Source organism: Streptomyces sp. NPDC051064, from assembly GCF_044455985.1.
In the GTDB taxonomy this organism is placed as follows: Bacteria; Actinomycetota; Actinomycetes; order Streptomycetales; family Streptomycetaceae; genus Streptomyces.
Window position 1 is genome coordinate 285,789 of record NZ_JBITFK010000005.1, and the last position, 113,249, is coordinate 399,037.

Annotated in this window: 102 protein-coding genes and 13 pseudogenes (2 of these 115 cut by a window edge); 61 read left to right on the top strand and 54 right to left on the bottom strand. The window is 69.9% G+C overall.

Annotated features, from left to right (window positions below):
- Positions 1-592, top strand: the 3' portion of a protein-coding gene (locus ACIBCU_RS19430) for an IS630 family transposase (RefSeq protein WP_399233053.1). It extends 425 nt beyond the left edge of the window; only the last 592 of its 1,017 coding nucleotides appear in the window; its start codon lies beyond the left edge, outside the window; its stop codon occupies positions 590-592.
- A gap of 73 nt (positions 593-665) precedes the next feature.
- Here ACIBCU_RS19430 and ACIBCU_RS19435 read toward each other — a convergent pair whose 3' ends face one another.
- Positions 666-1,043: a nuclear transport factor 2 family protein gene (locus ACIBCU_RS19435; RefSeq protein WP_362935365.1), complete on the bottom strand. Its 378-nt coding sequence runs from the start codon at positions 1,041-1,043 to the stop codon at positions 666-668.
- 16 nt (positions 1,044-1,059) lie between these two features.
- On the opposite strand from ACIBCU_RS19435, the gene ACIBCU_RS19440 reads away from it, so the two are divergent.
- From ACIBCU_RS19440 to xerC, 3 genes and pseudogenes are all read left to right on the top strand, one after another.
- A complete protein-coding gene (locus tag ACIBCU_RS19440) occupies positions 1,060-1,503 on the top strand; it encodes a replication initiator (RefSeq protein ID WP_399232660.1) in 444 nt (147 codons plus the stop codon).
- Positions 1,496-1,675: a helix-turn-helix domain-containing protein gene (locus ACIBCU_RS19445; protein WP_399232662.1), complete on the top strand. Its 180-nt coding sequence runs from the start codon at positions 1,496-1,498 to the stop codon at positions 1,673-1,675. The genes ACIBCU_RS19440 and ACIBCU_RS19445 overlap by 8 nt, the downstream gene beginning before the upstream one ends.
- Positions 1,672-2,507, top strand: a pseudogene (gene xerC, locus ACIBCU_RS19450) (tyrosine recombinase XerC); the annotation flags it as partial. The gene ACIBCU_RS19445 and the pseudogene xerC, both read left to right, overlap by 4 nt.
- 105 nt (positions 2,508-2,612) lie before the next feature.
- Here xerC and ACIBCU_RS19455 read toward each other — a convergent pair.
- Positions 2,613-3,074: a hypothetical protein gene (locus ACIBCU_RS19455; RefSeq protein WP_399233076.1), complete on the bottom strand. Its 462-nt coding sequence runs from the start codon at positions 3,072-3,074 to the stop codon at positions 2,613-2,615.
- A gap of 189 nt (positions 3,075-3,263) precedes the next feature.
- Between ACIBCU_RS19455 and ACIBCU_RS19460 the strand changes: the two genes are divergently transcribed.
- From ACIBCU_RS19460 to ACIBCU_RS19500, 9 genes and pseudogenes are all read left to right on the top strand, one after another.
- A complete protein-coding gene (locus ACIBCU_RS19460) occupies positions 3,264-3,590 on the top strand; it encodes a hypothetical protein (RefSeq protein WP_399232664.1) in 327 nt (108 codons plus the stop codon).
- 66 nt (positions 3,591-3,656) lie between these two features.
- Positions 3,657-5,987 carry a nitrate- and nitrite sensing domain-containing protein gene (locus ACIBCU_RS19465; protein ID WP_399232667.1) on the top strand — a complete coding sequence of 777 codons (2,331 nt, stop codon included), beginning with the start codon at positions 3,657-3,659 and terminating at the stop codon, positions 5,985-5,987.
- A complete protein-coding gene (locus tag ACIBCU_RS19470) occupies positions 5,984-6,385 on the top strand; it encodes a roadblock/LC7 domain-containing protein (RefSeq protein ID WP_030826382.1) in 402 nt (133 codons plus the stop codon). Before ACIBCU_RS19465 ends, ACIBCU_RS19470 begins: the two co-directional genes overlap by 4 nt.
- Positions 6,385-6,756, top strand: a complete 372-nt coding sequence (locus ACIBCU_RS19475) for a DUF742 domain-containing protein (RefSeq protein WP_362935380.1) — start codon at positions 6,385-6,387, stop codon at positions 6,754-6,756. The genes ACIBCU_RS19470 and ACIBCU_RS19475 overlap by 1 nt, the downstream gene beginning before the upstream one ends.
- Positions 6,743-7,333 (top strand): ATP/GTP-binding protein, encoded by a 591-nt coding sequence (locus ACIBCU_RS19480; RefSeq protein ID WP_362935383.1) that lies wholly within the window; start codon positions 6,743-6,745, stop codon positions 7,331-7,333. The genes ACIBCU_RS19475 and ACIBCU_RS19480 overlap by 14 nt, the downstream gene beginning before the upstream one ends.
- 272 nt (positions 7,334-7,605) lie before the next feature.
- Positions 7,606-7,848 (top strand): transposase, encoded by a 243-nt coding sequence (locus ACIBCU_RS19485; protein WP_399233055.1) that lies wholly within the window; start codon positions 7,606-7,608, stop codon positions 7,846-7,848.
- A 216-nt stretch (positions 7,849-8,064) separates the two neighbouring features.
- Entirely contained in the window at positions 8,065-9,126 is a 1,062-nt protein-coding gene (locus ACIBCU_RS19490) for an IS110 family transposase (protein ID WP_399232670.1), read from the top strand.
- Between the two features lie 29 nt (positions 9,127-9,155).
- Positions 9,156-9,779, top strand: a pseudogene (locus ACIBCU_RS19495) (IS3 family transposase); the annotation flags it as partial.
- A 22-nt stretch (positions 9,780-9,801) separates the two neighbouring features.
- The gene (locus ACIBCU_RS19500; RefSeq protein WP_399233058.1) at positions 9,802-10,023 is read left to right on the top strand and encodes an integrase core domain-containing protein; all 222 of its coding nucleotides are present in this window, start codon (positions 9,802-9,804) and stop codon (positions 10,021-10,023) included.
- 121 nt (positions 10,024-10,144) lie between these two features.
- Here the strand turns inward: ACIBCU_RS19500 and ACIBCU_RS19505 are convergent.
- Positions 10,145-10,422 (bottom strand): annotated as a pseudogene (locus ACIBCU_RS19505) (IS5/IS1182 family transposase); the annotation flags it as partial.
- A 73-nt stretch (positions 10,423-10,495) separates the two neighbouring features.
- Here ACIBCU_RS19505 and ACIBCU_RS19510 point away from each other — a divergent pair.
- The 3 genes and pseudogenes from ACIBCU_RS19510 to ACIBCU_RS19520 form a co-directional block, all read left to right on the top strand.
- A complete protein-coding gene (locus ACIBCU_RS19510) occupies positions 10,496-10,861 on the top strand; it encodes a CU044_2847 family protein (protein WP_399232671.1) in 366 nt (121 codons plus the stop codon).
- 7 nt (positions 10,862-10,868) lie between these two features.
- Positions 10,869-15,206, top strand: coding sequence for a trypsin-like peptidase domain-containing protein (locus ACIBCU_RS19515; RefSeq protein ID WP_399232673.1), 4,338 nt, complete (start codon positions 10,869-10,871; stop codon positions 15,204-15,206).
- Between the two features lie 207 nt (positions 15,207-15,413).
- Positions 15,414-15,506 (top strand): annotated as a pseudogene (locus ACIBCU_RS19520) (hypothetical protein); the annotation flags it as partial.
- A gap of 35 nt (positions 15,507-15,541) precedes the next feature.
- On the opposite strand, the gene ACIBCU_RS19525 reads toward ACIBCU_RS19520, so the two are convergent.
- The 7 genes and pseudogenes from ACIBCU_RS19525 to ACIBCU_RS19555 form a co-directional block, all read right to left on the bottom strand.
- Complete coding sequence (locus ACIBCU_RS19525) at positions 15,542-15,946, bottom strand: DUF6529 family protein (protein WP_399232675.1); 405 nt, start codon at positions 15,944-15,946, stop codon at positions 15,542-15,544.
- A 78-nt stretch (positions 15,947-16,024) separates the two neighbouring features.
- Positions 16,025-16,513: a hypothetical protein gene (locus ACIBCU_RS19530; protein ID WP_399232677.1), complete on the bottom strand. Its 489-nt coding sequence runs from the start codon at positions 16,511-16,513 to the stop codon at positions 16,025-16,027.
- Positions 16,514-16,591: 78 nt separating this feature from the next.
- The gene (locus ACIBCU_RS19535; protein WP_362932329.1) at positions 16,592-16,783 is read right to left on the bottom strand and encodes a hypothetical protein; all 192 of its coding nucleotides are present in this window, start codon (positions 16,781-16,783) and stop codon (positions 16,592-16,594) included.
- Positions 16,780-17,438 (bottom strand): annotated as a pseudogene (locus tag ACIBCU_RS19540) (response regulator transcription factor). The gene ACIBCU_RS19535 and the pseudogene ACIBCU_RS19540 overlap by 4 nt, the downstream one beginning before the upstream one ends.
- A complete protein-coding gene (locus ACIBCU_RS19545; protein WP_399232681.1) occupies positions 17,407-18,123 on the bottom strand; it encodes a phosphatase PAP2 family protein in 717 nt (238 codons plus the stop codon). The pseudogene ACIBCU_RS19540 and the gene ACIBCU_RS19545 overlap by 32 nt, the downstream one beginning before the upstream one ends.
- Positions 18,120-18,725, bottom strand: coding sequence for a phosphatase PAP2 family protein (locus ACIBCU_RS19550; RefSeq protein WP_362932333.1), 606 nt, complete (start codon positions 18,723-18,725; stop codon positions 18,120-18,122). The genes ACIBCU_RS19545 and ACIBCU_RS19550 overlap by 4 nt, the downstream gene beginning before the upstream one ends.
- Positions 18,722-19,390 carry a DedA family protein gene (locus ACIBCU_RS19555; RefSeq protein ID WP_399232683.1) on the bottom strand — a complete coding sequence of 223 codons (669 nt, stop codon included), beginning with the start codon at positions 19,388-19,390 and terminating at the stop codon, positions 18,722-18,724. The genes ACIBCU_RS19550 and ACIBCU_RS19555 overlap by 4 nt, the downstream gene beginning before the upstream one ends.
- A gap of 118 nt (positions 19,391-19,508) precedes the next feature.
- Here ACIBCU_RS19555 and ACIBCU_RS19560 point away from each other — a divergent pair, with 118 nt between their 5' ends.
- From ACIBCU_RS19560 to ACIBCU_RS19595, 8 genes and pseudogenes are all read left to right on the top strand, one after another.
- Positions 19,509-19,880 (top strand): BlaI/MecI/CopY family transcriptional regulator, encoded by a 372-nt coding sequence (locus tag ACIBCU_RS19560; protein WP_362932337.1) that lies wholly within the window; start codon positions 19,509-19,511, stop codon positions 19,878-19,880.
- On the top strand, positions 19,877-20,809 hold the full coding sequence (locus ACIBCU_RS19565; RefSeq protein ID WP_399232686.1) for a M56 family metallopeptidase: 933 nt from the start codon (positions 19,877-19,879) through the stop codon (positions 20,807-20,809). The genes ACIBCU_RS19560 and ACIBCU_RS19565 overlap by 4 nt, the downstream gene beginning before the upstream one ends.
- Before the next feature lie 377 nt (positions 20,810-21,186).
- The gene (locus ACIBCU_RS19570) at positions 21,187-21,324 is read left to right on the top strand and encodes a hypothetical protein (RefSeq protein WP_362932341.1); all 138 of its coding nucleotides are present in this window, start codon (positions 21,187-21,189) and stop codon (positions 21,322-21,324) included.
- A gap of 695 nt (positions 21,325-22,019) precedes the next feature.
- Positions 22,020-23,459 carry an MFS transporter gene (locus ACIBCU_RS19575; RefSeq protein WP_362932343.1) on the top strand — a complete coding sequence of 480 codons (1,440 nt, stop codon included), beginning with the start codon at positions 22,020-22,022 and terminating at the stop codon, positions 23,457-23,459.
- Positions 23,460-23,582: 123 nt separating this feature from the next.
- Entirely contained in the window at positions 23,583-24,722 is a 1,140-nt protein-coding gene (locus tag ACIBCU_RS19580) for a trans-sulfuration enzyme family protein (protein WP_399232689.1), read from the top strand.
- A gap of 218 nt (positions 24,723-24,940) precedes the next feature.
- A complete protein-coding gene (locus tag ACIBCU_RS19585) occupies positions 24,941-25,912 on the top strand; it encodes a hypothetical protein (RefSeq protein ID WP_399232691.1) in 972 nt (323 codons plus the stop codon).
- A 508-nt stretch (positions 25,913-26,420) separates the two neighbouring features.
- Positions 26,421-27,674 (top strand): annotated as a pseudogene (locus ACIBCU_RS19590) (PLP-dependent cysteine synthase family protein).
- Positions 27,674-29,008, top strand: a complete 1,335-nt coding sequence (locus tag ACIBCU_RS19595; protein WP_399232693.1) for an MFS transporter — start codon at positions 27,674-27,676, stop codon at positions 29,006-29,008. Before ACIBCU_RS19590 ends, ACIBCU_RS19595 begins: the two are co-directional and overlap by 1 nt.
- Positions 29,009-29,406: 398 nt before the next feature.
- On the opposite strand, the gene ACIBCU_RS19600 is transcribed toward ACIBCU_RS19595, so the two are convergent.
- Together ACIBCU_RS19600 and ACIBCU_RS19605 are read right to left on the bottom strand one after the other, a co-directional pair.
- Positions 29,407-30,039, bottom strand: a complete 633-nt coding sequence (locus tag ACIBCU_RS19600) for a DUF305 domain-containing protein (RefSeq protein ID WP_399232695.1) — start codon at positions 30,037-30,039, stop codon at positions 29,407-29,409.
- A gap of 100 nt (positions 30,040-30,139) precedes the next feature.
- Positions 30,140-30,550, bottom strand: a complete 411-nt coding sequence (locus ACIBCU_RS19605) for a DUF6153 family protein (protein WP_399232697.1) — start codon at positions 30,548-30,550, stop codon at positions 30,140-30,142.
- Positions 30,551-30,672: 122 nt separating this feature from the next.
- Here ACIBCU_RS19605 and ACIBCU_RS19610 point away from each other — a divergent pair, with 122 nt between their 5' ends.
- Together ACIBCU_RS19610 and ACIBCU_RS19615 are read left to right on the top strand one after the other, a co-directional pair.
- Positions 30,673-31,041, top strand: a complete 369-nt coding sequence (locus tag ACIBCU_RS19610; RefSeq protein WP_362932357.1) for a BlaI/MecI/CopY family transcriptional regulator — start codon at positions 30,673-30,675, stop codon at positions 31,039-31,041.
- Positions 31,038-31,946, top strand: a complete 909-nt coding sequence (locus tag ACIBCU_RS19615; RefSeq protein ID WP_362932360.1) for a M56 family metallopeptidase — start codon at positions 31,038-31,040, stop codon at positions 31,944-31,946. Before ACIBCU_RS19610 ends, ACIBCU_RS19615 begins: the two co-directional genes overlap by 4 nt.
- 175 nt (positions 31,947-32,121) lie before the next feature.
- On the opposite strand, the gene ACIBCU_RS19620 is transcribed toward ACIBCU_RS19615, so the two are convergent.
- From ACIBCU_RS19620 to ACIBCU_RS19640, 5 genes are all read right to left on the bottom strand, one after another.
- Entirely contained in the window at positions 32,122-32,403 is a 282-nt protein-coding gene (locus ACIBCU_RS19620) for a metal-sensitive transcriptional regulator (protein ID WP_399232700.1), read from the bottom strand.
- 120 nt (positions 32,404-32,523) lie between these two features.
- The gene (locus ACIBCU_RS19625; protein ID WP_399232702.1) at positions 32,524-34,788 is read right to left on the bottom strand and encodes a heavy metal translocating P-type ATPase; all 2,265 of its coding nucleotides are present in this window, start codon (positions 34,786-34,788) and stop codon (positions 32,524-32,526) included.
- Between the two features lie 83 nt (positions 34,789-34,871).
- Entirely contained in the window at positions 34,872-35,156 is a 285-nt protein-coding gene (locus ACIBCU_RS19630) for a heavy-metal-associated domain-containing protein (protein ID WP_399232704.1), read from the bottom strand.
- Between the two features lie 203 nt (positions 35,157-35,359).
- The gene (locus ACIBCU_RS19635) at positions 35,360-35,779 is read right to left on the bottom strand and encodes a hypothetical protein (RefSeq protein WP_399232706.1); all 420 of its coding nucleotides are present in this window, start codon (positions 35,777-35,779) and stop codon (positions 35,360-35,362) included.
- Positions 35,780-35,806: 27 nt separating this feature from the next.
- The gene (locus ACIBCU_RS19640; protein ID WP_399232708.1) at positions 35,807-36,844 is read right to left on the bottom strand and encodes an NlpC/P60 family protein; all 1,038 of its coding nucleotides are present in this window, start codon (positions 36,842-36,844) and stop codon (positions 35,807-35,809) included.
- A 335-nt stretch (positions 36,845-37,179) separates the two neighbouring features.
- On the opposite strand from ACIBCU_RS19640, the gene ACIBCU_RS19645 reads away from it, so the two are divergent.
- The 15 genes and pseudogenes from ACIBCU_RS19645 (at position 37,180) to ACIBCU_RS19715 (ending at position 52,054) form a co-directional block, all read left to right on the top strand.
- A complete protein-coding gene (locus ACIBCU_RS19645; RefSeq protein ID WP_362932372.1) occupies positions 37,180-37,539 on the top strand; it encodes an NADH-quinone oxidoreductase subunit A in 360 nt (119 codons plus the stop codon).
- A 116-nt stretch (positions 37,540-37,655) separates the two neighbouring features.
- A complete protein-coding gene (locus ACIBCU_RS19650) occupies positions 37,656-38,861 on the top strand; it encodes a hypothetical protein (protein WP_399232710.1) in 1,206 nt (401 codons plus the stop codon).
- A complete protein-coding gene (locus tag ACIBCU_RS19655) occupies positions 38,854-39,756 on the top strand; it encodes an NADH-quinone oxidoreductase subunit H (protein WP_362932376.1) in 903 nt (300 codons plus the stop codon). The genes ACIBCU_RS19650 and ACIBCU_RS19655 overlap by 8 nt, the downstream gene beginning before the upstream one ends.
- 19 nt (positions 39,757-39,775) lie before the next feature.
- Entirely contained in the window at positions 39,776-40,339 is a 564-nt protein-coding gene (locus tag ACIBCU_RS19660; protein ID WP_399232713.1) for an NADH-quinone oxidoreductase subunit J, read from the top strand.
- Positions 40,336-40,641 (top strand): NADH-quinone oxidoreductase subunit K, encoded by a 306-nt coding sequence (locus ACIBCU_RS19665; RefSeq protein ID WP_362932380.1) that lies wholly within the window; start codon positions 40,336-40,338, stop codon positions 40,639-40,641. The genes ACIBCU_RS19660 and ACIBCU_RS19665 overlap by 4 nt, the downstream gene beginning before the upstream one ends.
- On the top strand, positions 40,638-42,509 hold the full coding sequence (locus tag ACIBCU_RS19670; protein ID WP_399232715.1) for an NADH-quinone oxidoreductase subunit L: 1,872 nt from the start codon (positions 40,638-40,640) through the stop codon (positions 42,507-42,509). Before ACIBCU_RS19665 ends, ACIBCU_RS19670 begins: the two co-directional genes overlap by 4 nt.
- 9 nt (positions 42,510-42,518) lie before the next feature.
- The gene (locus tag ACIBCU_RS19675; RefSeq protein ID WP_399232717.1) at positions 42,519-44,024 is read left to right on the top strand and encodes a NuoM family protein; all 1,506 of its coding nucleotides are present in this window, start codon (positions 42,519-42,521) and stop codon (positions 44,022-44,024) included.
- On the top strand, positions 44,021-45,442 hold the full coding sequence (locus ACIBCU_RS19680; RefSeq protein ID WP_399232720.1) for an NADH-quinone oxidoreductase subunit N: 1,422 nt from the start codon (positions 44,021-44,023) through the stop codon (positions 45,440-45,442). The genes ACIBCU_RS19675 and ACIBCU_RS19680 overlap by 4 nt, the downstream gene beginning before the upstream one ends.
- A 188-nt stretch (positions 45,443-45,630) precedes the next feature.
- Positions 45,631-45,773 (top strand): annotated as a pseudogene (locus ACIBCU_RS19685) (IS481 family transposase); the annotation flags it as partial.
- Positions 45,722-45,967: pseudogene (locus ACIBCU_RS19690) on the top strand (IS110 family transposase); the annotation flags it as partial. The pseudogenes ACIBCU_RS19685 and ACIBCU_RS19690, both read left to right, overlap by 52 nt.
- A 417-nt stretch (positions 45,968-46,384) precedes the next feature.
- Positions 46,385-48,265: an amidohydrolase gene (locus tag ACIBCU_RS19695; RefSeq protein WP_399233060.1), complete on the top strand. Its 1,881-nt coding sequence runs from the start codon at positions 46,385-46,387 to the stop codon at positions 48,263-48,265.
- A 100-nt stretch (positions 48,266-48,365) separates the two neighbouring features.
- Entirely contained in the window at positions 48,366-49,028 is a 663-nt protein-coding gene (locus tag ACIBCU_RS19700; RefSeq protein WP_362932390.1) for a hydrolase, read from the top strand.
- Positions 49,029-49,068: 40 nt separating this feature from the next.
- Complete coding sequence (locus ACIBCU_RS19705; protein WP_362932392.1) at positions 49,069-49,602, top strand: DoxX family protein; 534 nt, start codon at positions 49,069-49,071, stop codon at positions 49,600-49,602.
- A complete protein-coding gene (locus ACIBCU_RS19710) occupies positions 49,587-50,324 on the top strand; it encodes a YoaK family protein (RefSeq protein WP_362932394.1) in 738 nt (245 codons plus the stop codon). The genes ACIBCU_RS19705 and ACIBCU_RS19710 overlap by 16 nt, the downstream gene beginning before the upstream one ends.
- Positions 50,321-52,054, top strand: coding sequence for an MFS transporter (locus ACIBCU_RS19715; protein WP_362932396.1), 1,734 nt, complete (start codon positions 50,321-50,323; stop codon positions 52,052-52,054). The genes ACIBCU_RS19710 and ACIBCU_RS19715 overlap by 4 nt, the downstream gene beginning before the upstream one ends.
- Positions 52,055-52,212: 158 nt before the next feature.
- Here the strand turns inward: ACIBCU_RS19715 and ACIBCU_RS19720 are convergent, their stop codons facing one another.
- The 4 genes from ACIBCU_RS19720 to ACIBCU_RS19735 all read right to left on the bottom strand — a co-directional run bounded on the left by ACIBCU_RS19720 (position 52,213) and on the right by ACIBCU_RS19735 (position 58,361).
- Positions 52,213-53,226 carry a helix-turn-helix domain-containing protein gene (locus tag ACIBCU_RS19720; RefSeq protein WP_399232723.1) on the bottom strand — a complete coding sequence of 338 codons (1,014 nt, stop codon included), beginning with the start codon at positions 53,224-53,226 and terminating at the stop codon, positions 52,213-52,215.
- 115 nt (positions 53,227-53,341) lie between these two features.
- Positions 53,342-54,538 carry an extracellular solute-binding protein gene (locus tag ACIBCU_RS19725; RefSeq protein WP_399232726.1) on the bottom strand — a complete coding sequence of 399 codons (1,197 nt, stop codon included), beginning with the start codon at positions 54,536-54,538 and terminating at the stop codon, positions 53,342-53,344.
- 253 nt (positions 54,539-54,791) lie between these two features.
- Positions 54,792-55,529 (bottom strand): alpha/beta fold hydrolase, encoded by a 738-nt coding sequence (locus ACIBCU_RS19730; protein ID WP_399232728.1) that lies wholly within the window; start codon positions 55,527-55,529, stop codon positions 54,792-54,794.
- Positions 55,530-55,616: 87 nt separating this feature from the next.
- On the bottom strand, positions 55,617-58,361 hold the full coding sequence (locus ACIBCU_RS19735; protein WP_399232731.1) for a helix-turn-helix transcriptional regulator: 2,745 nt from the start codon (positions 58,359-58,361) through the stop codon (positions 55,617-55,619).
- A gap of 378 nt (positions 58,362-58,739) precedes the next feature.
- Here ACIBCU_RS19735 and ACIBCU_RS19740 point away from each other — a divergent pair, with 378 nt between their 5' ends.
- Positions 58,740-58,964 (top strand): hypothetical protein, encoded by a 225-nt coding sequence (locus ACIBCU_RS19740; RefSeq protein WP_362932406.1) that lies wholly within the window; start codon positions 58,740-58,742, stop codon positions 58,962-58,964.
- A 346-nt stretch (positions 58,965-59,310) separates the two neighbouring features.
- Here ACIBCU_RS19740 and ACIBCU_RS19745 read toward each other — a convergent pair.
- The 5 genes and pseudogenes from ACIBCU_RS19745 to ACIBCU_RS19765 all read right to left on the bottom strand — a co-directional run.
- Positions 59,311-59,722: pseudogene (locus tag ACIBCU_RS19745) on the bottom strand (transposase); the annotation flags it as partial.
- Positions 59,723-59,762: 40 nt separating this feature from the next.
- A complete protein-coding gene (locus ACIBCU_RS19750; protein WP_362932408.1) occupies positions 59,763-60,242 on the bottom strand; it encodes an Ig-like domain-containing protein in 480 nt (159 codons plus the stop codon).
- 217 nt (positions 60,243-60,459) lie between these two features.
- The gene (locus ACIBCU_RS19755) at positions 60,460-61,476 is read right to left on the bottom strand and encodes an IPT/TIG domain-containing protein (RefSeq protein WP_362932410.1); all 1,017 of its coding nucleotides are present in this window, start codon (positions 61,474-61,476) and stop codon (positions 60,460-60,462) included.
- A 217-nt stretch (positions 61,477-61,693) separates the two neighbouring features.
- A complete protein-coding gene (locus tag ACIBCU_RS19760) occupies positions 61,694-62,440 on the bottom strand; it encodes an IPT/TIG domain-containing protein (RefSeq protein WP_362932412.1) in 747 nt (248 codons plus the stop codon).
- 719 nt (positions 62,441-63,159) lie between these two features.
- The gene (locus ACIBCU_RS19765; RefSeq protein WP_362932414.1) at positions 63,160-63,522 is read right to left on the bottom strand and encodes a hypothetical protein; all 363 of its coding nucleotides are present in this window, start codon (positions 63,520-63,522) and stop codon (positions 63,160-63,162) included.
- Between the two features lie 300 nt (positions 63,523-63,822).
- Here ACIBCU_RS19765 and ACIBCU_RS19770 point away from each other — a divergent pair, with 300 nt between their 5' ends.
- Both ACIBCU_RS19770 and ACIBCU_RS19775 read left to right on the top strand, forming a co-directional pair.
- Complete coding sequence (locus ACIBCU_RS19770) at positions 63,823-65,088, top strand: hypothetical protein (RefSeq protein ID WP_362932416.1); 1,266 nt, start codon at positions 63,823-63,825, stop codon at positions 65,086-65,088.
- 21 nt (positions 65,089-65,109) lie between these two features.
- Complete coding sequence (locus tag ACIBCU_RS19775; RefSeq protein ID WP_362932418.1) at positions 65,110-65,703, top strand: GNAT family N-acetyltransferase; 594 nt, start codon at positions 65,110-65,112, stop codon at positions 65,701-65,703.
- 178 nt (positions 65,704-65,881) lie between these two features.
- On the opposite strand, the pseudogene ACIBCU_RS19780 reads toward ACIBCU_RS19775, so the two are convergent.
- Positions 65,882-66,088: pseudogene (locus ACIBCU_RS19780) on the bottom strand (hypothetical protein); the annotation flags it as partial.
- On the opposite strand from ACIBCU_RS19780, the pseudogene ACIBCU_RS19785 reads away from it, so the two are divergent.
- Together ACIBCU_RS19785 and ACIBCU_RS19790 are read left to right on the top strand one after the other, a co-directional pair.
- Positions 66,081-66,621: pseudogene (locus tag ACIBCU_RS19785) on the top strand (hypothetical protein); the annotation flags it as partial. The pseudogenes ACIBCU_RS19780 and ACIBCU_RS19785 overlap by 8 nt on opposite strands.
- A pseudogene (locus tag ACIBCU_RS19790) lies at positions 66,618-67,480 on the top strand (hypothetical protein); the annotation flags it as partial. The pseudogenes ACIBCU_RS19785 and ACIBCU_RS19790, both read left to right, overlap by 4 nt.
- Before the next feature lie 31 nt (positions 67,481-67,511).
- Here the strand turns inward: ACIBCU_RS19790 and ACIBCU_RS19795 are convergent.
- The 9 genes and pseudogenes from ACIBCU_RS19795 to ACIBCU_RS19835 all read right to left on the bottom strand — a co-directional run bounded on the left by ACIBCU_RS19795 (position 67,512) and on the right by ACIBCU_RS19835 (position 74,839).
- Positions 67,512-68,579 carry an NlpC/P60 family protein gene (locus ACIBCU_RS19795; RefSeq protein WP_399232736.1) on the bottom strand — a complete coding sequence of 356 codons (1,068 nt, stop codon included), beginning with the start codon at positions 68,577-68,579 and terminating at the stop codon, positions 67,512-67,514.
- 298 nt (positions 68,580-68,877) lie between these two features.
- Complete coding sequence (locus tag ACIBCU_RS19800; RefSeq protein ID WP_362932422.1) at positions 68,878-69,936, bottom strand: vWA domain-containing protein; 1,059 nt, start codon at positions 69,934-69,936, stop codon at positions 68,878-68,880.
- Positions 69,937-70,038: 102 nt separating this feature from the next.
- Positions 70,039-70,365, bottom strand: coding sequence for a hypothetical protein (locus ACIBCU_RS19805; RefSeq protein WP_399232738.1), 327 nt, complete (start codon positions 70,363-70,365; stop codon positions 70,039-70,041).
- Positions 70,366-70,386: 21 nt separating this feature from the next.
- Positions 70,387-70,628 (bottom strand): annotated as a pseudogene (locus ACIBCU_RS19810) (MFS transporter); the annotation flags it as partial.
- A gap of 76 nt (positions 70,629-70,704) precedes the next feature.
- Entirely contained in the window at positions 70,705-71,361 is a 657-nt protein-coding gene (locus ACIBCU_RS19815) for an alpha-ketoglutarate-dependent dioxygenase AlkB family protein (protein ID WP_399232740.1), read from the bottom strand.
- A complete protein-coding gene (locus tag ACIBCU_RS19820; RefSeq protein WP_399232742.1) occupies positions 71,358-71,915 on the bottom strand; it encodes a hypothetical protein in 558 nt (185 codons plus the stop codon). Before ACIBCU_RS19820 ends, ACIBCU_RS19815 begins: the two co-directional genes overlap by 4 nt.
- Positions 71,916-71,946: 31 nt before the next feature.
- The gene (locus ACIBCU_RS19825) at positions 71,947-72,702 is read right to left on the bottom strand and encodes a 2OG-Fe(II) oxygenase (RefSeq protein WP_399232744.1); all 756 of its coding nucleotides are present in this window, start codon (positions 72,700-72,702) and stop codon (positions 71,947-71,949) included.
- A 58-nt stretch (positions 72,703-72,760) separates the two neighbouring features.
- Entirely contained in the window at positions 72,761-73,270 is a 510-nt protein-coding gene (locus ACIBCU_RS19830; protein ID WP_362932432.1) for a methylated-DNA--[protein]-cysteine S-methyltransferase, read from the bottom strand.
- An 81-nt stretch (positions 73,271-73,351) separates the two neighbouring features.
- Complete coding sequence (locus ACIBCU_RS19835; RefSeq protein ID WP_399232746.1) at positions 73,352-74,839, bottom strand: AlkA N-terminal domain-containing protein; 1,488 nt, start codon at positions 74,837-74,839, stop codon at positions 73,352-73,354.
- A 132-nt stretch (positions 74,840-74,971) separates the two neighbouring features.
- Between ACIBCU_RS19835 and ACIBCU_RS19840 the strand changes: the two genes are divergently transcribed.
- Together ACIBCU_RS19840 and ACIBCU_RS19845 are read left to right on the top strand one after the other, a co-directional pair.
- Positions 74,972-75,451, top strand: coding sequence for a Fur family transcriptional regulator (locus ACIBCU_RS19840; protein WP_399232749.1), 480 nt, complete (start codon positions 74,972-74,974; stop codon positions 75,449-75,451).
- A complete protein-coding gene (locus tag ACIBCU_RS19845) occupies positions 75,444-76,916 on the top strand; it encodes a catalase (protein WP_362932511.1) in 1,473 nt (490 codons plus the stop codon). Before ACIBCU_RS19840 ends, ACIBCU_RS19845 begins: the two co-directional genes overlap by 8 nt.
- 63 nt (positions 76,917-76,979) lie before the next feature.
- On the opposite strand, the gene ACIBCU_RS19850 is transcribed toward ACIBCU_RS19845, so the two are convergent.
- Complete coding sequence (locus ACIBCU_RS19850; protein WP_393764577.1) at positions 76,980-77,357, bottom strand: ankyrin repeat domain-containing protein; 378 nt, start codon at positions 77,355-77,357, stop codon at positions 76,980-76,982.
- Positions 77,358-77,559: 202 nt separating this feature from the next.
- Between ACIBCU_RS19850 and ACIBCU_RS19855 the strand changes: the two genes are divergently transcribed.
- Positions 77,560-79,110: an exopolysaccharide biosynthesis polyprenyl glycosylphosphotransferase gene (locus ACIBCU_RS19855; protein WP_399232751.1), complete on the top strand. Its 1,551-nt coding sequence runs from the start codon at positions 77,560-77,562 to the stop codon at positions 79,108-79,110.
- A 72-nt stretch (positions 79,111-79,182) separates the two neighbouring features.
- Here ACIBCU_RS19855 and ACIBCU_RS19860 read toward each other — a convergent pair whose 3' ends face one another.
- Positions 79,183-80,166 carry a GDP-L-fucose synthase gene (locus tag ACIBCU_RS19860; RefSeq protein ID WP_362932442.1) on the bottom strand — a complete coding sequence of 328 codons (984 nt, stop codon included), beginning with the start codon at positions 80,164-80,166 and terminating at the stop codon, positions 79,183-79,185.
- A 115-nt stretch (positions 80,167-80,281) separates the two neighbouring features.
- Here ACIBCU_RS19860 and gmd point away from each other — a divergent pair, with 115 nt between their 5' ends.
- From gmd to ACIBCU_RS19885, 5 genes are read left to right on the top strand one after another with little or no spacing between them, the layout of a single operon-like run.
- Positions 80,282-81,295, top strand: coding sequence for a GDP-mannose 4,6-dehydratase (gene gmd, locus ACIBCU_RS19865; RefSeq protein ID WP_362932444.1), 1,014 nt, complete (start codon positions 80,282-80,284; stop codon positions 81,293-81,295).
- Positions 81,292-84,066, top strand: coding sequence for a LamG-like jellyroll fold domain-containing protein (locus ACIBCU_RS19870; protein WP_399232754.1), 2,775 nt, complete (start codon positions 81,292-81,294; stop codon positions 84,064-84,066). Before gmd ends, ACIBCU_RS19870 begins: the two co-directional genes overlap by 4 nt.
- Positions 84,063-86,318: a LamG domain-containing protein gene (locus ACIBCU_RS19875; protein ID WP_362932448.1), complete on the top strand. Its 2,256-nt coding sequence runs from the start codon at positions 84,063-84,065 to the stop codon at positions 86,316-86,318. The genes ACIBCU_RS19870 and ACIBCU_RS19875 overlap by 4 nt, the downstream gene beginning before the upstream one ends.
- Positions 86,315-87,025: a hypothetical protein gene (locus ACIBCU_RS19880; RefSeq protein WP_362932450.1), complete on the top strand. Its 711-nt coding sequence runs from the start codon at positions 86,315-86,317 to the stop codon at positions 87,023-87,025. Before ACIBCU_RS19875 ends, ACIBCU_RS19880 begins: the two co-directional genes overlap by 4 nt.
- Positions 87,022-87,849 carry a glycosyltransferase family 2 protein gene (locus ACIBCU_RS19885; RefSeq protein ID WP_399232756.1) on the top strand — a complete coding sequence of 276 codons (828 nt, stop codon included), beginning with the start codon at positions 87,022-87,024 and terminating at the stop codon, positions 87,847-87,849. Before ACIBCU_RS19880 ends, ACIBCU_RS19885 begins: the two co-directional genes overlap by 4 nt.
- A 4-nt stretch (positions 87,850-87,853) precedes the next feature.
- Here ACIBCU_RS19885 and ACIBCU_RS19890 read toward each other — a convergent pair whose 3' ends face one another.
- Complete coding sequence (locus ACIBCU_RS19890) at positions 87,854-89,011, bottom strand: glycosyltransferase (protein WP_362932454.1); 1,158 nt, start codon at positions 89,009-89,011, stop codon at positions 87,854-87,856.
- Positions 89,012-89,132: 121 nt separating this feature from the next.
- On the opposite strand from ACIBCU_RS19890, the gene ACIBCU_RS19895 reads away from it, so the two are divergent.
- Positions 89,133-90,647 carry a hypothetical protein gene (locus tag ACIBCU_RS19895; protein ID WP_362932456.1) on the top strand — a complete coding sequence of 505 codons (1,515 nt, stop codon included), beginning with the start codon at positions 89,133-89,135 and terminating at the stop codon, positions 90,645-90,647.
- Here the strand turns inward: ACIBCU_RS19895 and ACIBCU_RS19900 are convergent.
- The 3 genes from ACIBCU_RS19900 to ACIBCU_RS19910 are packed head-to-tail and all read right to left on the bottom strand — an operon-like array spanning position 90,616 to position 94,810.
- Complete coding sequence (locus ACIBCU_RS19900; protein WP_399232759.1) at positions 90,616-91,854, bottom strand: hypothetical protein; 1,239 nt, start codon at positions 91,852-91,854, stop codon at positions 90,616-90,618. The two genes, ACIBCU_RS19895 and ACIBCU_RS19900, sit on opposite strands and share 32 nt — an antisense overlap.
- On the bottom strand, positions 91,851-93,536 hold the full coding sequence (locus ACIBCU_RS19905) for a lipopolysaccharide biosynthesis protein (protein WP_362932460.1): 1,686 nt from the start codon (positions 93,534-93,536) through the stop codon (positions 91,851-91,853). Before ACIBCU_RS19905 ends, ACIBCU_RS19900 begins: the two co-directional genes overlap by 4 nt.
- Complete coding sequence (locus tag ACIBCU_RS19910) at positions 93,533-94,810, bottom strand: glycosyltransferase (RefSeq protein WP_362932462.1); 1,278 nt, start codon at positions 94,808-94,810, stop codon at positions 93,533-93,535. The genes ACIBCU_RS19905 and ACIBCU_RS19910 overlap by 4 nt, the downstream gene beginning before the upstream one ends.
- Before the next feature lie 117 nt (positions 94,811-94,927).
- On the opposite strand from ACIBCU_RS19910, the gene ACIBCU_RS19915 reads away from it, so the two are divergent.
- Positions 94,928-95,377: an adenylyltransferase/cytidyltransferase family protein gene (locus tag ACIBCU_RS19915; RefSeq protein WP_362932464.1), complete on the top strand. Its 450-nt coding sequence runs from the start codon at positions 94,928-94,930 to the stop codon at positions 95,375-95,377.
- Here the strand turns inward: ACIBCU_RS19915 and ACIBCU_RS19920 are convergent.
- The 9 genes from ACIBCU_RS19920 to ACIBCU_RS19960 form a co-directional block, all read right to left on the bottom strand.
- Positions 95,346-96,077, bottom strand: a complete 732-nt coding sequence (locus ACIBCU_RS19920) for a CDP-alcohol phosphatidyltransferase family protein (RefSeq protein WP_399232762.1) — start codon at positions 96,075-96,077, stop codon at positions 95,346-95,348. The genes ACIBCU_RS19915 and ACIBCU_RS19920 overlap by 32 nt on opposite strands.
- A 93-nt stretch (positions 96,078-96,170) precedes the next feature.
- Positions 96,171-96,581, bottom strand: coding sequence for a monovalent cation/H(+) antiporter subunit G (gene mnhG, locus ACIBCU_RS19925; protein ID WP_399232764.1), 411 nt, complete (start codon positions 96,579-96,581; stop codon positions 96,171-96,173).
- A complete protein-coding gene (locus ACIBCU_RS19930; RefSeq protein WP_362932467.1) occupies positions 96,578-96,901 on the bottom strand; it encodes a monovalent cation/H+ antiporter complex subunit F in 324 nt (107 codons plus the stop codon). The genes mnhG and ACIBCU_RS19930 overlap by 4 nt, the downstream gene beginning before the upstream one ends.
- Positions 96,898-97,530 (bottom strand): Na+/H+ antiporter subunit E, encoded by a 633-nt coding sequence (locus ACIBCU_RS19935; protein ID WP_362932469.1) that lies wholly within the window; start codon positions 97,528-97,530, stop codon positions 96,898-96,900. The genes ACIBCU_RS19930 and ACIBCU_RS19935 overlap by 4 nt, the downstream gene beginning before the upstream one ends.
- Entirely contained in the window at positions 97,527-99,176 is a 1,650-nt protein-coding gene (locus tag ACIBCU_RS19940) for a Na+/H+ antiporter subunit D (protein WP_362932471.1), read from the bottom strand. The genes ACIBCU_RS19935 and ACIBCU_RS19940 overlap by 4 nt, the downstream gene beginning before the upstream one ends.
- A complete protein-coding gene (locus tag ACIBCU_RS19945) occupies positions 99,173-99,766 on the bottom strand; it encodes a Na(+)/H(+) antiporter subunit C (protein WP_362932473.1) in 594 nt (197 codons plus the stop codon). Before ACIBCU_RS19945 ends, ACIBCU_RS19940 begins: the two co-directional genes overlap by 4 nt.
- A complete protein-coding gene (locus ACIBCU_RS19950) occupies positions 99,763-102,669 on the bottom strand; it encodes a Na+/H+ antiporter subunit A (RefSeq protein ID WP_399232767.1) in 2,907 nt (968 codons plus the stop codon). The genes ACIBCU_RS19945 and ACIBCU_RS19950 overlap by 4 nt, the downstream gene beginning before the upstream one ends.
- A gap of 647 nt (positions 102,670-103,316) precedes the next feature.
- Positions 103,317-103,718, bottom strand: a complete 402-nt coding sequence (locus tag ACIBCU_RS19955) for a RidA family protein (RefSeq protein ID WP_362932477.1) — start codon at positions 103,716-103,718, stop codon at positions 103,317-103,319.
- The gene (locus tag ACIBCU_RS19960; protein WP_399232770.1) at positions 103,715-104,848 is read right to left on the bottom strand and encodes an acyl-CoA dehydrogenase family protein; all 1,134 of its coding nucleotides are present in this window, start codon (positions 104,846-104,848) and stop codon (positions 103,715-103,717) included. The genes ACIBCU_RS19955 and ACIBCU_RS19960 overlap by 4 nt, the downstream gene beginning before the upstream one ends.
- 119 nt (positions 104,849-104,967) lie before the next feature.
- On the opposite strand from ACIBCU_RS19960, the gene ACIBCU_RS19965 reads away from it, so the two are divergent.
- Genes ACIBCU_RS19965 through ACIBCU_RS19980 form a run of 4 tightly spaced genes read left to right on the top strand, consistent with a single transcriptional unit; the run spans position 104,968 to position 108,740 of the window.
- Positions 104,968-106,584: an AMP-binding protein gene (locus ACIBCU_RS19965; RefSeq protein WP_362932479.1), complete on the top strand. Its 1,617-nt coding sequence runs from the start codon at positions 104,968-104,970 to the stop codon at positions 106,582-106,584.
- Between the two features lie 4 nt (positions 106,585-106,588).
- A complete protein-coding gene (locus ACIBCU_RS19970) occupies positions 106,589-107,431 on the top strand; it encodes a PaaX family transcriptional regulator C-terminal domain-containing protein (RefSeq protein WP_362932481.1) in 843 nt (280 codons plus the stop codon).
- Positions 107,432-107,463: 32 nt separating this feature from the next.
- On the top strand, positions 107,464-108,285 hold the full coding sequence (locus tag ACIBCU_RS19975; protein WP_399232773.1) for a GNAT family N-acetyltransferase: 822 nt from the start codon (positions 107,464-107,466) through the stop codon (positions 108,283-108,285).
- Complete coding sequence (locus ACIBCU_RS19980) at positions 108,282-108,740, top strand: hypothetical protein (protein WP_362932485.1); 459 nt, start codon at positions 108,282-108,284, stop codon at positions 108,738-108,740. Before ACIBCU_RS19975 ends, ACIBCU_RS19980 begins: the two co-directional genes overlap by 4 nt.
- On the opposite strand, the gene ACIBCU_RS19985 is transcribed toward ACIBCU_RS19980, so the two are convergent.
- On the bottom strand, positions 108,727-111,066 hold the full coding sequence (locus ACIBCU_RS19985) for a bifunctional salicylyl-CoA 5-hydroxylase/oxidoreductase (RefSeq protein WP_399232775.1): 2,340 nt from the start codon (positions 111,064-111,066) through the stop codon (positions 108,727-108,729). The two genes, ACIBCU_RS19980 and ACIBCU_RS19985, sit on opposite strands and share 14 nt — an antisense overlap.
- A 4-nt stretch (positions 111,067-111,070) precedes the next feature.
- The gene (locus ACIBCU_RS19990) at positions 111,071-111,898 is read right to left on the bottom strand and encodes an enoyl-CoA hydratase family protein (RefSeq protein WP_362932489.1); all 828 of its coding nucleotides are present in this window, start codon (positions 111,896-111,898) and stop codon (positions 111,071-111,073) included.
- Between the two features lie 286 nt (positions 111,899-112,184).
- Between ACIBCU_RS19990 and ACIBCU_RS19995 the strand changes: the two genes are divergently transcribed.
- Entirely contained in the window at positions 112,185-112,643 is a 459-nt protein-coding gene (locus tag ACIBCU_RS19995) for an ATP-binding protein (RefSeq protein WP_362932491.1), read from the top strand.
- Here the strand turns inward: ACIBCU_RS19995 and ACIBCU_RS20000 are convergent.
- Positions 112,591-113,249: the 3' portion of an amino acid permease gene (locus ACIBCU_RS20000; RefSeq protein ID WP_362932493.1), read on the bottom strand. 820 nt of this gene lie beyond the right edge of the window; 659 of the gene's 1,479 nt are visible here — the last part of the coding sequence; its start codon lies beyond the right edge, outside the window; it ends in the stop codon at positions 112,591-112,593. The genes ACIBCU_RS19995 and ACIBCU_RS20000 overlap by 53 nt on opposite strands.

A 113,249-nucleotide genomic window follows, 5' to 3' on the forward strand; every position in this document is an offset into this window, starting at 1 on the left:
CCCGGACCGGGTCTTTGCGTTCGACGAGTTCGGCCCGCTCGGGATTCGGCCCACGGCGGGCTCCGGCTGGGCCAGGAAGAAGCGCCCCGGCCGGCTGCCGGCCACCTACCACCACACCCACGGGGTGCGCTATTTCCACGGCTGCTACTCGGTCGGCGACGATCGCTTGTGGGGCGTCAACCGTCGCAAGAAGGGTGCCGGGAACACGCTGGCCGCGCTGAAGTCGATCCGCGCCGCCCGGCCCGACGGTGCACCCACCTACGTGGTCATGGACAACCTGTCCGCCCACAAGGGCACCGACATCCGCCGCTGGGCGAAGAAGAACAAGGTCGAACTGTGCTTCACCCCGACCTACGCCTCCTGGGCCAACCCGATCGAGGCGCACTTCGGACCGCTGCGGCAGTTCACCATCGCCAACTCCCACCATCCCAACCCCACCGTGCAGACCCGGGCCCTACACGCCTACTTGCGTTGGCGCAACGCCAACGCCCGCCACCGCGACGTCCTGGCCGCCGAACGCAAGGAACGTGCCCGCATCCGTAGCGAGAAAGGCATCCGCTGGGGCGGACGTCCCCTCAACACCGCAGCCTGACCAACCGCGAGCCGCAGCCCCGGAGCACCGACGGGGCCGGTTCAGGAGAAGGACGGCGCAAGAGAAGGATGACTCAGGAGGCGGACGGGTCGATCTCCCCCGCGAAGACGATGACCTGGTCGATGAGGCTCCGCCGCAGATGGACGACGTCCGTTCCCGCCAGACGGGGGCCTCCATCCGGCGTGGTGAAGACCCACTGGTACCGGGCCCACTCGTCAGGCATGTCCACCGCCGAGCAGCGCACCATCGTGCCGGTCCCCGCCGGGTGGCGCCGGATGTCCAGCACGAACCGCTCGACCGCCTCGATCCCTTCGCTGCGGCCCAACGGCCCCCAGAAGACCACGTCCGACGTCAGGGCTTGGGAGAGGAGCGCAGTCACATAGCTGTCGTCCGAGGCGTTGAACGCGGAGACGAACGTGTCGATTGCGGACCGTGCGGTTTCTTCCTGCATGCACCAGTAATACCAGTTGTTTCACGGAACGCGCTCGTCCCGTAAGCCGTCTTCCGATCACGGTGAACCATCCCGGTCACAGCACACCCTCGACCGCCGACTGAAGCTGATCGCCGGACTCGGCCAGGAAACCATCCCGGACCAAGCCGCCCGCATGATCCGCACCCGTCTGGACCCTCGGCGCCCGCCGGGACCTCGAACACCTCAAACTGCGGCCTGGGCCCACATGCTCGGCTTCCGAGGCCACTTCTCCACCAAGACCCGCGCCTACTCCACCACCCTCGGCGCACTCCGCGACGCCCGCGCCGCCTGGCACCGCCGCCACGCCCCCGCACCCGAGGCGACCACCCCCGTCCTCGCCCACTGGGCCTTCGGCGGCACCGGCCTCACACCCGATCTCGAACGACTCGCCTCTCTCGTCGGCGGCACCCTCCCCGAGGCGGTGACGACCGGTGCGTGACGACGAACTTCTCACCGTCCCCGAGGCGATGGCCCGCCTCAAGATCGGCCGCTCCGCCCTTTACGACCTCATACGCACCCGAAACCTGGCCTCGCTCACCATCGGCCGCGCCCGCCGCATCCCCGCCCTCGCTGACTACGTCCAGCGCCACCTGGAAGAGGCCGCCCGATGACCGCCCCCAGGCGCAAGACCCGCGCCAACGGCGAAGGCACCATCTACCAGCGGAGAGACGGCCGCTGGGAAGCCGCCGGCTACGAGCTGGCCGCCGACGGCAGCCGCAAGCGCGTCCGCGTCTATGGCACCACCCGCAAGAACGCAGCCGGCAGACTCGCCGAGAAGATCACCGACAGCAACCGCGGACTCCCCGTCGCCACGGCGGACAGCACGGTGGGCGTGAACCTCGCGTACTGGCTGAACAGCGTCGCAGTCCACCGACTGCGGGAGAACACCCACACCCGCTACGCCACCTGCGTCCGCCTCCACCTGATCCCCGGCCTCGGGACGAAGAAGCTTGCCCGTCTCACCGCCAAGGACGTCCGCACTTTCCTCGACCGCCTCCGCACCACGTGCCAGTGCTGCGCGCAGGAGCTGGATGCGGCCAGGCAGCGCTGCTGCGCTAGCGCCGAGTGCTGTGGCAAGTGCCTGTCACCGCTTACTGTGGCCTACGTGCATTCGGTCCTCAAGTCCGCGCTGGAACACGCTGTCCGCGAGGACGAGCTGCCGCGCAACGTCGCCCGGAACGTCAAGGTCACCACGCCCCACCCCCGCCGCTCACAGCGGCCGAGGCACGACAACTCCTCCAGGCGGCCAAGACCGACCGACTGCACGCGATGTACGAACTCGCCCTGCGTACCGGACTACGGAAAGGCGAACTCCTCGGCCTCCACTGGGAAGACCTCGACCTCGACGGCGGCACCGCGAGCATCCGTCGCTCCTTGCAACGCACCCGGACCGGCGGCCTCACCAGCCTTCCGACCAAGACCCGCGCCTCCGAACGGCGCTTGTTGGACAGGCCCCGTCGATGCCGATGCGCTCTGGGTAGTCGTCGTCTGGCCATAGGCCTCCGGCATGCAAGCTTCCGCGTGTGGGCCCCGTGGGCGAGGGCGAGGTCAGTACCGCCAGTGCCAGGGGTTGTCCGTGGAATCCAACCGGCAGTAGATCACTGTGCCCGATGAGTTCGTACCCGAGGTTCCTGCCAGTGCCTTCGGGCAGTACTGCCCAGCCTGATAGCAGTTGCCGGCCGGAGACTTCGGTGTGTACCCAACAGGCTTGGCAGGCGCGTAGGTGGGCGCGGACTTCGGCGGCGTATAGATGGGCGTGGGTTCGGCCGAGTCAATAGGGGTGGGCGTTGACTTCGGCATCCCCTTGCGAAGGCACAGGTCATAGGTGTCGTCGAAGTAGATCGCGTAAGACTTCGGTCCGATCCTCTTTGCCCGGCAGACCAGTCTGTTGTTGTGTCGTGCGATCGAGGACAAGTCCGTCCCGGAGGAAACCTTGTGGTCCTCGTTGTATGTGTAGAGGTTGATCTCATAACCCGCCTCAGCCAGCCCGTCGCCGTGGGTGTAAGTCATGAAGTCCAGTGAGAATCCGGAGCGGTCAGCGTGCTTCACCGCGCTCCCCACGCTCTTCTTGACCAGGTCACCGGTGCCAGGGAAGGGCTCCGCCGATGGGGGTGGCGTGGGGGCGGATACGGCTTCGGAGGCGGCGGTATGCCCCCCTTCGTGTCAATCTCCCCGCTGCCGCACCCGGCGAACAGGGCGATGCAGGACATGATCAAGGCGGGTATGACAGCGCGTCTCACTGAGTCTCCTGGAATGGAGCTGTTCGGCCAGGAAGTTGCCAACAATATGGTCGACACGCCCATCTGTGAGATCGCCCGCAAGGGCGTGCCGGGGGTCGGGTTGCCCCGTCTGCACGAGCACGCCTCGGCCCAGGCGTCAGGTGAACGCCAACGTCCGATGCGCAATGCTTCGTCGCCACTACCACATGTGGCCAACGGAAGTCATCTCTCCGTTTCTCCGGTGCGGCTGGTTATGATCGGTGCCTCACGTCGCGTCAAAGCCGAACCGGACTTCCCCCAGTCCTGAACCCAGGACTGCGTCTGGTCTCGGCGGTCGGGCCGTCCCCACTGGTTCCCCGCTCTCCGAGGACTGATGTCTCCCATAGAACCCGAAGGCTCACGAGGGCAGCCGGCGACTCGTCGGCGGCGTACTCTGCGCCTGCGTACGCTGCTCATTTGGCTGGCAATCGTCCCTATCCTGGCGATGAGTACCCAAGTGGTCATGACCGCACAGCCGCTGGTACACCAGTCAAAGCAACTGCGCGCTGATGTGGCAGTTGGTGAGCGGACCGATGTACCCCTGACCAGGTTGATGGTCGAACTGCAGGCTGAGCGGACGATGACCGCCACACGGTGGGCGAGCGGCTCCGTGTCCGGGAGAGAGCTGCACGAGCGGCGCGCGGCCACGGACCGGGCCGCGGACGAGTTCCGTCGGGCGGCGGACGGAGCTCTGGCGGCGACCGGGCGCGAGGACGACCACTACGTCGCGGAGCTGAAGCACAGCCTCGCGGATCTGGCCGCGTTCCGCGAGCGCGCGGACGCCCGCAGCGGGGACATGGATCGGACGATCGGCTACTACTCCGACCTCGTCGACCGCATCATCCGGGTGTACCAGAACGAGTTCAGCCATGCGGAAGACGCCGAGCTCATCCAGGAGAGCGGCCTGGTCGTCACGGTGTTCACGGTGTCCGAGATGGTGGCGCGCGAGACCACCATCCTCGCCATGGCCGGGCCGTCCAGGCGTCTGAGCCCTTCCGGGTTCGCCGAATTCGTCAACTCCGTCGGATCCCAGCGGTACCAGTACGACGAGTGGGTCGCGCCGTATCTGACGGCCGAGGACAAAGCGGCCTACGACCAGGTCTTCGCCTCCGACAGCTGGAAGACGAAGGTCCGCATCGAGGACGCGGTCATCTCCGACCACCAGAACACCGCGTCCGGCATCGGGCTACCCAAGGAAGCCGACGCCTGGCAGGCCGCGTATGACGAGTTCGCGGCGCGCCTTGCCGCGCTCGACGCGAAACAAGGGCGAGCACTACTCGTGCACGCCGACGCCAAGGCCACGCAACTGGAGAACGGGGTCATCTGGCTGATCGTCGGAAACGGCGCAGCCGTCTTTGCCGTCGCGGCCGTCATCGTGCTCACCACGCGCTCCGTGCTCCGCCGCCTGCGCGGTCTGCACCAACGTACGGTGGCCATTGCTGAGGACACGCTGCCGGATGTCGTTGCCCGGCTCCAGCGCGGGCAGCCCGTCGACGACGAGGCGCTGCCCGCGGTGAGCGGAGACCGGGACGAGGTCGGACGTATCAGCGACGCGTTCGCCCGGGTCGTCTCCGTATCCGTCGACGGGCATGCGCGGCTCGCGGCCGAGCGTCAGGGTTTCGGTATGTTCGCCGCGGGCATCGCCTCGCGCACCGGAAACCTGGTCAGCCGCCAGTTGACCCTCATCGACGAACTGCAGGACGCCTTCGGGCACGACGAGGAGCTTCTCGCCCGGTTGATGCGATCCGACCAGTTGACGGTGGGTATGCGGCGGCAGATCGAGAACCTGCTCATCCTGGCAGGTGGGGAGATCCCCGATCCGCACACCGAGCCCATGCGCGTCGCCGACCTGCTGCGCGAAGCCGCCGCGGAAGTCGAGGACTTCCGGCGGATCGAGCGCCAGGCCCTGGACGAGATCAGCGTGGTACCGCGGGTGATCAGCGAGATCAGCCACCTCCTGGCAGAACTCCTCGACAACGCCACCCGGTTCTCCCCGCCGCAGTCGAAGGTGGTCGTCCGTGCCGAACTGGTGACAGACGGGCTGTTGGTCGACATCGAGGACCGCGGGCCTCGGGTGACCGCCGCAACCTACGAGGAGATGAACGGGCGTCTGCACTCGGCCCCGCCGTATTCCGTCCTGGCGGAAAACGCTCACCGGCTCGGACTCTTCGTGGTCGGCCACATCGCCGAACAGCTCGGGGCCACAGTGACGCTGCGCCGCTCGGTATACGGGGGGACGTCGGCCGTGGTGATCCTTCCCAAGGAACACCTTGTGCCGACCGAACCGGTCCGGGCGGGTAAGGAAGCGCCGCGCGCGGCGGCGATGCCCGCCCCGGCACCGGGCCCGTCCGACGAACGCAAGCCCGAGCTGGTCCTGCACGCGAAGACCGTGTCGGCCGGCCGTAGGACGCCGGAGCGCTTGCCCGAGCGGCCGGTGGAGAGTAAGCCGTCGGTTCCTTCCCTGACACGGAACGGTGACGCGAAGCCGGCCCTCCCCGAGCGGGTACCACAGGCTCACATCGCCGAGCAGCTCCGCGCGCCACACGCACCGGAGACTGCCGTCCATCAGGATGCGGCGACACCCGAGGAAGTGGCCGACGCCTGGGCGGACTACGAACACGGGACTCAGACAGTGGAAGAAGAACTCCGACAGGATCAGCCATGACGACAACGAACGACATGATCTACAGCGTCTTGGACAACAACCTGAGCAGGATCGCCGGCATCCAGGGAGCCGTACTACTGTCCAACGACGGGATCAAGCTCAGCTCGTACGAGCTGGAACGGGACCAGGCGGAGCGCATAGCCGCCGCGTCCTCCGGCATCGCTTCCACGATGAAGGCGATATCCAGGGAGGTCGACGGCGGCCGGGTGATCCGCCAGCTGGTCGAGATGGACGACTGCTATCTCTGCATCGTCGGGTGCGGGGAGGGCAGCACGCTCATCGTGGTGACCTCCCGCAAGGCGCGGCTGGGGGAGCTGGGCGGTGAAGCCGTGCGCACCGCCCAGGCGCTCGGTGAGTGGCTGAGCACGCCTGATCGCGGCCAGGCGCAGCCGTCGTAATGGCGGACGAGCCGGGGCCGCGAGAGGGAGGCCACCGCCGGACGCGGCTGTACGCGCTGACCGATGGACGTACGGCGGCTGCACACACCGCCCTCACCATGGACGCCACGATCACGGCGGTGGCCCTCGCGGACGGCCACGGCGGCCTGCCCAGCGAGTGGCAGGCCATCCTCGCGATGTGCTCGCCTCCGGGCGGCCTGGCGGTCGCCGAGATCGCGGCGCGCATGCACATCCGCCTCACTCCCATGACGCTTCTTCTCGGCGAACTCGCGGATCGGGGGCTGATCGAGCACCGGCCACCCCTGGAAGGGGCCGAGACAACCAATGTCCACCTGCTCATGAGAATCAGGGACAACCTTGCACGGATATGACACCCCTGCCCAGGAAGCGGACCCCGTCAAGATCCTCATCGCTGGGGGATTCGGCGTCGGCAAGACGACCCTGGTCGAGGCGGTCTCCGAGATCGAGCCGTTGCGCACCGAGGAGCGGCTGACGAGCGCGGGCGTCGGCGTCGATGACCTCGACGGCATCGAGTCCAAGGCGGTTACCACCGTCGCGATGGACTTCGGCCGCATCACCCTCACCGACGCACAGGTCGTGCTCTACCTGTTCGGCACACCTGGCCAGGAGCGCTTCTGGTTCATGTGGGACGACCTGCTGAACGGGGCACTCGGGGCAATTGTCCTTGTCGACACACGACGCCTCGACCGCAGTTTCCCGGCCGTCGACTTCTTCGAGAACCGGGGGCTTCCGTTCGTGGTCGCCGCGAACTGCTTCCACGGCGAACAGCCCTACACCGCCCAGGAGATCAGAGCGGCGCTGCATCTGCGTGACCCGAACACACCCATCCACTTGCTCGATGCCCGCTCCCGTGACGACGCGCGCGGTGCGCTGCTCTCGCTTCTGGACATGCTCATCGCCAAAGCCGGGGTCGCGGCGACCGGCTGACTTCGGCCTGCCACGTGGTGGCGTGGAGGTTCACGACCGCGACCGTAGACCCGGTCCAGGCCGCCGCCGCGTCGGCCGTCGAGGAATGCCGGCCGGTACCAGCCATCGTCCGTGTACTCGAACCAGCCGTCGTCGAGGAATGGGCTTGATCCGCTTTGACGGACATTCGAGATCAGGGGTTCAGCCCCGGGAGGATGTCCATCATGGAGAGCATGGGGAAGAAGAAGCCTCGCCGCCCTCGCCGTTCGTTCACGCCGTAGTTCAAGGCCGAGATCGTCGGGCTGTGCCGACGAGGTGACCGCTCGGTCGGTCAGGTCGCCAAGGACTTCGAACTGACCGAGACCGCGGTGCGGGACTGGGTGAAACAGGCCGGGGTCGACGCGGGCGAACGCAACGGGCTGACCAGCAGTGAGCGCGAGGAACTGGCCGCGTTGCGGCGGGAGAACCGCCGGCTGCGCGAGGACGTCGACGTCCTCAAGCGGGCCACGGCTTTCTTCGCGTCAATGCCAAAGTAGGGGACACCGGCACCCGGGTGGTGCCAGAGTGGCAGGACCGGCGGGGTTGGCTCTCTTTTTCGCTGCCCCGCATGGTGGCTTGTCCTTGATGTGCCGCCCCGCCGGCCCTGGCGTCCCCGTGGAGTGGCTTGATAGGAGCGTGCTCTCAGCCCGATTGAGGCGTGCCCCCGCGGCGGACCCGGCACCGGATCTCCCGCTCCCGTCGGAGGCAAATCCATGATCGTGGTCGGCGTCGACGCACACAAGAAGACCCACACCCTGGTGGCCGTCGATCCGCTCGGACGGCGACTGGACCAGCTCACGGTCGCCGCAACCACGGCCGGCCACCAGCAGGCCTGCGAATGGATGCAGCAGTTCGGCCAGGTTCTGGTCGCTGTGGAGGACTGCCGGCACCTGACCCGCCGCTTCGAGGTCGACCTGCTGACCGCTCGTCATTGCGTCGTCCGGGTCCATACGAGGCTGATGGCCGGCGCTCGGCGCTCAGCCCGCGAACGCGGCAAGTCCGACCCGATCGACGCCGAGGCCGTGGCGCGGGTCGCACTGCGCGAGCCCGACTTGCCGAAAGCCTGCCTGGACGGGCCGGCACGTGACGCCAAGCTCATCGTCGACCACCGCCGCCGACTGGTCTGCCACCGCACGGCGACGGCCAACAAGCTGCGCTGGTTCCTCCACGAGATCGACCCCGAGCTGCCCGTCCCCTCACGAGGCCTGCGTCGTCTGTGTGTCTTCGACTCTCTGGAGGCAACTCTGGCAGGCCGCACGGGAGTTCTCATCGAGATCACCCTCGACCTGATCCGTGAGTGCCGACGACTCACCGAGCGCATCAACGCCCTGGAAGGACAGTTACGGCGGGTGGTGCGCCAGCTCGCGCCCGCCCTCCTGGCGGTGCCCGGCTGCGGAGTGCTCGGCGCGGCTGCGATCCTCGGCGAGACCGCCGGTGCCGCCCGTTTCAAGTCGAAGGACGCGTTCGCCCACTTCAACGGCACCGCACCGATCCCGGTCTGGTCCTCGAACAAGGTCAGGGTCCGCCTCAACCGGGGCGGCAACCGGACGATCAACAACGCGCTCCACATGATCGCTGTCACGCAGGTGCGCGGCGACGGGGAGGGAGCCGCGTACTACGCCAAGCAGATCGCGGCCGGAAAGACTGTCAAGGAGGCGCTTCGCCTGCTCAAACGCCGGATCTCGGACCGTGTCTTCCGCGCCCTGCTCGCCGACGAGTCCGCACAGCGCGTCCAGGTCCAACCCGTCACAGGGGTCGTCGAGTTGGCTGCTTGACATAGGAGCATCAAGGAGACCCGGTGACGGTGCACCCGTTCATCGGGGCGGAGAAGCAGGCAGGTCACAACGTCAAACGGGCGTGTGAGCTGATGAAGGTCTCCCGGACCGCCTTCTATGCCCGTCGCTCCGGCCTGCCCGGCCCCCGTGCGGTGCGGGATGCCGAGCTGACCGAGCAGATCACCGAGGTCCATGCGAAATCGCGCGGAACCTACGGCGCCCCGCGCGTGCATGCCGTGCTCAAGCGCGAGGGGGCCGAGTGCGGCCGCCGTCGTGTCGCACGACTGATGCAGGCCGCTGGTCTGCAGGGCCGGCACCGCGGACGACGGCATGTGACCACGGTCCCCGATCCCAGAGCTGCCTTTCGTCCTGACCTCATCGTCCGGGGCTTCCAGCCCGGCCGCACCGGGCTCGATGCCCGCTGGTGCGGCGACATCACCTACATTCCGACCGAGGAGGGCTGGCTCTATCTGGCCACGGTCATCGACATCGCCTCCCGGCGCGTGGTCGGCTGGGCAACCGCCGATCACCTGCGAACCGATCTGGTGGCCGACGCACTGATATCTGCGTGCCGACAGCGTCGCCCCACCCGTCCCGTGATTTTTCACTCCGGTCGCGGCTGCCAGTACACCAGTCAGCAATTCGCTTCCCTGGCAGCCGAGTTCAGGGGTTCAACTGTCCGTCGGCCGCACCGGTCAATGCTGGGACAACGCACTCGCCGAGTCGTTCTTCTCGACCATCAAACGCGAACTGCTCGGCACCTCCGCCTGGCCCAGCCGGGCCACTGCCCGCACCGCGATCTTCAACTTCATCGAGGGCTGGTACAACTTGCACCGACTACACAGCAGCCTCGGCTACCTCAGCCCCGCCGAGTACGAGATCGCACACGTAGCCTGACCACCACACCAAAGGTGTCCGTCAAAGCGGAACAAGCCCACGCCTACGTGTACGGCAGTTACCAGTCCGAGTGATCAAGTACGAAGAGTCGTTCGGGCCCAGAGGTTAAAGATCAAGCTAGCCGCTCGCAGATCCCGATGATCTCGTCGATGCGTGCGGCGGTCAGGTCATGTGCGCCGCCTGGCAGCTCCGGCGAGATCCACAGCATCTCGCCGGAGCGACCGGTGACAACCTTAATGTTCACTACGTGCCAGCGGTGCCTGGCCGAGTAGCCCGCCCGGCTGTCGCCGACGCGGTCGCACTCGCGGGAGTCCCCGTCCAGCAGGACGAAGGCCGGATCGGCTCGCACAGTGTCTTGAGTAGGCCCGGGGACAACTTTTCGCCAGAAAAGGCGGTCACGCCTCCCGTCCGGGCAGGCGGTGAATACGCTCGCCGTGCACCTCACGTGTGCCGGACCCGAGACGAGGAACCCATGGCCCCGAACGAACGCCGTCCCTTCCACGTGGTCAAAGTGCCCCTGGGCTACGGGGAAGGCGTTGTCCGGGTGCAGGTCGACGAGACTGACGAGTCCGTGGTCCGGGTCGGCCGGGGCAGCAGAACGGTAGCCCGTGCCGAGGAATCCCTGGACCGGATGCTGGAAGTGGTCCGGCCGGTGGCGGACGCGTTCGTGGGACGCTGCCGGGACATGGCGCGACAGCCTGACGAGGCCACACTGGAGTTCGGTATGTCACTGTCGGCCGACGCGAAAATCCTCATCGCCGGATCGTCGGCCGTCGCGAACTTCTCGGTCAGCCTCACCTGGCACAACGCCGACGCGTTGCAGACGCGGGCAGGCTGAGGTCGTCATGGCTGAGGGCGGGCCGGCGGGCGGGGAGGCACGCGAACCCGCGATGGCGTCGTCTGTCGTACGGGTCAGAGGCCGGGACGGCGCGATCGTGGGCGCGGGCTTCCTCGTCGCCGAAGACACGGTGCTGACCTGCGCTCATGTGGTGTCCGACGCCTTGGAGCAGCCCCGGGGCTCCGCCGTCGAAGCGGGCGCTGTGATCGGACTCGACCTGCCATTTGCCGTCGGCTGTCCTGAAGGGACGGCGGAGGTCGTGCACTGGGTGCCGGTCCGGGAGGACCAGGGCGGTGACGTGGCTGTGCTGCGTCTGCACGTCCCGCTGCCCGGGGCCCGCCCTTTGCCGATGGCCGACACCGGGGACGTGTGGGACCACGAGACCCGGGCGGTCGGCTTCACCGACGACGCTTCTGACGGGAACTGGCAGCAGGGGCGTTTCCGCGGCCCTGTCGGGAACTCTTTGGTACAGCTCTCGCGGGCGGACGGCCAAGCCGTCCATGTGAGACCGGGGTTCAGTGGGAGCCCCGTCTGGGACGACGTCCTGGGCGTGGCGGTGGGTATGGTCGTGGCGTCGCAGCCGGTACGGGAGGCGCAGCAGGCGTTCGTGATGCGCACGGGGGCGCTGGCCGGGGAGGTGCCCGGGCTCAGGGAGATTCTGCTGCCCGACAAGCCGTTCCTCGGCCTGAAGCGGTTCGAGGAGGACAACGAGGATCTGTTCTTCGGCCGGGACAGCGACATCGCCCGGGTGGTCACCGCCCTGGAGGGCGATCACCCGGTGGTCACGGTGTGCGGTCCTTCGGGCAGCGGTAAGTCCTCCCTGGCGCTGGCTGGCGTGGTGCCCCGGCTGCGTCGGTCCGGGTGGGAAATCCTGGTCGTCGACTGCAGCGGCGTGGGGGTGCCGCGGGCTGCCCTGGCCACGGAGCTCTTCGAGCGCTCGGCGGGCGGTTCCGGGCCCGCTCGGGCGGAGCACGCGGACCGGGTGGAGGCATGGCTGCGGGAGTTGGGGCTTGTCGACGCGTTCCACCGGGCCACCGGCCGGACCGCTGAGCGTCTGCTCGTTGTCCTCGACCAGGCGGAAGCCCTGCTCAACCTTCCCGAGCCGGACCTCGCCGAGACACTGGGCCTGTTGTTCCCACCCCGCCGCACCGGTCTGCGAGTCCTGGCCACCTTGCGTGCCGATGTCATCAACACGGCGCTGAGACACCCCCGTCTGGCGCCCGTACTGACGGCCGGGGTGACTCTTCCCCTGGCGCCGATGACCCGGGACCAGCTCCACACCGTCATCACGCGCCCTCTCGAAAGGGCGCCCGGGGTGACCTACGACCCGGGCCTGGACCTGCGCATCCTGGATGACACCGGTACCGATCCGGGTGTCCTGCCGCTCCTGGGATTCCTGCTGGGGCAGTTGTGGGACCGACAACGCGGCGGACGGCTGAGTGCCACGACGTATCAGGAGATCGGCGGGGTCAAGGGTGCCTTGCTCCAGCACGCCGAACAGGTGTGGAAGAGCTGCGTACCGCCAGGGTCGGAACAGGAGGCACGACGTCTGCTGGCAGGGCTGGTGCGTGTGGTTCCCGGCGGGGAAGCCACGCTGCGGCGCGCACTGACGCGGCAGGAGGCCGGCGAGGAGCGCTGGCGTCTGGCCCAAGCCATGGCCGTGCAGGACAAGCGTCTGCTCGTCCTGCACGGCGGGGACGGCAGGCCCGAGAGCGCGGAGCTGGCGCACGAGGCACTGATCACACACTGGCCCGAGCTGGCCGAAGTGGTCCGCGTCGACGCGGGCTTCCTGAACGCACGGGCCGAAGCCCAGCACGACCTGGAACGGTGGGAACGGGCGGAGCGCCGTGTGGACCTGCTGCCGGGGGGCTTCCAGCTCGACTCCCTCACGAAACGGCTGGACGACCGCGAGGACGAACTGAGCCAGGATCAGCGGGAGTTCCTGGCCGCAGCGCGCCGCCGGCGGCAGACGGCCCGCTGGTGGACCCGGGCCGGCTGGACAGCGGGCGCTGTGGTGGTCGTGCTCATCGCGACGTTGATCACCTTCAATGTCCAGGGGGCCCGGGTCAGCGAACAGCGGGCCGACGAGGCACGCTCTCGGACACTGGCGGTGCAGTCGGACGAACTGGTCGACACCAACCCCGGCCACGCCGCGCTGGCCGCGCTCGCCGCGTACGAGATGGAGCCGACGCAGGAAGCCCGTAACGCGCTGCTGCGGCGGTACTCCGAGGTCCGCAACGTGGAATGGAGTCTGTCGGGGGCCGAGGGGAAGTTCGAAGAGGCCGCGATGAGCGCTGACGGCGAGGTGACGCTGGTGACGACCGACGGCGGGCGTGCCCTGCTGTTCGTGCGTACGGCGCGGGGCAAGGTGCGGCAGGAGAGTCTTCGTCTGCGGCCCAACGTCAGATCACCCAAGGTGAGCTTCGACGGACGGCGGATCTCCTACGTGCGCAAGGACGACGGGGTGGTCGTCTGGCACGACGTCACCCCCACGGCGAAGAGGCTGGTGGGGCGCGCGCACCCGCTCGACATGCCGGAGTCGGCCGGTACCGGTCCGGGCGACAGCGGCGATCGCGTAGCTCAATTCAAAGTAACGGCCTTCTCCCGCGACGCCCGCTTCTTGGTCGAATCGGGGGATGACTCCTGGACCACTGGGGTGTTCGAACAGCCGGAGCTACCCGTACGGGTATGGGACCTGGAGACGGAACGCCCGCATGTGCTGCCGAAGAAGTACTCCATTGCCACGTCGGCATGGTTCGGTCCCGACAACCACACGCTGGTCCTGGCATCAGCGAGTGGATCGATGATCGCCGTCGACACCCGGACCGGAAAGATGCGCCGATTGATCGACGCGGGCGACAAAATTCCCGAGGGATTGAGCAAAGGTAACTGGGTGTCGGCCGACGGGACCGTGGCGCTCTTCTGTCGGAAGAGAACAGACGAGCTGCACTCGCCGCAGAGCGGCGCCCATTACAAAGCGATACGCGTGGCGGACGGACGAGTCCTGCGCAGCTACCAATGGAAGGAGGGCGGCCAGTCGTGCGCAACCACGCTCCTCGACCCGTCGGGGAAGTGGTTCATCCGGAACGGGAATATCGGCAACGAATGGGAGGTCCTGGAAACCAGCGGCGACGCCCGCCCCCAGAAATTCATCGGCCCCACTCTCGAGTTCAGCGAGGACGCGCTGTTCCCAGCGCTCGGCACCGCCCACGACCCTGTTGTGCCCGTCCGGAGCGAGACCATGATCACCGGACGGAAGGTGGCCAGCGCCGATGGCGACACCGCGTACGGGACCCCGCAGCTGCTGGGGGACGGGAGCACGATGCTGGTCCGTACCGGGAAAGACGGCAACAAACTGAGTGTGGTGGAGACCGAAGGGGAGAACCGTGTCCTGTCCGAGGTGTCCAGCACGTTCAAGACCCCGCCCGCCAGCGACCAGCCCCTCACCGTCAATCGCTCGAAGACACTGATGGCGGACGTGACGGACGAGAACCGGGTGACGGTGCGCCGACTGCCGTCGCTGAAGAAGGTCTCCGAATTCACTGCAGTTCGCCCACCTCTGTTGCAGGAGGAGGGGAAGCAGCGGGAGCCCGTAGCCCTCGACTTCCAGCCCGACGACCGGCTCGTGACGTTCTCCGGCACACGGATCGAGCACTGGAACATCAGCGACGGCCGCCGCCTACGCGCGCCGATCGACCTGAAGGATCTCCGACTGACCTCCCGGGACGAGCCCGAGTACTCCGTAGTGGGGCATCGCCTGCCGGGAGTGATCGGGGTCCAGGTATCCGAAGAGCAGAACCTGTACGCCGTCGACCTGCGAACCGGCCGGGAACGAAAGGACCTCCGCATCCGCTTCGATGAGGACCTCCTCACAGCGAGCTTCCTTGACGACACCCGGTACCTGGCCGTACTCACCACGGGCAGGATCGTGGAACTGTGGTCCGCCCAGCCGGGGCAGTCGCCACGAAGGGTGCTGGGCCCGTTCGGACCGCTGGAACTGGGCGAATTCACAGTCGGCAACCCCGCGGGCGCCGACTTCTTCGTGGCCTACGGAAGTACCGCCATCTTCCTCAAAGCGAACAAACCCTCGTACCGGAACACCTACAAGTTCGGCACGGAACAGCACTTCGCCGCCACCAATACCAAAGACGGAAAAGCACTCCTCGGCACCCCCTCGGAGGGCTCAAGTTTCTCAGAAGTGTTCAAGAAGGGGGTCCTGAAACTCACCCGCCTCGACCCCGCCATCTGGAAGCAGCACCTCTGCAAGGTTCTCGGCCGCAACCTCACCAACGACGAACGCAGCGCACTGGCGGGACCGCTCCCGGACAAGATCTGTCCCCCCTGACTCGGCTGGCCCAGGCCGACTCGGCATCCGCACCACTGCAAGGTCTCAACACCCCTGCGAGCGATGCGGTGTTGATTCCGTGCCGCGACAGCCATTGAGCGATGAGAACGGAACCATTCAAGCCGCACACAAAGAAGCCCGCACCACCCGGCGGTTCGACGTCGTCACTGCCCGACAGGCCGCCAGCACCCTCTCTACCTGACCGCTGTGGGCCGGCCCCGGCATCGACCGGCCCCCGCCTGGGTGGTGTACGCCTCCGCCCGTACACCTGCCTCATTGATCGCCGCCCTCGCCGAGGAACTCGCCACGACATCGGCACACGCCGTTAGCACCGCTCACCACCACACCACCCGCCGTCGCCCCAGCCCCGACACCGACCGTGTCGGCGGCAGCCGGGCCGACTTCTCGCCCAGCGGGCGAGCTGCTGTGAATTTCGCCCGCACTGCCCGGCCGCACCCGCCACCTGACCGCGGTCGGCACCCACCGCTCCATCTGAATCTGCGAACGCCAGGGAGCCGATGCTCGCCGACCGCTCCTGCAGCGGAGCGGGCGCCTGGCACGCGGCCGTACATCCACAGGGCGAGGCCAGGCTGGATGAGGGTGAGGCCGAGTAGTGCGGTGCTGGGTCGGGCTTTGAGGTCGACCGCGGCAGCGCCGTGCTCACCGAAGAGTCCGTTGTCGTAGTTCGGTGTGTGGTGGGTCCCCAAGAGGTAGATCCCGACCCCGGCCGCGACAGGCACCAGGACGGCGAGTACGGCGACAGGCGAGGCTCCTGCCGCCGTCGCCGCCGCGCTGCGAACCCGTGTGGTTCAGCCGACTCAGCTCTCGACCTTATTGCCCTTGACGTCAAGGACATACCACTCGGCGCCGAACTGGTTGAGACCCTGGCCGTTCGTCTGGCCGTGCTTCGTGTCGCCGACGTAGTAGTAGAGGGGGTGTCCGTTGTAGGTGACCTGCTCGTCACCGCCGGAACGCTTGGTGACGTCGAGCAGCTTCTTGTCCACGCCGTTGCCGACCTTGGCAGCCCCCTTGGTGAGCAAGGGAGGCCACGCTTTGGCGCAAGCATCCTTGCAGTTCGACTTGTTCTTCTTGTCGGCGAGGAAGAGATAGAGGGTGTTGCCCTTGTCGTCCACGAGGATGCTGCCGAGCTTGCCCGCGGACTTCGTGTCCACGGTGGCCGGCGCCGAAGGCGAGGCGCCGGAGGCGGTGGGCCCGTGCCCCTCCCCCGAGGTGCTGTCGGAGCAGCCGGTCAAGACGGCGGCGAACAGTGCGGTGGCACAGGTGGCCGCTGTGGCGGTGCGTTTCATCGAAGGCTCCATGGACGAGAGTGCGGCGGGGCCCCCTCTCTACTCCCCGCCTATGCCCGTCCGCTCACAGCGTCATCGTCAAGACCACTCGCCCGGAGGCACTCCGAAGAGCCCGCGCGCAAGGAAGACAACCTTCGCCCCGACCACGGTGTTGAAGACGATGGTGAGGATCACCATCAGGAGTGAGGCGGTGGTCAGCGCCACGAGGGAGAGCCGGCCGCGCAGGGTGCGCGGGGCCAGCCGTGACGCGAGGGAGGAGAGCGGGATCATGACAGGCGGTGTCCGACTCCGCGGGCGGTGGTGACGGTCAGCTCACTGCCGCTGTCGCGCAGTCCCGCAGCCGGGTCAGATACGGGTCGAGGGTGTTCTCACTGACCTGGGCGCCCTCGGGCCAGGCAGCCCTGACCAGTTCGCGTCGGCGCACGATGCCTCCGGCCGCCGTCATGAGCGCCGCCAGGAGCCCGAACTCCGTGGGGGTCAGGTCGGCCCGGATGCCGCGTACGGTGAGGCTGTGCCGGACGGGGTCCAGGACCAGGTCACCAGCCGTGGACGCGGGGCCGGGCGCGGCGCGCCTGACGGCCGCGCGCAGCCGGGCTGTGAGTTCGGCGAGGTGGAAGGGTTTGGGCAGGTAGTCGTCGCCGCCCGCGGAGAATCCGGACAGCCTGTCGGTGAGGTGATGGCGGGCGGTCAGGAAGAGGACGGGGGCGAGGAAGCCGTTCGCGCGCATCGCCTGGCACACGTCCCGCCCGTCCGCGTCCGGCAGTCCCACGTCGAGCACGGCCGCGCCGACGTCGCCGGTGGCCAGGCGTAGCGCGGTGGCGCCGTCCGCAGCGGGCACCGGGTCGAAGTCCTCCTCACGCAGCCCCCGCAGCAGCACGTCACGCAGGGCGTGATCATCCTCCACGACCAGGATCCTGTGGCGCATGACGGTCCTCCGTCGGCTCGTGGGCTGTGGGTGTCGTGCCTGCGATGAACCGGTCGGGCAGCCACCGGGCCGCAGCGCACAGGCACAGGCCCAGCCAGCCGACGCCCAGCAGCCAGCCGCCGATCACATCGGTGAACCAGTGCACACCGAGGTAGACGCGGGTCAGTCCGACCAGGGCGCCCCAGCAGCCGGCGGCGAGGGCGAGCAGTGTCCTGCCGCGTGGGGCGCGCAGGCATATCGCCAGGACGAGCAGACCAGCGGTCAGGGCCGCCGTGGTGGTGTGACCGGAGGGAAAGGCCCAGCCTGAGGCGTGCGTCTCCCAGGCCGCCCACGGTGGGCGGGGTCGTGCGACGAGTGTCATCGCGCCGTAGCGCACGGCCTGCCCCGAAGCCAGGCAGAGGACGGCGAGGCCGGCGGCGGACATCCGGTGGCCCGGGGTGCGGCCTGCAACGATTCCGGCCAGCACGGCGAGCAGGTAGGGGACGACACCCGTACCGGTGGCAGTGAGTCCGCGGGCCAGCGCTACGGCCGTGTCCGGGCGGTGGGCGACGGACCAGGCCAGCAGGCCGCTGTCGGCCGCCAACGGGGCACCGTCGTCGACCAGGAACTTGGCCAGCACACCGAAGGCCACCAGGGCTCCGAGACCGACACTGCCTGCAAGAGCGGCGACCGTCGTGCGGTTCACGACACGACGAGCAGAGGACGCAGGCGGGTGGCCGTGATCCGCTGCACCGCCGTGTCCGGGACGCGGCGCAGTACCGCCATGGCGAGCAGTGCGACGAGCGCTCCGGCGGCCATCCCGGCCGCCACGTCGTGCGGGTAGTGGGCGCCGACCCAGACGCGGGAGGCCGCCATCGCGCACGCGGCCACCACCGCCACAACGCCGAGCCGACGGGAGACGAACAGCAGCGCCACCGCAGCTGCGGCGGCGATCGCCGCGTGGTTGCTGGGAAAGGACCAGTCGCCGGGTGCCGGGCATGCCTCCAGCGTGATGACGTGCAGGCTCTGGCAGGGCCGGCCCTCGCGCACCACCGACTTCAGCGCGTCATTGACGCCGTAGGCCAGGACCACGATCACCGGTGTGGCCAGCGCTCGCACCGCCGCCGTCGCGTCGACGTTCCGAGCCTGCCACCAGCCGATGACCATGAGCAGCGCGAACACCGCGAGCCCGTACGTCGACCAGGCCGACACGAGGCCGTCCAGCCATCCGGGGGAACCGTGCGCCAGGTCCACCACCTGTGTGTAGGCGGAGCCGTCGATCGGGGCCCCGTCGAAAGCGGGCATCATCCGCGCGCCTCCTTCGCCTTTGCCGCCTTGCGGGAGCGGCGGACCTCGGCTGCCACTGGGATCAGCGACACGACGACGATCACCGCCACGATGGGCAGCAGATACCGGTCCACGTTCGGGACCGAGGAACCCAGCGCATAACCGGCGAGAGTAAGACCCAGGCTCCAGAGAAGACCGCCGGCCGCCTGCCAGATGGTGAAGGTGCGTGCGGGGACCTGGAGCGCTCCCGCCATAGGGTTCAGCACCGTCCGTACCACCGGCACGAACCGGGCCAGCACGATCGCCTTCGCGTACCCGTACTTCTCCAGCAGCTCCTCGGCCCGGCGGGCCCCCTGATGGAGCCGGGTCGAGGAGCTGCGGGCGAGCAGCGCTCCGCCCGCTCTTCTGCCCAGCAGGTATCCGCACTGCGCGCCGGCGAGAGCGCCGACGGCGGCGGCCACCAGGAGCGGCCCGAGCGACAGCTTCACCGCACTGTCGGCCGTGCCGGTGCACAGCAGGCCCGCAGTGAACAGCAGTGAGTCGCCCGGCAGGAAGAAGCCGACCAACAGGCCCGTCTCGGCGAACAGCACCACCCCTACCCCCAGCACCCCGAAGGCTGCCAGCAGGGAATGGGCGTCGAGCACGTTGACGGCGAGCTGCGACGATAGGTGAATGGGTGTGGACATCGTCTCGACCCCTTCGGTCTGACGGAGCGGGCGGGTCGGAGCAGCACCCGGCCAGTGACTACAATCCTGTAGACGGTCTACTGAACTGTAGACGATTAACGGGGTGAGGATCGTTTCCATGACCGACTCGAAGGACGAACGCCGTCCGGCCGGCGAACTCGAAGCCGCCGTCATGGCCGCCTTGTGGGCCGCCGGCGCGCCGCTCACCCCCGCGCAGGTACAGACCGAACTCGCCTCCGACCTGGCCCGCACGACGGTCACGACGATCCTGTCGCGCCTCCATGACAAGGGCGTCGTCGACCGTGAGCGACACGGGCGCGGTTACGCCTACGTGCCGATACAGGACGCCCCCGGGCTGACCGCCCGGCGCATGCATACCGAGCTCGGCCGGGACACGGACCGCGAGTCGGTCCTCGCCCGGTTCGTCGCCCAGCTCAGCCCGGACGACGAGCGGGTGCTGCGCCTGCTGCTGGAAGGCGACGAGCAGTGATCGTCTTCTTGCTGATTCCGCTCCTGCTGCCCTTCGCCATGCCGGCACTGGCCCGGTGTGCCCTGGCCCGCCTCAACCCGGTTACCGCCCTGTGGGCACTGACCGTCTGTGCTCTGGTGTGCGCGGGCGCATGCGTGGCTGCCCTCGGAGCTCTCCTGCTGACCGGGCTGCTCAAGTTTCCCCTCTTCGCAGCGGCAGGTGACCTCATCCACCCCCTGCGTACCCCCTCGACCCTCCTCGTCCTTCCCGCCGCAGCGCTCTCCACCGGTGTCCTTACCCTTGGCGCCGGAACCCTCGTACGCTCAGCGCTGAGCCAGATCACAGCCTTGCGCACCGCCCGCGCAGACGCCGACCGGTGCCCCGCCGCCGGCGATCTCCGCGTCGTGGATTCACCCCACCCGGACGCCTACGCCTTGCCCGGCCGGCCCCACCGGGTCGTCGTCACCACCGCGATGCTGCGCAGCCTCGGCCCCCGCGAACGGGAAGCCCTCTTCGCCCACGAGCGGGCCCACAACGCCGGCGGCCACCACTACTTCCTGGCCGCCGCCGAACTCGCCGCCCACTGCCACCCCGCACTTCGCGCGACACGGGACACCATCCGGCTCGCCGCGGAACGCGCCGCCGACGAGAGCGCCGCCACCGCAGTCGGCGACCGGCGCCTGCTGGCCCGGGCCATCGCCCGCGCCGCCCTCGCCGGAAAGGCCGCACCCTCCACCCGCCCGGCCTTCGCCCCCGCCGCGACCACGGGACCCGTCCCCCAGCGGGTCGCCGCCCTCCTCACGCCCCGTGACGGCCGCTCGAACACCACCCGATGGATCATCGCCCTGTTCCTCACCATCTGCACGATCCTCCCCGTCGGCGCCGCGACCACCGGCGTCGTCGCCTTCCACCACGAAGTCGAGGTCGCCCAGGGCGAGGAGAGCCGCTGACGCGCCCGGAGAACGGCAGAGAACGCACCGCTCATACGAGCGACGCCGGCGCGGTCCTTACCGCAGCCCGGGCCGCCAGTGGGGAAAAAAGCGCCCAGAGCGTGACGCCTACCGGGCCACCTTCCCCGCGAGATCCGCCAGCTCACCGGCACCACCTCCGGCGCCATGATCGCCCAGCAGACCGCAGCGAACCTCCACATCGCCCCCGGCGACACGGTCACCATCAACAAGCAGCAGGCCGAGGTCGACGCCCAGCTCACCAACGGCGCCGACGTCACCGTGACCCAGTCGCCCGGCGTGAGCGTCGGCCCCGACGCGGGGCGATCCCTGAAGGTGGCCGGAGCCAGGCACGTCGGGCCACCGGCATCCGGATCGCCATGCTCGACCTCCGGCCCTGGTACAAGGAGCCCTCCGCCAAGGTCATCGGCCCGGCATCCGCCCGCGCGACGAAGGAAATCACCGAACGGGCCCTGGCGAAGACTCACGGCCGCGACGACTTCGGGCTGTCGGCATGAGCGCGCCGACGCCGCGTCCCGAGCGGCTCGTGCGCTCGCCGGTCGTTCTGCGCAACGGCCAGTGGTGGTTGGTCAGCGGGGCCAGCTCGATTCTCGCTGCCGATCCCACGTTCACCAGCATGCTGGACGGCTTCGCCCAGGCGATGGTCGCTGCCGACGAGGCGGTCGACGACCTCCGTGCCCGGCGAAGCGAACCTGCCGCTTCTGAGCAGGGGGGCAGCGATGAACCCGTTGCTGGGAGCCGAGCAGGCGGTACTCGGCTCCCTTCTGCGCGATCCTGGTCAGCTCTCGCGTCTTGACTGGCCGCGCCCGATCACTTCTACCGGCCGGCCCACCAGGCGCTGTTCGCCGCGCTGCGCAAGCTGACCGATGCGGTCGACGAGGCCAACTCCACGTACGGGGGCTGACCACGGTGTATGCCAGCCCGGCCCTGCGCCCGCCCGTGCCGTCGCGCGACCGCCCTCGCGCGGCCACGGCTGATACCCCCGCCCGTCACTCAGCCATCCATCGAGTACGAGCCACGCAGAGGCCGAGGACGGGATCGAGGACCCGGCCCGGCAACAGTGCCGCTCGCGGGCAGACCCCCGGCGGATTCCCAACCATCACCTCCCGCACGTTCTTATATACCCCGCCCGGGTATGTTACCGTCCCATCCATTGGTACCCCTGGGGGGTACCGGAAACGGAGAAGGGGCCATGTCAACCGCCAATCCCAAGCGCTGGTGGGCGCTAGCCGTGCTCGCCACCGCGCAGTTCATGGTGATCATGGACACGTCGATCATCGGGGTCGCGCTCCCCGAGATGCAGAAGGACCTGGGCTTCTCCCAGGGCGAGTTGCAGTGGGTGTTCAACGCCTATGTGATCGCGTTCGGCGGTCTGCTGTTGCTCGGCGGCCGACTGTCCGACCTGATCGGCGCCCGGAAAATCTTTGTCGCCGGCTGGGTCGTCATGATCGCGGGCTCCGTCGTCGCGGCAGCCGCTACCACCGCATGGGTCGAGGTCGCGGGCCGTGGCATCCAGGGCGTCGGCGGAGCACTGATCACGCCTTCCGCGATGACTCTGCTGATGATGCTCTTCGGGCACAACCCGAAGGAGCTCGGTAAGGCGATGGCCTTCTACGGAGCAGCCGCACCCGCGGGCGGCACAGCCGGCGTCTTCCTCGGCGGCGTGTTCACCGAGTGGCTGAGCTGGCCGTGGGTCTTCATCATCTACATCCCCATCGGCATCGCCACGCTGGCCGCGACCAAGCTGCTGCCCGCCGTCGCGAGCCGTCGCGGTTCGGTGGACATCACCGGCGCAGTCGCCGTCACCGCGGGTCTCGCACTTGCTGTCTTCGCCGTCGTACGCGCCCCGGAAGTCGGCTGGGGCTCGACCGGCACCGTGCTCCAGCTGGTCGGAGCGGCCGCCCTGCTGGCGCTGTTCCTGGTGATCCAAAAGTCCGTCCGCCAGCCGCTGATGCCGCTCGGAGTGTGGCGCGTGCCTCGGCTCGGCTCGGCCAACCTGGCGATGATGCTGCTGGGCGCCGCCTGGATCCCGATGTGGTACTTCCTCAACCTCTACCTTCAGCAGGTCCTCGGCTACGGGGCCTTCGCCAGCGGCGCCGCTCTCCTGCCGATGACCGTGCTGCTGATGATCTTCATGACGATGATCACGGCACGGCTGATGATGAAGTTCGGGTCCAAGCCGCTGATCGCCGGTGGTCTGCTCGTTCTCGCTGCCGGACTGCTCTGGCTGTCCGCCGTCGAGCCGACCGGCAGCTTCCTCATCGACGTATTGCCCGCGTCGCTGGTCGCTGCTCTGGGCATGTCACTGGCTTACATTCCGGCCATGATGACGGCGATGTCCGGCGTCCCGCAGGAGCAGGCGGGGCTGGCATCCGGCATCGTCAACACGACCTACCAGGTGGGCTCGGCTCTCGGCCTGGCCGCGCTGACCGCGCTCGCCACCTCTCAAGGTGCGGGCGAACTCGGCAACCTGCCGGCACTGACCGATGGGTTCAGCTCGGCGTTCATCGGTGCGGCAGCAGTCGCCGCGCTCGGCGGAGTGATCACCCTGCTCGTCATGCGCAGCGAGAAGCCGGCCGCTGCGACCGGAGCGAAGCCGTCCGCGACGCAGGGCGAGCAGGTCGGCGTATAGCCGATGGGCTGCCATGCGGCCGCAGTGACCACGTCGCCCCGGGGTCGCCCGATGTCTTCACAACGGACATCGGGCGGCCCCGTTTCCATACCCGGCACGACCCACCAACCGGAGGCGGAACAGATGGATATACGGACGCGTGCCGTGCATGTCGCCAACCGACCGACAGGCGGCGCAAGCCGCCCGTTGAGCGTTCCCATAGTGCAGTCTTCGGCCTTCTCCTTCGACTCCGCCGATGACCTGGCGGCGGCGATGGGGGACCCTGAAGGAGTGCCCGTCTACGGCCGCCGCGGCAATCCGACCGTCCGGGCACTGGAGCAGACACTCGCCGGACTCGAGGGCGGGGCGGCGGCCATGGCGACTGCCTCGGGGATGGGCGCGATCAGCGGGGTGCTCCTGGCCCTGCTACGGCCCGGAGATCACGTGATCGCGCAGCAATGCCTGTACGGCGGCACGTACTCCGTACTGGCCGATCTCGCAGACCGGTTCGAGGTCGAGGTCGAGTACATCACAGGCGAGGACGTCGGTGAGTTCGAGCGACGCGTGCAGACATCGACCCGCCTCTTGTACCTGGAGACGATCGCAAACCCCACCGGCCAGGTGCCTGACCTTCCTGGGCTGCTGACGGCCGCCCGGCGTGCGGGCGTGGTGACAGTCGTCGACAACTCCCTCGCTTCTCCGGTGCTGTGCCGCCCGGTCGAATTGGGCGCGGACATAGTTGTCCACTCAACAACGAAGTATCTGGGCGGCCACTCCGACGTACTCGGTGGTGTGACTGTCTTCGCGGACAAGGATCTGCATCACCGGGTCTGGACACGCGCCGTCGAATACGGCTCCACCGCCGACCCGTTCGCCGCGTGGCTGACCCTGCGCGGCATCCAGACGCCACCGCTGCGGATGCGGCAGCACTGTGAGAACGCGGAGGCCGTGTCGCGCCGACTCGCCCCTCACAGGTCCTTGCCAGTCGGGACCCACCACATCGTACGGGCCTACGAACAGTGGGTGACAGGTACCCCCGGCGGGTACCCTGAAAACTATGTTCGCATTCACGCGGGAAATCGCTCCGCGGGGTCGGAACGGCCCCTGCACGAAGGTCTGTGGAGTCGGAGCGGCGGAGGTGGTACTGCTCCGCCAGGTCCTTGGCTTGTGCCTACGCCTCAGCGTCCACCTGTCCGGCGACTGCCCTTCACTCAAGGCTGGTTGAGCTCTGGCCCTTTACCGGCCGACCCGGAAGCCGGGCGCGGCCTGGCCATGGACGCTTGACCGACTCGCCCCACCTGGCCGCCAATGCCACGATCGCCCGTCACCCGTGTCGGCAACGGTCCCGTTGTCGCCGGCAGCCGGGTCGGCGTCCGGCCGGGGGCACCATGACCCCTTACCCGCGCCCGCGAGTCGAGGTTGACAATATACCCCCCGGGGGTACCCTGGTCAGGACAAGCCGCCCCTTCATGAGCGGCTCCGTAATCCTGGGGAGACACGTCATGAACACAGGCCTGAAGATCACAGCCTTCGCTGCCGCGCTCGCCGCGACATTCGGCACCGCGTACGGCGTGGGCAAGGGCGTCGACCCCGTCGTCGGGGGCGAGCAGACCGCGGCACACGACGAGCACGGAGAGGCCAGGACCAGCGAAACCGGCGAAGGTGGCGGACACGGCGGGCACCAGACCGCCCCGGCGGGCGGACTGCAGGTCTCGGAAGGCGGCTACACCCTCGCCCTTGAAACCTCGCGCATCACCGCCGGAAACGGAACGAAGCTCCGCTTCTCTGTTCAGGACGAGAACGGGCGCAAGATCACCGCGTTCGAACGCGAGCACGGCAAGGAACTGCACTTCATCGTCGCCTCGCGCGATCTGACCGCCTATCGGCACCTGCACCCGACGCGCGCGGCCGACGGCACTTGGAGCACATCCGCCGACCTGCCCACTGCCGGCGCCTACCGGGCCTTCGCCGACTTCAAGCCCGCCGCGAAGGACGCAGAAGGCGTGACACTCGGGGCCGACCTGGCCGTGTCAGGCACATACGCCCCCGCCAAGATGCCCGCGCCCGCCGGAACCGCGAAGGTCGACGGCTACGAGGTCACCCTCAACGGAGGCCTGCGTCCCGGAAAGAGCGGTGAGCTCAGCCTGGAGGTCGCCAAGAACGGCAAGCCGGTCACCAATCTTCAGCCCTACCTAGGCGCGTACGGACACCTCGTCGCCCTGCGGTCCGGCGACCTCGCCTACCTGCACGTCCACCCCAACGGCGAACCCGGCGACGGCAGCACCAAGCCCGGCCCGCAGATCTCATTCACTGCGACTGCGCCGAGTTCGGGGAGCTACCGACTCTTCCTCGACTTCCAGCACGAAGGCAAGGTCCGCACCGCCGCCTTCACCGTCGAGGCAGGGAAGGCGACCGTCAGCGCCGAGCCGAGCCCGGACAAGGACCCGGAGGAATCCCCCAGCCACAAGCACTGAACGAATGCCTCGCAGACATGGGGCGCGACATCTTCTCCGGTCAGTCCCACGCCGCTCCTTGCCGCGATGTTCGATGCGATGACACGCACGCCCCGCCGCCCGGGTCGGTCACGAGCATGTCCGACCAGCCCGGCCCAGCGAAGCCCGTAGGCGCACCTGCTCCGCACGATCACCGTTCCGCTTGCGGCCTCCCTGGACTCGTCCCGCTTGCGCAGAGTGGAGTTCACTTCGCCGCAGGAACGGCAGCGGTGCCGACCACTGCCGTGGCCGCGGAGCCCGCGGCGGCCGAGTTCCTGACCGCACCGTCGGGCACGAGCAGATCGCTGATAGCCCGATCCGGCCGCTCAACGCTGACCAGCGTCTGTCAGTGGCGCATCTGAACCTCTCGCCGCGGCCGGGCAACCAGCCGCCGCATGCCTGTCGCCAGGGTTGGCGTCGCCCTGCCCTGAACCGCCGGCATGCGCCATGAGCGAGTACACGATGCGCATCACCGAATGAGAGCGGAACAATGCATTCCTCGGCGCCTGATCTGACACCCCCCACCCGCTCCGCCCTGTCCGGGCTGGTTGGCAACACCCCTCTGCTTCGTATCTCGGAGCCTCTCGCCCCGGCGGGGCGAGGCTTCTGGGCGAAACTGGAGGGTTTCAATCCCGGAGGCATCAAGGGCCGTCCGGGACTGCACATGGTCGAACGGGCCCGTGCTCGCGCCGAGCTGAGGCCGGGGGCACGGATCATCGAGTCCACCAGCGGCACGCTCGGCCTCGGCCTGTCCCTCGCCGGCATGGTCTACGGCCACCCGGTCACCCTGGTCACCGATCCGGGGCTGGAGGCCTCCATGACGCGGTTGCTGGCCGCGTACGGAGCTCAAGTCGACGTCGTATCCGAGCCGCACCCCGCCGGCGGCTGGCAGCAAGCCCGGCGCGACAGGCCGTCGCCCCCGACGTGCCGCTGGAGACCAGCCCGTCCTGAGGGCCCGGCCCTGGCCGATGCCCTGCTGCACGGCGAGCGCCGCCACACCGGCCGCGTAGCGTGGCCCAGCTCTTGGAGCAGCACCCCGACTCATGGTCCCCGGACCAGTACGACAACCCCGACAACACTTCGGCCTACCCCGCTGGCACTCGAACTCGCCACCGAACTCGGGCACATCGACGCGCTGGTGTGCAGTGTGGGCACCGGTGGTCACTCCGCCGGCATCTCCCGCGTGCTGCGGCAGCTCCATCCCGACCTGACACTCGTGGGAGTGGACACCATCGGTTCCACCATCTTCGGCCAGCCCGCCAGGCCCCGGCTGATGCGAGGGCTTGGCTCGAGCATCCATCCCCGCAACGTCGCCTACGACCATTTCTCCGAAGTGCACTGGGTCGCTCCGGCCGAAGCGGTGTGGTCCTGCCGTCAGCTAGCCACCTCTCACTACGCCACCGGTGGATGGAGCGTCGGCTCCGTGGCCCTGGTCGCGGGCTGGCTGTCTCGCACCATGCCCCCGGACACCCGGATCGCGGCGGTCTTCCCCGACGGGCCGCAGCGCTATCTCGGCACGGTCTACGACGACGACTACTGCAAGGCCCACGGCCTTCTCGACTCACCGCCCGCAGCCGAACCCGAGGTGATCGGCCGCCTGGACGAGAAGGAAGTAACCCGGTGGACCCGGTGCACCGCCGTCGTCGACCCGCTCGCGCTTGACGACGCGGTGCGGAACACGGACATGATGGGTGTTGCCTACAGCCCCGAGCCGGCCGGGCCCGAGCCGAAGGACCGGGTCTGATGAAGGGCACCTTCGCGCAGGTCCGTACCTACGAGCGCAGTGTTCAGCTGCTGATGATCAACCAGTTCACGATCAACTTCGGCTTCTACATGCTGATGCCCTACCTGGCAACGCATTTGGCCGGCCCACTCGGACTCGCGGGGTGGCTCGTCGGACTGATCCTCGGCGTACGCAACTTCAGCCAGCAAGGCATGTTCCTGGTCGGCGGGGCCCTGGCAGACCGCTTTGGCTACAAGCCCATGATCATTGCGGGCATGGTGCTGCGCATTGTCGGGTTCTCGACACTCGGGCTGGTCGACTCCGTGGCCGCGCTCATCGCCGCTTCCGCCGCGACAGGCCTGGCCGACGCCCTGTTCAACCCAGCCACCCGGGCGTACTTGGCCGCAGACGCGGGCGAACGCAGGGTCGAAGCTTTCGCTTTTTTCAACGTCTTCTACCAGGCCGGCATCCTGTTGGGCCCACTGGTGGGGATGGTGCTGACCGGGGTCGACTTCCGCGTCACCTGCCTGGTCGCCGCAGGAATCTTCGCCGTGCTCAGCGCTGTGCAGGTCGGAGCACTGCCCGCTCGCCAGGGCAATGACACAACCAGCGAGGAGGGCAGCCGACGCGAGAACGTGCTCACCCAGTGGCGCGGCATGCTGGCCAATCGGCCCTTCCTGCTCTTCTCCACAGCCATGATCGGCTCGTACGTCATGTCCTTCCAGGTCTACCTGGCACTCCCGCTCGAAGTCCGGCGCCTGGGAGGCGAAGGCCGGTTCGGCACGGCGGCGGTCGCGGCGATGTTCGCCGTCTCCGGGCTGAGCACGATTCTTTTCCAGACGAGGGTCACTGCGTGGTGCAAGGCCCGCATGGAAGCCGGACGGGCGCTGACCTGGGGAGTTCTGACCATGGCGGTGGGCTTCGTTCCTCTGCTGGCAGCGACAGCAGTACCACTGCCGGATCACGGAGTCGGCTTGTGGCTGCTGGCCGCAGTGCCACCGATGCTGTCCGCGCCGCTGCTGGCACTTGGCACCATGATCGCTTATCCATTCGAGATGGATACGATTATTCGCCTCTCGGGTGACCGTTTGGTGGCCACCCACTACGGGCTCTACAACACCATCTGCGGCATCGGGATCACGTTGGGTAATCTGCTCACGGGCGTAGCACTGGATTCGGCCCGCGCCGCCGGGATGTCCGCGCTGCCGTGGCTGGCGCTCCTCGCCCTGGGCCTGGTGTGCAGCGCCGCTCTGTATGGGCTGCACCGCACCGGACGCCTGGCGCCGCCGATGGCGGTGACCATGACCCAGATCGCCGAGAAGGCGGGGACCGGGCGCGCTCCTTCACCGGGGTGAGCACGCCGACCACGCGCAGCAGCAGCTCATCGACCTGTTCCGAGAGCTGCTGACCGAGGTGGCCACGACCGGAGGGCTACGGGCAGACGCCGCACCCGACGAGCTCGCGACGTACTGCCTCCACGCCCTCGGCACCGCCGGCACACTGCAGTCCGAAGCCGCAGTCCACCGTCTTGTCGCAGTCACTCTCACCGGGCTCCGCCGCCCGCGCTGAGACCGCCACCTCGCCGCCACCTGTTCGACATCCGGCCGTCCGGGCGCTCCGGCCCGGCCCTGGACGCCGTCCGTCCGCGGAGAGGCGCACCGTTGACCGACGAGCGGTGCTGGCTCATAGTCCGCGCTATCACAAGCAGCACGGCGGCTGACGAAGTACTCCGCCAGCCGCCGTCGGTGACGGCTCAGCTCTTGCCGAGCATCTTGTTCATCTGCTCGATCTCGGCCGTCTGGGCCTTGACAACTTCGTCGGCCAGCTTCTTGGCGGGACCGTACGTGCCGTCGGCCTTCTCGGTCTCGGCCATTTCGATGGCGCCCTCGTGATGCTTGATCATCATCTCGGCGAACTGGGTGTCGAACTCGGCGCCCTTGGCCCCCTCCAGCTTGTCCATGTCCTCGCTGGTCATCATGCCGGGCATGGAGGAGGCCATGTCGTGACCCATGCCGGACATGTCGGCGGGTACTTCCTCGCCCCACGAGGTGAGCCAGCCGGACATGGTCTTGATCTCGGGGCCCTGGGCTCCCTTGATCTTCGCGGCCAGCTCCTTGGTCCCCTCGGACGCAGCCCTGGTGTCGGCCAGTTCGGCCATCTCCACCGCCTGGCGGTGGTGCTGAATCATCTCTTTGGCGAAGGAGACGTCTGCTGCGTTGTGATCGCCCGCCTCGGAGGAAGCGGCGGCCGACGGAGACGAACTGGACCCGCCCATGGAACCCATGTCGTGACCCCCCTCGCCGCCACAGGCGGCGAGGACCAGAGCGGCCACACCTGCGGCAGCAACGAGGGCAGTACGGCGGATCATCTTGCGGTGAGCGTTCATGCGGTAACTCCTGGATCGTTCCGGGGAAAGGCATGGCGATGGGCGTCAACACGCCCGAGATCCCGGCTAGGGGCTCGGCTGCGGTGACGAGTGGCCTCGCCTATATCCGTAGGAGTTGCAGCTCAGCCAGAGAGGGAGGAGCCCGGCTTCCCTCGGTGCTGCCGCAGGGGGCGGTGGCCATCTCCTGGCCGCGTGGGACGTCACCGATCGTTGACGGCAGAGGGGCGGGAAGCACTGGGGAGCCCGCGACCGCGCCCGACGAGCAGGTCGCATCGGCGTGCTCCGGATGCCCGCTTCCCCCGCCACTGTCGCGCCCACACTCTTCTGGCAGGTCTATGACCGCCACCACATGGGCGGCCTCATTGCCGAGGGAGTGGGGGTTCATCTGCGCAGCGGCCGGCACCCAACCGAGGCCGTGCATCCCCAGCAACCCAATGAGCAGGCCGAGCACCAGCAGCCCGCGCTGCAGCAACCGAGGTCGCGGCACCGTGAGCAGCTCGTGACGTGGCATGGCCCATCGTAAACACAGCGGGCACGCGTCCACCGCCCGCCGATCCGGGCACGGACGCCTGGCGCCACCATACGCGCGGTCTACTATGTGCTTACGTACTACGCTGTTGGAAGGATCGAGCCATGCGTCGGCTGGGGGAACTCGAAGCGGAAATCATGGACCGCTTCTGGCGGTGGGACCGCCCGGCTACGGTGCGAGAGATCGTCGATGACATCAACGAGCAGCGCCCCATCGCGTACACGACCGTGATGACCGTCACCAACATCCTCTTCCACAAGGGTTACCTCCTGCGTGGGAAGGAGGGACGGGCCTGGCTGTATACGGCCGTACGCAGCCGCGAGGCGTACTCAGCGGCTCTGATGGAGGACGCGCTCGGGGCCAGCGAGGACCGGCCCACAGCTCTGGTGCACTTCGTCGAGAACATGTCCGACGACGAGGTCGCCGCTCTGCGGAAGGCCCTGCGCAACGTGGGGCGACGGACGAAGACGTGAACTCCGCGCCCGTTCTCATCGGCTACACGGCGGCTGTCGGCTTCCTCGCCCCCCGGATCCTGCTCCGCAGTGCCTGGCCGCACCGGGCGCCCGCCCTGGCTGTGGCCACCTGGCACGCGCTGGCCGCCTCATTCTCCATCTCCGCAGCTCTGACTGCCTATCAGCTGGCCGCGCCGACTGAGCACCTCCATGCCGGTCTCGTGGGCCTGCTGCACACCTGCGGCCTGGGAAGCGAGGCGGCCACCGCCGATCCGAACGTGGTCGAACGGCTGGCGATCGCGCTGCCTGGCGCGGTGATCCTGGCTTTGGCAGCGAGCTTTGCCTTCCACACGATCCGCGCCTCCCGGGCACGACGCAGACATCGCGACGCACTGGACAAGGTCGGAACCCGTTCCGACCGCCTGCGCGCCACCGTGCTGTCGCACGACACCCCGGCCGCCTACTGCCTGCCCGGCCGTCGCTCGCGGATCGTCGTCAGTGACGCTGCCGTCCGGCTGCTCTCCGCCGAACAGCTCGACGCAGTCCTGGAACATGAGCGAGCTCACGTCTCGGGCCGCCACCACCTGATGATCGCCGCCATGGACGCCTTCGCCTCCGTCTTTCGGTGGGTGCCCCTGGCCCGCCATGCCAAGGAGCAAACCGCGATGCTCCTGGAAATGGTCGCTGACGACAGGGCGCTGCGTATCCACGAACACGAGGTGCTCGCGACCGCGGTGTACGAGATGGCAGCGAACCGTGCACCCAGGGGCGCCCTTGGCGCCGGCGGGCACACGGCACTGATCCGCATGCAGCGGATACTGGGAAGGCGACGCAGCACCCATCCAGCATTCCGCGGGTCTGTGGCCGCCATGGCCTCGGCCATCCCGCTGCTGCCTCTGTTGGTCGCCTGCCCTCCCGGCCTGTGATCGTGCCGGCGACGTCACTCCGCGTGAGCCAGGGGGCCACTTGTGACTCCTTCTACTTCGACCTGCTTTCGCCCGTCGCCTCCTGACCGATCCCGGCGCGTTGTTCGGCAGCCTTGAGAGCCTGCGCCACAGGGTGATGCAGACGCCCCCTGTGGCCCGAGCTGATGCTTTCGTGTCAGGAGCGTACGAGCCGGGCGATGGCCCGTGATGCTTCGTCGATCTTCTCCTTCGCCTCGTCGCCACCTTTGCCGATGGCTTCGCTGACACAGCAGTTGAGGTGATCGTCGAGGAGGGCCAGAGCGCAGGACTGCAGGGCCGCATTGGTCGCGGAGACCTGGGTCAGTACGTCGATGCAGTACGTGTCTTGTTCCACCATGCGCTGAAGGCCACGGACTTGGCCCTCGATCCGGCGCAGGCGTTGGAGAACACTGTCCTTCTGTTGCTCGTAGCCGTTCACTGACGCCTCATCTCCATGCTGACGTGCGTTCGGAAGCTGATGTTTGCGAAGAAAGCGGGGAAGGCTGAGGCTGTTTGCCTCAGCCCTCCCCGATCGAGCAGTGCACCTGGCGGTGCTACCTCAGACTGCAGCGCGGAAGCTCCTGAGCCGGAGGCTGTTGCCTACGACGAAGACCGAGGAGAAAGCCATTGCCGCTCCGGCGATCATCGGGTTGAGCAGGCCGGATGCGGCCAGCGGCAGGGCGGCGACGTTGTAGGCGAAGGCCCAGAAGAGGTTGGACTTGATCGTGCCGAGCGTCTTACGGGAAAGCCGGATGGCATCGGCCGCGGTACGCAGGTCTCCTCGTACGAGGGTGAGGTCGCCGGCTTCGATGGCGGCGTCGGTGCCGGTGCCCATGGCCAGGCCGAGGTCGGCCTGAGCAAGGGCGGCGGCGTCGTTGACGCCGTCGCCGACCATGGCCACCGAACGCCCCTCGGCCTGGAGTCGCTTGACGACGTCGACCTTGTCCTGGGGCATGACCTCCGCGATGACTTCGTCGATGCCCACTTCCTTGGCCACCGAGTCCGCCACCGCCTGGTTGTCGCCGGTCAGCAGGATCGGTGTCAGGCCGAGGGCACGCAGCCGCCTGATGGCTTCGGCGCTGGTGTCCTTGACCGCGTCGGCGACCTCGAGGACCGCGCGGGCCTCACCGTCCCAGGCCACGGCGATGGCCGTGCGGCCGGCCGCCTCGGCCGCGCCCTTGGCGCGCTGCAGCGCCACGGGCAGCTCCATCGCCCATTCGGAGAGCAGCTTCTCCCGGCCGACGAGGACCGCGTGCCCGTCGACGATGCCTTGGACGCCCAGGCCTGCGATGTTCGCGAAGTCCTCGGGAGTGGGCAGGGTGCCTACCTTCGTGATGGCGCCGGTGGCGACGGCCTGGGCGATGGGGTGCTCAGAGGCGTGTTCCAGGGCTCCGGCCAGTCGCAGGACCTCGTTCTCGTCCTGGCCGTCGGCGGTGTGGACGGCGAGCAGGGTCATCTTGCCGGTGGTGACTGTGCCGGTCTTGTCCAGGAGGATGGTGTCGACCTTGCGGGTGGTCTCCAGGACTTCGGGTCCCTTGATGAGGATGCCCAGCTGGGCGCCGCGTCCGGTGCCGACCATGAGGGCGGTGGGCGTGGCCAGACCCAGGGCGCAGGGGCAGGCGATGATGAGTACGGCGACGGCTGCGGTGAACGCGGCGGTCAGGCCGGATCCGTTGCCGAGCCAGAAGCCGAGGGTGCCCAGGGCGAGGGCGATCACGACGGGGACGAAGACCGCGGAGATCTTGTCGGCGAGGCGCTGTGCGGCGGCCTTGCCGTTCTGCGCGTCCTCCACCAGCCTGGCCATCCGGGCGAGCTGCGTGTCGGCGCCGATGCGGGTGGCCTTGACGACGAGTCGGCCGCCCGCGTTGAGGGTGGCCCCGGTGACGGAGTCGCCGACGCCGACCTCGACGGGGACGGATTCGCCGGTGAGCATCGAGGCGTCCACGGCGGAGGAACCCTCCACGACGGTGCCGTCCGTGGCGATCTTCTCGCCGGGGCGGACCAGGAAGCGGTCACCGGTCTGCAGCTCGGCCGTCGGAATGGTCTCCTCGCGGTCACCGCGCAGGACCGTGACCTCCTTGGCTCCCAGCTCCAGCAACGCCTTCAGCGCGGCGCCCGCCTTGCGCTTGGAACGGCCCTCGAAGTAGCGCCCGGCCAGGATGAACGCGGTGACACCGGCCGCCGCCTCCAGATAGATGTTCCCCGCCCCGTCACTGCGGGAAATCGTCAGCTCGAAGGCGTGGGTCATACCCGGCGTGCCGGCCGTACCGAAGAACAGGGCCCACAGCGACCACAGGAACGCCGCCGATGTCCCGACCGAGATGAGTGTGTCCATCGTCGCCGCGCCGTGCCGGGCGTTGGTCCAGGCCGCGCGGTGGAAAGGCCAGGCGGCGTACGTAACGACCGGTGCGGTCAGGGTCAGCGACAGCCACTGCCAGTACTCGATCTGAAGTGCCGGAATCATGGCCATGGCGATGACGGGGACCGAGAGGATGACCGCGGTGATCAACCGCTGCCTCAGCGGGCGCAGCGCGTCCGGCGCGTCGGCCGCGTCGTCGTCGCCGGGCCCGCCGCCGGTACGTAGCGCAGCGAGCTCCTGCGCGGAGTAGCCGGTCGCCTCGACCGTGGCAATCAGGTCCTGGACGGAGACGTCCTCGCCGCGGTAGGTGACTTTCGCCTTCTCGGTGGAGTAGTTGACGGTGGCCTCGACACCGTCCATCCGGTTCAGCTTCTTCTCGATACGGGCGGCGCACGAGGCGCAGGTCATGCCGCCGATGGCGAGTTCGACCTCGGCGGCAACGGCGCCGGTCGTCGTGGTGGACATCTCTACTCCTCGAACTGGTGGTGAATGGGGCAGGGCCGCCGGGCTCGGGCACAAGGTCCGGGCCCGACGGACGCGGCGACCGGTCAGGCGCGCCCGGTGAGCTCGTATCCCGCCTCGTCGACCGTGCTGGCGATGAGTGCGTCGTCGGGCTCTCCCCCGGTGGTGACGCTGACCCGTCCGGCGCTGACGTCGACGTCGACGGCAAGGACGTTGTCGAGCGCGCCGATCTCGCGGGTGAGCGTGGTCTTGCAGTGACCGCAGGTCATGCCCGCGACCGCGTACACAGTGGTGTGGCTGTCGGCAACGACCGTGGTTCCGGTCTGCGCTGCGCCGGTGGAGCAGCTGTTGTCAGGTGTACAGCACGACATGTTTTCTTCTCCTCGAAGCCGACTCATACCCCCTGGGGGTACCTGCTTGAGCCATGTATACCCCCCACCGGTATAAAGGGCAAGTGTTCACTACGTGCCGGCCCGGTGCGCAGGAGCCGATTTGCGCGCAGGGCACAGTGATGCCCGACGAGAGGTGAGCCGGAAGCTGTGTCGGCCGCACCGATGAAGCCCGATGAGGACGATCAACGACCGTGGGCCCGTGGCCCCTTACACCTCGAAGTGCTGCTTGAGCACTGGACGCCACTGAAGGACGAGACGCGCGGCCCGACGCGACTGAGGCTCGCCGAGCTACGCCGGCCTGCCTGGGTGCCGGCGACGACGAACGCGGACGGGACGACCGCCATCGCGGCGTGCAGCGGGCCGGCCGAGTTGGCGGAGGTGTCGCTGCGGCGCGCGGTCAGGACCGACCAGTACAGCCACGCCGACAGCACGCCGTCAGTTTGCTGCACGAACCTGAGGATGGTTGAACCGCGACCGGCGTGTTCTTCGATGATGCCCGCGACCGCGGCGACTGTCAGGGCGGGCAGGCTCGGGCCACATCCGAGGCTCGTGAGAGGTATGCCGGGCAGCACGCCGGATACGTGGCTGCCGATCGGCGACACGCCGGACAGCCACCTCGGCTTCTGCACTCAGATCCGTACGCCCCACATGAACGGCATACCGCTTCGCGCGATCGACTCGTAGCGCACTTGGGCGCCCGGCTTCGGAGCGTGCAGAATCTGACCGTTGCCTGCGTAGAACCCCACATGACTGAGGTCCGTGCGCATGATGATGAGGTCACCGGGCTGGAGCGCACTCATAGAGCTGATGCGCGTACCGACGTTGGCCTGGGCCTGCGAGGTACGAGGGATGGTCACCCCGGCCTGATTGAATGCCCAGGAAGTCAATCCACTGCAGTCGAAAGAGTTCGGACCCGAGGCGCCCCACACGTAGGGAACACCGACCTTGCCCTTGGCTGCGCCGAACGCCGCAGCGGCGCGCTGGGAGGCGCTGGCCTCGTTGCCGAGTTCGACCCGTTCACTCGACCGATTCGCCCGCTCTTCCTTGTCGGCGATCTGTGCTCGCTCCTCGGCCGTCAGAGTGTTGAGGAGTTTCTGGGCCTGCGCCAGTTTCCCCTGGATCTCCTTCTTCTTGCTGCCGAGCTCCTTGCGGACCCCTGCAAGATTGTTGAGCTTCTCCGTGGCTTCCTGCCGCTTCTGCTGGAGGCCCTGCTGCTGCGACTCGTAGTGATGGAGCGCGGAGACCTGCTGAGCACTCAGCCGGTCCATAGCGGACGCCTTGTCGAGGAACCCGTCGGGGTCCGAGGACAGCAACAGCTGGACAGAGGGGTCGAGACCCCCCGTGCGGTACTGAGCCGTGGCTATGGACCCGAGCTGCGCCCGCAGGCTGTTCAAGCCGCTCTGTTCACGAGCAGCGGCTTCTTGCAGGTCTTCGACCTGCTTCTCCAACCGTCCGGCCGTCTCCTTGGCGCCGTTGTACTTCTCGGTGGCCTGCGTCGCTTCCTCGTAGAGGCGGTCGACCTGCGCCTGCACACCCTTCTTGCTCGGATCAGGGAGCGGGTCGGCCGAAGCCGGCTGCGCCGACAACGCAACAGCCGCCGCAGCTGTGGCGGTGAGCACGGTCGCGTACGTCTGGCTGGGCTGCTTAGGACGACGATGGGACGCCACTGAGGCGAACTCCTTCTTCCTCGGCCGCCGGCCCAGGACCACACGGCGTCCCTGCTCCGTCCGCACGGCGCGGCTGCGGCGATTCCTTCGCCACCACCCCGAGCGGGTGACCGACTGTTCGAAGGATCCCCCTGAGACTAATCTCCTTAGTGGATAAGTTTCAACCGAAGGCTGGTGCGACTCGTCGGCATAGGCCACGAGGAGGACTGACCATCGCCACGCCCAGCAGGCCGGCCGTCAATGGCCCCCGCTCGTATTAGGGTCTCGGCGGGCGTGACGCGGGTTGTTGACGAGCGTCCGTCGCCAGTGACGACGCGAGGGCAGGGGCGGAGCAGATGAACACCTCCGACTGGCAGCCGGTTCTGCTGCTGCTGGGGGTCGTCGTGGCGTGCATCGCCATCCTCTACGGCGTCGGCTCCATGCTGCGGGTCGCTCGCGAACCGCTCGCAGGAGCAACGCCGTTCAGCGGAGGGCTGGGACCAACAGAACACCCTTTCTCCCGATTTCACGTGCGCTGGTACCCGGTGACACTGGTCTTCCTCGCCTTCGACATGGAGATGCTGTTCATGTACCCGTGGACGCTGGTAGTGGCAGAGGTCGGCGTCAGCGCCGTGGTGGAGATGTTCCTGTTTCTCGGCATCCTGATGGCCGCCGTGGGGTATGCCTGGCGGGAAGGCGCTTTTCGATGGACCTGAGAACGAGAATTCTTAGGGCAGCCGTGGCCCGGCCAGCGGTCCTCTTGGCTGTCTGCCCCGGTGCGACCGAGACCAGGCTGCGTCTCGAACAGGAATTGCGTGAGCGTGGATGGCCGATGGCGGCCGGGCCCGCAGCAGCCAACGTCCTGGCCGTGGTCGGCGATCCGCATCCATCCGACACGCAATGGGTCGAAGGGCTATGGACCGCGATCCCCGAGCCCAAAGCACGCATCCGCCTCTGTACCGGTAAAGACATCCGCTCCGCACTCGACGAAGTGGCAACCACTCTGCTGCGCGCCCCACGCCGCCCCGCGGAGCACGCCGTCGGCAACCACGCCCATGAGGGACCGAACGGTCTGGACGCCGATGGCGGGCCGGACAGCAGCCAAGAGCACTCGCGGCGCACCGGCCCCGAACAGGCCGGCCAATCCGCTGATCCGGCAGACCACAGCTCTCATGCAGAGCACGACGAGCGCGCGGCCCACGACACGCACAGCGGGCATGCGGGCCATGACATGGGGATGGAGGTCTCCGGGTTGCCGATGGCGGACCGGGGCGACGACCGGGACGGTCTTCGGTTGGACCAGCTCCACATTCCTCTGGGTCCCGCCCTGTTGGACTGGCCCGCAGGTCTGGTTCTCCGCCTGTCCCTGCAGGGCGATGTGATCCAGGAGGTGCGCGTCGAGCTGACGCGCGTCCTGCGCTGTTCCTCTCTGCCGTTCTGGGACGAACCCTGGATGCGAGCGGCCGCAGGCGAACAGGTCACCCGAGGGCAGGCGGCGCGGCGGTTGTGCGCGGCACATCTGGACAGCGTCGGCCGGCTGTTAGCCGTGGCCGGGTGGAGCACGGAAGCCCAGCGGGCGCGTGCCGCACGTGACGTCGCGCTGGCTGACTGGGCTGCCAGCGATGTCGTCGCCGCAGTCGGGCCGCTTGTCCGACGGGTGGGCCGTTCGCGGACGCTTCGCCGGCTCACCTATGGCCTCGGTGAGTTGAGCACGAATGCCGCAGCAACTGCGGGAGTGTCGGGACCCGCATGGGTGGCCGGTGGCGACGTCTGGAGCCGACTGAGTCTGTGGCTGGAGGAAGCAGCCCACTCGGCGGCCCTGTGCGACGAGACCCGCCCCTTGGACACCGTCCAACGGCGGACGGGCCCGCGCGGCACGGTGGGCGGCACGTCACCGCCGTCACAGGCCCTGCTGGACGTCTTGCCCTGCCTGCTCGAAGGCGCGGAGTTCGCGGGTGCCCGGCTCATCCTGGCCAGCCTCGATCCTGACATCGACGAGCTCGTACCGGCAGGGGTCGCGGAGGTGCCTCATGGCTGATCCCACCTCGCTGTGGTCCGCTCTCGCTCTGCCCGCGGTCCTCGTTGTCGCTGCCGTTGGCACGGCCACTGCGGATGCGCGACTGGGATCCAGCCAGGCTCCGGCACCCACCCGGGAGGTGCTGCGGCTGCTGGTGCAGCAACGCCGGTCGACGAGCGCCGCCGACCAACTGCTGCTTCGGGTCGGCGTGGTGCTCCTGCCCGTTGCGGCGGTTCTCGGCGCGGTCGTGGTGCCCTTCGGCTTCACCTCGGTGAGCGATCTGCCCGACGGGATCGTGTGGTTCAACGCGATGGAGGCCCTGGCCTGGGCGGCGGTGTGGCTGGCCGGATGGGGACCTAACTCGACGCTTCCGATGATCGGCGGATATCGCTTCCTCGCCCAGGGGCTGGCCTACGAGATCCCTCACATGCTGGCCATCACCACCGCCGCCCTCGGAGCGGGGTCACTGCGGGTCGGAGCGGTCGTCGACGCCCAGTCCGGACTGTGGTTCGCACTGTGGATGCCGGTGGCGTTCGCCATCTTCCTGGCAAGCGCACTGGCGATGGCGTTCTGGGGGCCCTTCGATCAGCCCGTCGGCACGGACGCAGCCGGAGGCGCTGCCGCTGAACTGTCGGGTGTGGACCGAGTGCTGTTTCTGGGCGGGCGCTGGCTGCTGCTCACGGTCGCCGCTGCCGCGAGCGTCCCACTGTTCCTGGGTGGCGGGCATGGGCCGTTGCTGCCCGGCTGGGTCTGGACCCTGATCAAAACCGCCACGGTCCTCGCCCTGCTGCTGTGGGTACGCCGGCGCCTGCCCGTGCTCCGAATGGAGCGCTACATGGAGGTGGCTTGGGTCGTCCTGACGCCGCTTGCCATCGTGCAGGCGCTTGTCGTGGCGCTGGTGGTGCTCGGCCGATGAGTGAGGACGTGAGGAGACCGTGCTGAATGACGTTCTCTTCTATGCCCTGGCCGTCCTTTCCCTCGCCTCGGCTGTGATGGTCTTCATCTTCGACTCGATGGCTCGTGCGACGTTCTCCCTGCTCACCTCGCTGCTCTGTGTGGCGGGCGTGGTCATCCTCCTGGGGCTGAATTACCTCGGCATCGTCATCGTCCTGATGATGACGATCGAGATGGCCATCATGGCCGTCTTTATGATCATGTACATGATGAATCCGGCCGGCCTGATGCCGATGACCATGGTCCACAACAGCAAGGGGTCCGCGGTTGTCTGCGGCGTGCTATTCGTGCTGCTGGTGATCGGGATCTTCCTGGCGCCGTGGCCGGCGCCCGAGGGACGCCCGCCGGAGGACGTAACCATGGACCTGGGCCTGTCACTGATGGGGCCTCAGATGCTGACCATGATGACGCTGGGCATGGCGCTCTTCGCGACGATCGTCTCCAGTGTCGTGCTCGCCACCCGTCGCGGCCGCTACGACCGGCTCGGCGACGAGCTCGACGCCGAACGAGCGGACGATCCGGTGCGAGGAGGGGTGGGTAGGTGACCCTGGAGGCAGTCATGCTGCTCGCCGCGGCCCTGCTGTGTACGGGCCTGTTCGGCGCGCTTACGCAGCAGTCGATCGTGATGCTGATGATGGGCCTGGAGCTGATGCTGGGCGGTGTCATCGTCGCGGCGGCGGGCGCCTGGCAACACATCGCTCCCGGCAGCGCGGACGGCCAGGTCATCGTGATCGTCGCGGTGACGGCGATGGCGTTGGAGATGGCGATCGGTTTCGCCGTCGTGACTGCACTGTTCCGTACCCGAGAGGTCGACACGACCGATATGGCCGCGGAGCTGAAGGAGTGAGCGGCGCGCTCTGGGCGCTGATCGCCCTGCCCCTGGCTGCGGGCGCGGTGCTGCTCCTGGTTGGACACCGGGGCGACCGAGCCGCCGCTCCCGCCGCCGTGACGGTCATGCTTGCGGCAGTTGGCCTAGCGGTGGCAGCCGCATTCGGTCACCCAAGGGTCCGTGCCCCGCTGCTGTCCGGGCTGCCTGCGGAGTTGTCGGTCGACGGGCTGTCCGGGCTCCTCGTGGTCACGGTCACGGCCGTCACCGTACTGGTCATGGGCTTCACCGCGGTGGAATTCGGCCCGAGCGAGAGCAGCGGCAGGTTCTTCGGTCTGATACTGCTGTTCGCGGGCAGCATGCTGGTGACCGTCACCGCGGCCACTCTTCCGGTTCTGCTGATGGGCTGGGAGGTCATGGGCGCCGCCTCCTGGGCCCTGATCGGTTACTGGTGGCGTGATGCGGAGCGGGTGAGGGCCGCGAACACGGCTTTCGTGACCACCCGCACCGCCGACCTCGGCCTCTACCTGGCTGCCGGGGCCGCCTTGGCCGCGAACCCCACCGGGACTCTCGCTCTGCGCGACCTGTCGGACGCCGGTGAGCCCTGGAGATCGTTCATCACCGCAGGGCTCATCACCGCGGCTCTGGGCAAGTCCGCGCAACTCCCCTTCAGCTTCTGGCTCTCACGCGCCATGGCGGGTCCGAGCCCGGTCTCCGCTCTGCTGCACTCCGCGACGATGGTCGTCGCCGGTGCCTATCTGCTGCTGCGTATCCAACCCCTGCTGGAGGCATCGGGCTGGGGAAGTGCGGTAGTGGCGTGGGCGGGTGTTCTCACCGCGATCGCCCTCAGCCTCGTCGCTCTGGCGCAGACCGATCTCAAACAGTTGCTCGCCGCGTCCAGTTGTGCGCAGATCGGATTCATGGTGCTGGCCGCCGGGGTCGGTGGAACCACGGGCGGCACGCTGCAACTGATCGCGCATGCCGCTGCCAAGAGCCTGCTGTTCCTGATCGCCGGCGCCTGGCTGACCGCGCTGGGCACCAAAGCGCTGACCGGACTGCACGGCGCCGCCCGGAGGTACCGGGCTGTGGGGGTGCTGTTCACGGTCGGCACGCTCACCCTGGCCGGCCTGCCGCCGCTGTCGTTGTGGGCGAGCAAGGACGTCCTGCTGGCCGCCGCCTTCGAGGACGCACCGGCCCTGTACACGGCGGGGCTGGCCGCCGCAGTGCTCTCCGCGCTCTACAGCACCAAAGCCCTCTGGTACGTCTGGCAGCCCGGGCCTGCAACCGACAGTGGTACGGACTCCGAGGAAGGCGGGGCCCTGCGTGTCCCCGGTCCGACTCGGTCCCCGCTGACGGTACTGGCCCTGGCCTGCGTGGCCATGAGCATGTTGGCGTTCGACCCCGCACGCGCAGCGGTCTCCCGTGTGCTGGGCGCCGCAGGACAGCCGGCCCCGACGCAGTGGGAATGGGCGCTCAGCGCCGCTCTCGCGCTGAGCGCCGCGGGCGCCGCATGGACTTGGGGCAACCGACGAGCGCCCCTACCCGCCGCCGTCACCGGATCCTTCCGTGGCTGGCTGCACCTGGAACGGGCCACCGAACTGATCGTGGTGCAGCCGGCCCTCGCCATCGCCCATGCGACTGCCAGGTTCGACCACCGCGTCCTGGACGTTGCGGTCCGGAGCACAGGACGCGGAGTGGTGGGCCTGGCCCACTGGTCGAACCGCCGTCTGGAGACAGGCCTGGCCGGCTCGGTATCCGCCCTCGCCTCCGCCTGCCGGGCACTGGGCCGTGCGGCGCGGCGCCCGCAGACCGGACAGCTGCACCAGTACCTCGCCCAGGCCGTCGCGGCCTTCACCGTTCTTGCCGTCCTGTTCGTCTTCGTGAAGTAGGGGCCTCTGGTGCTGACCGTCCTCGCCTTCCTCCCCACCGCCGTCGCCCTGGTACTACTCGCCCTGCCGCGCCACACCCCTGCGAAGGTGATCCGCGGGATCTGGGTAACCACCACGGCCGGGCTGATGGCCGTCGTCATCGGTCTGTGGGCCGGTTATGCCCCGGGCGGCGGCATGCAGTACGAGACGCGCGCGCGCTGGATCCCCAGTGCCGGGGTCGGATACCACGTCGGCGTGGACGGACTGTCCCTGCCGATGCTCGCCCTGACGTGTGTGCTGTTCCTCGCCTGTGCCGTCCACTCGTGGCGCGAGGACCGCCGGATCCGTGAGTTCGCGGCCCTGCTCCTGTTCCTCGAAACGACGTGCCTGGGACTGTTCGTGTCCCTGGATCTGATCATGTTCTTCGTCTTCTTCGATCTGTCCATCGTCGGCATGTACTTCGTCATCGCGGGCTGGGGGCACAAGGAACGCGCCCGTGCGGCGCTGATGTTCTTCCTCTACACCTTCCTCGGTTCGCTCGCCTTGCTTCTCGGGTTCATCGGCCTCTATCTCGCCGCCTCGCCGCACACCTTCGACATGGTCGACCTGACTGCGGCCAACCCGCTGGCCGGCCGGGCCGTCTATGCGGGAATGGTCCTGCTGGCCATCGGTATCGGACTCGCGGTCAAGACCCCGACGGTGCCGTTCCACACCTGGCTGCCTCTCGCTCACACCGAAGCGCCGGCCGCCGGTTCAGCGATCCTGGCCGGGGTACTGCTGAAGATGGGCACCTACGGATTCCTGCGCATCGCCATGCCGATGCTGCCCGAGGCCTGGCGCCAGTACGCCACCGTCCTGGTCGTCATCGGAGTCGTCTCCATCCTCTACGGGGCTCTTGTCGCTCTGGCACAGAGCGACTTCAAACGGATGATCGCCTACACCTCCGTCAACCACATGGGCTACATCATCCTGGCTGTCGGCGCCGCCGCCGCAACCGCAGACACCAGTCGCCAGGCACAGTCCCTCGCTATTGCAGGCGCGGTGACCCAGATGGTCAGCCACGGTCTGCTCACCGGTGCCCTGTTCCTCCTGGCGGGCTCCCTCCACGAACGCGGCCGCACCTACGACATGGACGCCTATTCCGGCATCGCCGCCCGGGCCCCGGTATTCGCCGGCATGACAGCGATCGCCGCGTTCGCCTCCCTCGGTCTGCCTGGATTCTCCGGATTCATCGCCGAGTTCCAGATCTTCACCGGCAGCCTCGGCCCACGCCCCTTGGCTACCGCGTTGTCCACGCTCGGCATCCTGCTGACCGCAAGCCTGTTCCTGCGCGCTCTGCAGAAGATTTTCCTCGGACCGCTGCGGATCCCCGATGCCCCTGGCACTCCCCGCCCCTTCGGTGACACGCGCACCCACGAGAACACAGCCATCGTTCCGCTGCTCGCCCTTGCCCTGGTGGTAGGCGTCGCGCCTCGTTTCCTCCTCGATGTCATCGAACCCGCCTCCACCACGGTGCTGGAGTTGCTGGCCCGATGACGGAGATGAACGAGAACCCTCTCGAGATCCTGCCGGAGATCTTCCTCGTCGCCGGGGCCGTCGTCAGCCTGCTGCTCGGTGCCTGGCTGCCACGCCACCGCCAGTGGATCATCGGTGCGCTAGCCGCGATCATCTGCACCGCCGGCATCATCGCGGCAGCTGTCACCGCGCCAGGTCCCCCTACTTCGGTCTTCGGCGACGCCTACGCCCTCGACGCCCTCACCAGTGCCGGCCGCGTCATCATCCTCGGCGGAGGGCTGATCGTCCTCGCGCTCAGCCTCCGCCCGCTGCACAACGACCCACGGGAATCCGAGTTCTACGTTCTGATCCAACTCGCCCTGTTGGGCGCAATGGTGCTGGCCGGAGCGCAGGACCTGCTACTGCTGTCCGCCGGCTACCTCCTCGCGTCGATCCCCGCCTACACCCTGGCCGGATTCCGCAAGGACGCACCAGGCACCGAAGCCGCGCTGAAGTATTACGTCGTCGGCGCTCTCCTCGGCATCGTCATGCTCGCCGGAATCACAGTCCTGTACGCCGGCGGACGGAGCACCAAGTACACCGTCCTGGCCGACACTCTCGACAACGCTCCACAAGCAATCATCGCGGTGGGAACGCTCGGACTGCTGGCCGGGCTGCTGTTCAAGGCCGGTGCCGTTCCCGCGCACTACTGGATCCCCGACGCCGTCCAGGGCAGCACCCCGCCCGCAGCAGCCCTGATCGCCACCCTCCCGAAAGTCGGGGCGCTCACCGCACTGTTCAGACTCGGCACAGTGCCCCTCGATGCCGCGCCCCTGCCGTGGGCAACGCTGCTGGCCATCCTCTCTGCGGCGTCAATGACGCTGGGCAACCTCGCCGCCTTCTTCCAGAGCGACGTCAAACGCCTGCTCGCCTACTCCACCATCAGCCAGGTCGGCTACCTCCTCATGCCCATCGCCCTTGCCACCAGCACCGGCGAGGCTCAGCCCGCGCTGCTCTACTATCTCGCTGCCTACACAGTCACGAATCTCGGCGCCTTCGCGGTCGTCTGCGCCCTCCCCCACGCCGCCGACATCGACGACTACCGCGGCCTCGGCCACCATCGCCCGCTTCTCGCTGCCAGCCTGGTGATCTGCCTGCTCGGCCTTCTCGGCACCCCACCCACAGCTGTGTTCGTCGGGAAACTATTGGTCTTTACCGCCGCCATCGATGGCGGCTACGGGTGGCTCGCTGTCGTGGCCGCAGTCAACACAGTGGTGTCGCTCTTCTACTACTTGCGCTGGGTCCTTCCCACCTTTGCCCGCACCGGCGACGTCCCCGGTCACCGATGTGAGAGCCGCTCCGCCCGGACAGTCGCCTACGCCTGCGCCGCGCTCTCTCTGATGACGGGCATGGGCTCAGGGCCGCTTCTCGACAGCCTTTCCGGAGCTGTCAGTCGATAATCCCGTTGCCGACTGATCGCCCGCGGCCAACCTGCACGCGTCGAAGAGTCCCAGGCCGCTGGTCCGTTTGGCGTGGCCGGAATCATCAGGGGTGGTCCGATACAGGGGGACACGGCCGACTTCGCCACCAAGGCGCCTGACTTGCGCGGCAGTCGGCGCTGCCTGATCACTGCCATGGGGGCGTGGCCGTGAAGCGGTGGGCCGACCGCTACCTCGCCCACGCGTCCATGCACGACCGTTCGTCACGGCCGAAGACCTCGCCCAGCAGACGAGCAAGGCGGTGACCACGCGATGCCTCAGCCTGCGAATCCGTCTACGGGAAGGCCCTGTTGGTCCCTGTCCGCCTTCGCCTGCATGAACGCCGATCCCGCCTCCCGGACCTACTCCGACAGGCAACACGCCTGCGGAAAGACCCATACCCACGCCCTCCTCCTCGCCCGCCAGCACATCAGCGTCCTGTTCGCGATGCTCCGCGACGGCGCCTTCTACAAGTCCCGGACCCCTGTCGGCACCCTCGCCGCATGAACTGGACCAACACCCCCCAAAACCAACAGGGCGACCTTGACGTACGACATAGAGGACCCCCACGCCGCTGGAACTCTTCGCCGACCTGTGCTCCGTCGTCGCCGTGGCACAGGACGGCCGCCGTCCGGCGGGTGTTCGGCCGCAACCACGGCATCGGGGCGCTGTATGCGCTGCCGCGGCCGTTGCGCACCCGCGCAGACTCCGATGCACGGTGGCGCGGGCGGTGCGCTGCCGGACTAATGCGAGTGCGCTGAGCAGAAAACCGATCAGGACGGTCCGCCGTAGCGTGACTGGCGAAGCAGCCGCAGCACGGTCTTCCGTGCACCTCGCTGATGTCTCATCCGGTCTCGAGCGCGCGGTCCTGCCGGAAATCCTACGCTGCACGCCCCTTGAGGAGGTTGTCGAAAGGTGTCAACGATGCCGGTCGGTGGGCTGATTGCCCGCGCCACTGACGACGCGGCGGACCTCGTCGTCCGCAACGCAAAGATCCACACCGGTGACCCCCGCCTCCCTCAGGCGGAGGCGATAGCCATCCGCGACGGTGTGGTCACCGTCGTCGGCGACGACAAGGACGTGGCCGGCCAGGTCGGCCCCGCCACGCGGGTGGTCGACGCACTTGGCCGCAGAATGATCCCCGGCCTCAACGACGCCCACCTGCACGTGATCCGCGGCGGCCTCAACTACGTGCTGGAGCTGCGCTGGGACGGCGTCCGCTCGCTGCGTCAGGGCCTGGCCATGCTGCGCGAGCAGGCGGCCCGCACGCCCAAGGGCCAGTGGGTACGCGTGGTCGGCGGCTGGTCGGCCGAGCAGTTCGCCGAACGCCGGCTGCCCACGGTCGCCGAGCTGAACGCAGCCGCACCGGACACCCCAGTGTTCGTCCTGCACCTGTACCAGTCCGCGATCCTCAACCGCGCGGCCCTCAAGGCGGCGGGCTACGGCAAGGACACACCCGACCCCCGAGGCGGGCAGATCATGCGGGGTCGCACCGGTGAGCCGACGGGCATGCTCCTGGCGGCACCCAGCGCCCTGATCCTCTACTCGACCCTGGCCAAGGCGCCGGTGCTGGACGAGGAGCACCGTAAGACGTCCACCCGTCACTTCCTGCGGGAGCTGAACCGGTTCGGGCTCACCTCGGCCATCGACGCGGCGGGCGGGTTCCAGAACTTCCCCGACAACTACGAGACGGTGACGGAGCTGGCCAGGCAGGGTGAGCTGTCCCTGCGCATCGCCTACCACCTGTTCCCGCAGACCGCCGGTCAGGAGATCGACGACCTGACCCGCTGGATCGGCATGGTCCGGCCCGAGGACGGGGACGAGTGGCTCCGGCTGAACGGCGCCGGGGAGAACCTCACCTGGGCGGCGGCCGATTTCGAGAACTTCGCTGAGCCGCGTCCCGAGCACGCCCCGGACTACGAGGTGGAGTTCGAGAAGGCGGTACGCCTCCTCATGGAGAACGGCTGGGGCTTCCGGCTCCACGCCACCTACGACGAGACCATCCGCCGCGATTTGGCCGTGTTCGAGAAGCTCGCCGCGGAGGGCCTCTTCCCCGGCGGCAACCGGTGGCTGTTCGACCACGCGGAGACGGTTTCGGCCGACAGCCTCGACCGCATCGTCGCACTCGGCGGTGCCATGTCGGTGCAGAACCGATTGTCCTTCCAGGGCGAGGCGTTCGTGCGCCGCTACGGAATCGGAGCCGCCGCGGACGCACCACCGATCCGCGCGATGCTGGGCCGCGGCCTGACCGTCGGTGCCGGCACCGACGCCACCCGGGTCTCCTCGTACAACCCGTGGGTCGCGCTGCACTGGCTGGTCACCGGCCGCACGGTCGGCGACCTGACCATCCACCCGCCGCACAACCGGGTGGACCGGGAAACGGCACTCGCGATGTTCACGACGGCCGGTGCGGCGCTCACCGGTGAGCAGGACCGCAAGGGCGTGCTGCGTCCCGGCTTCCTCGGTGATCTCACCGTGCTGTCGGACGACTACTTCTCGGTCCCCGACCCGGAGATCCCGCACATCGAAGCCCTGCTGACGGTCGTCGGCGGCCGTGTCGTCTACGCCGCCGGCGAGTACGAGGGCATCGACGAGCAGCTGCCCCCGGTGACGCCCGGATGGAGCCCGGTGGCGCACTTCGGCGGCTATCAGGCGGGCCAGGTGCGGGGCAGGTCGGGAGTCCGCCAGGCCGAACTCCTCGGCGAAGCCGTCGCGGAGTCGGAACAGCACCGCCAGTGGCGCGCCCGCCGCGGTCTCCTTCCCGAGCACGACAGCCCAGTCTTCGATCCCTGCTTCTCCCTCTGAGCCAGGCGCACCCGCACCCACGATCCGCCCCCGGGCCTTCCCTCCCGGCTCACGGACGACCGTCCGTGACCGTTGCAACCCATCATTGAAGGGCATACTCATGGTCAACATCACCCAGGTCACCGCTGCTCCCAGCCCGGACCTGCTGACCCCCGACAACTGCGCGGTGCTGTTCGTGGACCACCAGCCGCAGATGTTCTTCGGGACGGGCAGCGGCGACCGCACCTCGATCATCAACGCGACGGTGGGTCTGGCGAAGGCCGCCAAGGCCTTCGACGTCCCCGTCGTGCTGAGCACCGTGGCCGCCGAGTCCTTCTCCGGCCCGCTCATGCCGCAATTGGCGGCCGTCCACCCCGACCAGAAGATCATCGACCGCAGCACGATGAACGCCTGGGAGGACGAGGCCTTCGTCGAAGCCGTCAAGGCGACCGGCCGCAAGAAGCTCGTCATCGCCGGTCTGTGGACCGAGGTCTGCGTCGTCCTGCCCGCGCTGTCCGCGCTCGCCCAGGGCTACGAGGTCTACGTCGTCACCGACGCGTCCGGCGGCGTCAGCCCGCAGGCCCACGAGCACGCCGTCCAGCGCATGATCCAGGCCGGCGTGGTGCCCGTGACCTGGGTGCAGGTGCTGCTCGAACTCCAGCGTGACTGGGCGCGTCAGGAGACGTACCTGCCCGTCATGGACGTGGTGAAGGAGCACGGCGGCACCTACGGCCTCGGGGTCGTCTACGCGCAGGCCGTCATCGGCGAGCACGCCGCCGGCTGACCCACCCCCAACGGTTGACGACGGACGTCAGGAACAGGCAATGGACAGCGGACTGTTGGTGCTCCGGCTGGTGGGGGGACTCCTCATCGCCGGGCACGGGATACAGAAGGTCAGTTTCCGGCTGGGCGGCAGCGGGCTGGCCGGGGGAACCGAGGAGTTCCGCCGGGACGGCTTCCGCGGCGGGAGACTCACCGCGGTGGCTGCGGGCGTTAGCCAGATCGGTGCCGGCCTGTTTCTGGCGGCCGGACTCCTCACGCCCATGGCGGCGATGGCGAGCATGGGCGTGATGACGGTGGCCGGCACGGTCAAGTGGCACAAAGGGCTGTGGGTGCAGAACGACGGCTACGAGTACCCGTTGGTCCTCGTCACCGTCGCCGCTGCCCTCGCTCTCACCGGCCCGGGCCGCTGGTCGCTCGACGACCTCCTCGGCCTGGCCTCCTGGCCGCTGTGGGTCTCCCTCACGGCGATCGTCGTCGGCCCGGGCAGCGGACTGATCACCCGTTCGGTGCTGCGGCACGCACCAGCCGCCGGTGACACGAAGGGACGGGAGGCGGCGGCATGCCCCGACTGCTGACTGACGCCGCCCGGACGCTCGTCCCGCCGAAGGGCGACCGGCACGGGCCCCTGCCGCCGATGATGCTGGTACTGACGGTGGTGACCGGTCTCATCGACGCGGTGAGCTACCTGGCGCTCGGACGGGTCTTCGTCGCCAACATGACCGGCAACGTGGTCTTCCTGGGCTTCGCCCTGGCGGGCGCGCCAGGGCTGTCCGCGCCCGCGTCGATCGTCTCGATGGTGTCGTTCCTCACCGGAGCACTGGGAGGAGGCCGGCTCGGCACCCGGTTCGCGGCACACCGCGGCCGGCTCCTGACGGCGACGACGGCCGTCCAGGCCGTACTCGTCGCCGTGACCGTCGTCGTGGTCGCTGTCTCGCACGGCGAGGTGACCAGCCCGGTCCGCTACACCCTCATCGTGCTCCTGGGCATCGCCATGGGAATGCAGAACGCCGTCGCGCGACGCCTCGGGGTCCCGGACCTGACCACGACCGTCCTGACGCTCACCCTGACAGGACTTGCCGCGGACTCCCCGCCGGCCGGCGGGGCCGCCCCTCGTCCCGGTCGGCGCATCCTCTCCGTCCTCGCCATGTTCCTCGGAGCTCTCGCGGGCGGCCTGATCCTGCGACACGCCGGGCTCCTCCTCGTGCTGAGCCTGGCGCTGCCGCTGCTCGTGGTGACGTCGGTGGCCGCTCACCGCTTGTCGGTCTCTGCCCCTGCCTGGACCAGGCCACCTTCATGAGGCTCGCGGACAACTCGTCCTGGGCGCCGCTCGCGGCGCGCGTCTTCCGCGCGTTGTGGATCGCGCAGTTGGTGTCCAACATCGGCACCTGGATGCAGACCGTCGGCGCCCAGTGGCTCCTGGTCGGGCACAGCGCCTCCCTGGTGACGCTCGTGCAGACGGCATCCAGCCTCCCGGTCGTCCTGCTCGCCCTGCCTTCCGGTGTGCTGGCCGATCGCTACGACCGTCGCAAGGTGCTCCTGGTCGCCCAGCTCTCCATGCTCACCGTCTCGACCGTGCTGACGGTCCTCGCGTTCCAGGGCACGCTCGCTCCAGGCCTCCTTCTCGGCCTCACCTTCCTGCTGGGCTGCGGCACCGCACTGATGGGTCCGGCCTGGCAGGCGATCCAACCGGAACTGGTGGAGCGCGAGCAGCTGGGGCAGGCGGCGGCTCTGGGGGCCGTGAACATGAACCTGGCCCGCGCCGTGGGCCCGGCCGTCGGGGGTGCGGTGGTGGCCGTGGCGGGCGCGGGCTGGGTCTTCGCCTTCAACGCCCTGTCCTATCTGGGCATCGCGTCGGTGCTGTTGCTGTGGCGACGGCCGACGACGCCACAGCCCGTCATCCAGGGTGAGGGAATCCTGGCAGCCGTTCAGGCCGGCCGCCGCTATGTCTGGCACGCGCCCGGAGTCCGCCGGGTCCTTCTGCGCACGGCCCTGTTCATCCCGGGCGCAGCCGCCCTGTGGTCGCTTCTTCCCCTCGTCGCGAGCCGTTCCCTGGGGCTGGATTCGGACGGGTACGGGCTCCTGCTCGGCGTCGTCGGGGCCGGTGCCGTGGCCGGCGCCTTCGTCCTTGCCCCGATCCGCCGCAGGCTGGGTGTCAATGGCACCCTTGTCGCGGGGGCGGCGGTCTTCGCCGCGACGCTGGTGGTGTTGGCCACAGCTCCTCTTCCCTGGCTCGCCGCGGCTGCGCTGCTGCCTGCGGGTCTCGCCTGGATCTGCGTGCTGTCCACCCTCAACGCCGCTGTCCAGCAGCGGTTGCCCGGCTGGGTCAGAGGCAGAGGGCTCGCCGTCTATCTCATGGTGTTCCAGGGCGGGCAGGCGCTGACCGCACCGTTGTGGGGGGCGCTGGCCGACGGGCTGGGACTGACCGCCGCCCTTCTGATCGGCGCCGGCCTGCTGGTGGGCGGTGCCCTGAGCGTGCGCCGCTGGCCGCTGCACAACGCGGACGGGGTCGACCCGAGTCCGTCCGACCACTGGCCCGTTCCGCCCCTGGTGTTCGAACCCGGACCGGCCGACGGTCCGGTACTGGTCTCCGTCACGTACCGGATCGCTCCGCGGGACTGGTCCGCCTTCATCGACCGCATGCAGCACGTGGCCCGTTCCCGGCGCCGCACCGGAGCCCTGACCTGGGGTCTCTTCCAGGATGGAGGTGATCCCTGCCGGTTCCTCGAGAACTACCTGGTCACTTCCTGGTCGGAGCACCTGGCCCAGCACCACAGCCGGCTCACGGCCCATGACCGCCGCTTCGAGGAGCGGGCCCGCGAATTGCTCGTGGAAGGCGTCGCGCCCGAGGTGACCCATGCGTTCGACGCGACTGCCGGGCCCGCCGTCGCGGCCGGCGGGCAGGAGGCGGACATGCCACGGGAGACCGAGTCGTCGAAGACGGCACCTGCCCTGAGCCCGGAGTCCGTGGCGCCACCGGGCCCGGCGCCTCACCAGCGGTCCGTCAGCGATGAGCGGAGGCGTGCCTGAGGCACCGCGACACCTACGGCGTGGCCCCCGCACGCTGCCGTACCGGGACCGGCGAGGACTGCCGAGACTGGCGCCACTCACTGGGAGACACCGCGATTCACGCTGGATCTTCCCCCCTCACCCTCACCCCAAGACCGGTGACTGGAGACGCGTCGGTTTCAAGCATCGGTGAGCCGTGCTGACAGGACCTGCTGCGTCGAGTGCCGGGTGCCGCGCCACTCACGGGGGGTCATCCCATAGGTGGCCCGGAACACCCGGCTGAAATGGGCGGCACTGGTGAAACCCCATCGATGTGCGACCGCAGCGATCGTGGCGTTTCCGTGAAGTCCCAGGCCGCGTCGGCACTCCTCCAGACGGCGCCGCTGGATCCACCGGACGACCGTGGCGTCCTCGCTCTCGAACAGCTTGTGCAGATAGCGCAGGGATATGTGATGGGCCCGGGCAATCACCTGAGGGGTCAGATCGGGGTCCGCGAGATGACGGTCGATGAATGCCTGGATCCGTAGCAACAGTGCCCGGTTCCCACCGGGGGTGTCCGCGCCCGAGCGTCCGATCACCTCGTCCGCCAGCACACCGAGCAGGTCCACGATGTTGCGGGCCATCAGCTCGCTGGTGCGGGGCCGGTAGTTTCCGGCGCCGTCCACGATCCCGGCCAGAAAGGGCGAGAGCAGACCACCGAGGGGTGTGTCGGGGCCGAGCGGGCAGGCCGTGACCTGCGCCATGTCGGACTCCTTCAGGCCTAGAACGTTTCTCGGCAGGACGAGGGACTTGGTCCGGAAGGGCTGGGGAAGGTGCAGCTGGAGCGGGCGCGCCATGTCGTAGACGAAGACGTCCCCGACGCCGAGGAGTGCTTCACGGCCATCCTGTTCAAGGCGGGCTACTCCTTTTTCCAGCAGTTTTACGACGACGTACTCGTCCTGGTCGTCCTGGCTGACGAGTTGCCGCGTGCGCACGGCGGACAGGCAGTCGCCTTCCACCGTGACGGCCTGGAGCCGGCCGAGCGGTGTGGCACGGATCGCTCCGGAATACACCTCGTCGGGGACGGTCATGTTCACAGCACCGAAAGTTTGCGAGAGCGCTTCGCGCCAGTACGCCCGTCTGTGTTGGGCGGGTAGTGCATCAGTGGTGTGGAAGCCGCCGGGGGCGCTTCCCTCCTGGACGTACGACGCCATGGTTCTCCGCCCCTCGGCTGGTGTGTGCTTACTGCAACACCGTGCCAGTCGGCTCTGGGCCGGCACATCGCGTGAACCCGCTAGATCAGCGAGGGAGGAATGGGTGGGGGACGACTCAGTCGCTGGTCGCGATCTGCTGTGCATCCCTGAGGGCTGCCCTCGGCGTCTGCTCCCCCGCCAGCGCTGACTGGATGGCGGTGTACATCCCGGTCGCCGCCTTGGGCCACCTGACGCCGAGTTCGCCGGTCCGGACGCGCGCGGTTTCCACGCTCTTGGCGAAGACAGCCATGGACGGGTTCCGCTCGGCGTACCGGACGGCCGCCGAGGCGCGGGAGGGCACGGTGAAGTGCTGCTCGGCCAGGGTGAGCATGTTCGAGGAGTCGTTCAGGCAGGCGAGGACCTGGGCGGCCTTCTTCTGCCGGGCCTCGGAGGAAGTCTGCGGGACCGTCCACACCTCGCCGCCGAGTGGCGTGACCGGGGTCCGTCCCGCCCGGGGGACGGGCACGGGAGCCACTCCCCAGCGCAGCTTCTCGTCCTTGTTCAGGGCCGGGATCCGCCAAGGACCGTTGATCATCATCGCCGTCCTTCCGGCGGCGAACTGATCGTGGACATCGGCCTGCGTCCAGTTCAGCACCGACTTCGACATGGATCCGCTCTTCACGAGGTCGACCCACAGCTGGAGCGCCTGGACGGCCTGCGGGGTGTCCAACTGCTTCTCGTGTCCTCCGTTGGACCACAGAAAAGGCAGGAACTGCCAACTGCTCTCGAAGGTGGCGCTCGCGTCGACCGCCATGCCGTAACGCCCCGGACCGGTCAGCTCGGCCGCCGTGTTCTTCAGCTCGTCCCACGTCCTGGGGACGGCGACGCCGGCCTCGGCGAGCATGTCCTTGTTGTAAAAAAGGGCGACCGTGCTCACGTAGGGGCCCAGCCCGTAGACCTTTCCCTGGTACGTGCCCGCAGACAGGATGCCCTCGGCGAAGCCGCTGGTGTCGATGCCGTACCGGTCCAGCGGAGCCAGTGCGCCGGTCTGCGCGATCTGCTGCAGGTCGGCGTTGTCCAGCATCAACAGATCGGGGAGAGTCCGCGACGATGCCTGCCGCAGGACCCGGGGGACGAGCGACGCCGGCGGAACGCTCGTGTGCTCGACCCTGACACCTGCGGTCTTGCCACAAGCGGTGAGCATCTCACCCCACTGGGTGTGCTCGGATTCGTCGGTGTAGTAGTCGAGCACGGTGATGGAGTCGGCCTTGCCCGCGTCGGATCCGGCACCGGTTCCATCGACACACCCGGTGATGGCCAGTATCAGCGCCATGGCCCCGGTCAAGCGGGCAGTCCTGCGCCGCGCCGGTCGTCGGACTGGTGAAAACATGCTTGTGCCTTACCGAGTGACTGTCTGTGGCTGAAGTCGGTGTCGCGGATCGGCCGACTCCAGGAGCCCGTGGGAGGGGCATGAGCATCGTCGTCCGTCCGAACGCATCTTAAGCTCCGGGGGCAGGCCACTCCCAGGAGGCCTTCGGAGGAGTACCCACCCGCGGGAGAAGCCCTGTCGCGTGCGTTCGTCGCCGCTACGTTCGTCGTCCCTGCTCGGCTGCTTCGCGGATCATCGCTGCCACGGCGTCGGGCTGCGACAGCGCGACGGCGTGGGAACCGTCCAGCACGTGCTCGGTGGCCGCCATGCGTTGTGCCATGAAGCGCTGGGCGGCGGGGTTGAGTATCCGGTCGGCGGTCGCGATGGCGTACCAGGACGGTTTCGAGGCCCACACCGGCGCGCCCGATCTGCCGGTCAGCGCGTTGCAGGTGATCGGGCGTTGCGCGACCGAGAGCACCTCTCCGAGGCTGGGTGGAAGGTCGGCGGCATACACCTGCGGGAAGCGCTCCCTACGGATGTACAACTCGCTGTCCGGGCCGCCGGACATCCGAGTGGGAACAGCGGCGGTGAAGGTCGCGTCGGCCACTGGAGTAGGGGCGAAGCGGTTCATGACGTCCAGAACGCACTCGCCCGCGTCGAGACCGAACGCCGCGACGAAGCACAGCGCCACGACGTTGTCGGCATCAGCGGCGGCCTGTGTGATCACCGAACCACCGTAGTCGTGACCGACCAGCACGACGGGGGCGTCGATGGCGCGCACCATGCTCCCGATGTACTCGGCGTCCTGCGCCAGACACCGCAACGGGTTCGCCGGGGCGCGCACGGTCAGTCCGGCGGCCTGAAGGAGCCTGATGACCGCCGCCCACGACGAGGCATCCGTGAACGCACCGTGCACGAGCACGATGGTCGGCGGCAGGGGGCTGGATCCGTGCATGCCGGTGACCTCCGACTGAGTGGGGGACGTCCCAGACAAGCGTGGTCAGGTGTGGCGGGCATCGCGTGAACGTACCAACGCGTCCCCTCAGTCGTCGGGCAGGGCCATGACCAGATTGGCGAGCTGCACCCGGGAGTTGATCGACAGCTTGCGGAAGACGGACGTCAGATGGGTGTTGACCGTGTGAGGGGAGACCACGAGCAGGTCCGCGGCCGACCGATTGGTGTGCCCCTGGGCGACAAGGCGCGCGATCTTCTTCTCCGAGAGCGTGAGCGCCCCCCACCCCGCTACGGGGCGCTGAGTGGTCGCCGTCCCGCGACTGCCGGCCCCCGCGCCTCGCAGTGCATGCTGCACGTGCGCCGCTTCGGCTCGGGCACCTGCCTCGGCGAACCCGCCATGGGCGTGCGTCAGCGCGGTCACTGCCTGATTCTTCCGGCCTGCCGTCAGGAGCGCCTGTCCGAGATCCGCGTATGCGGCGGCCCGGACCAGCGGACGAGGACCTGCGCTGAGCAGTTCCACGGAGTGCTCGAGCTCGGTCACACTGCTCTTCACCAGTCCGCGGGCCTGCGCCGCGATGCCCGTGGCGGTCGGCACGGCGGGGTTGCGCTCGGCGTGGGCCTCGGCCTGTTCGGCCAGATCCTCGGCGAGCTCGTGTTCCCCGCCGCGCAGGGCCATTCGTATCGCGGAGTCGACCCAGTTGCGCAGAAGCCGCCAGCGCATGAACGGACCTTCCCGCTGCACTTGCCGGATCCTGTCGACGGCGAGGCCGACGTCCCCGTCGCCCCCGGCGTGGACCGCCTCCAGGAAGCGCACCGCCGCTGTGTTGCCCGGGTTCGGTTTGGCCGCCAGCCGTTCCCGCGCCGCCACCAGGTGTTCCCGCGCCCCTTCCCGGTCGCCGCGCAGCAGTGCGATCCGGGAGCGGATCACACGGCCGTTCACCTGCTGGACGGATACCCGCACCTCGTCTTCCAGGCGCTCCATGGTCAGGAGGCCGGCGTCGACGTCATCGAGCCGACCGAGTCCCAGGTCGTACTGGCCCTGGGCCCACAGCAGCATTGCCTGACGCCTCTCCCCGGCGTCCGTCGCCTGCCGGATCAGCCGTTCACCGGACGCGAAGTCGTCGACGTGCAGGTGCGCGACGATCTCCTCGGGAAGGAAGGCGGAATCGATGGCGCTCAGAGCGGCGAAGCGTTCCAGCGCGACCGAGTTCTCCCCTGCGTTCTGCGCGATCTCTCCGAGTCCGCAGAGGGCCAGGATGTGTGCCTCCCGGTCACCGGTGGCGGTGGCCGCCCGGAGCGCGGCCTCACCGGCCTCACGTGCCGTGACCAGATCATGCTCCCGGGACATGGCCAGAGTGCGTAGGCCGGCCAGCCGCGCCCCGATCTCCGGGGCGGCACCCCCCGTGGCAAGAGCGGCTTCGACCCGGCGGCGCAATTCGCCGGTGAGGTCCATGTTCCAGAGCGTGCCGCCCAGGGCGGCCTGCAGTCGGCTGAACGCTTCCAACGGTGGTCGGCCGGCCAACAGCCGGTCCCCCATGGACAGCGCCTCGCTGTTCCTGCCGGCTCGTGTCAGGCAGAAGATCGCCTGCTCTGCCACTGCGAATCGCAGCGGACGTGCTGACGGCACGAGCTCCAGTGCGCGCGTCATCAGGTCGGCCGCGAGGCCCGGCGTGACCGGCAGCACGGCGTCGGCCGCTTGCTGCAGCAGCACCACGGCTTCCTCGTCTCCGGGCAGGGCTCCCCTGAGGACGTGCGGCACCGCGTCGATCGGCTGGTGGCCCGCAGTGACGATGTTGCGGGCAGCCTCCCGGTGCAGAGCTTTCCGGGCTGACGGCGGGATGTCGACGTAGACCGCCTGGCGCAGCAGATCGTGCCGGAAGACCAGATGATCACCGTCGTCGTCCAGGAGCCCGGCGTGCACGGCTTCCTCGAGTGCCGCGATCAATGTGGCGGCCGACCGGCCGCAGAGCGCGGCGGCGTCGTGGAAGGCGAACCGGCGCCCCAGTACCGCTCCCATCTGGAGGAAACGCAGGGTGCCGGGCTGCAGGGATTTGAGTCTGCCGCGCACGCCCACCACGAGCCCTCGTGGCACGGGATCCTTCGAGGTCTCGCCGGTCCGCAGCCCCATGAGCATCTCGACAGCCAGAAACGGGTTACCGCCCGCTCCGTCGAGCAAGTCCCGCACGCGTGCGTCCACGGCGGCGCCGATTGCGTCACCGGCCAGTTGAGCGATGGCCGCACCGGACAGGGGCCCCAAGGAGACGGTGACCGTCGGCAGGTTCAAGGTTGCGGCCGCGAGGATCTCCTCCGCCGGGCCCGTGGGTTCTCGTCGACCGGTCAGCACCCACAGTACCGGCGAAGTACGCAGGCGTGTCGGAAGCTGTTGCAGGGCGAACCGGCTCAGCGAGTCGGCCCACTGCACGTCGTCCAGGCTGATCAGTACCGGCACGCTGCCGGCTCTGCTTTCGATCGCCTCCGCCAGGCGCTCCACCAGCCAGATCCGCTGGTCGTGGTTGCGAGCCAGATCGGCGAAGGCGTCGCCGGACAGCAGTGGCTGATCACCGTGCAGGACGCAGGCTGCCAACGACGAGAGCGGCACGATGTGATGCAACTCGTCTGCTTTGCCGACACCGACAGAGAATCCCGCTGTCATGGCCTTGGAGACCACTTCGGCGAGCAGCGTGGTCTTGCCGATGCCCGGTTCGCCCTGGATGAGGGCCAATCCGCCGCTCCCCGTGCGGGCCACGGAGGCGATCAGCACATCGAGCTCTCCGAGCTCGGTCTCTCGGCCGCGCAGCCCGCTACGGGACAGCGGACCGCCTGCTCCTGACATCTACGACCCATTCCTCCTACCCGTACTTTCCGCCCACGATGAACCCGAGCCGTGTGGATCACGGGACTCATGGGCGTCCTCCAGCCGGTTGTGTCCGGGGACGGACAGCCGCCGCACAAGCAGCCGGCCCGGCACCGTGTCAAGTCCTGGCAGACGGGGTGACTTAGGTTGTCCGCCCGATGCTGTGCAGCGACTACGGGGAGGCGATGTACGGGTGGACTCTTGTCCCACAGTGCACTCTAACTGTTCTCTCCGTGCACCTGAACTGTGGTTGTCCAGGCCAGCGCGTCGACGCAGGGGCAGGATGGAGCCATGCGAGGGGGCAGGGCGCCGGGGCCCGCAAGCGGTCCTGGGGGCAGTTGAAGCAGCAGGCGCTCCGTGTCGGACCAGTGGCTCGCTCGGGGGCTTCGTGCCCGGCGCAGGATCGCGCGGCACGGTGTCGATGTCGCGTCGCTGGAAGGGCTGGGCGGGCTGAGCATCGGCCACCATGGAGCGCCTGGACCCACCGAACACACCGCCCGGCTGCCCGACATTCCCGAGCCACGCGCCGACGATCTGAAGCCCTTCCTGGGGCACTGGAGCCCCTACTGCCCCACCTATTGAGCACCTGCTACGCCAGACGTCCGGCCCGCCGAAGTACGTCGGCAGCGCAACTGCCACCGCAATCAGCGGCGCCGGATCCCAGCCGAGTTTTCTTCAAGTTCCCGCAAAACCAGCCTTCGGGAGCGGGCCTCCCAGCTGGCGTCACCTGCACGATCGGTTAGGTGACACATCGTCAGAACAAGCGTCACAAGCGTCATTTCAGCGTGAGGACACCGCTCTTAACGCCCACACCGCACATAATGCACACGGGTAAAGCCTCAGGTCAGAAGCCCTTCGCGGCCAATTCGAGGACGGCGACACACTCGGCTTGGCCGCACGCGAGGTCGCCGATCGGCCACCCCTTCAGCGCAGCGGTGTTGCTGCCGGCGTTCCCGCTCTGAGCAGGCCCACCACCGGCCCACCGGCGCCGCCCGCACCGTGATCGACGAACCCCCTGATCGGATAGTGGCCGAACCGCTTCCAGGTCGCCGCGGCGTCCTGCTTGTCCGAGTGCGCGATCACCAACACCCCGTCCAGGTCCACGATCACCTGACCGCCCTGGTCGGGGGCGGCGGCCCCGACCAGGGCCCAGACATGTTCGCGGACTGGGCGCGGGCCCGGCGGATCGCGTTCGGCGCGCGCTTCCCGCTGCCGGCGAGCGTGTCAATGAGGCGAGAGACGGTCGGGGCGGAGGCCACCGGCCCGAACACGGCGGACTCGGCCCGCAGCATCCCCACATCGGCCAGACAGTCACCGCCGATCGCGGCAGCCAGTGCCACCGATCACACCTCGGACACCCACCCACGCGAAAGCCCGAGGCTAGTGCTTGGAGATGTTGACGTTGTTGTTGATGTCACCGACGGAGAAGGTGATCAGGCCACCACAGGCGAACAGGCAGAAGCCGGGGGCCGGAGCGGGCGGCGTCGGAGCCGAGGTGACCTGGACGGTCGTGGTGTCGCTGGAGGCGTCGCACTCCGCGCTGCCGTTGTAGGAGGCGATGATGGTGTGCGAGCCAGTGGTGGTGAACGTAGCGGTGTAGCCTGCCTGGCCGTTGGCGTTCACGAGGACGGTGTCGAGCAGGTCGCCGCCGTCGAAGAACGTCACGCCGAGCCCACCGGTGGGGTCGCCAGGACAGTCGACCGTGGCCGCCAGTTGCACCGGAGTACCTACCACGGCAGACGGCGGAGTGGCCGTCACCGTGGTGCTCGACGGTAGGGCCCAGGCGGGCGAGGCCAGCCCCAGTACGGCGGCCAGGGCTGTGGCGACGACCAGTTGCCCTCTGCGTGGTGTGATTCTCACTGGTTCGGCTCCTTGTTCTGTCACCGGGCCTGCGGATCGCGGGCGCCGTGGAGCCTCACGCTATGGCGGTCCTTTTGCCCTGCAGGGAGGCCGCGCCCACAAGTAGCCTGGTTGGGTCAGCGGCACAGAAACGGCCGTCGGGCAGTCGAAGGGGCGGGCGGCACAAGGAGTGGTACCAGGTGTTTTCACGTCGGCTACTCGCTCCGTCGTCCGGGGGTCAGATGCCGGGCGCGGCGACACGGGTGTAGGTCGGCCCAGGGCTGCTGCCGCCCGCCGTCGTGACGCTTACAGCGACCGGGCCGGCGGGACCCGCGGGTGCGATCGCGGTGATCTGTGTGTCCGACACGACGATGAATGACACGGCCGTTCCCCCGAAGGTGACGGCCGAGGCGGTGGCCAGGTTGGTGCCCGTGAGGGTGACCACGGTGCCCGCGGACGTCGGACCGTTCGTGGGTGCCAGTGCTGTCAGGGCCGGCGTGGGGATGTAAGTGAAGGCGACGGGGTTGCTCGCACCGCCCGGGGTGATCACCGTGATCGGTGAATTCCCCGACCCCGGTGGGGCGGTGGCCGTGATCTGTGTCGCCGACACCACGGTGAAGGAGGCGGCGTCGGTGATGCCGAACCGTACGGCACTGGCGTTGAGGAGATTGCTCCCGGTCAGTGTGACCACCACGCCACCGGCTGTCGGGCCCTGGGCGGGACCGGCACTGACGAGCACGGGAGGCGCGGCGTAGAAGAAGAAGGCGTCCGGGGCGCTGGTGCCCCCCGGGGTCGTGACGTTCACGACGGCGGCCCCGGCGCTCCCGGCGGGTGCCACGGCAGTGATCTGAGTGGCCGAGTTCACCATGAACGAAGTCGCCGGGATCCCGGCGAAGGTGACCGCTGTGGCCCCGGTGAACCCGGTTCCCGTGAGGGTCACACTGGTGCCGCCTGCCGTCGGACCACTGCTGGGTGCCACACCCGTGACCACCGGCACCTGCGCCACGACATAGGTGAACGTCACCGAGTTGCTGTTACCGGTCGGATGGACGACGGTCACCGCCGCCGCACCCGCGGCGCGGGGTGGGCTCACAGCGATGATCTGGGTCGCCGAGTTGATGGTGAAGGAAGTCGCGTTGGTACTGCCGAACCGTACGGCGGTGGACCCCGTCATCCCGGTGCCGGTAAGGGTGACGGTGGTGCCCCCGGAGGTGGGCCCTTGCGTGGGATTGATGGTGCTGATCGTGGGCGGCATGAGGGTGCTCCTATGGCAGCCTGGGCGGAGCCCGGGATGAAGCGAATGTCCGGGCCGCGCCGGGTCGAACCGTCGGGTTCATGGCGTCGGCGGAAGAGAGCCGTCCGCCCACCCAGGATCAGGTGGCCGGACGGGAAGCGGGCCTTCACCACCGCTCGAAGCGGTGGTCAGGGCAGGCTGCCGCCCGGTGAGGACCGGGCGGCAGCGAGGACGACGGTCAGATACCGGGAGCCGCGACGTAGGTGAAGGCGCCGGCGGCCGTGTCGGAACCGGCCGGGTTGGTCACCACCACATCGACCGCGCCGGCGGCGCCGGGCGGGGTCACCGCCGAGACCGTGGTGGAGTTCACCACGGAGAACGGTGCCGGGGTGCCGGCGAAGGTGACCGACTCGGTCGTGCCGAAGCCGGTGCCGGTGATGGTGACCCCGGTACCGCCGGACGTCGGTCCGGCGGTGGGCGTCACAGCGGTCACTGTGGGGACGTCCACGTAGGTGTAGGACAGACCGTTGTTCGTTCCACCCGCGGTGGTCACGCTCACTCCCACGGGGCCCGCTGCCGCGCCCGCCGGAACGGCCACGGTGAGCTGGGTGTCGGAGACGACCGTCGGCGTGGCGGTGTTGGCCCCGAACGACACACTGGTCGCCGTCGCCAGCCCGACACCGTTGATCGTAGCCGTGTTGCCGCCCACCAGGGGGCCTGATGTCGGCCCGAGCGAGGACTTGAACGGGGCTCCGACGTAGAAGAACGGAATCGGGTTGCTCTTGCCACCCCCGGTGGTCACGGTCACCCCGACGCTGCCGGTGCCCGAGGGCGACACGGCCGTGACCTGGGTCGGCGAAACGTTGGTGACGGCGGTGGCCGGCTTGGTGCCGAAGGTGACGGCAGTGGTACCGGACAGGTTCGTACCGGTGATGGTCACCAGCGTGCCACCGCCGGTGGATCCCTGGTTCGGAGAGATTGGCATGGAAGGGCTCCTCGCTGACAGGACAGGGACAGAGGACACAGCGGAACCTGGGGACCTCCGGGCCACCCTTCGAGGCATGACCCTCACGAGAGGACGGACAGCTGAATCGTGCCGCCGGTCAACGGAGTTCCTTCGTGGGCGCACAAAGAAAAAACCGGCAGGCGCCGCCCTTTATCATGATCCCCGGTTATGGGATGGGCGGCCCACCGGTTCGCTGCTTCGATTACCCCACAGGGAGTCGGCCCTGGCAAGGTGTCAAGCACGGCACTTGGATGGCTGAGCACGCTTCGGCGAGCGCTCGCGTACCACCGGCGCACGCCATCAACCTCCGCCCCGCCAACGCAAAAGCAACCAGCCGGCACCGCGTAAGCGGTACCGACTGGCGATCCAACCCCGTCCGGGTGCCCATCGTGATCCCGGCGGACCTGCACCCTCCCCACGTGTGGAGAGAACAGCCCACCCCGGCACCACGCTTCCCGAGCGGTACGGGCTGCCCAATGGTTGGAATGCGTCCAGTAACGCAGGATCCCGGCATATGCCACAAGCCTCAGGCCACCGTGTCACCCGAACGGAGTACCGTGCGCGACAGGTGTGCAGCGAGCACCCGACCCTGCTGACGGCTTGGGATTCACGCGCTGCCCACGCCGTCGCCGGAGAGCGCTGACTTCTGGTTGTTGGAGTGCGAACGGGGGCTCGTCGCCCTTTCCACTAGCTGGTTTTCAATTCCTTCGTCTGACGGCGACGTTGACGGCGACGACGTACAAGAACTGCCGGTTCAGCAGAGCGTGGAGCCGATTGGTCACGGTGGTGATCACGCCGCTCCAAGGCCAGCGGTTGTTGAAGCGGAGCCAAGTCGCCGGCCGGCCGTGATGAGCTGGGCGGCGGCGGAGAACAGTCGCGCGGAGCTTCTTCGGGTCCCAGCGAAGGCTGACGCCGGTGAGTGCGAGCATGGGCATCCAGGCCGACCGGTCCAGGGCGAGTGAGATGATCTCCAGCCACAGCTGGTTCCGGGCGGTGCAGTGCAGGGGTGGGTTGCGCAGGGCCGGCGGCCGGCCTGCCAGGAGGCGGCCGCTGATCTCCACGATTCCAGGCACCTCCGCGGATCTGGCAGCTCGCGGGTCTGTCTCGTTCTCTTCCGCGACATCTGATCCACGAAAACCGCCACCCCATGCCCATCTGCATGCATGCAGGTGGGCATGGGGTGGCGGCGTTCCCCGGTCTCTTCCGGGGCACCTGAGAACGCACCGGTTTCGGCGGGTCACCAGTAGTTGCAGCTCTAAGACGCCCCGCCGCAAAGGAGTTGAAGCTTCCGCCAGCCGCAGGACGTATGCTGAAGTTCTGGGCTGCGCGCCGGCTGGGGGCTCCGACTCGGGGGAGGGTGCGTGGATGCGCATCGCACTGCAGAGCTGAAGGTTTTTGTACCCATCAAGTACGACCTCGGCGGGACCATATTCGACACCAGGCGCCTGATGCAGGCGGTGGAGGCCCGGCACGGCACCGTAGGCGTGGATATGACCATGCTGCGCAGCTGGAACTTATCGTATCTGGCCGGGCACTCACCGGTCCTCTCATGCGCGCTGTCCGAAGGGGAGACGGTGCTCGCCGGGGCCAAGTGGTCCTTCGACTGCCGGATGCGGGTGTATCCGTGGCTCGGGGTGGTCTCGGTCGACTACACGTTCACCCTCGTCGAGGGTGTGACCGACATCGAGCGCTTCTACGACGACCTGGTCGAGTGGAAGAACCGGGACTACCTGCCCTACCTCGAGCAGTGCCACGCCCTCAGCGACAACCTGAGTCTCCGGATCCCCCCGGGCCTGAGGGCCGGTGACTCCGAGGCGCACGGCTCCGCGGTGCGGGCTCTGCGGAGCGCCACGGCCGGGATCATCGAGCCCAGGCCGTTCCTCTACGCCTTCCACGACTTCCGCCTGTGCTTCATCGGCGACTCCGACAGCCTTCCCGACGAGCGGGTACGGCAGTTGCTCTGGCTGTCCGACGGTGAGTCCGCCCTCCCCGAGGGCGGACTCACCCACCCGCTCGGGTTCAGGGGCCTGGAGGTCGCGAGTTCCGGCTGGTCGACGGTGGTCCGGGGGGAGCCCGGGGCGGTGGCCGCCGAAGCCGAGACGGTCACCACCTTGCTGAACCTCGTCCACGCCCAGTGGTACGTATGCCAGTTGTGGATCAACGCCCACGACCTGCGGGGACAGCAAGGAGGCGCGGGTCGCCGGCTGGCGGGCGCCCACGTCCTTTCCGCGAATCAGACGGCCCTCGTGCAGGACCTCTCCGAGATCGACAATCTCGACGTCATGCTCAAGGATCCCGTCCTGCTGCGGGTCGCGGAGTACCTGGAGACCAACCTCAAGGTCCGCAGACACAAGGAGACCGCCATGTCGCTCCTGCACGCCCTCGAGAACCACTCCCGTCAGCTGGCGGACCACAACAACGAGACCGAACTCCGTCGTGTCCAGGTGCTGTTCGCGATCTCGGCAGCCGCGGGCATAGCCAGCCTCGTCCCCTCCCTCACCGACGTCGGGTTCACCCTGCTCCACGTGGTGGCCACCGTCATTCCCCTGCTTGGTTTCTGGGCCTTGTTCGCAGTAGATTTCACCGGTGTGCGCCGACGGTTCGGGAGGCGGCGCCGACGACCATGAGCGGCCCGGCGAAGGAGTGGCGTGAACGACATCAGCACACGGTGGTACCGGCCGGGGGCGATCCCCGCCGTCCAAGTCCGTGAGCTGACGGACATGTTCACGGAGGTCGCCGACGAGTTCGTCCCCCCGCTCACCCTGCGCGGTGGGACCGCCGTGTCCGACCTTCGCGAGCGCGGCCCCGAGGCCACCCCCTCCCCCGGGAACGGCTACCTGGACGAGATGCTCCAGCAGGAGCTCATCATGTCCCGGCGCGAGGACGAGGTCGCCGGCTTCGTCTCCTTCCGCAGCAACCACGAGGACCCGCGCTACGCCGAGCTCTGCCCCTGCCTGTACGTGAGCACCATCGCTGTACGGCACGGCCACCGGCGGCACGGCATCGCACGCGCCCTTTACGAGGAGCTCTTCGCCCTCCCGGCATCCCTGCCCCCGTGGGTCGTGCTGCGCACCTGGTCCACCAACACCGGCCACCTCGAACTCCTCGACCGCCTCGGGTTCACCACCATCCTCCGTCTCCAGGACGACCGCGCCGACGGAGTGGACACGCTCTACCTCGCCACCGATCGCACCGCGAAGACAGGTGCTGCGGCCGGCGGGTTCGCGGCAGGAGCGACGTGACCGTCCCCGCGGGCGGCGCAAGGGCTCCACGTGCGCCGGGGCTGCCCTCCGAGCGAACCCGGTTCGGTGAGCAGCGTCTCCGGCAACGAGGCACGCCTCCTGACCCTGACCGGCAACACCCCCGACGGACCGGGGATCACCGTGACCCGCCCGGCCCGCGGACCCGTCGCGGACGAGGTCACGCCCGGTCCGTCAGCTCCTTCGCGAAGACCTGCGACAGCGGCTGCGGACCCACGTACTGCTGGCAGTTGCACTGCCCGGCCTCGTAGCGCAGGGGCTTCTTCTCCTCGTCCCAGGCCGTCGGCACCTCGACGCGCTCATGGCAGCGGCCGGCCTTGTCGTGCTTCGCGAGGTGGTGCGTGCATCCGCAGACGGGCTCCGGCATCATCGGGATCCCGGCGATGGTCGCCGTGGGCATCCCGAAGGTCACGGCCGCGGGCACCATCCTGATGGGGATAGCCGGGCGTCCCGTTCGAGCTGCCCATCTGACAGTTCTTCTCCACCGCCCTCGACCTGCCGGTGGAGACGGTGCGACGGTGCGCGGCTTCATGGTGAAGCTGTTCCCGCCGGCGCTGGTTGCGGCCGTCGCGTTCGTGCTGATCGAGTCCCGCCGCCGGGGCGTCGAGCACGCCTGCTGGTGCCGCTGTGCCTCTACCGCGGCCCACTGAACGTCTACGGCCTCGGCGCGGGCATCGCCGGAGTCCTCATCGCGGCCGGCATCGACCCCGCGGTCGCGGTGCTCGGCCTCGCCGCCTCCTGCAACCAGGTCTTCGGGGTCGCCGACCCCACCAGCATCCAGACCGTGTGGAGCGCGCAGTACGCGGGCGTCGGCCCGCAGCAGGTGATGGTGCGCACCCTGCCCTCGTGTGGGCCGTGGCCCTGGGCGGTTTCTGCGTCACGGCCGCCACCTATCTCTGAACACCCATCTCCCGGGACGGAGTCAGAACATGAACGAGCCGCAGAACACGAACGAGCCGCACGCCATCCCGCAGCAGGACCCCACCCTCCCCGCTTCCCTCTCCCGCCGCGTCTTCCTGCGCGGCGCGGCCGCCACCGGCACGGCCCTCGCGGTCGGCGCCGGTACGGCGGCCTCCGCCTCGGTGGCACCCGGCGGCTTCCCCGACTGCACCTACGCCAGGACCCTGCTGAGGCCTGAGGACCTCGCGTACAACCCCGCCGGCGAGATCATCTTCCCGTGCGTCCGGGGCACGGCGGGCCGGATCTCCTCGGCACTGGGCCGGTACCACCTCTACTACGCGCAGCACGACGCGCCCGGTGGCATCTGCCTGGCCTACGGCGACTCGCTGGAGGGCCCGTTCACCGAGCATCCTGACAATCCGCTCGTCACCAACGGCTGGCAGCCACACTACAAGGTCAGCCACGTCTCCTCGCCGCACGTGCTGTGGAACGAGGACGAGAAGGAGATGTGGCGCACGACCTGCCGGCACGCGGCGCGCGCTACGTGATGCTCTTCATGCTGAACAACACCAGCAACCACCGGGACATCGCCTGGGGCTGGTCGGCCGACGGGCGTGACTCGACCTTCGACCAGGAGCCGCTGATCCGGCATTCCGAGGTCAGGGCGGTCAACGTGGGCGGACCGCATCTGCTCACCCGGGGCGGCAGCGCGTTCGTCGTCTACAACAAGGACAAGGCGAGCGGCGGCGACCTGCTGATCACCGAGGTCGGCAAGGACTTCTCCCGCCGGGACCACCTGGGGATCTTCCACGACTCGATGAAACGAAGGTGGCAGGCGGCCCGTCCACGGACGGGCCGCCTCTCTCGTGGAGTCGCGGCCGCGGACGCGATCAGATGCGCACGGCGGCCTGGAAGCTGCCGATGGTGTTCATCGACTCGTAGCGGACGTACGTGCCCGGGTACGGGGCGTGCAGCACCGTGTTGTTGCCCGCGTAGAGGCCCACGTGCGACGTGTTGCTGAAGAAGACCAGGTCGCCCGGCTTCAACTGGCTGCGCGCGATGCGCGTGCCCTGGTTGATCTGCGTGTAGGTGGTGCGGGTGATCTGGGCACCGGCCTGGGCGTACGCCCACTGGGTCAGACCCGAGCAGTCGTAGGAGCCGGGGCCCGTGCCCATGCGGGCGTACGGCTTGCCCACCTGCGTGTGGGCGGCCTGGAGGGCGGCGGCGCCGAGGGCCGAGGCGGGAACCTCGTTGCCGAGGTCGACCTGCCCGCCGGCTGAGGAGTGCGTCTTGTTGCCGAGGTCGACCCGCTCGCCTGCGGCGCGGCTGGCCCGCTGCTCGTCCTCGGCCATCTTGGCGCGCTCGGCGGCGGTGAGGGTGTTCAGCAGCTTCTGTGCGTCGGCGAGCTTGCCCTGGGACTTCTTCTTGTTCTCGTTCAGCGTCTCGCGGACGTCGGCGAGGTCCGCGAGCTTGCCCTGCGCCTCCTCGCGCTGCTGCGCGAGGGTGCGCTGCTTCGCCTGGATCTTCTGCAGCGACTCGGCCTGCTTGGCCGTCAGCTGGTCGAGCGCGGAGGCCTGGTCGAGGAAGCTGTCCGGGTCCGAGGAGAGCAGCAGCTGGACCGACGGGTCGAGGCCACCGGAGCGGTACTGCGCGGTGGCGAGCGAACCGAGCTCTCCGCGCAGGGTATTGAGCTCGTCCTGGCCGCGGGCGACCTTGTCCTGGAGCGCGTCGGCCTGCTTCTTGAGCTTGTCCTGCTGCTCCTTGGCGCCGTTGGCCTTCTCGGTGGCGACCTCGGCCTCGTGGTAGAGCTTGTCGACCTTCGCCTTGACCTCGCTCTTGGTCGGCTTGGGGTCGGCGTGGGCCGCCTGGGAGGTCAGGGCCACGGCCGCGGCGGCGGTCGCGGTGAGCACGGTCACGCGGGCGCGGCTCGGCTGCTTGGGACGACGGTGGGACGCCACGAAGGCGGGCTCCTTCTTCCTCGAGCCGCCAACCGGGCTGTGGGGGGACGTGATCCCCGGCTCCGTGCACGTCACGGACTCGGCGGTTCCTCCGCCGTCACCCCTGGTGGGCGATCAACCGTGCGAAGGTTCGAGGCCTGACCTTAGTAACCATCTCGTTATCCATGCAATCTTCACAGCGTGAATGTCGACACGCGAGGCACCTGTGGGCCGACAACACACGCCACGTAGCCACGATCTGACGGGCCGTTCACACGGCAGCCCCTTGAGTTCGCACCGGCGGAGCCGGCTCCGCACGTCAGAGCATGATCAGCAGGCGCGTATCGGCCTTGAGCTTTCTGTTCACCGAGCGGCTCTGCACGTACACCTCCAGCTTGGGGTTGTTCCCCGCCTTGACCGAGACGGTCCCATGGATGCCCGTGCCGAAGAGGAGGCTGCGCGCCGCGTCACCCGTGTACGCGCGGTCGGTGTCCTTCTCGACCACGATGACCTCCTTGTCGGGCTGAACCTGGACCCGGGTGCCCAGCTGGTAGTAGCACGAGCCGCGTTGGTACGACACTCCCGGATGCGAATCGACGAAGGCGCGGATCTCCACCTCCTTGTCGACCTTCAGGAGCCGGTACTTGTCGGCCGAGACCGGTTCGAGGTTCGCCCGCACCTCGTCGACCGATATGTCCTGGCCGACAGCGAACAGGTTCTTCGTGCCGCGCACACCCTGCTCACGGCCCCGCAGGAAGCTGGTGGCGGCGGCGCGGACGGTGCCGATCGCGTCCTCGACGCCCTTCTGGGAATCCGCGTCCCAGATGGCTATGTTCCCGGCCGGGAAGCCGTAGTTCTGGGCGGTTCGCTTCGCCAGGGAGTTGGGGACGAGGATCGCGGAGGTCCAGTGGCTCGGGAGCCCGCCCATCTTCGCCGTGATCCTGTCGAGCCAGGGGCCGAGTATGGACATGTCCCCGTCGTGGCGTCTGTCGCCGCCGGAGGCGTTCTCCTCACCGTCCGTCACCACGATCTGGAGGAAGCTGTGCTCGCCGTACTCCTCCCAGATGTGCCCCAGGTCCTCCAGGGACTTCAGTGAGGCCTCGATGAGAGCCGTAGCGCCGTTGTTGACCTTGTACAGACCCCGCATGGACGGCAGATGCTTCACATCCATGTCCCAGACCAGGTTCTCCACCCTGTGGTCGAAGGAGTAGAGGCTGATGCGGGTCTCATGTCCGAGGTTGTCCGACTCCGCCTTCAGGCCGGCCACGAACTCGTCGACGACACGAATGAGTTGATCCTGGTGCTGATACATGGAACCCGAACAGTCCACTACCAACGCGACGTGGTTCACCTTGTGCTGAATCTTGTTGGTGGGCACGATGCTGCTCCCTCTCAGAGGCTCCCCGAGTGATGTCTTCACCCTAGGAGGAGGCACTGACAGTGGAGCCTGACGCCGCTCACCCGCCTGCTGTGCACGGCCTCAACTCAGCGGAAGCCACCAGGCCGTCGCGATCAGACTGAGGGTCAGGGGCGGCACGAGCCACCAGGGGCCCATGGCACGCCGCACCGTGGGGGGAACGACTGTGACGAGCAGACCGAGCACGCTGACAGCGACGGTGAGACAGCGCAGCAAGGTGATGGCGCCGTAGGCGTCGTGGTCCCAGCTCCCGGAGGGGCGGGTGGTCACCGCCGCGTAACAGCAGAAGGCCGCGATCACGTAGAGGATCGTGAGCGGCACAGCCATGACCCGCCGAAGGCAGCCGCTGTCGTCCCCCGGCACGGGTGTGGTTCCGAACTGGTCCGGCATCCGTGCAAGGTACCTCTGATGTCATCGAGGTCGTTGGCGGCCTCCCGGATGCCGCATCCGGATCCACACGTCCCGCGCCTGCCTGCCCGCCCGCCCGCGTCCTGCTGCGCGCGACGAGGGGGCGCGCCTGTTCCGGGGTCTCCACCCCCATGGGGCCGGAACCGCGCAACGGCTTGCCGGCCGTCTCGTGGAGGAAGAGGGTCGCGACCAGCCCGACGGCACCCGCGTTCCATGAGGTAGTACGCCGGGATCATGTCGTTGCCGGGGGTTCTTTCCGCCGGACCGGCGGAACACGACTGAACCTACTGGCGCCCACTGACAACGGGACCCGGAGAATGCCTAGGCGAGCCCGGTGACCCGCATCGTAATGTTCAGCCGCCCCGAGCTCAGCCCGGTGTCCGGGTCGCCCGTGCCCTCGTGGACCTTCGGAACGCCGTGGTAGGCGAAGCGCGAGGGGCCGCCGAGGACGAAGAGGTCTCCCGAGGAGAGTTCGATGTCGGTGTAGGGCTTGGTGCGGGTCTCGGTGTTGCCGACGCGGAAGACGCAGGAGTCGCCGATGGACAGGGAGACGACCGGGGCGGAGGACCGCTCGTCCTTGTCCTGGTGCATGCCCATCCTGGCCTGTCCGTCGTAGAAGTTGATGAGCGCGGTGTCCGGGGTGTAGTCCTGCGCGGCCGCCTCGTCGCCGTAGGCGTCGAGGAGGGCCCGGCGGCCCAGCCGGACCATCCAGTCCGGGAAGGCGGCGACCTGCCGGCCGTTCACGTCGTCCGCCGTGCGGGAGTACGTGTACGGCTGCCAGTGCCATCCGACGCACACGGTCTGTACGGACATGACCCCGCCGCGCGGCAGCCGCGTGTGCCGGATGGGGACGGGGCCGGTGGCCCAGGCGCGGCACTCCGTCACCAGTTCCCGCTGCTGGGCGGGGCTGAGCCAGCCGGGCACGTGCCAGGCGCCCGGGGCGACTTCCATGGCGGGGCGCGGGATCAGGGCGCTCATGACGGCACCTGTCCCGGCGGGCAGGAGGTGAGCCACCTGCCACGTATGTCCCAGGTACCGCCGTCCGCCGTGGCACCACGCATGCCGTGGACGGTGTCAGGGCCCGCGAACGCCGGGAGACGGGAGTCCTGGAGGGAGGCGAAGGCGTAGGTGCGGGCCGGGTCCCAGTCGGTGGAGCGGCGCAGCCGCCGGGCCAGTTGGGCGAATCCGGGCAGGGCAGCCGCCATCGCCCAGGCGTCGGGGGGCCCGCTCGCCAGCCGGGTCGCCGGGCGGAGCCAGGAGGCGGCTGTCTCCGGCCAGTCCACCGTGGTGAGGACCGTGCCGCCGCGGGCCCTCCACTCGGTGGCGAAGGCTTCGGCAGCCGCTCGGGACGCGGCGTCCCTGCTGTGACCCACGGAGACGGTTTCGATCCAGGGCTTCCGCTGTTTCAGCAACAGGGCGACCAGCGCGACGAGTTCCTCGTGGGTGTGGGCTGCGGGGTCCCGCGGCATGCCGTGGGCGGCGAGGTCGTGGTCGCTGATCAGCGGGGACGGGCGTTCGGTGAGCTGGTTCATGGCGTCGCTCCTCGCGTGCCGGCCGCAGACGTCATGCCGCGTCGTGGAAGACGAGGCCGAGTGTGTGGCGCCGCCCGGAGCGGACGGTGCTCACGCCGTGCCGCATCGGCCCGGCCGACCAGCCGCGCCTGCCCGCCACCGGCCGGTCGCGGGTGGTGAAGATCAGCCCGTGGCCCTGCGGCAGGGTGGTGGACGATCCCCGTGACTGCGCCCGGGGCCGCTGCTCCGTCATGATGAACTCGCCGCCGGTGAAATCGGTGCCCGGCACGTCGAGGCCGACGACGACCTGGAGCGGGAAGAGCATCTCCCCGAACACGTCGCGGTGCAGCGCGTTCCAGTCCCCGGCTCCGTAACTCAGCAGGATCTGGGCGGACTTGGATTGCCCGGCGTCGTGGCACATCGCCACCCACTCGGCCAGGCCGTCGGTCCAGGGGGCGGGCCTGCCGAGCCTGGCGGCCCAGTCCCGGGCGATGGGCAGGAGCCGCGGGTAGAACGCCTCCCGGAGCGCGGACACCGGTTCGGGCAGGTCGTGCGTGAAGTAGCGGTAGGTGCCGGAGCCGAAGCGGTGCCGGGCCATGTCGACGGTCGTACGGAACCGCTCGGGCTCGTCGTACAGCGCGGTGAGGGCGTGGCACTCCTCGGGGGCGAGGAGGGGGCCGGTGAGCGCGCTGCCGTACGCGTCGAGGTCCTCGGCCAGGGCGTCCCAGTCCTGGCCCGCGACGCGCTCGCTCAACGGAGCGGCGGGGGGTGCGGCCGGGGGTGCGGCCAGGTGAGGGGTGTCGGTCATCGGTGCGCCTTCCTCGCATGGCCCCAGGGCGTTCGCACGCGGTGGGGCGCGCGGCCGTTCAGGCCGCCTGGTGGTGGTTCTCCAGGTCCAGGAGCTGCCTCTTGCGGTCGAGGCCGCCCGAGTAGCCGGTCAGGGCGCCGCTCGCGCCGATCACGCGGTGGCAGGGGCGCACGACGAGCAGCGGGTTGGCGCCGATCGCGGTGCCCACCGAGCGGACGGCCATGCGCGAGGCCCCGATCCGCGCGGCGATCTCGCCGTAGCTGAGCGTGGTGCCGTACGGGATGGCCTCCAGGGCCTCCCACACGCGCCGCTGGAAGTCGGTGCCACGGCTGACGGTGCACTCGATACCGAAGCCGGTCCGGCTCCCCTCGAAGTACGCGCGCAGCTCGGCGGCGATCACGGTGAAGGCCTCCGGGCTCTCCGTCCAGCCGTCCTGGACCGTCGCCCCGCCCTTCTGGCCCGGCACGGAGAGCGAGGCGAGCGCCGTGCCGCCCTCCGCCGTGGCCGACTCCTCGCCCACCAGCAGCAGCTCGCCGAGCGGGCTGTCGATCGTGGTGTAGAGCGTCATCGTCATGGTCCTTCCGGAATCATCGGTCGTCTACGTCAACTGTGCGAGGTCCGCAGCGAAACGGCTGGCGGGATTCGGACGTCACGCTGCCGCGAGACGGGTCCGGTCCGCAGCCGCGTTCCAGAAGTGGTGCATGGCGTACGTACGCCAGGGGCGCCACGCCCCGGCGTCCCCGGCACCGGCGCCCGCGTGCCGCATGCCCGCGCCGACGGCCGGATCGCCGGGCAGCAGCACGTCGGGGTCGCCGAGCGCCCGCATGCGGATGTAGCCGGCCGCCCAGGGGCCGACGCCCGGCAGGCTCAGGAGCTCCTTCTCCGCCTGGTCGCGGTCGGCGCCCGGGTCGAGCCCGATCCGCCCGTCGGCCAGGGCGGCGGCGACGGCGCGCAGGGTGGCGCGCGAGGAGCCGGTGGTACCCAGCTCCTCCAGGCCGGCTTCGGCCAGGTCGCCGGGGTCGGGGAACGTCCGGGTGAGAGCGCCGCTCGGCACCTGGAGGGGTGCACCGTAGGCCGACACCAGGGCGCTGCCGAGCCGGCGTCCGGCGGCCAGGGAGACCTGCCGGCCGAGGACCGCCCGGACGGCCAGTTCGTGGACGTCGGCGGCGCCGGGGGCCCGCAGCCCGGGCGTACGGGCGACGAGCGGGGCCATTACGGGGTCGGCGCCCAGGCGTTCGGCGACCGCGTGGGGGTCGGCGTCCAGGTCGAAGAGGCGGCGCATCCGCTGGGTGGCGGTGGTCAGGTCGCGCAGGTCGCCCAGGTGCAGCCGGCACTCCAGCCAGCCGTCGCCGGTGCGCTCGTGGACCTCGGCGATGCCGGTGCCGTGCGGCAGGCGCAGGGTGCGCCTGTAGGTGCGGTCACCCCGTTCGCCGGCCATCTCCTCGATGCCGGCGAGGGCGCGGGCCGCGAGGTGGTCGAAGATCTCGGCCGCCGCGTACGGCCCGCGGTGGGCGAGCCGCAGCGGCACTCCCCCGGCCCCGTCGGCGGTGGAGACGGAGCCGAAGCGGGAGGAGCTGCCGGGCCGGGCTGTACGCAGCTCACCCGGGGTGAGCGCGTAGACCTCCCGGACCGTGTCGTTGAACTGCCGCACACTGGCGAAGCCGGAGGCGAACGCGATCTCGGCGGCCTGCAGGGTGGTGGTCTGCAGGAGGACCCGCGCGGTGTGGGCCCGCTGGGCGCGGGCGAGCGCGATGGGTCCCGCCCCGACCTCGGCGTTCAGCTGGCGCTGCACCTGGCGGGCGCTGTAGCCGAGGCGCGAGGCCAGCCCGGCCACGCCCTCCCGGTCGACGACTCCGTCGCCGATCAGCCGCATCGCCCGGCCGACCAGGTCGGCGCGCGCGTTCCAGTCCGCCGAGCCGGGCACCGCGTCCGGGCGGCAGCGCCGGCAGGCGCGGAATCCGCCGCCCTGGGCGGCGGCCGCGGTGGGGAAGAACGTGACGTTCCGGCGCTTGGGTGTGGTGGCGGGACAGCTCGGGCGGCAGTAGATCCCGGTCGTGGACACGGCGAAGAAGAACTCGCCGTCGAACCGGGCGTCGCGGCTGGTCACCGCCTCGTACCTGCTGTCGTCACTGGTCATGCTTCAAGGATGCGTCATACGCACCCTTGGAGCTGGCGGGAATCGGACACCGCACTCACTGCACGCCCAGGCCCCCAGAACTGGTCTCAGTCTTTCATTGGAATCATTCCAGAAAAGTGGTTCACTGCGTAGGTGATCGAAACCGAGGCCAGGACGCTCCTGCGCGGAGCGTCATTGCGAGTGACCCGTCCCCGGGTCGCCGTGCTCTCGGCGGTCCACGAGGCCCCGCACTCCGATGTCAGTGACCTCCTCACCCTGGTACGCACACGCATCGGAGCGGTCTCGACCCAAGCCGTCTACGACGTACTCAAGACGCTCGTCGACGCCGGACTGGCGCGGCGGATCGACCTGCCGAATTCTCCGGCACGGTACGAAGGGCAGTCCCGGGACAACCATCAGCACGTGGTCTGCCGCTCGTGCGGCACGATCGCCGACGTCGATGTCCCCCAGGGCTCTCCGCGCCTCGAGGCGCCCCAGGATCACGGGTTCACCATCGACCACGTAGAGGTGACGTACTGGGGCCTGTGTCCCGGATGCCGGGCCGACCGTGGCCGACGGGACCCGGAGTCGGTGCTTGCACGTTTTCACACGGAGGAGCAGGACAATTTCTGACAACACGAAGCCGCTGACCACTGCCGCCGGCGCACCGGTCGCGAACAACGAGAACGCCGTCACCGCCGGTCCGCGCGGCCCGATGCTGCTCCAGGACGTCTGGTTCCTGGAGAAGCTGGCCCACTTCAGCCGTGAGGTCATCCCGGAGCGTCGCATGCACGCCAAGGGATCCGGCGCCTTCGGCACCTTCAAGGTGACGCAGGACATCACCCGCTACTCCAGGGCGGCCCTCTTCTCCGAGGTCGGCAAGGAGACGGAGGTCTTCGCCCGGTTCTCGACCGTCGCCGGTGAGCGGGGCGCGGCCGACGCGGAGCGCGACATCCGCGGTTTCGCCCTCCGCTTCTACACGGAGGAGGGCAACTGGGACGTCGTCGGCAACAACACGCCGGTCTTCTTCCACCGGGACCCCCACCACTTCCCGGACCTCAACCGCGCCGTGAAGCGCGACCCGCGCACCAACCTGCGCTCGCCGGAGAACAACTGGGACTTCTGGACCAACCTCCCCGAGGCCCTGCACCAGATCACCATCGTGATGTCGGACCGCGGCATCCCCGACGGCTACCGCCACATGCACGGCTTCGGCTCGCACACCTACTCGTTCATCAACGAGAGCAACGAGCGCTTCTGGGTGAAGTTCCACTTCCGTACGCAGCAAGGCATCAAGAACCTGACCGACGAGGAGGCCGCCGCGATCGTCGCTGACGACCGCGAGTCCTCCCAGGCGGACCTCTTCGACGCCATCGAGCGCGGCGACCACCCGAAGTGGACCTTCTACATCCAGGTCATGCCGGAGGCGGACGCGGCGACGTACCGCTACCACCCCTTCGACCTCACCAAGGTCTGGTCGAAGAAGGACTACCCGCTCATCGAGGTCGGCGAGTTCGAGCTCAACCGCAACCCGGAGAACTACTTCGCGGACGTGGAGCAGGCCGCCTTCACGCCGGCCAACCTCGTCCCCGGTGTGGGCGCCTCACCCGACCGCATGCTGCAGGGCCGGCTGTTCTCGTACGGTGACGCCGCCCGTTACCGCGTCGGGGTCAACCACCACCAGATCCCGGTGAACCAGCCCCGCGGCGCGAAGAACGTCAACACCTACCACCGCGACGGCCAGCTGCGCGTGGACGGCAACCAGGGCGCCGTCCCCGGTTACACCCCGAACAGCTACGGTCGCTGGGCGGAGCAGCCGCAGTTCGCCGAGCCGGGTCTGGCGCTCGACGGCGCCGCGGCCGACCGGTTCGACTACCGCGAGGACGACGACAACTACTTCGAGCAGCCGGGCAACCTGTTCCGGCAGATGACGCCGGAGCAGCAGGACGCCCTCTTCGGCAACACCGCGCGGGCGATCGACGGGGCCTCGCAGGCCACGATCGAGCGTCACATCCACCACTGCACGCAGGCCGACCCGGCCTACGGCGAGGGTGTGCGCAAGGCCATCGAGGCGCTCAAGGCCTCCAAGCAGGCCTGATCCAGCTGTACGTGACGGGCCCCGGGCGACGCTTCGTCGCCCGGGGCCCGTCCGCGGTCGCGGCTACTTAAGCAGCGCCGTCCGCCCGAACATCTCCGCCGTGGCCCGTGCGCTGGGCGTCCCCGCGTCCAGGTCGGCGCCCGCGGCGACCAGCGCCGCGACGATCGCGTCCTCGCCCTTGAACAGGGCCCCCGCCACCGGTGACTGGTCCCTGGCGTTGCGCAGATCGACGTCGGCCCCTCGCCCGACCAGCGCTCGCACCGTCTCCGTCCGCCCGTGGTACGCGGCCAGCATGAGAGCGGTGTTGCCCTCCTGGTCCTGGACGTCGACCGGCAGCCCGTGGTCGAAGAACTCCAGGAGCTCTGCCGTACGCCCCTCCCTGGCCAGGTCCGTCACGATCACCACGAGCCGGCGGGTCTGTTCCTCGGAAAGCGGTTCCATACCTCCACTTTAGGCGTGTGCCCCCTCAACCCTCCGGACAGGGCGACACGGATCACATCGCCCGCTGTGTCTGAACTTCACGAGAACTCCAGCGAAATGGCACGTGTGTGGATATCGTGCACCGAGCGAGGGCGCATCCGTCAGTCCACAGGATCGGCGGATGCGCCCCGTTTGTGGGGATGCAACTGTGGCTGGGGGGTTCATGGGGCATGTCGAAATACCTGAATCGGATATATCCGGGCCTGTCGGGCTCGCGGGAGCACCACGACCGCGTACCGCCGGGTCCCGGAACCGCACGGTGGCTCCGCGGCAGTCGTGGAGAGCCCCGACGGCCGTTGAGCGCGATCACGCGGAGAGACCGCGGGCGAGGAAGTCGCCCGATCCGCGTGTGCCCTTCCTCGTACTGACCGATCTGCTGGGCCTGGGGGTTCCGGCCTGGATCGTGCTGCGGGCCGGTGATCAGCCGGGGCCGCTGGCCGCCGCGGCGTCGGCCGCGCTCGTGTGGAGCGGGGTGCGTGCGGCACGCGGCCGGTACGCGCGCCGGCTGCCGGGGGAAGCGGCCGGAGCGGCGCACGCCTCCTCGGGTGACTGGCTGGCGCTCGTCGGAGTGCTGGCGGTGCTGCTGGCCGTGACGGGCGGGGGCCTCGCCCCGGCGACCGCCGTCGCGGCGCTGGTGCCCGGCCTGGCCGTGGCCGTCCTGGTGGGGGTCGCGGGCCGGTTACGGCGCACGGCGGGCCGTCGAGGGGGGCGCCGGGTCCTGGTGGTCGGCGAGGCCGCGGGCCTGGACCGGGCGGTGAAGCTGCTCAACTCCCGTCAGGATCACCCGTATACGGCGGCGGCCGTCATCCCGGTCGGTCCGGCGGTGCCGGACTGCGGGACTCCGGTGCCGGGGCGCCTGGCGCCCGAACCGGCCGACGACGATGTGTCCACGGTGCTCGGCGGCGCCTTCGCCCATGACGCGGATCTGGTGCTCGTCGCGCCCGGTCCGCAGCTCGACGACGACCGGCTGCGCCGGCTGGCGTGGGGTCTGCACGACGGCGGGCTGGCCCTCTGCGTCCTCTCGGAGCTGTCGGGCGTCGCCGCCGCCCGGGTGCGGCCGGCCTCCGCCGCCGGACTGACGCTGCTGCATGTCGCGCCGCCGCTGCGGCGCGGTCCGCAGGCCGCGCTCAAGGCCGTCGTGGACCGGGCGGGCGCCGCTCTCGGGCTGCTGGTGCTCGCGCCCCTGCTCTTCGGGGTGGCGCTGGCTGTGCGGCTCTCGTCGCCCGGCCCGGTCTTCCACCGCCAGACGCGTCACGGCCTGCACAACAGACCGTTCACCATGTGGAAGTTCCGCACGATGGTGGCGGACGCGGAGTCCCTTAGGGAGCAGCTCTCGGCAGCGAACGAGAGCGAGGGCCCGATGTTCAAGATGCGCCGCGACCCTCGGGTGACCCGCGTCGGCCACGCCCTGCGGCGCACCTCCGTGGACGAGCTCCCCCAGCTTCTCAACGTGCTACGGGGTGACATGTCCCTGGTGGGCCCTCGTCCCCCGCTGCCGGAGGAGGTCTCGCGCTACGACGAGCGGGAGCTGCGGCGGCTGGCGGTACGGCCGGGTCTGACCGGTCTGTGGCAGGTCAGCGGGCGGTCGGACCTGTCCTGGCAGGAGACGGTCTCGCTGGACCTCTGGTATGTGGACAACTGGTCCGTGGCGACGGACATGGGGCTCCTCGCCAGAACGGTGCGCGCCGTCACCGACGGCCGCGGGGCGTACTGAGACGTGATGGGGGGACACGAGGAGACGGGCGTGCACGGGTTCAGTGCGTACCGCGGCCGTCCGGCCGGAGCGTCAGCCCCGAGGAGCGTTCCGGCCGAGCCACCAGGCGTAGGTGCGGGCGATGCCGTCCCGCAGGGGGATCTGCGGCTTGAAGCCGAGGGAGGAGAGCCGGGACACGTCGAGGAGCTTGCGCGGTGTGCCGTCGGGCTTCGAGGTGTCCCAGACGATACGGCCCTGATATTCCGTCACGTCACGCACGGTTTCGGCCAGTTCACGGATGGTGAGATCCTCGCCGCAGCCGACGTTGACCGGCTCGGCACCGTCGTACACCTCCAGCAGCCGCGCACAGGCGGCGGCGAGATCGTCGACGTGGAGGAATTCGCGGCGGGGGCTGCCGGAACCCCACAGGGTGACCTCGTCCGCACCGTCCCGCTTCGCCTCGTGGAAGCGGCGGATCAGGGCGGGCAGCACATGCGAGGTCTCCAGGTCGAAGTTGTCCCCCGGGCCGTAGAGATTGGTGGGCATGGCGCTGATGTACGAGGCGCCGTACTGCCGGCGGTACGACTGGACCTGCACGATCCCGGCGATCTTGGCCAGCGCGTAGGCCTCGTTGGTCGGCTCCAGGGGGCCGGTGAGCAGCGCGTCCTCGGGGATCGGCTGCGGAGCGTGCTTGGGGTAGATGCACGACGAGCCGAGGAAGAGCAGCCGCTGGATCCCGGCGGCGTGCGCGCCCGCGATCACCGAGAGCTGGATCCGGAGGTTGTCCTCCAGGAACTGGACGGGGCTCGTGCTGTTGGCCATGATCCCGCCCACCTTGGCGGCGGCCAGCACGACCGCGTCCGGGCGGGTGTCGCGCAGGAACGCCTCGGTCGGCGCGGCCTCGCGCAGATCGAGTTCGTCCCGGCCACGGGTGATCACGTCGTGGCCGTCGGCGGTGAGGCGGCGCACCAGCGCCGAGCCGACGAGGCCGCGGTGGCCCGCGACGAATATGCGGGCGCCGGGGCGCAGCAGGGGGCGGGCGGATTCCTGGGACGGTCCTGGGAGGTCAGTCGTCATGGCCCGGATTCTGCCAGGAGCACGGCATCCTGGTGACGCTTTGCCGCATTCCGCTCAGATCGCGATATTTCAATGCACCGACCCGCCCGACGGGCGACCAGAGAAGGGGGGAGTCATGGCAAAAACCGCACTCATCACCGGCGTGACCGGACAGGACGGTTCGTACCTGGCGGAGCTGCTGCTCGAGAAGGGGTACACGGTCCACGGCCTGATACGCCGTTCGTCGAGCTTCAACACGGAGCGGATCGACCACATCTACCAGGGGCCCGAGGAAGCGAATCGTTCCTTCGTGCTCCATCACGCCGACCTGTCCGACGGGGTCGCGCTGGTGAACCTGCTGCGGGACATACAGCCCGACGAGGTCTACAACCTCGGCGCGCAGTCCCATGTCCGGGTGTCGTTCGACGCACCGCTGTACACGGGGGACGTCACCGGGCTCGGAACGGTCCGGCTGCTGGAGGCGATACGGGCCAGCCGCATCGAGACCCGGGTCTACCAGGCGTCCTCCTCCGAGATGTTCGGCGCGAGCCCGCCCCCGCAGAACGAGGGGACGCCGTTCCACCCGCGCAGCCCGTACAGCGTGGCCAAGGTGTACTCGTACTGGGCGACGGTCAACTACCGCGAGGCGTACGGCATGTTCGCCACGAACGGCATCCTGTTCAACCACGAGTCCCCGCGTCGCGGCGAGACCTTCGTGACCCGCAAGATCACCCGCGGGGTGGCCAGGATCAAGGCGGGCCTGCAGGACCGGCTGCACCTGGGCAACCTCGACGCCGTACGCGACTGGGGGTACGCCCCCGAGTACGTGGAGGCGATGTGGCGGATGCTCCAGTGCGACACCCCCGACGACTACGTGGTGGCCACCGGTGAGGGGGTCAGCGTCCGGCAGTTCCTCGAGTACGCCTTCGAGCACGCGGGCCTCGACTGGGCCGAGCATGTGCGCTACGACCCGAAGTACGAGCGCCCCAGCGAGGTCGACGCGCTGATCGGCGACGCGTCCAAGGCGGAGGAACTCCTCGGCTGGAAGCCGGAGGTGAAGTCGCGCGAGCTGGCCCGGATCATGGTGGACGCCGACATCCGGCTGCTGAGCGACCAGCTCACGGGCTCCGCGGTCCGGGTGGACAGATGAGAGGGGCCGGACGTCTCAGACGCGCCCGGGGCGGTGTGTTCGCCGCCGTGCTCGGTCTCGCCGCGGGCACGCTCACCGCGCTCTCCGCTCCCCCGGCCGCCGCGCTCACCCCGCCCGTCGGCTTCACCGCCGACGCCCTGTCCACGTACCAGACCAACGGCATCGTCTGGTCGCTGGCCGAGGCGGAGGGGGTGGTCTACGCGGGAGGCACCTTCTCGGGCATCCGGCCGGCCGGCTCCCCGGCCGGGAGCAACACGACGCCCGCAGTGAACTTCGCCGCGTTCGACGCGGCGACCGGGGCGCCCACCGGCTGCTCCCTCTCCTTCACCCGCAGCAGCGGCACGGCGACGGTCCGGGCGCTCGCCGTCTCGCCCGACAGGTCCACGCTGTACGCGGGTGGTTACTTCAACGCCGTGAACGGTACGGCCGTCAACGGCCTGACGGCGATCGACACCGCCACCTGCCGGCCGCGGGCGGGTTTCGCCCCGCAGTTCGGCGCGACGGTCCGCGCCCTCGACGTCGCGGCGGACGGCACCGTCTACGCGGGCGGCGACTTCCAGACCGTCAACGGGACGGCCCGGCGCTTCTTCGGCGCGGTGACCGCCCAAGGAGCCCTGACCGGCTGGAACCCGGACGCCGACGAACCGGGCCGCACCCTGAGGGTGACCCCGGACGGGGACAGCGTCCTGATCGGCGGTGACTTCTTCACCGTCGGCTCCACCGCCTCGCACGCGCTCGCGGTGACGAGCGCCTCCACGGGCGCCGTCACCCACGCCTACGGTTCGGGCTTCATCCCGTCGTCCGCCGTCATCAAGGACATCGTCACGGACGAGGCGTCCGACGGCTGGTACGCGGCGGGTGAGGGCGCCGGCGGCGCCTCCTTCGACGGCCGGCTGGCCATGGAGCTCGACGGCTTCGGACAGCGCTGGCGGGACACCTGCCAGGGCGCGACGCAGGCGCTCCGGGTCCACCGGGGGGTGCTGTACGCGGGCAGCCATGTGCACGACTGCTCGACCATGGGCGGCTTCCCCAACCAGGTCCGCAAGCATCTGACCGCGCAGTCGGTCGACAGCCCTGACCTGCTGGGCTGGCTCCCGGACACCAATGACGGCATCGGTGAGCCGGTCGGCCCCCGGGCGCTGACCGTGTCCTCGAAGGGCGGCCGTGACTTCCTCTGGGTCGGCGGCGAGTTCACCACGGTCAACGGGACCGGCCAGCAGGCGCTGACCCGGTTCGCGAACACGCCGGACACCGGGGCGCCACCCGCACCGGCGGTGAGCGTGTCCGCGCCGCGGGCCGGTGAGGTCGCGGTCAGCTGGCGCAGCAGCCTGGACCTGGACGACAGCCTCCTGACGTACCGGGTCTACCGCGACGGCGGCGCGACGCCGGTGTACACGACGACGGGTTCGTCGCTGTTCTTCAGCAGGCCGCAGCTGACCTTCACCGACCGGAACGTGGTCGCGGGCCGGTCGTACAGCTACCGGATCACGGCGAGCGACGGCACGAACACCAGCGCGCTCTCCGCCGCCGTCGCGGTGACCGCCACGTCGTCGGCGTCGCCCTACCAGGAGAAGGTGCTGGCCGACGGGGCCGATCTGTACTGGCGCTACGACGAGGCCGGCGGCGCCTTCGCGGCCGACGCGTCGGCGAGCCGCAACGGCGGGGTGTACATGAACACGCCCTCCTACCGGGCCACGCCGTCCGCGGTGGCAGGATCCGCCGCGCTCTCCCTCAACGGCACGAACGAGTACGTCTACAGCGACCGGCTGCACCACTACACCTCCCCCACGCCGTACTCCGTCGAGACGTGGTTCCGCACCACGTCGACGAGCGGCGGGCGCATCGTGGGGTACGGCAACAACATCGGTACGGAGCGCGGCCACACCAGCAGCATCTCCGACAAGCTGGTCTATCTGACGGACGACGGCCGGCTGGCGTTCGGCGTCCAGAGCGGAAGCACCCGGCCCACGGTCACCTCGGCCGGCGCCTACAACGACGGCGCCTGGCACCACGCCGTCGCCACTCAGGGACCGTCCGGCATGGTGCTGTACGTCGACGGGGAGGCCGTCGGCACGAACACGGCGACCGGGAACCGCTCGTACAACGGGTACTGGCGGGTGGGCGGTGACGCCATGAACAACGCCTGGCCGAACCGCCCCGCGAGCGACTACTTCGCCGGGCAGGTCGACGAGACCGCGGTCTACCCGTCGGCGCTGACCGCCGCGCAGGTCGCCGCGCACCACGAGCTGGCCGGCACCCCGCCGGGTCCCGGCGGCAGCACCGTCACCCTCACCCCCGACGAGGACGCGTACGTCAACGGCGTGGCGGCGAACACGAACTACAACGACACCCAGCTCGCCTCACGCGGCACCACGGCCTACCTGAGCTATCTGCGCTTCACCCTGCCGTCCGCTCCGGCCGGCCAGGTGCTCAGGAGCGCGCGGCTCACCTTCCGTACCTCGTCGGACTCGACGGCGGGTTCGGCCGAGAGCCACAGCATCGTGCCGGTCACCGGCACGTGGACCGAATCGGCGGTCACCTACACCACCCGGCCGGCGCTCTCCACGTCCGTGCTGGGGACCATCACCGGCGCGCTCTCCGTCTCCACCGACCATTCGGCGGAACTGAACGCGTCCGCACTGGGCGGAGCCCTCGGCTCCGTCTCCTCACTCGCCCTGACCAGCAGCGGGACGGACAGTCTCCGCATCTGGTCGAGCGAGGCAACGGCGGCCTACCGGCCGCAGCTCGTCCTCACCTTCGGAGATGAATGATGAACGGAAGCACGGGGCGGAGACCTGGAGGAAGCGGCCGTGTGCGGGCCGCGTCCGCCGTACTCTGCCTGTTCGCCGGAGCCCTGACCGCGACAGCGGCCGGGGCCTCCCCGGCGGCGGCGCTGACACCGCCGGTGTCCATCACGGCCGACGACCTCACCACCTGGCAGACCAACGGCATCGTCTGGTCGATGGCCGCGACGGACGGAGTCGTCTACGCCGGCGGCACCTTCTCCACCGTCCGGCCGCCTGACGCGGCGGCGGGCACCTCGGAGGAGCCCGCGGTCAACTTCGCGGCGTTCGACGCGGCGACGGGCGCGCCGACGGGGTGCAGCCTGTCGTTCACGCTGGCCTCCGGGACGGCGACCGTACGGGCCCTCGCGCTCTCACCCGACGGGGAAACCCTTTACGCGGGAGGGCAGTTCGGCGCGGTGAACGGCGTCGGCGTCAGCAACATCGCTGCCGTCGACACCGCGACCTGCACGCCGCGCCAGGACTTCAAGATCTCCGTATCCGCGACGGTACGGGCCTTGGACGTCACCGCGGACACGGTCTACCTGGCCGGTGACTTCAACAGCGTCGGCGGCCAGACGAGGAACAAGTTCGCCGCCGTCACCACCGGCGCCGATCTGCTGCCGTGGACGGCCAATGCCGACGAGGTGGCCCGGGCCGTCCAGGTGACTCCCGACGGGCAGCACGTGGCGCTCGGCGGTGACTTCTTCACCGTCAACGGCACCACCTCGCACGCCCTGGCCGTGGTGGACGCCACGACGGGCGCGCTCACGAAGAGCTACCCGGGCTTCATCCCCAACACCTCCACGGTGCAGGACCTCACGACGGACGCCACCGGGCTCTACACCGCCAACGAAGGCACTGGCGGCGGGGTGTTCGACGGCCGGATCGCCATCGACCTCGACGACTACCAGCAGCGCTGGCGGGACACCTGCCTCGGCGCCACCCAGGCCGTCCTGGTCCACTCGGGCGTGCTGTACAGCGGCAGCCACGCCCACGACTGCGCCAGCATGGGCGGCTTCTCCGACCAGCCGCGCAAGCATCTGCTCGCCCAGTCCGTGGACGACCCGACGCTCCTGCCCTGGTTCCCGGACACCAACGACGGCATCGGTGAGCCCGTCGGACCCCGGGTGATGGCGCAGACCGACAAGAGCGGCCACCACTACCTCTGGGTCGGCGGGGAGTTCACCACCGTCAACGGCGCCGGACAGCAGGGCCTCACCCGGTTCGCCGACGGCCCTGACACCGGTGCGCCCTGGGTGCCCAACGTCAGTCTGTCCACGGTCGCTCCGGGCCGGATCGACGTCAACTGGCAGACCAGCTTCGACACCGACGACGGGGAGCTGACCTACCGGATCTACAAGGACGGGGCGAGCACCCCCGTGCACACCGTCACGGGCTACTCGCTCTCCTGGGACCGGCCGCAGCTGAAGTGGACCGACACCGATGTGGCGGTGGGCGAGACGCACTCGTACCGCATCACCGCGAGCGACGGCACCAACACCAGCGCCAAGTCCCCCGCACAGTCCGCGACCGTGGCCGCGTCGACGCAGCCCTACCCGGCGCGGGTGCTGTCCGACGGCGCCTCGCTGTACTGGCGCTACGACGAGGGCACCTCCACCTTCGCGGCGGACACCACGGGCGGGCTGAACAACGGTTTCCTGCGCAACGCGCCCGCCTACCAGCAGACCCCGGCCGCGATCGCGGGCGACTCGACCGCCATCGGCTTCGACGGCTCCAGTGAGTACGCCTACAGCAACAAGCTCCAGACCCAGCCCACCCGCTTCTCCGTGGAGACCTGGATCAAGACCACCACCACCAGAGGCGGCAAGGTCATCGGCTTCGGCAACCTGACGATGCAGAACAGCACCCGCTACGACAAGCAGGTGTACATGGCCAACAACGGGCGGCTGGTCTTCGGCGTCTACAGCGGCGGCTACCGCACGGTCACCACGACCGGGGCCTGGAACGACGGCAACTGGCATCACGTCGTCGCCACCCAGGGCACCGGCGGCATGGCGCTGTACGTCGACGGGCAGCTGCGCGCGTCGAACTTCTTCTACACCTCCAACGAGAACTACCCCGGGTACTGGCGGGTCGGCGGGGACAACCTGGCCAACTGGCCGAACCGTCCGACCAGCAACTTCTTCGCCGGTCAGATCGACGAGACCGCCGTGTACCCGACCGCGCTGAGCGCTTCCCAGATCAGCGCGCACTACGCCCTGAGGACGGCTGAATGAGATATCCGTTCCTGGCCGGTGCCGCCGTCGCCCTGGCGACGGCGGTGCTGGCCGGCTGCGGCTCGTCCGGCGGGTCGGGCGGGTCCGGCGACGGAGGCAGGGAGGCCGCCGCGGGCAGCACGCCGTCCGCGGCGGCCTCCGCCACGCCCTCCGTGGCCGGCCCGGCTGCCGGTTCGACGACACCGCGGCCCCAGGGATCCAGCCGTACGCCGAAGGCACCCGCCGGGGACATCACCCCGGCCACGGGCTCCTTCACGAAGAAGCAGAAGGAGTATCTGACCGACCGCGTCCCCAAGGGGATGGATCCGGCCGCGGTGCTCCAGACCGGGCAGGAGACCTGTGACAGGCTCCGCTATCTGGTCAAGGCCGACCGGGACATCGCCGTCGGTGCGATCGTCGCCGGCGAGGTCACCGACGCGGAGCCGGCCGTGACCCATCTCTGCCCCCAGCACCAGGACCTCGTCGACGAGGCCGCGCTCGGGTACGCCGACGGCACGTACAAGGGCGCGAAGATCCGGCCGGGCCGGTACAGGGCCGCCTCGCCCACCAACGCCTGCAGCTGGCAGGTGGCGGGGGCGAACGGCAAGGTGCAGGCATCGGGCTCCTCGGCCACCGGCAAGCAGGTGGAGATCACCGTCCCGGATTCCGCGCGCACCTTCACCTCCACAGGCTGCTACGCCTGGCTGCCCCAAGGAGACAACGGATGAGCAAGCTGCCCATCGCCGTGGCGATCCCCACGAAGAACGAGGGCCTGAACATCGCCGAGGCGGTGAAGTCGGTCCTCGGCCACTTCGAGGCGGTCGTCGTGGTGGACTCCCACAGCACCGACGACACGGCGAAGATCGCCGAGGAGTGCGGGGCCGACGTCGTCACGTACACCTGGGACGGAGGCCATCCGCGCAAGAAGCAGTGGTGCCTGGAGAACGTCCGCACGGACCTGGACTGGATCCTGCTGCTCGACGGTGACGAGCGGCTGAGTCCCGGGCTGCTGGCGGAGCTGCGGAGGATCTTCGCCGACGCGGACAGCCCGAAGCCCGCCGCGTACGACATCCCGCTGGGCTACTGGTTCTCGGGGAAGCGGCTGCGGCACGGCTACACGATCCGCAAGCGGTCCCTGACCGACCGGACCCGGTGCTACTACCCGGAGGTCGGCGACCTCGCCGCGCCCGGTATCGGGGAGGTGGAGGGGCACTACCAGCCGGTCGCGACGACGGCCGGGGCGCTGAGCAACCCCATCGAGCACCAGGACCTGGACCCCGTCACCGCCTGGTTCGAGCGGCACAACCGCTACTCCGACTGGGAGGCCTGGCTGGAGCACCACCCCGATGTCAAGGAGCAGGTGCGGAAGGTGAAGTCCCGTCAGGGCCAGCTCTTCCACAAGGCGCCGTTCAAGCCGCTGGTGTCCTTCGCCTACATGTACGTCTACCGCCGGGGCTTCCTCGACGGGCGCGCCGGTCTGGACTTCGCGCTGGCGATGAGCTTCTACCGCTGGCAGATAGCGCTGAAGTCCCGTGAGGCGAAGACGGGTTGAAGGATCACGCCCTCCGGCGGACCACGTCCTCGTAGGTCCGCCGGAGGGTCCGTGTGACGGCCTCGATGGTGAACTGCTCGTTGACCAGGTTCCATGCGGCCTTCCCCGCACGGTCGTTGGCCTCGGGCTCCAGCAGTTCCAGGACCGCGTCGGCGACCTTCTGGGCGTTCTCCGCGTCCTGGCCGACCCGGCTGTCGATCACCCGGCCCGCCCCGGCGGCCGCCACGTCGGGGCCGAGTCCGCAGGTACGGGTGATGACGGCGGGCGTACCGACGGACATGGCCTCCAGGACGGACACGCCGAGGGGCTCCTCGATCGACGGCAGGACATACACATCGGCCTGCCGCCCGGCCGCGAGGACCTCCTCGTGGCCGAGGGGGCCCACATGGTCCAGCGAGTCCATGACGCCGAGCTTCCGGGCGAGCGCCAGCGTGCCGGGGAGCGCGCCGGTGTCCGGTCCCGCGAGGACGAAGCGGGCGTCGGGGTGCCGGGCGAGGACGGCCGGCATCGCCGCGACGAAGTCCTCGGGCCGCTTCCGCTCCTGGACGCGGGCCAGGAAGAGGACGGTGGGCGGGCGGCCCTCGTCCCGGGCGGGCTTACGCTCCTGCGGCCGGACGCCGTTGACGAGCCTGACGGTGTTGGTGAGGGCGACCGGTGCGGCGACCGCGTTCACGTCGAGGCGCTCGGCCTCGGTGAGGTGCAGCACGGCGTCGGCGCGGCGCAGCACCGTGCGCACGCCCAGCAGGTCGGTGAGCTGGGCGACGCGCTTCTCGGTCGGGTCGACCATGCCGTGCGTCTGGACGACGAGGGGGGTGCGGGTGGCGAGGGCGAGGAGCGCGGCGGGCAGGGTCACGAGGTCACGCATCAGGTGGACGTGGACGAGGTCGGCGCCGCGCATCATGCGGCGCGCGGTGTTCAGCAGGGCGCCGGAGGTGATGCCGCTGACCTCGAACATCGGCAGCAGGTGCCGCGCCTGGAAGAGGTGCACGGGCACCCCTTCGACCGTGTCCGGCAGCGCGCCGGCGAAGCCGTCGCCGAGCGCCATGATGCGGGCGTCGTCGCCCTCGGCGCGCTGGACCTTGGACAGGTTGAGCGCGACCCGCGTGGGCCCGCCGAACGCGTGGTCCGGAGTGTGCAGCGTGACGATGTGCAGGACCTTCACCGGGGTTCCCCTCAACCTAGGGCCTTTCGTTCACAGACTAGTCATCTCATCACCTCAAGTGGGCGCATTCGTTAAGGTGTTCGTGGGCCATGGGGCCCTCGGGGCCGGTGATCGGGGGGTCATGACGTCCGTGCACGAGTCGGTGGGGGCCGTCGCCGTCCGGGAGAGCGCTCCGCGCCCGCCGGCCGAGCCTCCGGCGAGGCCCCTGACGTGGGCGATGCTCTCGCGGGCGCTGTCCGTGCCGCTCATCCTGGGCCTGGTCTGCTTCCTGCCCGCGGTGATCGCCGCCCAGCCCGGTTCGGGGGTACGGGACACCGCCTACTGGCTGCAGCTCGTCCTGACCTGTTACGCGGGGGCCCGGCTCGCCACGATGATCCTGTCGACCCGCAGACGGCTGCTCCAGGGCGTCTTCTGGATGTTCGTGTACATCGCCATGGGCGTGGCGCCGTTCGCCCAGGTGGTGATCGGGCAGACCCCGACGCCGATGGTGGGACCGCGCTCCGACCTGGTGACGGCGATCGCGATGATCCTGGTGGGGTGCGCGGCCTTCGATCTGGGTGCGCTGCTGGCCTCGCGCCGCCCGCTGAAGAGGCGCGCCTCCTCGCGCGCCACGGGCGGGCCCGCCGTGGCTCACCCGGTCAGGCTGCGACTGCTGGTACTGCTCGCGCTGCTGGCGAGCGCGTACTACGTACTGAAGCTCGGCGGGCCGGCCGTCTTCTTCTCCAGCCGTCAGGAGATCAGCGACACGGTGGCGCAGAGCGGGGTGGCCTCGGCGGAGTCCAACGTCGGCTCGGCGTTCCTGAAGGGCTTCGGTACGGTCCCGGCGCTGCTGGCGTTCCTCTTCTACACCCGGCGCCTGGTGACCTCGCGCCGGGCCCGGCGCTCCCCCTCGACGGCGCTGGTGTGGGTGACGCTCGCGGCGGTCAACCTGATCGTGAACAACCCGATATCCAATGCGCGTTACTGGTTCCTGACAGTGCTGGTGTCCCTGCTGTTCACCGCGTTCCCGAGCAGTGCGGCGATGTACCGCTCGGTGCTCACGATGGGCGTGGTGGGCGCCCTGGTGCTGTTCCCGTACGCCGACCGCTTCCGTTACGACGACGAGGGGTACCGGCCCGTGCAGTCGGCCTCCGTCTTCGAGCCGCTGGCCACCAAGGACTACGACCAGACGGTGATGTTCGCCAACACCATCTCCTGGGTGGAGACCCGGGGCCACACCTACGGCCGTCAACTCGCGGGCTCCGCCCTCTTCTTCGTACCCAGGGCCGTGTGGAGCGGAAAGCCCGAGGACACCGGGGTCCGGGTCGGCGAGTGGATGGGGATGAACATGACCAACCTGTCGGCTCCGCTGTGGACCGAGTTCTGGGTCGACTTCGGCGCGTCCGGCATGATCGGCGGCCTGGCGCTGATCGGCTACGCGGCGGCCCGTACGGACCGGAGGTACGCGCTGGCCGTCACACGGGCGGGCCCCGGGCCGGGCAGCGTGCTGGCGATCGCGGCGCCGCTGATCGCCGGGTACACGTTCATCCTGTTGCGGGGACCGCTGCTCCAGGCCGCGGGGAAGCTGGCGATAGGCGCGCTGTGCCTGGTGCTGATCAGCACGTTCAGGGAGCAGCGGGCAGCGCGCCGGCGCTGAGGGTCTCCGCCGTGCCCCGGCGGCGCAGCCGGGCGACCCGGGTCCAGGTGGCGGCGGCCTTGCAGAGCGATCCGAGGCACAGCCCCCAGGCGGCCCCGGGGACACCTCCGAGGGCGTAGCCCCCGGCCATGAGGGCCACGGCGGTGAGGGAGAAGACCACCTGGATGCTCAGCGTCGTACGGGGGTCGAGCATGCGCAGGGCGAGCAGTCCGCAGGTGCCCACGGCCATCGCCGCGTACTGGCTGCCGGTCGCGGGGAGCAGGGCGGCGGCCGTCGGCCAGGTGTCGCCGAGGAGCTCGCGCCCCGCCCGCTCGGGCAGCAGGGCGAGTGCGGCGGCCCAGAGGGCGGCGGTGGCGGCGAGTACGGCGGCGAGGCCCGCGGTGGCCCGCACCCGGCGCCGTTCGTCGCCGATCCGGCCGAGGAGCGGGGGGCCGAAGGAGGTGGCGGAGGTGAACAGCACGTTGAGCGGCCCGAACAGGGTGGTCGCCCCGCGCAGGGCTCCGACCAGGAGGGGGTTGGCGACGGCGCCGAGCCCGAGGACGGAGAGCTGACTGGTCGCGTTGCCGACACCGAACTCGACGGTGAAGCGCTGCCCGAGGTGGCCGCGGGTCAGCAGCGGGCGCAGCGACACCGGGGCCCCTGCGGTCGAGCGGCGCAGCAGCACGGCGGAGAGCAGGAGGGCCGGCAGGGCGGAGAGCCCCCAGACGGCGATCAGCCGGGCGGGGGTTGCCCCGTACTCCTGGCCGGCCAGGGCGCCCAGCACGCAGGCCAGTCTCAACAGGTCCCCGGTCAGGGCGAGATGGGTCTGCTGGAGGGTGGAGAAGGCGTAGCGGACGGCGTCCTGTCCCAGCACCACCGGCAGGACGAGGCCCAGCGCCAGCAGGGCGCGGGCGGTGTCCCCCGGGACGAACAGGCAGACGGCGGCCAGCGGGGCGCCGAGGGCTGCCGACGCCCCGACGGTGAACACGACGGCCGAGCGGCAGGCGCCCCGGGTGTCCTCGCCCCCGCCGCGCCGGAGGACCAGGGGCTGCCCCGCGTACGCGCCGGAGACACCCAGCAGCACCGTGAAGACGAGGTAGACCGCCGAGAAGCGGGCGAAGTCGGCCACGGTGGAGAGCCGGGCGGCGGCCACGAGCACCAGGATGTTGGTGAGCGCCGCCACGCCCTGGTCCGCGACCGAGCAGAGGATCGCGGTGCGGGCTCTCACCGGCGCGCCCCCGGGAGGGTGAAGGAGCGCAGCCCCATGGTCTCGTCGGGGCTCCCGGTGGTCTCCGGCGCGTCCGCGTCGGCGGCCGGTCCGTCCGGGCCGCCGGTGCGGCGCCGGGCGGACTTGTGCCGGCGTTCCGAGCGGCGCAGCCGGGCCCGGCCGGGGTGGAGGAGGGCGCCGAGCACCGAGCCGCCGGAGGCGCCGATGATCTCGCGGATGCGTTCCAGGTCGCTGCGGTGCACCTCGCGCGGGTCGCAGACGATCACGACGCCCTCCACGCGGTCGACGAGGGCGACCGCGTCGGCGTACGACAGCACCGGCGGGGCGAGGACGATGACCACGGCGCCCGGGCGGTCGGCCTCGGCCACGATCCGTCCGACGGACGCGGAGGTCAGGGCGCGCGGCACGTTGTCCGCGGTGACCCCGGCGACCAGGGCGAACGCCCCGGAGCCGGGCACGTCCACGTTGGAGCGGCCGCCGGCCGGCCAGCCGCGGTCGCTCTCGTCGGCGGCCCAGCGCGGCGGCCGCACCTCGTGGGCCGCCCGCCCCAGGTCATGGGCGAGGGAGGGGGTACGCAGATCGGCTTCGACGAGCAGGACGTCACGGCCCATCTCGGCGAAGGCGGCGGCCAGATTGACCGCCGCGGCCGCCGCGGCCGCGTTGTCCCCGCGCGGGGCGGTGACCAGGAGCCTGCGCCGCTCGGCGAACGACGGGTCGTAGGCGAGCCGGAAGGCGACCGCGCGGTACTCCTCGGCGAGCCGCGAACCGCTGCGCCCGATCGCGAGCAGGGCGTCCCCCGCCGCGCGTTCCCTGGGCAGCGTGCCGAGCAGCGGGGCCCCGAGGGAGCGGACCAGTTCGCGGGGTGAGCGTACGGCGGGGTCGAAGACGAGACGCACCCAGGACAGCAGCAGACCGAGGGCGAGGCCGACGACGGCGCCCAGCCCGAGGAGCAGCGGCAGACCCGCGCCGGCGGGCTCGGTGGGGGCGACGGGCTTCTTGTTGAGGTAGCCGGGGGTGGTGTCGAGCGCCTCGAGCTCGGAGATCTTCCGGCTCAGCTCGGAGATGGAGACGATGATGTTGGCGCGGGCGCTGCTGACGTCGTCCGCGGCGTCGACGCCGGTCCGCTCCTCCAGCAGATCGCGCTTCTCCTCCAGTGGTTCGAGCTGCGCGCGGTAGCCGTTCGCCATGTTGTCGAGGCTTTCCTGGGTGCGCGCCTTCCGGTGCGCGAGGTAGGCGTTGGCCAGCGCCTCGGCGCGGGACCTGGCCTGTTCGGGGGCGGCCCCGGTGTAGGAGAAGCGGAGAGTGAGGGTGTTGGGCGGGTTGGTGACCTGGAGGCCGGCCAGCAGCTTCCGGGCGGTGACGTCGTCGCCCTTCTTGAGCAGGGTCCCGGCGGCCAGGTCGCCCACGGTGTCGCTGACGGCTGTCTGCCGTTCGGAGCCGATGTTGATGCCCTTGTCCGCGGAGGCCCCGGTGGCGAAGGGGTCCGCGGTCGCGGAACGCACCTGCACCTCACCGGTGGCCGTGTAGGTGTCGTCGCCGCTCAGGGCGAGGAAGCCCCCGCCGAGAAGGCCCACGACGACGCCCCCGGCGAGCAGCAGGCGGTAGCGCAGGAGCTGGCGGAACTGGTCGCGCAGCAGCGCCGGTTCGTCCTGGTCGTCCGGAGGCCGGATCTGGTGCGTCATCGGCGTGCTCCCCCTCGTGTGTCACCTGTTCGCGCGTCCCCGAGCGCTTCGGTGAGCAGGGCGTCGAAACGGGCGAGGCCCGCCTCCCTGCTCAGGTGCTGTGCGACGTAGCGCGGACCGTGCGCTCCCAGCGCGTCGGCCGTCACCGGGTCGGCGGCCAGCCGGCGTACGGCGCCGAGCAGCGCGGCCGGGTCCTCGGGGGCCACGAGGACGCCCGCGCCCGAGCGGCGCACCTCGTCCGCCGTGCCGCCCCCGTCGGCCACGGAGGCGACGACAGGGCGTCCGGAGACGAAGTACGAGGTGAGCTTGGACGGCACGCTCATGTCGAGCACGGAGGCCCGCTGGGTCACCGCGAGCACATCTGCGGCGGCGAGCACATCGGTGAAGTCGTCCGCGTCCGCGGGCGGCAGGAAGTCGAGGTTGGGCAGCCCGGCCGCCAGCTCGCGCAGTCCGTCACGCTGGTTGCCGTCGCCCATCAGGACGACCCGGATGTCCGGGGCCAGCCGCGCCAGGCCGACCAGGACGTCGAGCCCCTGCTTGAGGCCCATGTTCCCCGAGTGCAGCAGTACGGGGGTGGCGCCGTCCCAGCCCAGGCGGGCCCGGGTGGCGGCCCGGTCGGCCGAAGGGCTCCGCACGTGGGTCCAGTTGGGGACCACCCGGATGCGTCCGGGGTCCACACCGAGGGCGGTGACCCCCTCCACGAAGCTCCCGTGGATGACACCGACGAGGGCCGCGCCGCGCAGCGCGTAACGCTCGGCCTTCGCGGCGACGTCCGCCGCCCTGCCTCCCCCGCGGATGCCGCTCTGTGCGGCGGCGGCGCCCATCAGGTCCTGGACGACGGGTATGTGGGGGACGCGGTGGCGGCGCGCCAGCCGGGCGCCGAGCACACCGCCCGCGAGGCTCGGCATCTGGGAGACCACCGCGTCGAAACGGCCCGGCGGCGGGGCGAGCATCCCGTGGGCGAGCACGCTCGCCTCGAACGCGCCTCGGCGCAGGGCGGTCTGACGGGGCGGCACATAATGGCGTCGCCGGTGTATCCGCACACCCTCACGGCTCTCCTCCCTGCGCCACACGCCCCGGTACCCCTCGTCCACCCGCCAGGCGGGGTAGTGCGGCATGCCGGCCAGGACCTCGGCCCTGGCCCCCGACGCCGCCCAGTGCTCGGCGAGCTGCGTGGCGTACGGCCCGATGCCCGTCAGCTCGGGGGCGTAGTTGGTGGAGACCACGAGAAGTCTGCGGTTTTCGAACGGTCTCAGATGCTCAGCTGCGGACAACGGTGATCGCCTTCCCCCCGGAACAGCCTCTCCTCCGAGCTTATCCGTTCACGGGATGCACAAGTGTTCTTCACAGTAAGGTCGTTGAACCAGTTCCACCGTGGGGGGAGAGAACGGATGGTGCAGCACAGAGTCGGCTACGCGCCGGGGGTGTACGACCTGTTCCACGTCGGCCACCTCAATATCCTGCGGCACGCCCGCAGCCAGTGCGACTACCTGGTGGCCGGAGTCGTCTCCGACGAGATGGCCGAGCTGGCCAAGGGCCACAGACCGGTGATCCCGCTGCCCGAGCGGCTGGAGATCGTACGCAGTGTCCGTCACGTGGACGCGGCGTTCGTGGAGACCGTTCCGGACAAGGTCGAGACCTGGCAGCAGGTCCGCTTCGACGTCATCTTCAAGGGCGACGACTGGCGGGGTACGGAGAAGGGCGAACGTCTGGAGCGGGACTTCGCCGAGGTCGGGGTGGAGGTCGTCTACTTCCCGTACACGGTGCACACGTCCAGCACCCAGCTGCGCCGGGCACTGGACGTGCTCGTCAGCCGGCCCGGAACGCTTTCAGCTCCCTGAACCACTTGACCAGGAACGCCACGAGGAACAAGGCGTGCACGGCCGCGAGTACGGCGTACCCGGCGCGGAACGCCCCGGGTGCGCCGAGCAGCAGGAAGACCAGGCAGAAGACCCCGTAGTCCGCGGGCAGCAGAGCCACCGCCCGGATCCGGGACACCGGCGCCGCGGGACCCTCGGGTACCGGTGCGGCGCGGGCCGCCGCGTTGCCGAGCTGTTCCCGCAGGAGCCCCGCACAGAAGGTGAGCACGGCGACGAACAGGAAACCGAGCGGCAGCAGGAGCCAGCCTTCGCCGGGCAGGGAGCCGAAGCGGTGGAAGGAGATCAGTACGGCGCTGTGGACGAGGATCATCTTCGCGCAGTCCACGACGTGGTCGAGCCACTCGCCGTCCGGCCCGCCCCGCCCGGTGAGCCGTGCGAGCTGCCCGTCGGCGGAGTCGAAGGCGAAGCCGACGGCCAGACCGGCGTAGACAGCCGCCCCGAGCCACCAGGACGGCTCCACGAGGGCCACGCCGGCGAGCGCCGCGAAGGTGAACAAGGCGCTGACCGAGGTGACCTGATTGGGTGTCAGTCCGACGCGGAAGGCACCGGCGGCGAGCAGACGCCCGGCCGGCCGGTTCACGTACCGCGAGTAGAGCGAGACACCCTTGGACGACTTCTGCGCGCCGCGCAATTCGCGCAGCACCGTACCCGTGCTTCCCATACGCCCCCCAGCGCCCGGTGGATTCCCGGCGCATCATCGCAGAAATCATGTGCGGGGCGTGGGGATACGGAGACGTACCGTGCTCCGGGTCGCTCAACTCCCTTGGCCGCGCTCGGATCCACCCCCCGGTTCCGGCTCGCCACCGGGGCCGGGCCCCGGTTCGGTGAGCTGTGCGTCCAGGTCGTCGAAGAGGAGCTCACCGCGCTCGATCTGCCCCGTCCGGTACGCCGACCTGGCCACCAGGTGGGCGGCCACCGGGCCCGTCATCAGCTGGAAGAAGCCGATGAGGGCGAGCGTCGCCAGGTCCATCCCGCTGCGCAGCCTCAGCGCGACCCCGGCCAGCACCAGCAGCAGCCCGAGGGTCTGCGGCTTGGTCGCCGCGTGGCTGCGTGAGAGGACGTCGGGCAGCTTGAGCATGCCGACGACGCCGAGGAGACAGATCGCCGCGCCGAGGAAGACGAGTACCGCGCCGGCCGTGTCCGTGATCTGGAGCCAGACATTCACCGTTGCCCCTCCTTCCCGCCGGCCTTCCGGCGCGACAGCGGCTTGTCGCGTACGGCGATGAAGCGAGCGATGCCCACCGAGCCGGTGAAGCCGAGGAACGCGAGCACCAGCATGATCGGGAAGTAGAACGGGTCCCGGGCCAAAGCGGACTTGGCGCCCAGCCCCGCGATGATCACCGCGGCGAAGACGTCGAGCCCGATGGCCCGGTCGAGCATGGAGGGTCCGCGGCTGATCCGGAAGAGCAGCAGCGCACCCGCCACGACGACGAACACGACGGCGGCGGTGATCAGCACGCGGTCGACGGTCTCGGGGCCGCTCACGGTCCCTCCTCTCCGCCGTCGGACCCGGCGACCGGTGGTGGGGGCCCGGAGACCCGGGCGATCTCGTCGGAGGTGCCGAACGCCCGGACGGTCAGTTCTTCCAGCTTCCAGACGGAGCGCCGCGCCGCCTCCAGCTCCTCCGGCCTGTCCGCGTCCAGCACGTGCATGAAGAGCGTGGCGGTGGCCCTGCGCACCTCCACGACGGAGCCGCCCGGCACGTTGGACACGGAGACGGCTGTCGCGGCGAGCATCAGGTCGCTGCGGCACCGCAGCGGTACGCCGATGACGGCGGGCCGGTGCGGGCGGTCGGCGAAGATCTGCCGGGTGACCTTCACCCCCGAGGTGTACATGTCGTAGAGCAGATAGCCGGCGAGCCGGAGGATGCCCCAGGGGTGCAGCCGCAGCCCCAGATCGACCTGCGGCAGCGGGAACGCCAGGCAGACGGCCACGGCGACGACCACGCCGGTGACGACGTTGGCCCAGGTCAGGGTGGACCACAGCATGACCCAGATCAGGGTGAGCCAGGCGATCAGCGGAAGGTCGAGCACGCGGCGCCTGCGGCCGGCGAACTCGACGCTGTACGGCGGGAGATCGGGGTTGTGGTACGACAGGGTGATCAGGCGCCTCACCGGCCGAGCACCTCCTCCACATAGGGACGGCGCGCGATGAGTTCGGCTGCCGAACGGTCGGTGAACGCCGCCAGCGGGCCGGCCAGCACGGTGAAGGCGAGGCCGAGCAGGACGGCTCCCGCGGTGGCCGCCGTCATGGCCCTGGGCGGGTGGATCGTGGTGGTGACGGCCCTCCCCTGCAGGGTCGCGGCCAGGGCCTGGCCGGCCGGTGGGGGCCCCACCCCTTCGTCGCCCGTGCCGGGGATGCGGTCGGGCCCGGTGTCGGTGTCCTCGTCGTCGCTGTCGTCGGCGGTCTCCAGGACGGTGCCGTAGGCGGCCTGGCCCGGTGGCTCGGTACGCCAGAAGGCCAGGTTCCAGATCTTGGCCATCACGTACAGGGTGAGCAGGCTCGTCACGGTCGCGCCCGCGACGAGGATCCAGGCCCAGACGCCGCCGTCCGAGACCCCGGCCCGCATGAGTCCGAGCTTGCCGATGAAACCGGAGAAGGGCGGGATCCCGGCGAAGTTCATCGCCGGGACGAAGAAGAGGACCGCGAGCAGCGGAGCCGATCTGACCAGTCCGCCGAGCCGGGTGAGCTCGTTGGTCCCGCCCCGGCGTTCGATGAGTCCCGCCACGAGGAAGAGGGTGGTCTGGACGGTGATGTGGTGGGCGACGTAGAAGATCGCGCCGCCGTACGCCTCACGGGTGGCGAGGCCGATGCCGAAGACCATGTACCCGATGTGGCTGATGAGGGTGAAGGAGAAGAGCCGCTTCAGGTCGGTCTGGGCGACCGCCCCGAGAATCCCCACGAGCATCGAGACGAGGGCGACGGCCATGATCAGATCGCCGAGCCGGTTGCCGGGGAAGAGCAGGGTCTCGGTCCGCAGCATGCAGTAGATGCCGACCTTCGTCAGCAGGCCCGCGAAGACGGCGGTGACGGGCGCGGGCGCCGTCGGGTAGGAGTCGGGGAGCCAGGCGGCGAGGGGGAAGACCGCGGCCTTGATGGCGAAGACGGTGAGCAGCATGGCCTGGATCAGGGTCTGCACACCGAGCGGGAGTTCGGGCAGCCGGACCGCCAGCTGGGCCAGGTTGGCCGTTCCGGCGGCGGCGTAGGTCATGGCGATCGCTGTGAGGAACAGCATCGAGGAGAACAGGGAGATGATCACGTACGTGGAGCCGGCCCTGATCCGGGGGCCGGTGCCGCCGAGCGTGAGCAGGACGAAGCTGGCGACCAGCATGATCTCGAAGCCGACGTAGAGGTTGACGAGGTCGCCCGCGATGAAGGTGAGGGAGACTCCGGAGACCAGGATGAGATAGGCGGGGTGGAAGACGGCGACGGGTGTCTCCTTGTCCCGGTCCGCCATGCCCTGGCCGAGCGAGTAGACGAGGACGGAGAGGGTGACCGCCGAGGAGACGGTCAGCATCAGCCCGGACAGCCTGTCGGCGACGAGCGTGATGCCGAGCGGCGGTGCGAAGTCGCCGAGATGGACGGAGAGGGGGCCCTGGCGGTCGGCGGCGATCATCAGCGCCACCGAGAGACCGAGGACGGCGGTGAGGACGGCCACGCTGATGAAGCGCTGGAAGCGCGCGAGCCTGGTACCGAAGGCGAGACTCACCCCGGTGGCGCAGAGCGGCAGCAGGACGGGCAGCGGGACGAGCGCGTTCATCCGGCGGCTCCTCGGTCGTCGTCCTTGTCCTTCACGTAGTCCTCCGGATCGGCTCCCAGCACGTCGTGCCACAGGTCTCCGCCGGCGTCCCGGCCCCGGGCCTGAAGGGCGCGGTCCGCGCGGAGCCTGGCCCGCAGCCGGCGGTGTTCCTCGCGGTAGCGCGCACGCTCCTGCCCCGTGGGGCGCGGCCCCGCCCGGTACTCCTCACGGAGCTCGGCCCGCTCCCCCAGCACCTCGGCGCGCAGGAAGATGCGCCGGTCCTCCAGGTCGTCATGGACCTCGTCGGTGCCGGTCAGCTGGTAGCTGCGGTAGGCCATGGCGAGCAGGAAGGCCGTGGTGGCGAGCGTGATGACGATGGCGGTGAGGGCGATGGCCTGGGGCAGCGGGTCGGTGATCCGCCGGAACGGCACGCCGTAGAGCAGAGGCGCCGCGCCCGCCGCGCCGGTCGCCGAGAGGACCAGCAGGTTGATGCCGTTACCCGTGATCACCGCGCCGAGCAGGATGCGGGTGAGCGGCCGGGTGAGCATGAGAATGCCGCCGACCGCGCAGAGCACGACGGCGGTGGCGAGGAGCGAGGCGCTCATGGTCATCGCTTCGACTCCCCCGTCCCGGTCTCCGTCACGGTGGTCAGCACGCCCGCCGCCCGTTCGATCTGCCGGTCGACCTTGGCGCCCAGGGCCCGCACGATGTCCAGGACCACACCGAGCACCAGCAGGTAGACACCGAAGTCGAAGAGGACCGATGTGCTCACGTGGTAGTCGCCGAAGAGCGGCAGATGCCCGTGGTAGGTCCAGGCGTGCAGCACGGTCCCCTCCACGAGACCGCCCAGGGCGACTCCGGTGGACACGAACAGTCCGAGTCCGGTGAAGAGTCCGGGCTGCAGCGGCGCGGCCTCCGCCAGTTCGAACCTGCCGCCCGCCAGATAGCGGGTGATGAGGGCGAGGCCCGCCACGAGTCCGGCGACGAAGCCGCCGCCCGGCATGTTCTCCGCGCAGAACAGCAGATAGAGGGAGAGCACCAGAATGGGATGGAAGAGCAGCCGGGCCACCACCTCGAAGACGACGGAACGGTGCTCGGGCGCGAGGGTCGATCCGGCGGCCAGCCAGCTGCGTTCGGGGGCGTTGTCGTCGCCCTGCGGCAGACCGGTCAGCCGCCCGGTCGAAAGCGTCCAGGCGGTCTCTCCCTGCAGCTCCTGCCTCGGCATGGACGTCTCACCGCGGCGGTGCAGGTAGATGAGGCTGGTCACCCCGATCGCAGCCGCCGCGAGGACGGCGGACTCCCCCATCGTGTCCCAGGCGCGCAGGTCGACCAGGATGGTGGCCACCACGTCCTTGAGACCGTGATGGGCGACCTCCTCGACCATCGCCGCGCCGGCCGGCTCGGCGACCCGGGCGGCTCCCGCCGCCCAGACGGCCACGCCGACCGTCGCCGCCGCGGCCAGCGCCACGGGGATCCGCATGGCACGCCGCCATGTGCCGATCGACTCCTCGAAACGCACTGGCATCCGGCGCAGCACCAGCACGAACACGATCATCGACACGGTCTCTACGCAGAACTGGGTGAGTGCCAGGTCGGGCGCGCCCTGGACGACGAAGAGCAACGCCGCGCCGTAGCCGGTCAGTCCCGCCAGGACCACGGCCTTCATCCGGCGGCTGACGGTCAGACAGGAGAGGGCGGCGGCGCAGGTGAGCACGGCCACCGCCCCCTGGAGAGGGGTGTCCCACACCCGGGGGGCGACCGCTCCTTCCCAGGGCTGGTCCGCGACCAGGACCGCCAGCTGGCCGAAGAGCGTCACCATCAGCGTGATGGCCAGGTAGCCGGAGAGGGAGCCGCGCTGGACGAAGCCGGTGACCTGGAGGGCGACACGTTCCAGGCCCAGCAGGAGGTGCCCGAAGACGCTGTCCGCGGTCGGCCAGGCGACGCGTCGCGAGAACCGGGTGATCGTCACGCGCCGCGCGAAGAGCACGGCGCCGCCCGCCCAGGTCAGGGCGGACAGCAGCAGGACCGTCCCGAAGCCGTGCCAGAGCGCGAGGTGGTAGGGGTGGGCGGGGGCCGGGAAGACGTCGGCGTACGCGGCGAACAGACGGTCCGTCCATCCGACGCCGGGGCCGAGCACCAGCCCGGCGACGGCGAGCACGGCGGGCGGCGCCAGGAGGCCGGCGCCGACGCGGTGGGTGGTGGGGGTGTCGGGGACCCCCGGCTTACGGGCGAACGCCCCCCAGACGAAGCGCAGGGTGTACGCGACGGTCAGCACCGAGCCCACGACCGTGACGGCCAGCACCCAGCGGTCGGCGGTGTCGCCGTGCAGCAACGCGTCGAAGGCGGCCTCCTTGGCGGCGAATCCGAGCAGGGGCGGCACGGCCGCCATGGAGGCCGCGGCGAGGATCGCGACCGCGCAGACGTACGGCGTGGTGCGGGCGAGGCCGGAGAGTCTGCGCAGGTCGCGGGTGCCGGCCGCGTGGTCCACGATGCCGGTGACGAGGAACAGCGCGGCCTTGAACAGGGCGTGCCCCAGGATCATCGCGACGGCCGCGAGCGCGGCGTTCCGGTTCCCCGCCCCGGCGAGCACCGTGAGGAAGCCGAGCTGGCTGACGGTGCCGTAGGCGAGGACGAGCTTCAGGTCGTTCAGACGCAGGGCGCGCCAGCCTCCGAGGAGCATCGTCGCTCCCCCCAGCACCAGCACGATCGGCCGCCAGACGGGGACGTCGGCGAAGGCGGGGGCGAGCCGTGCCACCAGGTAGACGCCGGCCTTCACCATGGCCGCGGCGTGCAGGTAGGCGCTGACGGGGGTGGGCGCGGCCATGGCGTTCGGCAGCCAGAGACTGAACGGCCAGATCGCCGACTTGGACAGGGCCCCGCACAGCACGAGGACGACGGCCACGGATACGGCGAGGGTCGGCTCCGGCGGCTCGGCGACGATCGCGGAGATCCGGTAGGTGCCCGCGGCCTCGCCGAGGATCAGGAAGCCGACCAGCATCGCCAGGCCGCCCAGTGTGGTGACCGTCAGGGCCTGGAGGGCGGAGCGGCGGTTCTGTTTGCGCCGGCTGGTGTGACCGATCAGCAGGTACGAGAAGACCGTCGTCAGTTCCCAGAACACGTAGAGCGAGATGAGGTCGTCCGCGAGGACGAGGGCGAGCATCGCACCCGCGAAGGCCAGCAGGTTCCCGGCGAAGGGGGCCAGTTGGGGTGAGTCGTCGGTGAAGTAGTACGCGCAGTACAGCAGGACGAGCATGCCCACCCCGGCCGCGAGCAGCACCATCAGCTCGGCGAGCGCGTCCAGGCGCAGGGCGATGGACACGTCGTAGGTGCCGATCCACTCCCATGACCAGGTGACCGCCCGGCCCGCCTCCGTGCCGCCCCACTCGGTGGCCGCCCACACCGTGGTGGCCGCAGGGGGCAGCGCGAGCACGACGAAGGCGTATCTGCCGAGCCGCCGCACGAGCGGCGCCGAGCACGCCGCCAGTGCGAAATGGCAGAGGATGAGCGCGATCACGACAGGCGGTCCGGAACAAAGGGCACCGAATACAGATATATCCCCCGGCCCGATTCACCCGTCCGGCGCGCCGCGCGACGGCCCGCCCGCTGGTCACGGTCGGCGGCTGTGGTCGGTACTCGTCCCGCTGTGGTCACAGGACGGCGTCTGCCCTGTCCGCCCGAGGTCACACGGTATGACGTGAGACCTCTCCGGCACGGCCGCCCCGGAGCGCCTCCCGCTCCGGAGCACCCGGTCGGCGTTCAGCGACAGATGACGCGGTTCGTCGGGCACTTCGTCGGGCATGCCCCGGACGCCTCCGGCGACGCGCGGGCGGCGGGGCGGGTCGTCACGGACCGTGAGGCCTTCGCCGTCGGGGGACCTGTTCACGGTGCACGGGGGCGGTCCGCCGGCCATCGCCGTCGCCTCCTGGTGTGCCGGAGAACATATACGCGCACCTTCAGCCTCGCTCCGGAGCGCGCATGCCGCCACCCGGGCACTACCGGCATTCCCGACGCTTCGGCGGGCAAGCGTGTGCTCCCGGTGTGCACGCCGTGTTGCACATGTGAGGCCGGCCGGCGGGGCGGACATGGGCCTGCCCGCCGCAGCACCGCGCGGTGGCAGGGGGCGGTGCGGCCGGTCGCACCGCCCCCTGCGCGTTGGCTGCCTCAGTCCAGCACCGCGATGCCGTCGAGCTCGACCATGGCCTGCTCGTCCCAGAGCCGGGCCGTTCCGATGACGGCCATGGCCGGGTACTCACGCCCCGCCAGCCTCCGCCAGATCTCGCCCAGTTCCGGGGCGTGGGCGCGGTAGGCGGCCACATCGGTGGCGTACACGGTGACCCTCGCCAGGGCGGTCGGGGCACCGCCCGCCGCGCGCAGGGCGGTGAGCAGATTACCCAGGGCCGTCTCGAACTGCTCGGGCAGGGTGGCGCCCACGATCTTTCCGTCACCGTCCAGCGCGGTCTGGCCGGCCAGGAAGACCAGCCGGCCGCCGGTGGCCGTGACGGCGTGCGAGAAGCCGGTGGGCGGGGCCAGTTCGGCGGGGTTGATCCGGGTGATCGGATTCATGCGGGCGTCTCCTGTGTCGCGTACAGCTCCTTGGCGATGATGGTGCGCTGTACCTCGGTGGCCCCCTCGTAGATCCGGGGTGCGCGGACCTCCCGGTAGAGGTGTTCGAGCAGATGGCCCCGGCGCAGGGCGCGGGCGCCGTGCAGCTGGACGGCCGCGTCGACGACGTACTGCGCGGTCTCGGTGGCGTACAGCTTGGCCATGGCGGCACGCCGGGGCACACCCGGCTCGCCCGCGTCGTGGGCGGCAGCCGCCGCGTACACCAGGAGGCGGGCGGCCTCGGTGCGGGTGGCCATCTCGGCCACCTGGTGCGAGACGGCCTGCAGGTCCTTGAGCGGGTTGCCGAACGCGGTGCGGTGCGCCGTGTGCTCCAGCGTGGCGTCGAGCGCGGCGCGTGCCATGCCGACGGCGAACGCGCCGACGCTGGGCCGGAAGAGGTTCAGGGTGTCCATGGCGACCCGGAACCCCCGGCCCGGCTCGCCGAGCACGTCGTCGGCGGTCACGGGTACGCCGTCGAAGTCCAGCGCTCCGATGGGGTGCGGCGAGAGCATCTCCAGAGGCGTCCCGGTGAGCCCGGGGCGGTCGGCGGGGACGAGGAAAGCGGTGACACCGCGGGCTCCGGCGCCCTCCCCCGTCCGGGCGAAGACGGTGTAGAAGTCGGCCTCGGGGGCGTTGGAGATCCAGCACTTCTCGCCGGTGAGCCGCCAGCCGCCCCCGCCGGGGTCCGGCTGCGCGGCGAGGGCGAGCGCCGCCGCGTCGGATCCGGCGCCCGGCTCGCTGAGCGCGAAGGCGGCGACGGCGCGTCCCGCGCGCACCTCGGGGAGCCAACGCGCGCGCTGGGCCCCGGTCCCCGTGAGGCGGACCGGGCCGGCTCCGAGGCCCTGGAGCGCGAGTGCGGTCTCGGCCTCGGTGCAGCCGCGCGCCAGCGATTCGCGCAGCAGGCAGAGATCGAGCGCTCCCGAGCCGAGGAGCCGGTCCAGGAGCCCCAGTCCGCCGAGGGCGGCGACGAGCGGGCGGTTGACATGGCCGGGCTCGCCCTTCTCCGCGAGCGGGCGCAACTCGTCGCGGGCGAGGGTGTACAGCTCGTCGCACCAGGCGGTTTGACCGGGATCGAGGGAGAATGCCGTCATACCGGCGCCTCTCTTGTCACGACTTATCGCGGACCGTTGACTACCGTCACTCAAACGATACGCTCCAAGGGCGACAAGGGCTTTCGTTTGGGTCAGGCCGGATCAGGGAGCGATGCTTCATGAAGCCGTCAGGTACCGCGAGCGCGCACACCGACACCTTCCCGCGCGACCATCTCCCACCCGCCGAGGACTGGCCCGAGCTGGTCTTCGACCTCCCCGAACTGACCTACCCGGCCCGGCTGAACTGCGGATACGAGCTGCTCGACCGCACCGTCGCCCGCTTCGGCCCCGACCGCCCGGCCTTCCGGAGCGCCGACGGCGGTGTCTGGAGCTACGGGGAGCTGCGGGACCGGGTGGACCGCATCGCCCTGGTGCTGACGCACGATCTGGGCGTCGTGCCCGGCAACCGCGTGCTGCTGCGCGGCCCCACCACGCCCTGGCTCGCGGCCTGCTGGCTCGCCGTGATGAAAGCCGGCGCGGTCGCGGTGACGGTGCTGGCGCAGCAGCGGGCGTCGGAGCTCGCCACCATCTGCTCCCTCGCCCGTGTCGGCCACGCCCTCTGCGACATCCGGTCCGTCGACGACCTGGCCGCGGCCGAGGTGCCCGGCCTGCGCATCACGACGTACGGGGGCGCCTCCCCCGACGACCTGACGGCGCTCGCGGCCGCCCGGCCGGGGCCCTGCCGGGCGGTGGACACCGCCGCCGACGACATCGCGCTCATCGCCTTCACCTCGGGCACCACCGGGCGGCCCAAGGGCTGTATGCACGCCCACCGCGATGTGCTGGCCGTCGCCGACACCTTCGCCCGCCACGTCCTGCGGCCCGGTCCGGACGACGTGTTCACGGGCAGCCCGCCGCTCGGCTTCACCTTCGGGCTCGGCGGGCTGGTCATCTTCCCGCTGCGGGCCGGCGCCTCCGCCCTGCTGCTGGAACAGGCCGGGCCCAAGCAGCTACTGCCCGCGCTCGCCGCGCACCGCGTCTCCGTCCTCTTCACCGCGCCGACCGCGTACCGCGTGATGCTTGACGCGCTCGACGGCCACGACCTGTCCGCGCTGCGCCGCTGCGTGTCGGCCGGGGAGAACCTCCCCGCCGCGACCTGGCGGTCCTGGTACGAGCGGACGGGGCTGCGCATCATCAACGGCATCGGAGCCACCGAGCTGCTGCACATCTTCATCTCCGCCGCCGACGGGGCCATCCGTCCCGGCACCACCGGGGTCCCCGTGCCCGGCTGGCAGGCGCGCGTGGTGGACGACGACGGCGAGGAGCTGCCCGACGGCGAACCGGGCCTGCTGGCCGTGCGCGGCCCGGTCGGCTGCCGGTACCTCGCCGACGAGCGCCAGCGGGTGTACGTACGCCACGGCTGGAACATCACCGGCGACACCTATGTCCGCGAGCCCGACGGCTACTTCCGCTATGTCGCCCGGGCCGACGACATGATCATCTCCGCCGGGTACAACATCGCCGGCCCCGAGGTCGAGGAGGCTCTCCTGCGCCACCCCGACGTGGCCGAGGCCGCGGTGGTGGGCCGGGACGACGACCTGCGCGGGCAGATCGTGGCCGCGTACGTCGTGCCGCGCGAGGGCGCGCTGCTGTCGGCCGACGATCTGCGGGCGCACATGAAGGCCGAGCTGGCGCCGCACAAGTGCCCGCGAGCCATCGAATTCCTGCCCGCGCTCCCGAGGACCGCGACGGGCAAGCTCCAGCGCTTCCTGCTGCGCGGCTCCGCTCTAGAGTGATCACGTGGCCGAGCACACTCCCCGTTCCCTGATCGTCAGCCTCTACGGCGCGTACGGCCGTAGCCCCGGCAACCAGCCGCTGGCGGTGTCCGAGCTGATCCGGCTGCTGCACGCGGTCGGGGTCGACGCCCCGTCCGTGCGCTCGTCCGTGTCCCGCCTCAAGCGCCGGGGGCTGCTCGCCCCCGCCCGTACGGCGGACGGGGCGGCCGGGTACGCCCTGTCGTCCGACGCCCGTCAGCTGCTGGACGACGGCGACCGGCGGATCTACCGGCGTCCGGCACCCCTGCCCGGTGACGGCTGGGTGCTCGCCGTCTTCTCCGTACCCGAGGCCGAACGCCACAAGCGCCACCTGCTGCGCTCCCGCCTCGGCCGGCTCGGCTTCGGCACGGCGGCACCCGGGGTGTGGATCGCGCCCGCCGGTCTTTACGAGGAGACCCGGCACACGCTGGAGCGCCTCGAACTCGCCCCGTACGTCGATCTGTTCCGCGGGGAGCACCTCGGATTCGCCGCCACGAGGGAGGCGGTGGCGCGCTGGTGGGACCTGGACGCGATCGCCCGGCTCCACCTGGACTTCCTGGGACAGCAGGAGCCGGTGCTGCGGTCCTGGGAGGCACGGACAGCCGGAGAAGCCCCGGATCCGGAGGAGGCCTACCGGGACTACCTCCGCGCGCTGGACTCCTGGCGGCAACTGCCGTACGCGGACCCGGGACTGCCCGGGGAGCTGCTGCCGAAGGACTGGCCGGGCGGGCGCTCGGCGGAGGTGTTCGGGCTGCTGCACGCCCGGCTGCGGGACGCCGGCGCCCGGTTCGTCCGGGAGAGCCCTGATCCGCCCGCGAAATCGGGATGACCCGAGACCGTGGGACCCGCCAGGATGAGGCAATGCCCTGGACCTTCACCGATGATGTGGACGCCTTCCTGGCCGCGGCCGGCGCGTCCCTGGCCGCCCGCCCCGCCGAGAACACCCTGCTGCTGACCATCACCGCCACTCTGAGGGTGAGCGGGCCGCACGCCTACGGCACCGAGCCGCCGGTGCTGGGCTGGTGGCGCGGGGCGGACGGGGAGGTGGCCGGGGCGCTGGTGTGCACACCGCCGTTCCGGCCGATCCTGGGCACGGTGGATCCGGAGGCGCTCGGCCCGCTGGCCGACGCGCTGCCGCTCCCCGGCGTCGACGCGGACCGCGACACCGCCCGGGCACTGGCCGCCCACTGGCCACGCCACCGCGTCGACGAGGAGCACCGGCTGTACCGGCTGGGCACGTTGGTGCCGCCCTCCCCCGCGCCCGCTGGCCGGCCGAGGACCGCCACCACAGCCGACCGGGCGCTGCTGGTCGACTGGCTCCGTGCCTTCTGTGAGGAGACCGGCCAGTCGGGCGACCGGGCGGAGCGGATCGTGGACGAACGCACCGCGCACGGCGGGCTGACGCTCTGGGAGGCCGGCGGGGAGCCGGTCTCGGTGGCGGGCGTCTCACGCATGATCGCGGGCACGGTGCGGGTGGCGAACGTCTACACGCCGCCGGGGCTACGGGGGCTGGGCTACGCGGCGGCGGTGACCGCGGCGGTCAGCCGCGCTGCGCGGGACGCGGGCGCCCGGGAGGTGCTGCTCTTCACGGACCTCGCGAATCCGACGAGCAACGGCGTGTACCGGCGCATCGGTTACGAGGCCGTCGGCGACCGTCTGCTGATCACCGCGGAGCCGGAATGACGGCCGGGGCCGGGGAGACACCAACCGGGCAGGCATGGCTGATCGCCGCGAACGTCGTGCGGTGGAGGCGGTACGGCGAGGGCGGCCAGGAGCTGCGGCCCGGGACCAAGTCCTACCGGGGCGGCTCCAAGGTGTACGTGATCGAGACCTACGCGGGCTCGGGCCACGAGCAGCTGACCACGGTCGGGCGCGGCCGCCATACCGGCACATACATCACGATCGACATGTCGACCCGCAATCTGCACACCTTCCGGGCCGTGCAGGTCCACAGCCCGTCCGTGCTGCGCCTGTGCGAGGAGGCCGGCGTGGGCGGCTGGTGGACGACCCGTCAGGACGCCGAGGAGGTCGCGTCCCTGCTCGGCCGGCTGGCCGTCGAGTACCGCACCACGCACTGGGCCATGCCCCATCCCAGCCCGTGCCGCTGCCACGAGTGCCTGACGCTCAGTCAAGCGTGAGCCGGGGCCGGGGAGCGTCGGTGCGGCCGGTCGGCGGGGTGCGGCTGCCCGCGCGGTACGGGAGCGGCCATGAGGCACCCGGTCCCGCATAACCCTGCTCGGCCGCCGCGTGCAGCGTCCAGTGCGGGTCGTACAGATGGGGGCGGGCCAGGGCGCAGAGGTCGGCCCGGCCGGCGAGCAGCAGGGAATTGACGTCGTCCCAGGAGGAGATGGCACCGACGGCGATGACGGGCACGTCCAGGGCGTTGCGGATCCGGTCGGCGTACGGGGTCTGGTAGGAGCGGCCGTACTCGGGGCGTTCGTCGGGGACGACCTGGCCGGTGGAGACGTCGATGGCGTCCGCGCCGTGGGCCGCGAAGGCGCGGGCGGCCGCCACGGCGTCCTCGTCGCTCGTGCCGCCCTGCGCCCAGTCCGTGGCGGAGATCCGTACGGTCATGGGGCGGTCCTCGGGCCAGACGGCGCGGACCGCGTCGAAGACCTCCAGAGGGAAGCGCAGCCGGTCCTCCAGGGTCCCGCCGTACGCGTCGGTGCGCAGGTTGGTGAGCGGGGAGAGGAAGCCGGAAAGCAGATAGCCGTGGGCGCAGTGCAGTTCGAGGAGGTCGAAGCCGCAGCGGGCGGCCCGCCGGGCGGCCTCGGTGAACCGGCCCCTGACCTCGTCCATCCCGGCCCGGTCGAGCTCCTGCGGAATCTGGTTGACGCCTTGTGCGTACGGGAGGGGCGAGGCGGCGCTGACCAGCCAGTTGCCTTCGTCCAGCGGCTGGTCGATACCCTCCCACATCAGTCGGGTGGAGCCCTTGCGGCCGGAGTGCCCCAGCTGGACCCCGATCGCGGCGCCGGGGGCGGAGTCGTGCACGAAGCGCGTGATCCTCGTCCAGGCCTCGGCCTGTTCATCGGTCCAGAGGCCGGTGCAGCCGGGAGTGATGCGGCCCTCGGGGCTCACGCAGACCATCTCGGTCATGACGAGACCGGCGCCGCCGAGCGCCCGGGCGCCGAGGTGGACGAGGTGGAAGTCCCCGGGCAGCCCGTCGACGGCGGAGTACATGTCCATGGGCGAGACGACGACACGGTTACGGAGTTCGAGGCCGCGCAGGCGCAGCGGGGTGAACATCGGCGGTGTGCCGGGCGGGCAGCCGAACTCCTCCTCGACCGCCTCCGTGAAGGCGGGATCGCGGAGCCGCAGGTTGTCGTGGGTGACGCGGCGGCTGCGGGTGAGGAGGTTGAAGGCGAACCGCCGGGGCGGCTGGTCCACGTACTGCGGGAGTTCCTCGAACCAGCGCAGGCTGGCCGCGGCGGCGCGCTGGGTCGACAGGACGACGGGGCGGCGCTCGGCCTCGTACGCGGCCAGGGCGGTGGGCAGGTCGGGCTGTTCCTCGACGCAGGCGGCCAGGGCGAGGGCGTCCTCGACGGCGAGCTTGGTGCCGGAGCCGATGGAGAAGTGGGCGGTGTGGGCGGCGTCGCCGAGCAGGACCGTGTTGCCGTGCGACCAGTGCGCGTTGGTGACGGTGGCGAAGGTGAGCCAGGAGGACTTGTTGGAGCGCAGCGGCCGGCCGCCGAGGGCCTCGGCGAAGACCTTCGCGCAGTGCTCGGCGGACCGGGCGGTGTCGCAGGTGTCGAGGCCCGCGGCCCGCCATACCTCTTCGCGCATCTCGACGATGACGGTGGAGGCGCCGGATTCACGCGGCGGCCCGAAGGGCCTCGTTGAGGGGTGGTGGTCGGGCGACGGGCGGGAGAAGGGGTAGGCGTGCAGCTGCATCACGCCGTACTCGGTCTCGGCGATCTCGAAGCGGAAGGCGTCGAACGCGAAGTCGGCGGCGAGCCAGATGTAGCGGTTGCGGTGGTCGGTGACGGCGGGGCCGAAGTGACGGGCGTGGGCCTCGCGGGTGGCACTGTGCACCCCGTCGGCGGCGATGACCAGGTCGTGGCGCGCGGCGAGCTCGGCGGCGGGCGGCGCCTCGGTCCGGAAGCGGAGCCGCACCCCGAGGGACGCGCAGCGCTCGTGCAGGATCCGCAGGAGCGTACGTCGGCCCAGTGCGGCGAAGCCGTGACCGCCCGAGGTCAGGGTGGCGCCCCGGTGCACGACGTCGATGGTGTCCCAGCGGACGAACGCGCCGCTGAGCGCCCGGTACACGACGGGGTCGGCGTGCTCGATGCCGCCGAGCGTCTCGTCGGAGAGGACCACGCCGAAGCCGAAGGTGTCGTCGGGGGCGTTGCGCTCCCATACGGTGATCTCGCGGCCGGGGTCCAGCCGCTTCAGGAGGGCGGCGGCGTAGAGCCCACCGGGTCCGCCGCCTATGACCGCGATGCGCCCCGTCTCGGAGGAGGGCATCGCGCTACCTGCCCCGCCACTTCGGCTGACGCTTCTCGGTGAAGGCGGCGTGGAACTCGGCGTAGTCCTCGCCGTTCATCAGGAGGGCCTGGGTGGCGGCGTCCATCTCCACGGAGGCGGCGAGCGGCATGTCGAGCTCGGCGGTGAGCAGCGCCTTCGTCTGGGCCAGGGCGAGGGCCGGCCCGTCGGCGAGCCGCCTGGCCAGGGCGGCGGCGCGGGCGTCGGCCTCCCCTTCGCCGGTCAGCTCGCTGATCAGCCCGATGCGCTCGGCCTCGGGGGCGCGGACGGCTTCGCCGAGCATGAGGATCCGGGTGGCGTGGCCGAGGCCGACGACACGGGGCAGGAGGTAGGCGGCGCCCATGTCACCGCCGGACAGGCCGACGGCGGTGAAGAGGAAGGCGAAGCGGGCGGACGGGGCCGCCACCCGGAAGTCGGCTGCCAGGGCGAGGACCGCTCCTGCTCCGGCGGCCACTCCGTGGACGGCGGCGATGACGGGAAAGGGGCACTCACGGAGGGCGCGTACGACCTGTCCGGTCATCCGGTTGAAGTCCAGGAGCTGCGCGGTGTCCATGGCGAGCGTGGCGCCGATGATCTCGTCGACGTCACCGCCCGAGCAGAACCCGCGCCCCTCTCCGGCGAGCACGAGGGCCCGCACGGAGCGTTCGCGGGAGAGCTCGGCGAGGAGGTCGCGCAGGTCGGCGTAGGCGCCGAAGGTGAGCGCGTTGAGCTTCTCGGGACGGGCGAGCGTCACGGTCGCCACACCGTCGTCCGTGGTGAGGCGCAGATGCTTCCAGCGCTCCGTGCGCGGGGCGGAGCCGGTGAACGGGCTCATGGAAGGTTCCCCTCCAGCCGTCGGGCCGATGCTGATGCGCTTCGAAGCTATCACTCATCTGTGACTTCCGTCATGAGTACGCGATAGGGCGGCGCTGTGGCGAAGGTCCCCTTTGTCACGGTCGACTGCCTCTATGTCTGCGGCGTCGCGCTTCGTATGGTTGAGCGCACGAAGTCCTGGTACAGACCCCGCACCCTCCGGTGACGGAGGACGCCGTCCCGGACGCAGCCGCCCCGGAACGAAGCTCCCCCGCCGGATGTCCCGCTCCCGAACGGAAACTCCCGCCTTGCCGCCCGACGTCCCCGCGCCCCCGCCCGCATCCTGGCGCATCGCCCTGCCGCACTCGACGGCCGCGGTGCCGATCGCCCGTGCCCTCATCCGTACGGCGCTGGCGGACCTCGAGGCGCCCGCGGACAGCGACACCGCCGAGCTGCTGACCGCGGAGCTGGTCGCCAACGCCGTGGAGCACACCGACGGCGCGGGGCCCATCGAGCTGGTGGTCGAGCTCATGGCGTCCGGCTGCCAGGTGGAGGTCCACGACCACGACCCGGGGCCGCCCGGCGACCTGTCCCGCCTGCTGCCCGGCTCCGCACCGGACCCGTGGCAGGAGCACGGCCGGGGGCTGCTCCTGATCCGTGCCCTCAGCTCGGCCTGCGGTCACCGCCCCACCGAGCAGGGCAAGGCGGTCTGGTTCACCCTGCCGCCGGGTCCGACGCCGCCCGGTCCCCGGGCTCCCCGGCGCTGACGAGCCGGGAGCGGCTGCGGCCGTATCCCGCGTACACCAGGGCTCCCACGGCGAGGAAGACCACGAACTGCACCCAGGTCGTCCAGCCCGTCCCGTACATCAGGTACACGCAGAAGCCGACGCCCAGGATCGGACTGACAGGGTAGAGCGGCACCCGGAAGGAACGCTTCAGCTCCGGGTTGCGGCGGCGCAGCGCGATGACGGCGATATTGACCACCGCCATGGTGGCGAGCGTGCCGATGGTCGTCAGGTTCACGACGACGTCCAGGGACGAGAACGCGGCTGGGACCGCGAAGACGACGGCCACGATCCAGGTGTTGGCGACCGGCGTGCGGGTCTTGGGCGACACCCGTTCGAAGACCCGGGGGATCAGCCCGTCACGGGACATCGACATCAGGATGCGGGTCTGGCCGTACATCACCGCGAGGACGACGGACGCGATGGCGACGACCGCGCCGAAGGCGATGATCCCACCGCCGACGCTCGACCCGGTGACCTTGTCCACGACCAGCGAGAGCGCGGCCGGCTTGTCGGAGACGGCGTCCGCGCCCAGTGCACCGATGGCACCGAGGGCGACCGCGCAGTAGAGCAGCGTGACCAGGCCGA

Bases quoted from the DNA above. Each gene is read 5' to 3' on its own strand.
- ACIBCU_RS19835 (WP_399232746.1), bottom strand. From the start codon at position 74,839: ATGACCAGTGACGACAGCAGGTACGAGGCGGTGACCAGCCGCGACGCC.
- ACIBCU_RS19940 (WP_362932471.1), bottom strand. From the start codon at position 99,176: ATGAACGCGCTCGTCCCGCTGCCCGTCCTGCTGCCGCTCTGCGCCACC.
- ACIBCU_RS19805 (WP_399232738.1), bottom strand. From the start codon at position 70,365: ATGCCGGACCAGTTCGGAACCACACCCGTGCCGGGGGACGACAGCGGC.
- ACIBCU_RS19600 (WP_399232695.1), bottom strand. From the start codon at position 30,039: ATGAACGCTCACCGCAAGATGATCCGCCGTACTGCCCTCGTTGCTGCC.
- ACIBCU_RS19570 (WP_362932341.1), top strand. From the start codon at position 21,187: ATGCTCGACCTCCGGCCCTGGTACAAGGAGCCCTCCGCCAAGGTCATC.
- ACIBCU_RS19850 (WP_393764577.1), bottom strand. From the start codon at position 77,357: ATGGAACCGCTTTCCGAGGAACAGACCCGCCGGCTCGTGGTGATCGTG.
- ACIBCU_RS19510 (WP_399232671.1), top strand. From the start codon at position 10,496: ATGGCCCCGAACGAACGCCGTCCCTTCCACGTGGTCAAAGTGCCCCTG.
- ACIBCU_RS19820 (WP_399232742.1), bottom strand. From the start codon at position 71,915: ATGAACCAGCTCACCGAACGCCCGTCCCCGCTGATCAGCGACCACGAC.
- ACIBCU_RS19855 (WP_399232751.1), top strand. From the start codon at position 77,560: ATGGGGCATGTCGAAATACCTGAATCGGATATATCCGGGCCTGTCGGG.
- ACIBCU_RS19870 (WP_399232754.1), top strand. From the start codon at position 81,292: ATGAGAGGGGCCGGACGTCTCAGACGCGCCCGGGGCGGTGTGTTCGCC.
- ACIBCU_RS19700 (WP_362932390.1), top strand. From the start codon at position 48,366: ATGGTCAACATCACCCAGGTCACCGCTGCTCCCAGCCCGGACCTGCTG.
- ACIBCU_RS19490 (WP_399232670.1), top strand. From the start codon at position 8,065: ATGATCGTGGTCGGCGTCGACGCACACAAGAAGACCCACACCCTGGTG.
- ACIBCU_RS19610 (WP_362932357.1), top strand. From the start codon at position 30,673: ATGCGTCGGCTGGGGGAACTCGAAGCGGAAATCATGGACCGCTTCTGG.
- ACIBCU_RS19625 (WP_399232702.1), bottom strand. From the start codon at position 34,788: ATGTCCACCACGACGACCGGCGCCGTTGCCGCCGAGGTCGAACTCGCC.
- ACIBCU_RS19515 (WP_399232673.1), top strand. From the start codon at position 10,869: ATGGCTGAGGGCGGGCCGGCGGGCGGGGAGGCACGCGAACCCGCGATG.
- ACIBCU_RS19825 (WP_399232744.1), bottom strand. From the start codon at position 72,702: ATGACCGACACCCCTCACCTGGCCGCACCCCCGGCCGCACCCCCCGCC.
- ACIBCU_RS19465 (WP_399232667.1), top strand. From the start codon at position 3,657: ATGTCTCCCATAGAACCCGAAGGCTCACGAGGGCAGCCGGCGACTCGT.
- ACIBCU_RS19580 (WP_399232689.1), top strand. From the start codon at position 23,583: ATGGATATACGGACGCGTGCCGTGCATGTCGCCAACCGACCGACAGGC.
- gmd (WP_362932444.1), top strand. From the start codon at position 80,282: ATGGCAAAAACCGCACTCATCACCGGCGTGACCGGACAGGACGGTTCG.
- ACIBCU_RS19710 (WP_362932394.1), top strand. From the start codon at position 49,587: ATGCCCCGACTGCTGACTGACGCCGCCCGGACGCTCGTCCCGCCGAAG.
- ACIBCU_RS19720 (WP_399232723.1), bottom strand. From the start codon at position 53,226: ATGGCGTCGTACGTCCAGGAGGGAAGCGCCCCCGGCGGCTTCCACACC.
- ACIBCU_RS19475 (WP_362935380.1), top strand. From the start codon at position 6,385: ATGGCGGACGAGCCGGGGCCGCGAGAGGGAGGCCACCGCCGGACGCGG.
- ACIBCU_RS19905 (WP_362932460.1), bottom strand. From the start codon at position 93,536: ATGACGCACCAGATCCGGCCTCCGGACGACCAGGACGAACCGGCGCTG.
- ACIBCU_RS19585 (WP_399232691.1), top strand. From the start codon at position 24,941: ATGAACACAGGCCTGAAGATCACAGCCTTCGCTGCCGCGCTCGCCGCG.
- ACIBCU_RS19990 (WP_362932489.1), bottom strand. From the start codon at position 111,898: ATGAGCCCGTTCACCGGCTCCGCCCCGCGCACGGAGCGCTGGAAGCAT.
- ACIBCU_RS19535 (WP_362932329.1), bottom strand. From the start codon at position 16,783: ATGATCCCGCTCTCCTCCCTCGCGTCACGGCTGGCCCCGCGCACCCTG.
- ACIBCU_RS19435 (WP_362935365.1), bottom strand. From the start codon at position 1,043: ATGCAGGAAGAAACCGCACGGTCCGCAATCGACACGTTCGTCTCCGCG.
- ACIBCU_RS19705 (WP_362932392.1), top strand. From the start codon at position 49,069: ATGGACAGCGGACTGTTGGTGCTCCGGCTGGTGGGGGGACTCCTCATC.
- ACIBCU_RS19980 (WP_362932485.1), top strand. From the start codon at position 108,282: ATGACGGCCGGGGCCGGGGAGACACCAACCGGGCAGGCATGGCTGATC.
- ACIBCU_RS19975 (WP_399232773.1), top strand. From the start codon at position 107,464: ATGCCCTGGACCTTCACCGATGATGTGGACGCCTTCCTGGCCGCGGCC.
- ACIBCU_RS19985 (WP_399232775.1), bottom strand. From the start codon at position 111,066: ATGCCCTCCTCCGAGACGGGGCGCATCGCGGTCATAGGCGGCGGACCC.
- ACIBCU_RS19605 (WP_399232697.1), bottom strand. From the start codon at position 30,550: ATGCCACGTCACGAGCTGCTCACGGTGCCGCGACCTCGGTTGCTGCAG.
- ACIBCU_RS19755 (WP_362932410.1), bottom strand. From the start codon at position 61,476: ATGCCGCCCACGATCAGCACCATCAATCCCACGCAAGGGCCCACCTCC.
- ACIBCU_RS19650 (WP_399232710.1), top strand. From the start codon at position 37,656: ATGGCGGCCGGGCCCGCAGCAGCCAACGTCCTGGCCGTGGTCGGCGAT.
- ACIBCU_RS19630 (WP_399232704.1), bottom strand. From the start codon at position 35,156: ATGTCGTGCTGTACACCTGACAACAGCTGCTCCACCGGCGCAGCGCAG.
- ACIBCU_RS19920 (WP_399232762.1), bottom strand. From the start codon at position 96,077: ATGGGAAGCACGGGTACGGTGCTGCGCGAATTGCGCGGCGCGCAGAAG.
- ACIBCU_RS19830 (WP_362932432.1), bottom strand. From the start codon at position 73,270: ATGACGCTCTACACCACGATCGACAGCCCGCTCGGCGAGCTGCTGCTG.
- ACIBCU_RS19455 (WP_399233076.1), bottom strand. From the start codon at position 3,074: ATGACTTACACCCACGGCGACGGGCTGGCTGAGGCGGGTTATGAGATC.
- ACIBCU_RS19945 (WP_362932473.1), bottom strand. From the start codon at position 99,766: ATGACCATGAGCGCCTCGCTCCTCGCCACCGCCGTCGTGCTCTGCGCG.
- ACIBCU_RS19550 (WP_362932333.1), bottom strand. From the start codon at position 18,725: ATGATGCCCGCTTTCGACGGGGCCCCGATCGACGGCTCCGCCTACACA.
- ACIBCU_RS19875 (WP_362932448.1), top strand. From the start codon at position 84,063: ATGATGAACGGAAGCACGGGGCGGAGACCTGGAGGAAGCGGCCGTGTG.
- ACIBCU_RS19530 (WP_399232677.1), bottom strand. From the start codon at position 16,513: ATGAAACGCACCGCCACAGCGGCCACCTGTGCCACCGCACTGTTCGCC.
- ACIBCU_RS19915 (WP_362932464.1), top strand. From the start codon at position 94,928: ATGGTGCAGCACAGAGTCGGCTACGCGCCGGGGGTGTACGACCTGTTC.
- ACIBCU_RS19680 (WP_399232720.1), top strand. From the start codon at position 44,021: ATGACGGAGATGAACGAGAACCCTCTCGAGATCCTGCCGGAGATCTTC.
- ACIBCU_RS19555 (WP_399232683.1), bottom strand. From the start codon at position 19,390: ATGTCCACACCCATTCACCTATCGTCGCAGCTCGCCGTCAACGTGCTC.
- ACIBCU_RS19730 (WP_399232728.1), bottom strand. From the start codon at position 55,529: ATGCACGGATCCAGCCCCCTGCCGCCGACCATCGTGCTCGTGCACGGT.
- ACIBCU_RS19760 (WP_362932412.1), bottom strand. From the start codon at position 62,440: ATGCCAATCTCTCCGAACCAGGGATCCACCGGCGGTGGCACGCTGGTG.
- ACIBCU_RS19965 (WP_362932479.1), top strand. From the start codon at position 104,968: ATGAAGCCGTCAGGTACCGCGAGCGCGCACACCGACACCTTCCCGCGC.
- ACIBCU_RS19885 (WP_399232756.1), top strand. From the start codon at position 87,022: ATGAGCAAGCTGCCCATCGCCGTGGCGATCCCCACGAAGAACGAGGGC.
- ACIBCU_RS19695 (WP_399233060.1), top strand. From the start codon at position 46,385: ATGCCGGTCGGTGGGCTGATTGCCCGCGCCACTGACGACGCGGCGGAC.
- ACIBCU_RS19460 (WP_399232664.1), top strand. From the start codon at position 3,264: ATGCAGGACATGATCAAGGCGGGTATGACAGCGCGTCTCACTGAGTCT.
- ACIBCU_RS19960 (WP_399232770.1), bottom strand. From the start codon at position 104,848: ATGACGGCATTCTCCCTCGATCCCGGTCAAACCGCCTGGTGCGACGAG.
- ACIBCU_RS19895 (WP_362932456.1), top strand. From the start codon at position 89,133: ATGACGTCCGTGCACGAGTCGGTGGGGGCCGTCGCCGTCCGGGAGAGC.
- ACIBCU_RS19470 (WP_030826382.1), top strand. From the start codon at position 5,984: ATGACGACAACGAACGACATGATCTACAGCGTCTTGGACAACAACCTG.
- ACIBCU_RS19655 (WP_362932376.1), top strand. From the start codon at position 38,854: ATGGCTGATCCCACCTCGCTGTGGTCCGCTCTCGCTCTGCCCGCGGTC.
- ACIBCU_RS19715 (WP_362932396.1), top strand. From the start codon at position 50,321: ATGAGGCTCGCGGACAACTCGTCCTGGGCGCCGCTCGCGGCGCGCGTC.
- ACIBCU_RS19725 (WP_399232726.1), bottom strand. From the start codon at position 54,538: ATGGCGCTGATACTGGCCATCACCGGGTGTGTCGATGGAACCGGTGCC.
- ACIBCU_RS19815 (WP_399232740.1), bottom strand. From the start codon at position 71,361: ATGAGCGCCCTGATCCCGCGCCCCGCCATGGAAGTCGCCCCGGGCGCC.
- ACIBCU_RS19860 (WP_362932442.1), bottom strand. From the start codon at position 80,166: ATGACGACTGACCTCCCAGGACCGTCCCAGGAATCCGCCCGCCCCCTG.
- ACIBCU_RS19560 (WP_362932337.1), top strand. From the start codon at position 19,509: ATGACCGACTCGAAGGACGAACGCCGTCCGGCCGGCGAACTCGAAGCC.
- ACIBCU_RS19955 (WP_362932477.1), bottom strand. From the start codon at position 103,718: ATGAATCCGATCACCCGGATCAACCCCGCCGAACTGGCCCCGCCCACC.
- ACIBCU_RS19575 (WP_362932343.1), top strand. From the start codon at position 22,020: ATGTCAACCGCCAATCCCAAGCGCTGGTGGGCGCTAGCCGTGCTCGCC.
- ACIBCU_RS19595 (WP_399232693.1), top strand. From the start codon at position 27,674: ATGAAGGGCACCTTCGCGCAGGTCCGTACCTACGAGCGCAGTGTTCAG.
- ACIBCU_RS19880 (WP_362932450.1), top strand. From the start codon at position 86,315: ATGAGATATCCGTTCCTGGCCGGTGCCGCCGTCGCCCTGGCGACGGCG.
- ACIBCU_RS19645 (WP_362932372.1), top strand. From the start codon at position 37,180: ATGAACACCTCCGACTGGCAGCCGGTTCTGCTGCTGCTGGGGGTCGTC.
- ACIBCU_RS19735 (WP_399232731.1), bottom strand. From the start codon at position 58,361: ATGTCAGGAGCAGGCGGTCCGCTGTCCCGTAGCGGGCTGCGCGGCCGA.